This window comes from Peptoniphilus equinus, from assembly GCF_027921445.1.
GTDB lineage: Bacteria > Bacillota > Clostridia > Tissierellales > Peptoniphilaceae > Peptoniphilus > Peptoniphilus equinus.
This window is the reverse complement of sequence record NZ_CP115667.1, coordinates 1,557,132-1,672,474: the sequence shown is the minus strand read 5'-3', so window position 1 is coordinate 1,672,474 and position 115,343 is coordinate 1,557,132. Positions and strand designations below refer to the sequence as shown.

The 115,343-nt window shown below is 47.4% G+C and carries 97 protein-coding genes, 1 tRNA gene, 2 CRISPR repeat arrays and 1 other annotated feature (2 of these 101 cut by a window edge); of the genes, 74 read left to right on the top strand and 24 right to left on the bottom strand.

Going from position 1 to position 115,343, the window contains the following annotated elements:
• The 3 genes from O6R05_RS08070 to O6R05_RS08060 form a co-directional block, all read left to right on the top strand.
• Nucleotides 1-1,080, top strand: partial view of a 2-hydroxyacyl-CoA dehydratase subunit D gene (locus O6R05_RS08070; protein ID WP_271191479.1) — the 3' portion only. 246 nt of this gene lie to the left of the window's left edge; 1,080 of the gene's 1,326 nt are visible here — the last part of the coding sequence; its start codon lies off the left edge, out of view; it ends in the stop codon at nt 1,078-1,080.
• Nucleotides 1,081-1,091: 11 nt separating this feature from the next.
• On the top strand, nt 1,092-2,237 hold the full coding sequence (locus O6R05_RS08065; protein ID WP_271191478.1) for a 2-hydroxyacyl-CoA dehydratase subunit D: 1,146 nt from the start codon (nt 1,092-1,094) through the stop codon (nt 2,235-2,237).
• A gap of 134 nt (nt 2,238-2,371) precedes the next feature.
• Nucleotides 2,372-3,325, top strand: a complete 954-nt coding sequence (locus tag O6R05_RS08060) for a DUF1002 domain-containing protein (protein WP_271191477.1) — start codon at nt 2,372-2,374, stop codon at nt 3,323-3,325.
• A 145-nt stretch (nt 3,326-3,470) separates the two neighbouring features.
• Here the strand turns inward: O6R05_RS08060 and O6R05_RS08055 are convergent, their stop codons facing one another.
• Nucleotides 3,471-4,109: a YitT family protein gene (locus tag O6R05_RS08055; protein WP_271191476.1), complete on the bottom strand. Its 639-nt coding sequence runs from the start codon at nt 4,107-4,109 to the stop codon at nt 3,471-3,473.
• A gap of 635 nt (nt 4,110-4,744) precedes the next feature.
• On the opposite strand from O6R05_RS08055, the gene sfsA reads away from it, so the two are divergent.
• Complete coding sequence (sfsA, locus tag O6R05_RS08050; RefSeq protein ID WP_271191475.1) at nt 4,745-5,443, top strand: DNA/RNA nuclease SfsA; 699 nt, start codon at nt 4,745-4,747, stop codon at nt 5,441-5,443.
• 249 nt (nt 5,444-5,692) lie between these two features.
• Here sfsA and O6R05_RS08045 read toward each other — a convergent pair whose 3' ends face one another.
• Nucleotides 5,693-7,585, bottom strand: coding sequence for an ABC-F family ATP-binding cassette domain-containing protein (locus O6R05_RS08045; protein ID WP_271191474.1), 1,893 nt, complete (start codon nt 7,583-7,585; stop codon nt 5,693-5,695).
• 142 nt (nt 7,586-7,727) lie between these two features.
• On the opposite strand from O6R05_RS08045, the gene O6R05_RS08040 reads away from it, so the two are divergent.
• From O6R05_RS08040 to O6R05_RS07985, 12 genes are all read left to right on the top strand, one after another.
• Complete coding sequence (locus O6R05_RS08040; RefSeq protein ID WP_271191473.1) at nt 7,728-8,363, top strand: redox-sensing transcriptional repressor Rex; 636 nt, start codon at nt 7,728-7,730, stop codon at nt 8,361-8,363.
• On the top strand, nt 8,353-9,195 hold the full coding sequence (locus O6R05_RS08035) for a DNA-3-methyladenine glycosylase family protein (RefSeq protein WP_271191472.1): 843 nt from the start codon (nt 8,353-8,355) through the stop codon (nt 9,193-9,195). Before O6R05_RS08040 ends, O6R05_RS08035 begins: the two co-directional genes overlap by 11 nt.
• Nucleotides 9,176-9,874 carry a DUF554 domain-containing protein gene (locus tag O6R05_RS08030; protein WP_271191471.1) on the top strand — a complete coding sequence of 233 codons (699 nt, stop codon included), beginning with the start codon at nt 9,176-9,178 and terminating at the stop codon, nt 9,872-9,874. Before O6R05_RS08035 ends, O6R05_RS08030 begins: the two co-directional genes overlap by 20 nt.
• A 147-nt stretch (nt 9,875-10,021) precedes the next feature.
• Nucleotides 10,022-10,303 carry a co-chaperone GroES gene (locus O6R05_RS08025; protein WP_271191470.1) on the top strand — a complete coding sequence of 94 codons (282 nt, stop codon included), beginning with the start codon at nt 10,022-10,024 and terminating at the stop codon, nt 10,301-10,303.
• A 27-nt stretch (nt 10,304-10,330) separates the two neighbouring features.
• On the top strand, nt 10,331-11,947 hold the full coding sequence (groL, locus tag O6R05_RS08020; RefSeq protein WP_271191469.1) for a chaperonin GroEL: 1,617 nt from the start codon (nt 10,331-10,333) through the stop codon (nt 11,945-11,947).
• Nucleotides 11,948-11,959: 12 nt separating this feature from the next.
• Nucleotides 11,960-12,469: a hypothetical protein gene (locus O6R05_RS08015; protein WP_271191468.1), complete on the top strand. Its 510-nt coding sequence runs from the start codon at nt 11,960-11,962 to the stop codon at nt 12,467-12,469.
• Between the two features lie 146 nt (nt 12,470-12,615).
• On the top strand, nt 12,616-13,494 hold the full coding sequence (locus O6R05_RS08010) for an NAD(P)/FAD-dependent oxidoreductase (RefSeq protein WP_271191467.1): 879 nt from the start codon (nt 12,616-12,618) through the stop codon (nt 13,492-13,494).
• Between the two features lie 205 nt (nt 13,495-13,699).
• Complete coding sequence (locus tag O6R05_RS08005; protein ID WP_271191466.1) at nt 13,700-15,295, top strand: ABC transporter substrate-binding protein; 1,596 nt, start codon at nt 13,700-13,702, stop codon at nt 15,293-15,295.
• A 118-nt stretch (nt 15,296-15,413) separates the two neighbouring features.
• On the top strand, nt 15,414-16,364 hold the full coding sequence (locus O6R05_RS08000) for an ABC transporter permease (RefSeq protein ID WP_271191465.1): 951 nt from the start codon (nt 15,414-15,416) through the stop codon (nt 16,362-16,364).
• The gene (locus tag O6R05_RS07995) at nt 16,361-17,203 is read left to right on the top strand and encodes an ABC transporter permease (RefSeq protein WP_271191464.1); all 843 of its coding nucleotides are present in this window, start codon (nt 16,361-16,363) and stop codon (nt 17,201-17,203) included. The genes O6R05_RS08000 and O6R05_RS07995 overlap by 4 nt, the downstream gene beginning before the upstream one ends.
• Complete coding sequence (locus O6R05_RS07990; RefSeq protein ID WP_271191463.1) at nt 17,196-18,179, top strand: ABC transporter ATP-binding protein; 984 nt, start codon at nt 17,196-17,198, stop codon at nt 18,177-18,179. The genes O6R05_RS07995 and O6R05_RS07990 overlap by 8 nt, the downstream gene beginning before the upstream one ends.
• Entirely contained in the window at nt 18,172-19,137 is a 966-nt protein-coding gene (locus O6R05_RS07985; protein ID WP_271191462.1) for an ABC transporter ATP-binding protein, read from the top strand. Before O6R05_RS07990 ends, O6R05_RS07985 begins: the two co-directional genes overlap by 8 nt.
• Nucleotides 19,138-19,170: 33 nt before the next feature.
• On the opposite strand, the gene O6R05_RS07980 is transcribed toward O6R05_RS07985, so the two are convergent.
• Together O6R05_RS07980 and O6R05_RS07975 are read right to left on the bottom strand one after the other, a co-directional pair.
• Entirely contained in the window at nt 19,171-19,761 is a 591-nt protein-coding gene (locus O6R05_RS07980) for a DUF3793 family protein (protein ID WP_271191461.1), read from the bottom strand.
• Entirely contained in the window at nt 19,733-20,155 is a 423-nt protein-coding gene (locus O6R05_RS07975; RefSeq protein WP_271191460.1) for a flavodoxin, read from the bottom strand. Before O6R05_RS07975 ends, O6R05_RS07980 begins: the two co-directional genes overlap by 29 nt.
• Nucleotides 20,156-21,389: 1,234 nt before the next feature.
• Between O6R05_RS07975 and cas3 the strand changes: the two genes are divergently transcribed.
• From cas3 to cas2, 7 genes are read left to right on the top strand one after another with little or no spacing between them, the layout of a single operon-like run.
• Entirely contained in the window at nt 21,390-23,585 is a 2,196-nt protein-coding gene (gene cas3, locus O6R05_RS07970; protein ID WP_271191459.1) for a CRISPR-associated helicase Cas3', read from the top strand.
• Between the two features lie 11 nt (nt 23,586-23,596).
• A complete protein-coding gene (gene cas5c, locus O6R05_RS07965; RefSeq protein ID WP_271191458.1) occupies nt 23,597-24,325 on the top strand; it encodes a type I-C CRISPR-associated protein Cas5c in 729 nt (242 codons plus the stop codon).
• Nucleotides 24,313-26,139 carry a type I-C CRISPR-associated protein Cas8c/Csd1 gene (cas8c, locus tag O6R05_RS07960; RefSeq protein WP_271191457.1) on the top strand — a complete coding sequence of 609 codons (1,827 nt, stop codon included), beginning with the start codon at nt 24,313-24,315 and terminating at the stop codon, nt 26,137-26,139. The genes cas5c and cas8c overlap by 13 nt, the downstream gene beginning before the upstream one ends.
• A gap of 23 nt (nt 26,140-26,162) precedes the next feature.
• Nucleotides 26,163-27,026: a type I-C CRISPR-associated protein Cas7/Csd2 gene (gene cas7c, locus O6R05_RS07955; protein ID WP_271191456.1), complete on the top strand. Its 864-nt coding sequence runs from the start codon at nt 26,163-26,165 to the stop codon at nt 27,024-27,026.
• Between the two features lie 9 nt (nt 27,027-27,035).
• Complete coding sequence (locus tag O6R05_RS07950; protein WP_271191455.1) at nt 27,036-27,692, top strand: CRISPR-associated protein Cas4; 657 nt, start codon at nt 27,036-27,038, stop codon at nt 27,690-27,692.
• Nucleotides 27,689-28,711: a CRISPR-associated endonuclease Cas1 gene (cas1, locus tag O6R05_RS07945; RefSeq protein ID WP_271191454.1), complete on the top strand. Its 1,023-nt coding sequence runs from the start codon at nt 27,689-27,691 to the stop codon at nt 28,709-28,711. Before O6R05_RS07950 ends, cas1 begins: the two co-directional genes overlap by 4 nt.
• Nucleotides 28,712-28,713: 2 nt before the next feature.
• Nucleotides 28,714-29,004, top strand: a complete 291-nt coding sequence (cas2, locus tag O6R05_RS07940; RefSeq protein WP_271191453.1) for a CRISPR-associated endonuclease Cas2 — start codon at nt 28,714-28,716, stop codon at nt 29,002-29,004.
• 237 nt (nt 29,005-29,241) lie between these two features.
• Nucleotides 29,242-31,367: a CRISPR direct-repeat array (repeat unit 33 nt; unit sequence GTCACGCCCCACACGGGGCGTGTGAGTTGAAAT).
• Nucleotides 31,368-31,861: 494 nt separating this feature from the next.
• Here the strand turns inward: cas2 and O6R05_RS07935 are convergent.
• Both O6R05_RS07935 and O6R05_RS07930 read right to left on the bottom strand, forming a co-directional pair.
• Nucleotides 31,862-33,265 (bottom strand): amidohydrolase, encoded by a 1,404-nt coding sequence (locus O6R05_RS07935; protein ID WP_271191452.1) that lies wholly within the window; start codon nt 33,263-33,265, stop codon nt 31,862-31,864.
• Between the two features lie 12 nt (nt 33,266-33,277).
• Nucleotides 33,278-34,645 (bottom strand): sodium/glutamate symporter, encoded by a 1,368-nt coding sequence (locus O6R05_RS07930; RefSeq protein ID WP_271191451.1) that lies wholly within the window; start codon nt 34,643-34,645, stop codon nt 33,278-33,280.
• Between the two features lie 296 nt (nt 34,646-34,941).
• Between O6R05_RS07930 and O6R05_RS07925 the strand changes: the two genes are divergently transcribed.
• The 9 genes from O6R05_RS07925 (at nt 34,942) to O6R05_RS07885 (ending at nt 44,528) form a co-directional block, all read left to right on the top strand.
• Nucleotides 34,942-36,240, top strand: coding sequence for an ABC transporter substrate-binding protein (locus O6R05_RS07925; RefSeq protein WP_271191450.1), 1,299 nt, complete (start codon nt 34,942-34,944; stop codon nt 36,238-36,240).
• A 44-nt stretch (nt 36,241-36,284) separates the two neighbouring features.
• The gene (locus O6R05_RS07920) at nt 36,285-37,364 is read left to right on the top strand and encodes an ABC transporter ATP-binding protein (protein ID WP_271191449.1); all 1,080 of its coding nucleotides are present in this window, start codon (nt 36,285-36,287) and stop codon (nt 37,362-37,364) included.
• The gene (locus O6R05_RS07915) at nt 37,348-38,217 is read left to right on the top strand and encodes a carbohydrate ABC transporter permease (protein WP_271191448.1); all 870 of its coding nucleotides are present in this window, start codon (nt 37,348-37,350) and stop codon (nt 38,215-38,217) included. The genes O6R05_RS07920 and O6R05_RS07915 overlap by 17 nt, the downstream gene beginning before the upstream one ends.
• An 8-nt stretch (nt 38,218-38,225) precedes the next feature.
• The gene (locus tag O6R05_RS07910; RefSeq protein ID WP_271191447.1) at nt 38,226-39,044 is read left to right on the top strand and encodes a carbohydrate ABC transporter permease; all 819 of its coding nucleotides are present in this window, start codon (nt 38,226-38,228) and stop codon (nt 39,042-39,044) included.
• A gap of 8 nt (nt 39,045-39,052) precedes the next feature.
• Complete coding sequence (locus O6R05_RS07905; RefSeq protein WP_271191446.1) at nt 39,053-40,297, top strand: alkaline phosphatase family protein; 1,245 nt, start codon at nt 39,053-39,055, stop codon at nt 40,295-40,297.
• Nucleotides 40,298-40,514: 217 nt separating this feature from the next.
• Nucleotides 40,515-40,747, top strand: a binding site (T-box leader).
• A 38-nt stretch (nt 40,748-40,785) separates the two neighbouring features.
• Nucleotides 40,786-41,970: a M20 family metallopeptidase gene (locus O6R05_RS07900; protein ID WP_271191445.1), complete on the top strand. Its 1,185-nt coding sequence runs from the start codon at nt 40,786-40,788 to the stop codon at nt 41,968-41,970.
• A gap of 13 nt (nt 41,971-41,983) precedes the next feature.
• Nucleotides 41,984-43,018: a methionine ABC transporter ATP-binding protein gene (locus O6R05_RS07895; protein ID WP_271191444.1), complete on the top strand. Its 1,035-nt coding sequence runs from the start codon at nt 41,984-41,986 to the stop codon at nt 43,016-43,018.
• Nucleotides 43,011-43,691: a methionine ABC transporter permease gene (locus O6R05_RS07890; protein WP_271191443.1), complete on the top strand. Its 681-nt coding sequence runs from the start codon at nt 43,011-43,013 to the stop codon at nt 43,689-43,691. The genes O6R05_RS07895 and O6R05_RS07890 overlap by 8 nt, the downstream gene beginning before the upstream one ends.
• 9 nt (nt 43,692-43,700) lie before the next feature.
• Nucleotides 43,701-44,528, top strand: coding sequence for a MetQ/NlpA family ABC transporter substrate-binding protein (locus O6R05_RS07885; RefSeq protein ID WP_271191442.1), 828 nt, complete (start codon nt 43,701-43,703; stop codon nt 44,526-44,528).
• A 321-nt stretch (nt 44,529-44,849) separates the two neighbouring features.
• Here O6R05_RS07885 and O6R05_RS07880 read toward each other — a convergent pair whose 3' ends face one another.
• Complete coding sequence (locus O6R05_RS07880; RefSeq protein ID WP_271191441.1) at nt 44,850-46,073, bottom strand: sodium/glutamate symporter; 1,224 nt, start codon at nt 46,071-46,073, stop codon at nt 44,850-44,852.
• 477 nt (nt 46,074-46,550) lie between these two features.
• A CRISPR array of direct repeats spans nt 46,551-47,673; the repeat unit is 33 nt; unit sequence GTCACGCCCCACACGGGGCGTGTGAGTTGAAAT.
• Between the two features lie 180 nt (nt 47,674-47,853).
• On the bottom strand, nt 47,854-48,678 hold the full coding sequence (locus O6R05_RS07875; RefSeq protein ID WP_271191440.1) for a polysaccharide deacetylase family protein: 825 nt from the start codon (nt 48,676-48,678) through the stop codon (nt 47,854-47,856).
• Between the two features lie 69 nt (nt 48,679-48,747).
• On the opposite strand from O6R05_RS07875, the gene rlmD reads away from it, so the two are divergent.
• From rlmD to O6R05_RS07825, 10 genes are all read left to right on the top strand, one after another.
• Nucleotides 48,748-50,070, top strand: coding sequence for a 23S rRNA (uracil(1939)-C(5))-methyltransferase RlmD (gene rlmD / locus O6R05_RS07870; RefSeq protein ID WP_271191439.1), 1,323 nt, complete (start codon nt 48,748-48,750; stop codon nt 50,068-50,070).
• Nucleotides 50,071-50,091: 21 nt separating this feature from the next.
• Nucleotides 50,092-50,682 carry a TetR/AcrR family transcriptional regulator gene (locus tag O6R05_RS07865; protein WP_271191438.1) on the top strand — a complete coding sequence of 197 codons (591 nt, stop codon included), beginning with the start codon at nt 50,092-50,094 and terminating at the stop codon, nt 50,680-50,682.
• A gap of 125 nt (nt 50,683-50,807) precedes the next feature.
• Nucleotides 50,808-52,601, top strand: a complete 1,794-nt coding sequence (locus O6R05_RS07860; RefSeq protein ID WP_271191437.1) for an oleate hydratase — start codon at nt 50,808-50,810, stop codon at nt 52,599-52,601.
• A 63-nt stretch (nt 52,602-52,664) separates the two neighbouring features.
• Complete coding sequence (locus O6R05_RS07855; protein WP_271191436.1) at nt 52,665-52,874, top strand: hypothetical protein; 210 nt, start codon at nt 52,665-52,667, stop codon at nt 52,872-52,874.
• A 213-nt stretch (nt 52,875-53,087) separates the two neighbouring features.
• Entirely contained in the window at nt 53,088-53,312 is a 225-nt protein-coding gene (locus tag O6R05_RS07850; RefSeq protein WP_271191435.1) for a hypothetical protein, read from the top strand.
• 1,299 nt (nt 53,313-54,611) lie between these two features.
• Entirely contained in the window at nt 54,612-59,465 is a 4,854-nt protein-coding gene (locus O6R05_RS07845; RefSeq protein ID WP_271191434.1) for a Cna B-type domain-containing protein, read from the top strand.
• Between the two features lie 44 nt (nt 59,466-59,509).
• The gene (locus tag O6R05_RS07840) at nt 59,510-60,247 is read left to right on the top strand and encodes a class B sortase (RefSeq protein WP_271191433.1); all 738 of its coding nucleotides are present in this window, start codon (nt 59,510-59,512) and stop codon (nt 60,245-60,247) included.
• 417 nt (nt 60,248-60,664) lie between these two features.
• Complete coding sequence (locus O6R05_RS07835) at nt 60,665-61,324, top strand: hypothetical protein (protein ID WP_271191432.1); 660 nt, start codon at nt 60,665-60,667, stop codon at nt 61,322-61,324.
• 7 nt (nt 61,325-61,331) lie between these two features.
• Entirely contained in the window at nt 61,332-61,967 is a 636-nt protein-coding gene (locus tag O6R05_RS07830; protein WP_271191431.1) for a hypothetical protein, read from the top strand.
• Nucleotides 61,968-62,218: 251 nt separating this feature from the next.
• Complete coding sequence (locus O6R05_RS07825; RefSeq protein ID WP_271191430.1) at nt 62,219-62,764, top strand: GNAT family N-acetyltransferase; 546 nt, start codon at nt 62,219-62,221, stop codon at nt 62,762-62,764.
• A 210-nt stretch (nt 62,765-62,974) separates the two neighbouring features.
• Here O6R05_RS07825 and O6R05_RS07820 read toward each other — a convergent pair whose 3' ends face one another.
• A complete protein-coding gene (locus O6R05_RS07820; protein WP_271191429.1) occupies nt 62,975-64,105 on the bottom strand; it encodes an aspartate-alanine antiporter-like transporter in 1,131 nt (376 codons plus the stop codon).
• 469 nt (nt 64,106-64,574) lie between these two features.
• Here O6R05_RS07820 and O6R05_RS07815 point away from each other — a divergent pair, with 469 nt between their 5' ends.
• The 7 genes from O6R05_RS07815 (at nt 64,575) to phnX (ending at nt 71,760) form a co-directional block, all read left to right on the top strand.
• The gene (locus O6R05_RS07815) at nt 64,575-65,090 is read left to right on the top strand and encodes a GNAT family N-acetyltransferase (RefSeq protein WP_271191428.1); all 516 of its coding nucleotides are present in this window, start codon (nt 64,575-64,577) and stop codon (nt 65,088-65,090) included.
• Nucleotides 65,091-65,448: 358 nt separating this feature from the next.
• Nucleotides 65,449-66,321 (top strand): MurR/RpiR family transcriptional regulator, encoded by an 873-nt coding sequence (locus O6R05_RS07810; RefSeq protein ID WP_271191427.1) that lies wholly within the window; start codon nt 65,449-65,451, stop codon nt 66,319-66,321.
• Between the two features lie 139 nt (nt 66,322-66,460).
• Nucleotides 66,461-67,237: an ABC transporter ATP-binding protein gene (locus tag O6R05_RS07805; RefSeq protein WP_271191426.1), complete on the top strand. Its 777-nt coding sequence runs from the start codon at nt 66,461-66,463 to the stop codon at nt 67,235-67,237.
• On the top strand, nt 67,237-68,868 hold the full coding sequence (locus O6R05_RS07800) for an ABC transporter permease subunit (RefSeq protein WP_271191425.1): 1,632 nt from the start codon (nt 67,237-67,239) through the stop codon (nt 68,866-68,868). Before O6R05_RS07805 ends, O6R05_RS07800 begins: the two co-directional genes overlap by 1 nt.
• Before the next feature lie 14 nt (nt 68,869-68,882).
• Nucleotides 68,883-69,872: an extracellular solute-binding protein gene (locus O6R05_RS07795; RefSeq protein ID WP_271191424.1), complete on the top strand. Its 990-nt coding sequence runs from the start codon at nt 68,883-68,885 to the stop codon at nt 69,870-69,872.
• 18 nt (nt 69,873-69,890) lie between these two features.
• A complete protein-coding gene (gene phnW / locus O6R05_RS07790) occupies nt 69,891-71,000 on the top strand; it encodes a 2-aminoethylphosphonate--pyruvate transaminase (RefSeq protein ID WP_271191423.1) in 1,110 nt (369 codons plus the stop codon).
• Nucleotides 70,987-71,760 (top strand): phosphonoacetaldehyde hydrolase, encoded by a 774-nt coding sequence (phnX, locus tag O6R05_RS07785; RefSeq protein ID WP_271191422.1) that lies wholly within the window; start codon nt 70,987-70,989, stop codon nt 71,758-71,760. Before phnW ends, phnX begins: the two co-directional genes overlap by 14 nt.
• Before the next feature lie 269 nt (nt 71,761-72,029).
• On the opposite strand, the gene O6R05_RS07780 is transcribed toward phnX, so the two are convergent.
• Both O6R05_RS07780 and O6R05_RS07775 read right to left on the bottom strand, forming a co-directional pair.
• Complete coding sequence (locus tag O6R05_RS07780; RefSeq protein WP_313791019.1) at nt 72,030-73,931, bottom strand: ABC transporter ATP-binding protein; 1,902 nt, start codon at nt 73,929-73,931, stop codon at nt 72,030-72,032.
• Nucleotides 73,915-75,651: an ABC transporter ATP-binding protein gene (locus tag O6R05_RS07775; protein WP_271191421.1), complete on the bottom strand. Its 1,737-nt coding sequence runs from the start codon at nt 75,649-75,651 to the stop codon at nt 73,915-73,917. The genes O6R05_RS07780 and O6R05_RS07775 overlap by 17 nt, the downstream gene beginning before the upstream one ends.
• A gap of 97 nt (nt 75,652-75,748) precedes the next feature.
• Between O6R05_RS07775 and O6R05_RS07770 the strand changes: the two genes are divergently transcribed.
• Nucleotides 75,749-75,934 (top strand): CDIF630_02480 family spore surface protein, encoded by a 186-nt coding sequence (locus O6R05_RS07770; protein ID WP_271191420.1) that lies wholly within the window; start codon nt 75,749-75,751, stop codon nt 75,932-75,934.
• Nucleotides 75,934-76,464, top strand: coding sequence for a phosphatase PAP2 family protein (locus O6R05_RS07765; protein ID WP_271191419.1), 531 nt, complete (start codon nt 75,934-75,936; stop codon nt 76,462-76,464). Before O6R05_RS07770 ends, O6R05_RS07765 begins: the two co-directional genes overlap by 1 nt.
• Before the next feature lie 2 nt (nt 76,465-76,466).
• On the opposite strand, the gene O6R05_RS07760 is transcribed toward O6R05_RS07765, so the two are convergent.
• Complete coding sequence (locus O6R05_RS07760) at nt 76,467-76,901, bottom strand: nucleoside deaminase (protein WP_271191418.1); 435 nt, start codon at nt 76,899-76,901, stop codon at nt 76,467-76,469.
• 688 nt (nt 76,902-77,589) lie between these two features.
• Between O6R05_RS07760 and O6R05_RS07755 the strand changes: the two genes are divergently transcribed.
• Nucleotides 77,590-78,771, top strand: coding sequence for a M20 metallopeptidase family protein (locus O6R05_RS07755; RefSeq protein ID WP_271191417.1), 1,182 nt, complete (start codon nt 77,590-77,592; stop codon nt 78,769-78,771).
• 34 nt (nt 78,772-78,805) lie between these two features.
• Here O6R05_RS07755 and O6R05_RS07750 read toward each other — a convergent pair whose 3' ends face one another.
• The 4 genes from O6R05_RS07750 to sdaAB all read right to left on the bottom strand — a co-directional run bounded on the left by O6R05_RS07750 (nt 78,806) and on the right by sdaAB (nt 82,613).
• Nucleotides 78,806-79,711 carry a restriction endonuclease gene (locus O6R05_RS07750; protein WP_271191416.1) on the bottom strand — a complete coding sequence of 302 codons (906 nt, stop codon included), beginning with the start codon at nt 79,709-79,711 and terminating at the stop codon, nt 78,806-78,808.
• A 113-nt stretch (nt 79,712-79,824) separates the two neighbouring features.
• Entirely contained in the window at nt 79,825-81,066 is a 1,242-nt protein-coding gene (locus O6R05_RS07745) for a dicarboxylate/amino acid:cation symporter (protein ID WP_271191415.1), read from the bottom strand.
• A gap of 1 nt (nt 81,067) precedes the next feature.
• Entirely contained in the window at nt 81,068-81,943 is an 876-nt protein-coding gene (sdaAA, locus tag O6R05_RS07740; protein ID WP_271191414.1) for an L-serine ammonia-lyase, iron-sulfur-dependent, subunit alpha, read from the bottom strand.
• Nucleotides 81,936-82,613: an L-serine ammonia-lyase, iron-sulfur-dependent subunit beta gene (gene sdaAB / locus O6R05_RS07735; protein WP_271191413.1), complete on the bottom strand. Its 678-nt coding sequence runs from the start codon at nt 82,611-82,613 to the stop codon at nt 81,936-81,938. The genes sdaAA and sdaAB overlap by 8 nt, the downstream gene beginning before the upstream one ends.
• A 231-nt stretch (nt 82,614-82,844) precedes the next feature.
• On the opposite strand from sdaAB, the gene O6R05_RS07730 reads away from it, so the two are divergent.
• Together O6R05_RS07730 and O6R05_RS07725 are read left to right on the top strand one after the other, a co-directional pair.
• Nucleotides 82,845-84,386, top strand: a complete 1,542-nt coding sequence (locus O6R05_RS07730) for an AbgT family transporter (protein WP_271191412.1) — start codon at nt 82,845-82,847, stop codon at nt 84,384-84,386.
• A 40-nt stretch (nt 84,387-84,426) separates the two neighbouring features.
• The gene (locus tag O6R05_RS07725) at nt 84,427-85,677 is read left to right on the top strand and encodes a dihydroorotase (RefSeq protein ID WP_271191411.1); all 1,251 of its coding nucleotides are present in this window, start codon (nt 84,427-84,429) and stop codon (nt 85,675-85,677) included.
• 38 nt (nt 85,678-85,715) lie between these two features.
• Here the strand turns inward: O6R05_RS07725 and O6R05_RS07720 are convergent.
• A tRNA-Arg gene (locus O6R05_RS07720) sits at nt 85,716-85,792 on the bottom strand.
• 111 nt (nt 85,793-85,903) lie between these two features.
• Here O6R05_RS07720 and O6R05_RS07715 point away from each other — a divergent pair.
• The gene (locus tag O6R05_RS07715) at nt 85,904-86,464 is read left to right on the top strand and encodes a glycoside hydrolase family 73 protein (RefSeq protein WP_271191410.1); all 561 of its coding nucleotides are present in this window, start codon (nt 85,904-85,906) and stop codon (nt 86,462-86,464) included.
• Nucleotides 86,465-86,695: 231 nt separating this feature from the next.
• Here O6R05_RS07715 and O6R05_RS07710 read toward each other — a convergent pair whose 3' ends face one another.
• Nucleotides 86,696-87,007 (bottom strand): hypothetical protein, encoded by a 312-nt coding sequence (locus tag O6R05_RS07710; RefSeq protein ID WP_271191409.1) that lies wholly within the window; start codon nt 87,005-87,007, stop codon nt 86,696-86,698.
• Nucleotides 87,008-87,272: 265 nt separating this feature from the next.
• Between O6R05_RS07710 and O6R05_RS07705 the strand changes: the two genes are divergently transcribed.
• The 10 genes from O6R05_RS07705 to hydA all read left to right on the top strand — a co-directional run bounded on the left by O6R05_RS07705 (nt 87,273) and on the right by hydA (nt 100,084).
• Entirely contained in the window at nt 87,273-87,929 is a 657-nt protein-coding gene (locus tag O6R05_RS07705; protein WP_271191408.1) for an aspartate/glutamate racemase family protein, read from the top strand.
• Nucleotides 87,930-88,090: 161 nt separating this feature from the next.
• A complete protein-coding gene (gene nifJ / locus O6R05_RS07700; protein ID WP_271191407.1) occupies nt 88,091-91,588 on the top strand; it encodes a pyruvate:ferredoxin (flavodoxin) oxidoreductase in 3,498 nt (1,165 codons plus the stop codon).
• Nucleotides 91,589-91,783: 195 nt separating this feature from the next.
• Nucleotides 91,784-92,245: a GNAT family N-acetyltransferase gene (locus O6R05_RS07695; RefSeq protein ID WP_271191406.1), complete on the top strand. Its 462-nt coding sequence runs from the start codon at nt 91,784-91,786 to the stop codon at nt 92,243-92,245.
• A gap of 287 nt (nt 92,246-92,532) precedes the next feature.
• The gene (locus O6R05_RS07690; RefSeq protein ID WP_271191405.1) at nt 92,533-93,306 is read left to right on the top strand and encodes a LamB/YcsF family protein; all 774 of its coding nucleotides are present in this window, start codon (nt 92,533-92,535) and stop codon (nt 93,304-93,306) included.
• Between the two features lie 8 nt (nt 93,307-93,314).
• Complete coding sequence (locus tag O6R05_RS07685; RefSeq protein WP_271191404.1) at nt 93,315-94,511, top strand: NRAMP family divalent metal transporter; 1,197 nt, start codon at nt 93,315-93,317, stop codon at nt 94,509-94,511.
• A gap of 24 nt (nt 94,512-94,535) precedes the next feature.
• A complete protein-coding gene (gene pxpB, locus O6R05_RS07680) occupies nt 94,536-95,273 on the top strand; it encodes a 5-oxoprolinase subunit PxpB (protein WP_271191403.1) in 738 nt (245 codons plus the stop codon).
• Complete coding sequence (locus O6R05_RS07675) at nt 95,266-96,207, top strand: 5-oxoprolinase subunit C family protein (protein ID WP_271191402.1); 942 nt, start codon at nt 95,266-95,268, stop codon at nt 96,205-96,207. The genes pxpB and O6R05_RS07675 overlap by 8 nt, the downstream gene beginning before the upstream one ends.
• Nucleotides 96,208-96,214: 7 nt before the next feature.
• A complete protein-coding gene (locus tag O6R05_RS07670; protein WP_271191401.1) occupies nt 96,215-97,000 on the top strand; it encodes a putative hydro-lyase in 786 nt (261 codons plus the stop codon).
• 240 nt (nt 97,001-97,240) lie between these two features.
• Nucleotides 97,241-98,701 (top strand): NCS1 family nucleobase:cation symporter-1, encoded by a 1,461-nt coding sequence (locus tag O6R05_RS07665; RefSeq protein ID WP_271191400.1) that lies wholly within the window; start codon nt 97,241-97,243, stop codon nt 98,699-98,701.
• A gap of 3 nt (nt 98,702-98,704) precedes the next feature.
• The gene (gene hydA / locus O6R05_RS07660; protein WP_271191399.1) at nt 98,705-100,084 is read left to right on the top strand and encodes a dihydropyrimidinase; all 1,380 of its coding nucleotides are present in this window, start codon (nt 98,705-98,707) and stop codon (nt 100,082-100,084) included.
• 94 nt (nt 100,085-100,178) lie between these two features.
• Here hydA and O6R05_RS07655 read toward each other — a convergent pair whose 3' ends face one another.
• On the bottom strand, nt 100,179-100,922 hold the full coding sequence (locus O6R05_RS07655) for an IclR family transcriptional regulator (protein WP_271191398.1): 744 nt from the start codon (nt 100,920-100,922) through the stop codon (nt 100,179-100,181).
• Nucleotides 100,923-101,114: 192 nt separating this feature from the next.
• Here O6R05_RS07655 and O6R05_RS07650 point away from each other — a divergent pair, with 192 nt between their 5' ends.
• The 7 genes from O6R05_RS07650 (at nt 101,115) to O6R05_RS07620 (ending at nt 108,946) form a co-directional block, all read left to right on the top strand.
• Nucleotides 101,115-101,990, top strand: a complete 876-nt coding sequence (locus tag O6R05_RS07650; RefSeq protein WP_271191397.1) for a DUF2232 domain-containing protein — start codon at nt 101,115-101,117, stop codon at nt 101,988-101,990.
• Between the two features lie 4 nt (nt 101,991-101,994).
• Nucleotides 101,995-103,980: a DHH family phosphoesterase gene (locus O6R05_RS07645; RefSeq protein WP_271191396.1), complete on the top strand. Its 1,986-nt coding sequence runs from the start codon at nt 101,995-101,997 to the stop codon at nt 103,978-103,980.
• Entirely contained in the window at nt 103,977-104,423 is a 447-nt protein-coding gene (gene rplI, locus O6R05_RS07640; RefSeq protein ID WP_271191395.1) for a 50S ribosomal protein L9, read from the top strand. Before O6R05_RS07645 ends, rplI begins: the two co-directional genes overlap by 4 nt.
• A gap of 3 nt (nt 104,424-104,426) precedes the next feature.
• Entirely contained in the window at nt 104,427-105,761 is a 1,335-nt protein-coding gene (gene dnaB, locus O6R05_RS07635; protein ID WP_271191394.1) for a replicative DNA helicase, read from the top strand.
• Nucleotide 105,762: 1 nt separating this feature from the next.
• The gene (locus O6R05_RS07630; RefSeq protein WP_271191393.1) at nt 105,763-106,611 is read left to right on the top strand and encodes an undecaprenyl-diphosphate phosphatase; all 849 of its coding nucleotides are present in this window, start codon (nt 105,763-105,765) and stop codon (nt 106,609-106,611) included.
• Between the two features lie 103 nt (nt 106,612-106,714).
• Nucleotides 106,715-106,933: a preprotein translocase subunit SecG gene (secG, locus tag O6R05_RS07625; RefSeq protein WP_271192311.1), complete on the top strand. Its 219-nt coding sequence runs from the start codon at nt 106,715-106,717 to the stop codon at nt 106,931-106,933.
• 9 nt (nt 106,934-106,942) lie between these two features.
• The gene (locus O6R05_RS07620) at nt 106,943-108,946 is read left to right on the top strand and encodes a sodium-translocating pyrophosphatase (protein ID WP_271191392.1); all 2,004 of its coding nucleotides are present in this window, start codon (nt 106,943-106,945) and stop codon (nt 108,944-108,946) included.
• Between the two features lie 790 nt (nt 108,947-109,736).
• On the opposite strand, the gene O6R05_RS07615 is transcribed toward O6R05_RS07620, so the two are convergent.
• The 5 genes from O6R05_RS07615 to O6R05_RS07595 form a co-directional block, all read right to left on the bottom strand.
• A complete protein-coding gene (locus O6R05_RS07615) occupies nt 109,737-110,516 on the bottom strand; it encodes an IclR family transcriptional regulator (protein ID WP_271191391.1) in 780 nt (259 codons plus the stop codon).
• Between the two features lie 104 nt (nt 110,517-110,620).
• Entirely contained in the window at nt 110,621-111,529 is a 909-nt protein-coding gene (locus tag O6R05_RS07610; protein WP_271191390.1) for a dihydrodipicolinate synthase family protein, read from the bottom strand.
• Nucleotides 111,530-111,562: 33 nt separating this feature from the next.
• On the bottom strand, nt 111,563-112,732 hold the full coding sequence (locus O6R05_RS07605; protein ID WP_271191389.1) for a UxaA family hydrolase: 1,170 nt from the start codon (nt 112,730-112,732) through the stop codon (nt 111,563-111,565).
• 4 nt (nt 112,733-112,736) lie between these two features.
• On the bottom strand, nt 112,737-113,030 hold the full coding sequence (locus O6R05_RS07600) for a UxaA family hydrolase (RefSeq protein WP_271191388.1): 294 nt from the start codon (nt 113,028-113,030) through the stop codon (nt 112,737-112,739).
• 22 nt (nt 113,031-113,052) lie between these two features.
• Nucleotides 113,053-114,036 (bottom strand): 2-keto-3-deoxygluconate permease, encoded by a 984-nt coding sequence (locus O6R05_RS07595; RefSeq protein WP_271191387.1) that lies wholly within the window; start codon nt 114,034-114,036, stop codon nt 113,053-113,055.
• A 229-nt stretch (nt 114,037-114,265) separates the two neighbouring features.
• Between O6R05_RS07595 and O6R05_RS07590 the strand changes: the two genes are divergently transcribed.
• Together O6R05_RS07590 and O6R05_RS07585 are read left to right on the top strand one after the other, a co-directional pair.
• Nucleotides 114,266-115,150, top strand: coding sequence for a DMT family transporter (locus tag O6R05_RS07590; RefSeq protein ID WP_271191386.1), 885 nt, complete (start codon nt 114,266-114,268; stop codon nt 115,148-115,150).
• Nucleotides 115,140-115,343, top strand: partial view of a magnesium transporter CorA family protein gene (locus O6R05_RS07585; RefSeq protein WP_271191385.1) — the beginning only. The gene runs 753 nt beyond the window's last position; 204 of the gene's 957 nt are visible here — the first part of the coding sequence; the start codon lies at nt 115,140-115,142; its stop codon lies off the right edge, out of view. The genes O6R05_RS07590 and O6R05_RS07585 overlap by 11 nt, the downstream gene beginning before the upstream one ends.

Below are 115,343 nucleotides of genomic sequence, written 5' to 3'. Positions count from 1 at the left end.
GGTCTCCGTCTTTGCAATACAGCTGAAGACATGGGTTACGATAACGACATCTGCGGCTACGCCCGGATTTCCCTTGCCTTTGCAGCCGGCGAACCGACTGATGCACGGAAGATGCCGCAACCTGATTTCGTACTTTGTTGTAACAACATCTGTAATATGATGACCAAATGGTACGAAAACATTGCGCGTATACACAATATTCCAATGATTATGATTGACTTTCCATTCCAAAACACCAAAGATGTCTCGGAAGAGAAGATTGATTACATGGTAGGTCAATTTGAACATGCGATTCATCAATTGGAAGAACTGACCGGCAAGAAATTTGACGAAGAAAAATTCAATGCCGCCTGTGATGTGGCGAACCGTACAGCAGCAGCCTGGTTAAAAGCCTGCTCTTACATGGCTTATAAACCATCGCCGCTCTCCGGTTTTGATCTTTTCAACCACATGGCTGACATTGTAGCTGCCCGTTGCGACGTCCGTGCCGCTGAAGGCTTTGAGCTTCTCGCTGAAGAGTTTGAACAATCCGTTCGAGAAGGCACATCCACTTGGGAATATCCTGAAGAACACCGTATTCTCTTTGAAGGGATTCCTTGCTGGCCGGCACTACGTCCACTTTTTGAGCCATTGAAAAACGCCGGCGTCAATGTTACAGCGGTAGTTTATGCACCGGCTTTCGGATTCCAATATGATGGTATTCGTGAAATGGCAGCAGCTTACTCTAAAGCACCTTGCTCTGTATGTATTGAAGATGGTGTGGAATGGCGTGAAACGATGGCCAAAGAAAACGGCATCAGCGGCGCTCTTGTCAATTACAACCGCTCTTGCAAACCTTGGTCCGGAGCTATGCCTGAAATCGAACGTCGCTGGAAAGAAGACCTGGATATTCCAGTTGTCCACTTTGATGGTGACCAAGCTGATGAACGTAACTTCTCCGAAGAACAGTACAAGACACGTGTACAAGGTCTCGTAGAAATTATGGACGAACGGAAAGAAGCACGTGAGGCTGCCGGTGAAGAAGTTTATACTAACTTTGACAACACCAAGCCAACCGATTGGTCAAAACCAACAATTTAAGGAGGTGGAGTATGGAAATCAGAGAAATTCTTGATACACTGGCACACATTGCAAATAATCAAAGAGAACAAATCGATAAATACCTGGCAGAAGGCAAAAAAGTGGTAGGGGTGTTCCCTTATTACGCACCTGAAGAAATCGTACATGCCGGCGGCATGGTGCCAATCGGCATTTGGGGTGGTCAAGGTCCTATTGACCAAGCTAAAAATTACTTCCCTACGTTTTACTATTCCTTAGCCCTACGCTGCTTGGAAATGTCTCTTGATGGTACTCTTGACGGCTTGAGCGCCATGTTGGTCACTACGTTGGATGACACCCTGCGTCCGCTGTCTCAAAACTATAAAGTATCTGCCGGTCGCAAGATCCCGATGGTATTTTTCAATCACGGCCAACACAGAAAAGAAGAGTTTGGTATCACTTTTAATGCCAAGATGTTCGACAAAGCTCGCAAGCGCTTGGAAGAAGTGACCGGTGAGACGGTACCCGATGAAAACTTCAAGCACACTTTTGAAGTCTACAATGATATGCGCCGCTTAAAACGGGAATTTATCAAACTGGCAGCTTCACACAGAAAGACGATCTCCGCGACTGACCGGACTCTGGTACTGAAAGCGTCATGGCATATGCTCAAAGAAGAATACAACGAGCTTCTCGGTGCATTGGTTGATGCTCTTAAAGCCCTGCCTGAAGAAGAATGGAACGGCCCAAGAGTGGTTACCTCCGGTATCATTGTGGACAATCCGGGACTTCTTCAAGTCTTTGATGACTACGACATCAATATTGTCGCAGACGATGTAGCTCATGAATCTCGAGGCTTTAGAATTGATGTCGATACATCCATTGACGATCCAATGCGTGCTTTGGCCGATCAATTTGCCCGCATGGATGAAGATCCGATTCTTTACGATCCGGATATCACCAAACGTCCGGCTTATGTGGTCAGCCTTGCTGAAGATAATGACGCTGACGGCTGTCTGCTCTTCATGATGAACTTTAATGACACGGAAGAAATGGAGTATCCGTCCCTGAAGAAAGCTTATGAAGAAGCCGGCATTCCACTGATCAAAATGGGTTATGACCAACAAATGTCCGATTTCGGTCAAGTCAAGACACAACTTGAAACCTTTAAGGAAATGGTTGAGCTTAATCGCTTCTAATACATTGATAAAGACGAGGTACGCCTCGTCTTTTTTAGTGCTCGGATATCTTAAGAAACTTCTAAGGTTTTGGAATTTTCACAATTTATTCAAATTGCTCTGTTACAATCAGATCAGGAAAAGGATGTGAAAATTTGAGAAATTTAAAATATGATACAACGATGCCACATAAATCTGCCCGAGAACTGAAAAAGATTCGCTCGCTGCCTGCTGTTATCGCTATGGCGGGGCTGATGCTACTGCCAGCTTCGGTTCTGGCCGATGCGGCTGTTGGAGACAGTGTGGTCAGTATTGGAGCCAATTTGGATACCAATGAACGGTCTGCAATTTTAGACGAGCTGAATGCGCCGAAGGATGCGCAAATTATTGAAGTGACCAATGATGAGGAACACAAGTATCTTGGCGATGTGGTTCCGGCGGGTAAAATTGGACACAAGGCCATCTCCAGTTCCCTGATTACCTATACGGAAGCAGGAAGCGGCTTGGATATTGACGTTTCGGACAAGATCAATTACATTACCGAATCTACCTATCGAAATGCTCTCATCACGGCGGGGGTTACAGATGCCGATGTGGTTATTACTGCGCCGAACTCTGTCACAGGGACTGCCGCTTTAACCGGTATTATGAAAGCCTATGAACAGACCTCCGGTGCTGTGATTTCCGATGAAGTGAAAAAAGTGGCAAATGAAGAGATGGTCGTGAGTCAGCAGCTTACGGAAGAAATGGGAGAACAAGAAACCAACGATCTTATCAACTCCATTAAAGTGGCGATGGAAAAGAATATGCCGGCTAATGAGGAGCAACTTCGAACCGTGATCAACAACGTGGCGCAAGAGTATCACATTACCATCTCCGACAATCAGGTAGAGAGTTTGGTAGGACTTTTTACGAAGATGAAAAATGCAAATATCAACTGGGATCAGGTGGCTCAGGAAGCCGGCAAGTATTCCGATGTGGCAAAAGATTTAGCGTCAAAGGCCAAGGATTATCTCAGCTCGCCGGAAGGCCAACAGGTCTTAGAGCAGTCTAAAGGCATCTTTGCTCAGATCATTGATTGGATTAAGAACTTTTTTGCCGGTCTATAAGTGATGGCTAAAGTTTCTTTGATGGAGCCGTCTGTCGGCATTACCGGTTAAGCGGACGTGGGAGGCGAGGCCCATGTTCTACAAAGGCGGTATTCGTACTTGTAAAAACGCCACAACCTTTTGGCTGTGACGTGTCATAAAGTTATTAGATGGTGCTTCGTGCACCATTTTTTTGTGGCAAAAGTACTTCGATCTGTCTGATAACTAGTGACGAGACCACAGTTGTGAGCAGAGAAAATCCGATCCGATTTACAGGAATGTAGGTTAAAGATAAGATCAGAATGCTGAAATCCGTGAGAAAATACACTCGATTAATCTTGAGATTCAGACGATTGGAGAGTACAAGTGCCAGCGCATCGTCGCCGCCGGCGGCAATGCCTTCGTGGACAATGAGTCCGCACCCCAGTCCGATCCCCAGACCACCCAGAATAGAAGCCACAGCGGGGAGCTGGTAGAGGTTTGGAAGCACCGGACCCAGAGTGAAAAACAGTTTATAGAACAGTGCAAAAAGAAGAGAGCACAGAGCTGTCCGCTTTAAAAATTTCCGCCCGAAGTAGGTGACTCCCAAGCTGAAGGCGGCAAAGTCCAAAAGGGGACTGGTCACCGCCGGGTCCCATCCAAAAAGTTTGTAGAGCAGCATGGTGAGACCCAGGACGCCGCCTTCGGTGATGTTGGACTGCATGTGAATGTTCACCAACACAAAACTCATTAGCGACGTGCCGGCCAGTAACTTGAGCAATATCGAACGATTAATTTGGAAAAAATCATAAAAAACTTTTGGCATAACGACCTCCATGTGTTTTCCTGCCAATAACTGCACTAAAAAAAGATAGACAGTGCCTATCTTGGTGGTGTTGATGCTTTTTTGTTTTTAAGATTTTTTCACTTGTAAAAACTCTGAGCTTCTCCCTGTCTTTTTTGCCGAAGACTGTATCACATCAGATACAACTCAAGCCATCTATCGACAGTTAGGCATCAGATAAAAACTACCGCTTCGTATGCGGCAACCACAATTTAAATGTAATTACAGTATACTAAAATAAACGTCAACTTTCAATGTGAAACATTGTAAAACTTACTTGACCCGGTGTCATCTTTGACAAGTCATTGGACCGCGGACTGTACAGTGCCTTCTCGATACGTTGAGCGAGAAGACCATCGATTTTTAGAAGTACTTGCCCCACGTCTTAGCAGCAAAATGGTTTTTGCACAGGTGATGTCGCAGGTTTTGGGTGTCATGGAAACAGCGTAGGGTGGCGTGTATGAAGGCAATAGTAGAGGCGGAGGTTTTCTGAGAGCCGATCATGGATATGCAATGGGCGGGATGGCGAGTATTTGCAGCCTTGCCATTAGGCGAGGCTGTGGTATGATGGTAGTCGTAAATCGTACAAGACATCCAGTATCAGACAAAGGACAATTATGAAATATCATCGTACTAGCACCGCCACATTTATCCGTCGTCTCAATCGCTTTATTGCAGAAGTGAAGTTGGAGGACGCTGTCATACAGGTTCATGTGCCCAATACCGGAAGGTGTCGAGAGCTTTTTTTAGAGGGGACACCTGTGGTATTGGAGCACGCTGCAACGTCGAACCGTCGGACTGCCTATTCACTTGTGAGTGTCTACAAGGGCGATCGCCTCATCAATATTGACGCGCAGGGACCGAATAAAATTGTAGAAGAAGCCTTAAACGCCGGACAAATTCTATCTCAGGTAAAGCATCTTCACCTAGCGCGGGAACGGACTGAAGGTGACAGTCGTTTCGACTTTTATTATGAAGGGATTAAGGAGGACACACCAGTTAGAGGGTACATTGAAGTTAAAGGCGTCACGTTGGAAGTGGAAAACCGTGCGTATTTTCCTGACGCGCCTACACTTCGTGGACTGAAACACCTTGTGGGGCTCAGTCGACTTGCCGAAGAAGGCTTTGAAAACTATGTGATCTTTTGTATTCAGATGGAAGGGGTTGTGAGTTTTTCTCCTAATACACTGATGCAACCGGCGTTTACCAAGGCATTAAAAGCGATGGCGGACACGGTGGGGATTCTTGCGTTTGATTGTCATGTGACAGCCGATGATGTGACGTTAAAAGATGCTGTGCCGGTCATGTGGGACTGACTGTCAGGACGGACTATACACAGAACTATACACAGGTAGACAAGGAACACATGAGCTTTTTTTGTGGACAATGTGGATAATTTTGTGGATTAGCTTAAATTCAAGGTTTATCATGCACAAGCATTGTGAATAAAATTTTACAAAAAAAAGAGGCGAAAAGAGCTTTTCTAAGCCGTTTTCGCCAAGTGGAATTCGCAAACCGCCAATCTATGGGATTTGGGATTGTGGATAACATCGTTAATATCTCAGCTAGAGGTTTTCGTCGCCGACTTCCATCCATGCCGCCATGGCGTCTTCTAATTCGGCGTCCAGACGTGTCCGTGTTTGGGACAAGAGTAGCACTTGTTGTGAGTCGTCATAAGTGGCGGGGTCGCTTAAGGCGGCATCCACCTGAGCAAGTTCCTCCTCCAGCGCGGCAATAGTCGCCTCCAAAGTTTTTAGCGCTTCACGGCGCTTTTTTGTTTGGGCTTGAGTGCGTCGTTCTTCTCTGGCCTGATTTTTACGCTGAGTTTTTGTAATCTCTGGCGCGTCATCGTCGATATCATCTTGGGTCTTTTCCAGATAGTAGTCAAAGTTGCCCAGGTATTCCGACACACCGTCCGATTCTAATTTTAAAATCTTCGTCGTCACAGCATTTAAAAAATAACGATCGTGAGATACGGCAATGACGGTACCGTCAAAAGCCTTAATTGCAGATTCAAAGACTTCTTTGGAGTCAATATCCAGGTGGTTGGTAGGTTCATCCAGGAGGAGGACATTGGCACCTTGGAGCATGAGCTTTAAAATAGAGAGCCGACCTTTTTCGCCACCGGATAGCTCGCCGACCAGTTTGAATACGTCATCGCCCATAAATAGAAACTTCGCAAGGTACGAGCGGATTTCATAGTGATTCAGTTTCGGATAGCTGTCCCAAATCTCATCAATAACGGTATTCTCCAAATTCAAATGGCTCATTTCCTGATCAAAGTATGCCATCTTCAGCTTTGAGCCGTAGACGATGCTTCCGCTGTTTTTTTCCAACGTGCCGGCGATAATCTCAAGCAGCGTGGATTTTCCGACACCGTTGTCTCCGATAATACCGCAGACGTCACGTTTGTAAATGTTGAATGAGACGTTGTGGAACACCGTCTGTGAGCCATAGTTTTTGGACAGATTCTCCACGTGAAGGACGTCCTGTCCCGATTCAAAGAGCGGCTCAAAACGCAGCGATGTCTTTTTTGTATCGCTGGGAAGCTCGACACGCGTCATCTTATCTAAGAGCTTTTGTCGCGATTTTCCCTGGCGAATAAACCGGTTGCGGCCCAAACTTAAGTACCGCTGAATGATTTCTTCCTGGCGTTTAATGTCACGTTCCTGGTTGGCGTATTGTTTTTTCAATACATCCAGGGCGTGTTTTCGCTTTTGGGAGAAGGTATCATAGTTGCCTGAATAGGTGGTGAGCTCGCCGTGTTCCAACAAGCTTACTTTGTTGACGACAGCATTTAAAAAGTAGCGGTCGTGAGAGATGATAATGCAGGTCCCGCGATAGTCCTTTAAGTATTTTTCAAGCCAGGCGAGCGAGGCTAGGTCCAAGTGGTTGGTGGGCTCGTCCAAAAGCATGATATCGGGTTTTGATAGGAGGAGTTTTGCAAGCAGCACCCGGGACTTCTGACCGCCGGAGAGGGTGGTGATGTCTTTGTCAAAATCGGCCTCAGCAAAACCCAAGCCAATAAGAGTACCGCGAATGAGAGAATCCACAGCAAACCCGCCCTGTTCCGTAAAGCGTTCCTGTAAGTGACCATATCTTGCGAGATCTGCCTCGTAATTGGGATTGTCAGGATAGGAAATAGCTTCAGTGAGCTGTTTAAGTTCGTTTTCCATGCGGCGCAGATCGTCAAAGGCCTCGAGACACAGCTTGTAGACTGTACCGCAAAGGCCGATATGCTCTTGAACCAGTGTACCGATTTTCATATTCTTTTGAAGGATAACCTCACCGCTATCCGGACTCAAGTCCCCGGCGATAATATGGAGCAGGGTGGATTTGCCGGAGCCGTTGTTGCCGATGAGTCCTACCTTATCCCCCGCTTCCACAATGAGATTCACATCGGTGAGAATCGGATCCACAATGTAAGATTTGGCTATATTTTTTAGTGTTAATATCATAAATACCTCGTCCTCTATTGTATCAAAGACCCTTGAGGATGGAAAGCTTATGGAAAGGGCACGAGCCTGTGAAAAAGTAGGAAAAAAGTTGAGAAGCCGGTTTTAAATTATGTTAAAATATGGAAGTAATAGGAGAGATACCATGTATAAGAATCTAAAAAATAAAGTTGCCACACCGGTCATTCGACGCCTTCCGGTTTACTATCGCAAGCTGTCCGATTGTGTCGAGCAGGGACGTGATCGCATCAGTTCTCAAGAACTCAGTGAGCTCTGCGGTTTCTCCGCCAGTCAGATTCGTCAGGATCTAAACCACTTTGGAGGTTTCGGACAACAAGGCTACGGCTATAATACCGCGCTGCTTAGAGATGAGATCGCTCAAATACTTGGCATTCACAACCGTTACAAGGCGGTTGTCGTGGGTGCGGGACGTCTGGGAACTGCAATTTTTGAATACGAAGGGATTCGTAAAAGCGGTTTTGATATTGTTGCCCTCTTTGATAACGATCCGAAAAAGATTGGCATGAAAGTGGAACATGTTACCATCGAGCCGGCTGATGAGCTTTTGCACTACATTGATCATCACCAGGTGGATGTGGCGATTATAACTGTGCCGAAGACGGCTGCAGAGGAAATTATTCGTCGCTTGGACGCACATGGCATTCGAGGTATTTGGAACTTTGCGCCGGTGGATGTGAATGTCACCCACTCCATTGTGGAAAATACTCGGATTAACGATTCTATTTTAAAATTAAGCTACTATTTACAACATGGCCGTTAAATCTCAGATCGTTGACACGCCGTACTTTGATCCGAAAGCTATTTTTAACTGTGGTCAGGCCTTTCGAGGTAGAACCACGGCAGACGGTTTTTTGGTGCCGGTGGAAGGGCGTCTCATTGCCATCACACCGTGTGGCGGTGGGTGGTCGTTTCAGTCTGACAGGCCTGAGGCGGACCGTCACTATTTTGACTTCAACACGGACTACGGGGCCTTACGGCGCCCGCTCCACAACTTTGAAGCGATGCGAACGCCGATGGCCTACGGCCGAGGAATTCGTCTTTTAAATCAGAGCCCGTTTGAGACCATCTGCACCTTTATCATCTCCCAAAACTCTCACATTCCTCGCATTAAAAAGACGGTGGAATGGTTGGCCGCGACGTTCGGATCGGAAATTCGAGAGGGAATTTACAGCTTTCCCACACCTCAGGCACTTGCTTCGGCAGATCTGAGTATATTAAGAGAACAGGGCAAGTTAGGCTATCGTGATAAGTATATTTTAGGCACGGCGCAGGCTGTGGCAGAAGCGCGGGTCACGATGGCGGAGCTGATGAAGCTCGATCGTGACAGAGCACGGGAGTTGCTTCTTACTTTGCCAGGCGTAGGGCCCAAAGTAGCGGACTGTATCCTCCTCTTCGGGTTGGGGCACAAGGACGCCTTCCCCGTGGATGTGTGGATACAGCGGGTGATGGAACATCTTTTTTTACAATCGAAAACTTCAAAGTCTCGTATTGCCATAGAAGGTCGTCGGCTCTTCGGGGAAAGTGCCGGCCTTGCTCAGCAGTATCTTTTTTATTATGGAAGGGAGCACAGTGATGTTTGGCGTCATTATTAATAGCTTGGGGATTATCCTCGGCTCGACCTTAGGTCTTGTTATCGGACAGCGCTTTTCAAAGGAATTACAGGATCAAATTATGACCATCTTAGGCCTTGGTGTTTTTGTCATCGGTCTTCAAGGGGCGCTTAGCGGCGGCTCCGTCACTGTCATGATTGTCTCCTGTGTGGTGGGGTTACTTATCGGACACGCCTTGCAGTTGGAGACACGTCTCAATCAGCTCGCTTTCGGCCTCACCGCCCGTGTGGTTAAAAATGGAGACAGCGCCAAGGTGGCCGAAGGCTTCATCACCACATCCCTCATGTTCTGCGTAGGGTCCATGTCCATTATCGGCTCGTTGAATGCCGGCCTTTTACACAGCTATGATGTGCTTTATGTGAAAACTGCGCTGGACAGCATCAGTGCTATTATATTTGCCAGTGCCCTCGGGGTTGGCGTGGTGTTTTCGTCGGTGAGTCTTTTTATCTATCAGAGTTTTCTGGTTGCGATCAGCGGCTTTTTGGAGCCTATTATGACCGAGTCCATGTTGACGGAGATAGCAACAGTCGGAGGACTGCTTATTATGGCTATCGGATGTAATATGTTAAAGATTACCACAATTAAGAATGCGAATCTCATTCCTGCCATTCTCATCCCCGTGCTCTATCAGCTGGTAAAAATATCGTTTAATCCTCTTTGATAAAGAGGATTTTTTTGTGGGATGACGCCACGACGGCGACAGAAATAAAGGTAAAAATATGTCAGATTTTGCTTGAACTTTTATATACCTTAGGGTATGATAAGAGAGTAAGCACTCGAGACGGTTGAGTGCTAAAAGGAGGATAACATGAATTTAAAACCATTGGATGACAAAATTGTAATTAAGAAAGCTGAAAAGGAAGAGACTACAGCTTCAGGTATTGTGCTGCCGTCCTCTGCTAAAGAAGAATCCAACATCGCTGAAGTCATTGCTATCGGCAAGGGCATTACCGATGATGATGCGAAAAAAGAGGAGCTTCACATTGGGGATAAAGTTATCTTTTCCAAGTATGCCGGCACGGAAGTGGAATTGGAAAAGACCGCGTATACTATCTTAAAATATACGGACATTCTCGCCGTTATCGAATAATCAACATTCAGCATTTAAGGAGGCATTATGGCTAAAGAAATTAAATTCTCAGAAGATGCAAGAAAAGGTCTCATGGATGGGATCAACGGTCTTGCCAATACAGTAAAAGTCACCCTTGGACCTAAGGGTCGCAACGTCATTTTAGATCGTGAATTCGGTTCTCCGCTCATCACCAATGACGGTGTCACCATTGCAAGAGAAATTGAATTTGAAGATAAATTTGAGAACATGGGTGCACAACTGTTAAAAGAAGTGGCAACCAAGACCAACGATGTGGCAGGGGACGGGACTACCACAGCCACCCTGTTGGCTCAAGCTATCACTCAAGAAGGTATGCGAAACCTCGCTGCCGGCGCCAACCCAATGGTGTTGCAAAAAGGAATTCGTCAAGCGGTAGATACGGCTGTGGAAGCGATCAAAAACTTCTCTAAACCAGTTGAAACCAAAGAGGCTATTGCACAAGTGGCTGCCGTGTCCTCTGCGGACGAACAAGTGGGTGAGTTGATTGCCGAAGCTATGGAAAAGGTCGGTAAAGACGGTGTCATCACGGTCGAAGAGTCCAAATCTACCGGTACACACCTGGATGTGGTAGAAGGGATGCAGTTTGATCGCGGCTATCTGTCTCCATATATGGTCACCGACAATGAAAAGATGGTGGCGGAGATGGATAATCCGTTCATTCTCATCACAGACAAAAAAATCACCAACATTCAAGACCTGCTCCCACTCTTGGAACAAGTCCTGCAACAATCCAAACCGCTTCTAATTGTTGCCGAAGATATTGAAGGGGAAGCTCTGGCAACCTTGGTGCTGAATAAACTTCGCGGCACTTTAAACATCGTTGGGGTCAAAGCACCGGGCTATGGTGATCGTAGAAAAGAAATGCTCCAAGATATCGCCATTTTAACCGGTGGTAAAGTTGTCTCCTCCGATCTTGGCGAAGATTTGAAAGACGCCACAGTTGACGTTTTAGGTCAGGCACAAAAGGTCCGCGTAGAAAAAGATCTCACCGTTATCGTGGATGGTGCAGGCGATAAGGCTGAATTGGAAGGCCGCATAGGACAAATCAAAGCCCAAATTGAAGAAACCACCTCAGATTTCGATCGTGAAAAACTTCAAGAACGCTTGGCAAAACTTTCCGGCGGTGTGGCTGTTATTCAAGTTGGGGCTGCCACTGAAGTGGAACTGAAAGAGCGTAAACTTCGCATTGAAGACGCACTGTCCGCAACCCGGGCAGCCGTCGAAGAAGGCATTGTACCTGGTGGCGGGACGGTGCTTGTCGACTCTATCGGTGCTGTGCAATCCCTTTATGAAACCAAAGAAGGGGACGAAAAAACCGGTGTGGGTATTATCTTAAAAGCACTGGAGGCACCTGTACGTCAAATTGCAGAAAATGCCGGTTTGGAAGGATCCGTCATTGTGAGCCAAGTCAAAGCGGAAGGCGAAGGCGTAGGCTATGATGCCTATAAAGGAGAATATGTCGATATGATTAAGAGCGGTATTGTCGATCCTACCAAGGTCACTCGTTCCGCCCTTCAAAATGCAGCTTCCGTAGCAGCAATGGTGCTTACGACAGAAGCCGCTGTCGGTGCCATTAAAGAAGACACTCCGCCAATGCCAAATCCCGGCATGGGCATGATGTAATTTTTTCGGCATATGATACGCATTAGTTTTAATGACGAAGGTGTCACCACAGACTTTTTGGTGGTATCTTCCATGGAAAAGGCAGAGGCATTTGTGCGGTCTCTGCCTTTTCATTTGGATCAAAAGGGTTATTTTCTTCTCGAAGATGAACTGCCTAATGTCTTTTACGGCGACGTGGGCGGTGGCACCGTGGTTTTAAGTCGGTATATGTTTCGACAAGGTGCCAGAATCGACATTCACTTGACACCTCTTGACTGGTATGATGCCACCGGAGGCACACGCCGTATCGATGCCTACCAGGTAGACGCTAAGGAAGTTGCAACGTATGTAGCCACTCGGGAACAAGCCTTTCAACAAGTCCAAGAAACCTATGAAAAGCAAGGCTTTCGGGTGTACAGAGCGTATCGGGACAGTGAGGACGGCGAGGCCGTTGTCATTGAAAAAGACGGCGAATGTCATTTTCTGAAGCATTTAGATCCTATGTTTGTAGAGACTGTTTTGCGAGATGTCAAAACACTATAGAGTTCATCTTTGAGGAAAAACTTAGCTTTATAGGACAACTCGGAAAGAAAACAGCAAAAAGCCAGGACGTGTCCGTCAGAGCTATCAAATCGTGCTATACTAAAAGAAAAAGCCGATGCTTGGACATCGACGAGAAAGGAAGGAAAATGAAACTCATTGTTATTGGTGCAGGGCCTGCAGGTGTCTGTGCAGCTCTCTATGGAAAATCTCGCGGACTCGATGTCACTGTTTTGGAAAAGGAGCAGGTAGGCGGTATTATAGGGCATGTTTCTTTGGTGAGTCACTTTGCATCGGCGGTAGTGGGTGAATCGGGCCTTGATTTTGCGAAGCGCCTGGAAACTCAACTTCAAGATGCCGGTATTGCGGTCTTATACGAAGAGGTTACCGCTTTGGATCCAATTGACGAGGGTTATCAGGTGACGACGAAGGCAGGTACTTACCTTGCAGATAAAGTTGTGGTTGCAACGGGTTCTACGCCTAAAGAGCTGCCTATCGATTATCCTGAAGGCCTTCAGGTGCACCATTTTGCACGAGGTATGGAACAAGCAGTGCAAGGAAAGACTGTCGTGGTCAACGGCGGCTCGGATGGTGCTGTGAAGGAGGCACTGTATCTTGCTCAGTTTGCAAAGGCGGTCCATATCGTTCAGGATCAACCTCAGCTGATGTGCATTCAGGAATTTAAGGATAAGCTTGCGCAGTGCGAGACTATTGTGGTCCATACCGGAACGACGCTGAGTGCGTGTGACATGGCAGAGGGCAAGCTTGTCGCAGTACATCTCAACGGCGAAGCGGCGACGGATATTGTCGATGACGGTGGGATGGAACTCTTTGTCCTCATCGGACAGGCGGGCAACGGTGCATTGGTCGAAAAGTTTGTACCGCTCCAAAACGGGTATGCGGATGCTGCGGATCTCAACGTGGCAGAAGGGCTGTACGTGGCAGGCGACGTGCGGGTGAAAGCAGTACGTCAGGTTGCGACAGCCGTGAGTGATGGCTGTCTTGCCGGCGTGGATGCGGCGAAATAAATGGTGAAAGTAGATTTGGCGGATAGTGACCTTGGCCAAGTCTGCTTTTTATAAATAAATGAAAAGATAGTAGAAAACAACAGAAATGCAATATGAATACCTATAAAAGCACTTGTATTTCACTGCTGTATGTGGAAAAATATATCTCATATATTCAGCACCACGACGTTGTGTGGCGTTGAAATTGAAGAAAGAAGGTTGAATTATGAAAAAACGAATTTGGATGAGTGTAGCACTGATGCTGGTGTTAGTACTCACTGCCTGCGGGAAGGCTGACAATACAGCCTCTAAAAATGTTGCAACCAACGATGCGGCGGCCACGGAAAGCACCTCAGGCTCAAAAGACACCTTTACTATGGTGCTTGGCGGCGATCCGGGGACCAGTGTCAACAGTTTGACTACTCAAGATCGCTACGGTCTGACCACTTTAAATATGATTTATTCGCCGTTGTATTCTACCCAAAATGACGGCACCCATTACTTCCTGGCCGAGTCCATGGACGCCTCTGAAGACGGGATGGTCTATACGGCAAAACTTCGTCAGAATGTGACGTGGCACGACGGCACGCCATTTACTGCCGATGATGTTATCTTCACGATGAACGCAGTATTGGACGAGGCTAACAATGCGGCTCAGCGTCAACAGCTTCTCTTCAACGGCGAGCCGGTGAAGATTGACAAAGTTGACGACTATACTGTGACCTTTACCTTACCGGAGTTCAGCGCCAGTGCTAAAGAGATGTTCGGCGGCATCTATATTATGCCGAAGCACATCTATGAAAATGTGGACAGCATTGAAAAGAGCGAGATCAATATGACCGCGCCTGTAGGGACCGGTCCGTACAAGTTGGCCAAGTATACGCCGGGTCAAAGTGTCGAGTTCACAGCGAACACCGATTACTTCCTTGGTGCTCCGAAGATTCAAAACGTGGTCTTTAGAATTATTGAAAAAGCTGCCACGGCTAAAATTGCTTTGCAAAAGGGCGAGGTTGACCTGCACACCATTTTACCAAGTGACATTGCGGACTTGGAAGGCTCCAACATCAGTCACGAATCCTACGACGAAGGTCGTGTGGCCTATGTGAAGATTCACACGTGGGGCAATAACATGGACAACATCGACTTTAGAAAGGCTATCTTCTACGCTTTAAACAAAGATGAAATTATGAAGGCGGCCTTCCAAGATCCTGAAAACTATACGACGACGGAGACGTTCCTCCCTGCAGCGAACCCTTACTATAATGACAAAGTGACCAACTACACACAGGATTTGACCAAGTCTAAAGAACATCTGGAAGCCTCAGGGGTACAAAATCCTACCGTGCGCTTGGCTTACATCTCTTCAGATGATGCACAGACCAAAGAAGCACTTGTCATTCAGGCACAACTTCAAGCAGCAGGTATCACTACCGAGCTGGTCGGCATAACCAATGAAGCTTACAATGATGTATCAACCAAAAAAGGCGACACGACTGCTGACATGATCCTTGGTGGCTATATTATGGGAATTGATCCGAACTCTTTCCTACCGCTGTTTGATGCCACGGAGCAAGGTTGGATGCACATGGAAGATGCTGAGATTGATGCGCTCTTCCATCAAGCCAACGTGGAAAAAGATCCACAAAAACGACAAGAGCTTTACGGCGACGTGCAGCAAAAGATTCAGGATACAGCTATCTTCTATCCACTTGGAGGCAACAAGCGTATCGTGGGCTATACCCCAAGCCTCAGCGGTTTAGAGGACGCGAAGCTGGTACCTGTCTTCACCTTTGAAGATATGTCTAAGCTCTTTTTCCAATAAGTTAGTTACAGCAACGGACCACAAAGGGTAATCTTTTGTGGTTCTTTCTATTTCGTGTGTAACTTTACGGTATAATAACTAAGATAGTTTAAACTCTAGTAGATAAGCAGGTGAGAATGTGTTTCGTTATATTGTTAAGCGGCTGTTAAAGGCCGTTCCCATGCTCCTCGGTATCAGTATGTTATGCTTCTTTTTAATGCATCTTGCGCCGTATGACGCCATCGACGCCATCACCACACCCAATATGCGTCCGGAGACGATTGCTCAGCTCAAGGACGCTTATGGCCTCAATGATCCAGTCTATGTACAGTATATAAAATGGCTGCAGAATGTGCTGCAGGGAAATTTCGGATATTCCATTCTCTCCCGCTCCAGTATTGCAGTCGACCTTGGTGCACGGCTTCCCAACACGGTGGCGTTGGTGCTGCCGTCTTACGCCATTGCCTACGTTCTTGCGCTTGTCCTCGGGGTGTATGCCGGGGGTAACAAGGGAAGTTTGGCAGATCGCCTTATTGACGGCTTCGCAACATTGGGACTCAGCGTACCCAGCTTTTGGTTTGCCATGGTGCTTATCTATGTGTTCGGCTACCTCATCGGGTGGTTCCCGGTCTTTGGTATGCGCACGGTAGGTCTAAGCAGTACAGCGGATCTTTTGGCGCACTACGTCCTGCCGTGTCTGACCTTGGTCGTGGCGTTTATGCCGGATTTGATTCGTTATACCCGTTCCTCCACCATCGGGGAGCAAGAAAAGGATTACGTTTTGGTACAGCGAGCTTACGGTGCGTCCCACAAGACCGTCCTCTATCGCCATATTATTAAAAATGTGCTTTTGCCGGCCATTACACAGCTGGGTATGGCACTGCCGATGTTAGTTACCGGGGCGATGATTACTGAAAGTATCTTCGGTTGGCCCGGCGTAGGGCCGTACTATGTGAAGGCGGTTCAGGGCATGGATTATCCTGTGGTGATGATCATTCTCTTTTTATCGGCCTCTCTGGTCATCCTCGGCAATCTCTTATCGGATATTCTCTATTTTATCCTAGATCCTAGAATAAGGAGGACAAAATGACATTACGCTATGTATTCCGGGTTCTGCGGCGCCATCGCGGCGCTTGTTTTGCCGTGGCTTTTCTTATAGTCCTCACCGCGCTGGCTCTCTTGGCACCCCTTTTTCCTGTGGATCCGAACGCTTTGGATTTGGAACACATGATGGAAGGGCCGTCGTCGCTGCACTGGTTCGGGACGGACGAGTTGGGTCGGGATTATTTTATCCGCAGTCTCTATGGGGCGAGAGTCTCCCTTTTTGTCGGCGTGCTTGCCATGCTGACCGCCTTGAGTCTTGGTGTGATTGTCGGTCTCGTCTCCGGATATTTCGGCGGCTGGGTGGATGAGGTGCTCATGCGTCTTATTGATGTGCTTTCATCTATTCCGTGGATTATTCTGGTCACTGTGGTGGGGCTCTTTTTAAAGCGGGGCCTCTCCAGTATCATCATCGTCATTGGGATCTTTGGCTGGATGAGCATTGCGCGGCTGGTACGGGCGGAGGTATTGTCCTTAAAAGAGCGGGAATATGTGCAGTACGCTCAGTTTATTCACACGCCGGCTCTTGCCATTTTACGACGGCACCTGCTGCCCGGGGTCTTGCCGACCATTATTACCTCGGCGACCTCAGGGGTGGCAGGGGCCATTCTTACTGAGAGTTCTCTCAGTTTTCTGGGTCTTGGTGTACAGCAGCCCATGTCCAGTCTCGGGAGTATGTTGACTCAAGCTCAGGCCACTTTGCAACAAGCACCATACATGGCGATTATCCCTGGTCTGATCATTTTTTTAACCATCTATTCGTTCAACAAGCTGGGGGATGTGGCAAAAACCCTGGCATGGGGCAGTGAGGAGGACAATCTTGACTAAGCTACTGGAATTACAACAGGTGTCTATCAGCTTTTTTCGTGGTAAGACAGCGCTTCGCGCCGTGAACAATGTGGACTTGGTGCTCCACTCCGGGGAAATTCTGGGTCTGGTAGGCGAGTCCGGAAGCGGCAAGAGCCTTCTGATGAAATCCGTACTCGGGATTTTACCCCAAGGGGCACACGTCACAGGCGGACACATCATGTTTGAAGGAAAAGATTTGGCGACGTTGAGTGAGAAAGCTTTCCTGTCGATTCGGGGACGACGGATTGCCATGATCTTTCAAGATCCGATGACGGCGCTCAATCCCCTTCGAACTATCGGCTACCACGTCATCGAAGTGCTCCATCGTTTCCGAAGTCTCTCCGGTGAGGCGGCGAAAGAGGTAGCGGTGGAGCTGTTAAAAGACGTAGGGATTCCCGATCCGGTCAAGCGGTTGGATCAATATCCCCATGAGTTTTCAGGTGGTATGCGCCAACGGGTGATGATTGCGCTGGCCCTTGCAGCAAAGCCGGATATTATTATTGCCGATGAGCCGACGACGGCGCTGGATGTGACCATTCAGGCGCAAATTTTGGATCTGCTGGAGTCCATTCGACGGGAGCGAGGCACCAGTATCATTCTTATCACCCACGACTTGGGGGTTATTGCCTCAAGGTGTGATCGGGTGGCGGTCATGTATGGGGGCAGAGTCTTGGAACGGGGCACCGTGGAGGATATCTTCTATGAAGCGACGCAGCCGTATACGCAAGCGCTCCTTAGCGCTATAGCACGAGTGGACGCAGAGAAGACGCGTCTCACGCCTATTCCCGGTTCAGCCCCGGCACTTTGGGAACTGGGAACGAGCTGTCCGTTTTATGAGCGGTGTACAGTGCACATGGAGCGCTGCCGGGGACCGTTTCCGGACAAGACTCAGCACAGTCCGAGCCATAGCAGCTATTGTCATCGTCATATTGTAAGAGGTGAGCACCATGAATGAACCGTTGATCACAGCAAACCATGTGAGCAAATACTTTGAACAGAAATCTTTTCTTGGCGGCAAGTCGGTGTTAAAGGCGGTGGATGAGGTGGATATTACGATTCATCGTGGCGAAACTTTGGGTCTTGTCGGGGAATCCGGCTGCGGCAAATCCACCTTGTCCCGAACGTTGGTGCGGATTTTAGAACCCAGCGGCGGCACTATCAGCTATGGTGGTGCGGATATTACGTCGCTTAAGGGGAACGATTTGGCGCCGTATCACAGCAAGATGCAGATTATCTATCAGGATCCCTACTCGGCATTAAATCCCAACTGGACGGTGGAGGCAATTGTTGCAGAGCCATTGGCACCGCTACGACTCTCCAAAGAGGCAAAGCGGGAACGGGTCCTGTCCCTCTTAGCGGATGTGGGACTTCGCGAGGATGCCATTCATAGACGGCCGGGCGCTTTTTCCGGCGGTCAGCGTCAGCGCATCGGTATTGCCCGCGCACTGTCCACCAATCCGGAGTTTATCGTCTGTGATGAACCAATTTCAGCTTTAGACGTGAGTATTCAGGCTCAGGTCATCAATTTGCTTATGGATTTAAAAGCGAAGCGTGCGTTAAGCTACCTCTTTGTGGCCCATGATCTTGCGATGGTACGGCATATTGCCGATCGCGTGGCGGTGATGTACTTGGGTAAAATTGTAGAAGAAGCGCCGACTGAAGTGCTTTTTAACCATCCTCTGCATCCTTACACCCGGTCCCTTTTCAGTGTCATTCCTATCCCGGATCCGATCTTGGCACGGGAAGTAAAGCGTGTCCCTTTACAGGGTGAGCTGCCGGATCCTATGCATATACCTTCGGGGTGCCGCTTCCGAACCCGCTGTCCTTATGCCACGACCATGTGTGAGGCCGAGGCGCCGACGATGGTCGATGTGGGCGGCGCTCACAAAGTGGCTTGTCATTTGCATAAATAAACCCATACAAAAAACCCGAGGTTTTACCTCGGGTTAATTTTGTGCAAGGACTTGTCCTGCGACAAAGAACTTACTGAGATCATAGACAAAGAATTTCATTTTTGAGAGACAGGCTTTATTGTAGCACTTCCAATAGCCGACACACTTCGTACAGGCCGCACCTTCCATGTAAGCGCGGACATCGTCCAGAGGATAGCCGAGAAAAATACCGATTTCATGAGGACATTGCTCCCGTTCAAAGTGGGCGCCAAGAACGGCGAGATACTCCTCAAGTGAGCTGCACTGTCCATAACCTAGTGAGGCTAAGAATTTTTGAATAGAGGGTTTTTTGAGAATTTTTATGAGCTTTAAGGGATGGTAGAAAAGGACCAGAGGTCGATTGGGTATCCGATAACCTCGAAGGCCCAGTTCAGCTTCCATGTGGTCCCGGTGGAGAGACCAATGGGACAGAAGCTCTCTACGCTCCCAGTTGAGGTTCACTAGGGTTGCGGATTTGTTACAGTATTTTGTCGGCGCCGTCTGATAAGATAGAAACCCCGTTAAGAAGTTGGCGTCTTCCATGCAGGCTAAATGGTCAAAAAAATGAATTCGCTGTTCAGCTAGGATCTTTTTGAGCCAGAGCATGGCCGAACTCCCGGCACTTGGCTAAATCGTTGTCTGTGGGCTCGTCATAGACAGGCAAGGTATCGATGATCGTTGCGCCTAGGGAACGCACTTCATCTTCCCATGTCTCCATCCACTGACCGTCGGCCCATTGATAGGACCCGAAGAGTCCTACAGATTTGCCCTTAAGCAGCGGTGCGATATCATCCATAAATGGACGCACAACGCTCTCTTCCAATTCCTCATCACCCATGGCAGGGCAGCCAAAGGCAATGACATCTGCTGCGGCAACAGTGGCTACATCAGTGGCTTCAAATTCCACGAGGGTCGCCTTTGAAGCATCCAATGATGCGTAAATGGCCTCGGCCATCTTTTGCGTATTACCTGTTCCGGACCAATATACTATAAAAGTCATAGTCGCCTCCTATATCGTTCTGACATTACCAAATCGACACTTCAACGAAGCTGCTTCGGACTTGGGCGGGTGTAGTAGAAGCTACTTAGTTTAGGGAATTTCATTGACAGGAAATCAGTTTGTAGTTTGTAGAAGGATGCCCTATCCGTCGACATTTTCCGTTGCGTGACAGGAGGAACCGTGTCACAGTGTATGTAAGTAATGTCGTGTCAACAACATAAATGATAACTATTATCATTTATGTTGTTAGTATAACCTACCTTTTAAAGTTTGACAAGTCTTTTTTGAAAAAAATTTCTCAAACTTTTTTAAGGGTGTAAAGACGACTATGACAGTGTTGGAAGGCAATGAATAAGCGGTTCGGAAAATTTTGCCTTCTTTTCTATGTGAGACTGTCCTTGAGACTAAACTGTGTGGCAAAGCTTCATTTTTTTAATCGAGTGAATGGTCAAGTTAAATGTAATACGATTGAATACTACACTTCATCAATGTTTTGAATCTGAAGCTTAGTTGTCGTTTGTGCAGTGCATTCACTTTGCTTTGTAGCTATTCTTTTGCAGCCTCACCAAGATCAGACTCTCAGGGCAATACTCTCCTAAAAGTCCTTTGTATTTTCAGTTGTCCCTCGTTGCTAAGGATGATGTGGTGTGAGAAATAAGATGCAATCTTTTCAAAGCCATAGAAGTGTCGGTATGCTTGGCATATTCTATGGCTTTATCCACTGTCAGTAAGTAACCTGGTTCTTCCTTGAGACACGACATCATTGTGTCGTTTACAGATCGCTCTTAACGGATAGGTTTGTAATGAAGTCCAGATCCTTTTTCAGATAGGAGGTCGTTATAAGCACCAGTATACTAAGATAGGCACCATTACTTCATGGTTGCATGCAGCATTTCACTTCAAGCATAAACAAGGAGGTTATGCCAAGTAGTATCCAGTAAAAGCAAATGAAACATAGTCATATGGAATCAAAGCTTGTCAGCGAAAACATAAATTTTCCAACGATACTCAACTGTTTCACAAATCCGATAAGAAGGGGCGTTTATTTCAACGGGAGTATGTTATAATCAAAACAATAAAACGTTTTACTCGCGGTGGAGATGGGACAGCTATCATGGCAAGTGTGTACGGCATGACGAGCATCTCATGGGTTGCCATAGCGATGATGTGCAGACCATTATCTTGATGGTGGAATATGAGGTTGGATGGTACTTGAGATAGACGGAGAGGCACTATGGATAGCGAACAAGAATTTTTAGGGCATAGTTATGACGGTCGCACACAACCGCTCAAAGAGCATTTAGTGAATACGGCTGAGCGCTGTGAGTCGTTTGCTGTGGAACCGTTGAAGGATTATGCCTACGCGATGGGTTTATACCATGACTTAGGCAAATATCAGCCGACTTTTCAACGGCGGATTCGCGGTGCCGAGGAACGGATTGACCATGCAGTATGCGGTGCGGTCGCGGATAAAACCCCGTATATTGATGAATCGACGGCAACGATGATGAATGTTGCTATCATGTGTCATCATACGGGGTTGCGTGATATAGGTACCAAATTTGATACTGATCCTCGCACGTACTTTGGTCGCAGAAATACGCCGACAGAAGATTTTATGGCCTATAAAGAGGAGCTGGGCGGTCTGTTTCGCAGCATTGATCCCAAGGCCTTTATGGCATTTTTAGCACAGGATTGTACGACGAAAGGTCAATTGGTGGATAAGGTGGCTTTTTTCGAGCGGTATCTCTTTTCCTGTCTCACCGATGCGGACACGTTAGATACGAAGACCTTTGCAGAGCATCGTGTCGTTCGGGGATTGCGGTCTGACTTTACAGGGTGTCTACAGCGTATTGATGCGAAGCTTCAGAGTTTTCAGCCGACGACGCCGTTGCAGAAGGCCCGCGCTAAAGTTCAAGCTCAGGTTTTTGAAAAAGTGAACGTGGACGGCGATATCTATTTAATGAATATGCCCACCGGCAGCGGCAAGACCTTGTGCAGCGTGAAGTTTGCCTTGGAGCGTGCACTGAAGAAGAAAAAGAAGCGTATTATCTATATCATTCCGTTCAATTCTATTATTGACCAGACGTCACAGGAGTTTGAAGCGCTTTTTGACGGGGTCGGGCAGATTTTGCAGCATCAGTCCACCTATGACTATACGAAACACGGCGCATCGCTGTCTGAAGATGATATCCAGCTCGTAAAAGATGCCACAGAAAATTGGGACAGTGATTTTATTATCACGACGGTGGTTCAGTTCTTCGAGTCACTTTACGGAAACAAGCGTTCCAAGCTTAGAAAATTACACAATATGCAGGATGCCGTGCTGGTCTTTGATGAAGTCCATATGCTGCCTATGGCGTTTTTGGGGCCGTGCTTGCAGGGTATTGCGTATCTCACCAAGTATCTGCACAGTGAAGCGATCTTTCTTACGGCGACGATGCCGGATTTTGAAACCTTACTTCGAGAGACAGTAAAGATCGAGACGGACATTGTGAATCTCATTGAGGATACGTCGGATTTTGAGGCCTTTCGTAAGTGTACGTACAGCTTTGAAGACAATCTTTCCGATGAGGCGCTTTTGGCACGCATGACGGCACCGTCGCAGCTGGTGGTCGTGAATAAAAAGATGACCGCGCGGCGACTGTATCAGATGGCACAGGGTGAAACTTATCATCTCTCCACGTATATGACCTCTCGAGACAGAAAGACTACTATCGCAAGAATTCGGGAGCGGCTTGCACAACTGGAGCGGGACTATCCGGGACTTGAGTATGTGCCTGAGACGCGGCGGATCACGGTAGTGTCTACGTCGCTGATTGAGGCCGGGGTAGATTTAGATTTTCAAAGTGTCTATCGTGAGCTCTCTGGTTTGGATAGTATTTTACAGGCGGGAGGACGGTGTAACCGCGAGGGCAAGTATGGGACACGCAAGGTGGTTGTTTTTAAACGTGCCGAAGAGGTGTACAGTAAACAACGTATGCGCCTTGCAGAGCAGGTAATGACTGAGAGAAGCGATATTCAAGACTTGAATGTGATTCGGGAGTACTATAAGCTCTACCATAGGGACCAACAGGAAAGTATTGAGGCACATTTTATGCACCAAACGACGACGGCGCTGATGAGCATTCCTTATGAGACCTATGCCGAAAAATTCAAACTCATTGACGATCAAAATGTCTCGATTGTCGTGCCTCAAGATCCAAAGACAGCGGCACATATTGATGCGCTTAGAGCCGGGCAGAACGTCTCGGCACGGCAATTTCAAAATGCGACAGTAACTGTCAGTCAAAAGGACTTTCAGACCCTCTGCGAGCAAGGAGTAGTGGAGATTTTAGATAGCGGTGTGATTGTGCTTACGCATTTAGGCTATTATGATGAGACGTTGGGTATTTTGTTTGAAAGTCATGTGGAAGATTATATTTTTTGAGGAGGTGTACTATGCATGTCATTATTGAAGGGGATTACGGCTGTTTTACCCGTCCGGAGATGAAAGTAGAACGGGTGAGTTATGATGTGCCCACACCGGGTGCGTTGGAAGGTTTATTAAAAGCTGTCTATTGGAAGCCGAGTATGCGCTATGTCATCGATAAGATTGTTGTCATGAACCCGATTCAGTTTATCAACGTGCGGCGCAATGAAGTGAAAAATAAGATATCCTTGCAGAAAGTGAAGCGACAGATGAAAGATCCGAAGGTGGACATCAGTTTGTATACGCGAGAAGGGGATGAAATCAGTCAGCGAGCTGCCATGGTACTTAAGAATGTCAAGTATGGCGTGAGCTTTCATATTGAGCTTACCGGGATTTGTGACGAACAAGAGCGCCATCTCGATGGGGTGGGCAAACACCTTGCTATTTTGGAGCGACGCCTTAAGGGTGGACAGTACTTTAAGACGCCTTGTCTCGGCTGCAGTGAATTTCCTGTCAAGGTCATCCGATGGGTGGAAAGTATTGATGAGGATCTCGTGTGTGATGAGTTGAGGCATCAAGAGTGTGTGGATCTCGGCTTTATGCTCTACCGCATGGACTTTGAAGACGGCGGCCGACCAAAACAAGACGATTGGGGGCGGCGCGAGTTTTCCGATCGCGCTAAGCCGGTGTTCTATCGTCCGCAAATGAAACGAGGCATCATCGATGTGGCGACCTATAGGGAGGAATGTCGATGCTAATTCAGGGACTGGTAAACTATTATGACATTTTGGCTGAGGAAGGAAAGTTTGCCAAGACGGGTTATGCTAACGTACCTATCGACTATCTTGTGGTTTTAGACCCCGACGGTAAAATGGTGGGATTGACCGAACATACCAAAATGGCGATGGTGGGGAAAAAGGAAAAAGCTGTTCCGAAGACACTGGTTATGCCTAAGCGACATGATATCCCGGGGATTCACGCTAATATTTTAGAACACCGCGCACTTTATATCTTTGGACTCAACTTCGAAGATGGTAGATTGACACCGGAAGATCGCACTCATAAGGCAGTCAAATCCCACGAAGCTTTTGTAGCGACTACCTTGGCATTTATCGAGGGCATGGACAGTCCTTTAATCAATGCATTTCGTCAATTTGTACTCAACTGGTGTCCGGAAGAGGAGACGGACAATCCGCATCTACTGCCTCTAGGTAAAACCATTAGTTTAAAGCGTTTTTCATTTATATTAAATGCATCATCGGCAAAGCCTATCAGTGACGAAACGCTGATTCGCGAAAAATATGAAGCCATGTTGAAGGCCGGGAAAGGGACTAGCCAGGTGCAAGGGATATGTGCCGTTACGGGGGAGGTCGATGAGATCGCGCGATTACATACTAAAATTAAAGGTATGAAGGGGGGGCAATCTTCCGGTCAAACCTTGGTATCGTTTAACAATCCTTCGGAATCGTCCTATGGCTTGACACAGTCCTTCAACTCATCCATTGGTGTGCGTGCCATGGAAGCTTACACAGAGACGTTGAATTATCTTTTGTCTGATGCCGCACATCACTGTGCGTTTGGGGACACGACGCTGATATTTTGGTCGGAAGGTCCGGGCGATAGACCGGAGACCCTGCTGTCGGAGGCAATGTTTTTCGCCGATGATGACCGGGATCTGAACATGGAGCTCACCGAGCTGATGAAGGATGTCAGCTCAACCACGGTCATAGCTGAACGGCTTGATGCACGGACGATTGATCCGGATATCCCTTTCTATATTGTAGGGCTTAAGCCCAATGCGACCAGAATTTCCGTAAAATTTATCCATCGCTCTGAATACGCCAAGCTCATGTTTAATATAGCCAAGCACCAAAATGATGTGAACATTATTGGCAATGGGGATCAACCTTTGCCGCTTTTCTGGTTGATGAAACAACTGGAGCGGCAGGAGACCACTAAATCCAGCGGCACAAAAAAAGAGGATGGGGCGATGACGGCAAAAATCTTAGAAGCCATTATTACCGGAACCCCGTATCCCGCGAAAATGTTAAAAATACTGATTCACCGTGTGCGTATTGACCCCTACTTCAGATGGCAGCGCGCCGGTATGATCAAGGCTTGTATTAATAGAAATGTAGCGAAAGAGGAGGAACTATCCGTGGCACTCGATCTTGAAAACAAAACGCCCGCGTATCTTTGTGGACGGCTTTTTGCCGTGTTGGAGCTCATTCAGCGCAACTCCAGCACAAGTGATTTAAACCGAACCATTAAAGACGGCTACTTTGCTCAAGCATCATCCAAACCCGCCGTCGCCTTTCCAAAGCTGTTGCGCTTATCTCAAAATCACTTAAAAAAGATTAAACGAGATAGTGCAGAAGGCGGCAAGCGCACGCATCGATACTATGAAAACTTGATATCGCAAATTATGGACGACTTGACAGCTTTTCCGAAGCTGCTTAATTTAAATGAACAAGGGATGTTTATGATAGGTTACTATCATCAAAATCAGGAGTTATATAAGAAGTCGAACGGTCGGTCTCAGGCAGACCCTAAAGACCAAGATGTGAACTAAGGCGCTTAATAAGGAGGAAGGACATGACTGAAATTAACAATCGCTATGAGTTTGTAATGTTGTTTGATGTGGAAAATGGCAATCCCAACGGGGATCCGGACGCCGGCAATGCGCCTCGGATGGATGTGGAAACCGGGTACGGCTACATCACCGATGTGTGTCTAAAACGTAAAATACGCAACTATGTGGAGCTGGTCAAAGGCGATGAGGCACCGTATAAAATTTTAATTAAGAGCGATAGAGCGCTAAACGACAAGTTCAAAGAAGCTCACGAAGCTGTCGAAACACAGCGTGGTGAGAAAGTGAAAGATCATAAAGCAAAAAGCGCTGTCGACGATGCAAGGCAGTGGATGTGTAAACAATACTTTGACGTGCGTACATTTGGGGCTGTCATGTCGACCGGAGATGACCCTTGCGGCATTGTTCGCGGACCGGTACAACTAAATTTTGCGAAGAGTCAGTCGCCAATTAACATCGATGAACTCACCATTACCCGTCAGGCCATCACCACCGTTAAAGACTTCAATAATAAGAACACGGAAATGGGACAAAAGCATATCATTCCGTATGCCCTGTATCGCGGTGAGGGATACATTTCTGCAGCTCTGGGGCAAAAGGTCGGACTCACCGAAGACGATTTGGAAGTGCTTTTTGATGCGCTGGTCAATCTCTTTGAACACGATCACAGTGCCGCACGTGGAAAAATGAGCATGCGCAAACTCTATATCTTTAAACATGACAGTGTGCTGGGCAATGCTCCCGCTCACACCCTCTTTGATACCATCACCATTACACCGAAAACCGAAATCCCTCGCAGATTCACCGACTACGACATCACGGTAGCATCCCATCTGCCTGAGGGCGTGAGCTTGATAGAAAAACTTTAATTTGCAGCAATGGATAACTTTACCATTCGCAGCTTTCAACATTATCTCTATTGTCCTCATCGATGGGGATTGATCACCATAGGCTGCTGCTGGGAAGAAAATCTCTTTGTGACCAAAGCAAATCTCACTCATGAACGGGTTCATGCTCAGGGTGGGTACACACTACGAGGGCGTCGAAGTCTCACCGGAGTGCCGGTATACAATGACGAAGCAGCCATACACGGCGTCTTGGATTGTCTGGAACTGACCCCATCTCCCAAAGGCGTATCCGTGTCCGGAATGGATGGTACCTACGAGCTCACTATTGTAGAATATAAGCCCTCTGAACCGAAAGACCATCAGATACGTTATGACGACATGATGCAGCTCTACTTGCAAAAGCGTTGTGTAGATGGAACCTTTCACACGGATGCCGTGACCGTTGTCTATTATGCCGATACCAAACAGCGTCGTGAGGTCACTTGGGAAGACGCGGCGGACTATGAGGCGGCTTTTGAAAAAATCAAATCGGAGATGAGCGACTATCTCAGGCGAGGCGACATACCGACGATTCCAAAGGTTCAGCGCTGTGCCGGCTGTTCCATGAAAGCCATGTGTATGCCAAGCGGTCGAACGTCAGATTTTAAAGACAGCGTCCACCGTCTTATAAAGGAGGCCGACGGATGAGAAAAATGTTAAATACACTCTATGTCACCCAAGAGGATGCCTATCTGAGTTTGGACTCCGAGACGCTCCTTCTCTCCATTGGTGGGGACGTCAAGGCCAGGATACCTTTTGATAACATAGAAAACATTGTGTGCTTCAGTTATATCGGATGTTCTCCAGCGCTGATGGGCAAGTGTGTCAGTCAAAACATTCCCATCAACTTCATCAGTCCCTACGGCAAATATTGGGGGAAAGTCACATCCGGGACGCAGGGCAATGTCTTTTTGCGAGTAAGACAAATTGAAGTCTTTAAAACGCATAATTTAGAGCTCAGTATCAACACCATTGTGGCCAAGTGTCACAATGCCATACAGCTCATTCGTCGCTCTCAACATGACAATGAGGCTCTGCGAGATGATACGGAAGTACAACAGGCGGTGGCGATTCTCATGGAGAGTATCGACGGTGCGTTTCACGCCGCAGATGGGGCAACGCTCCTTGGGATAGAGGGTTACGCCGCCAAAACCTACTTTGGTATCTTTAATAAGCTGATCTTAAATCGAGAGTTTCAGTTCAGTTTTCGTACGAAACGTCCGCCAACCGATCCGGTCAATGCGATGTTGTCTTTTATGTATACCATCTTTACTGCCGAGTTTGCCGCGGGGCTTGAAACCGTGGGTCTCGACAGCTACATCGGCTATATGCATGCCCTGAGAAGCGGTCGGAATTCCCTGGCGTGTGATTTAATGGAAGAAGCACGGTGTATTATCGAGCGGTTCGTTCTCACTCTCATCAATTTGAAAATAGTAGGGATGGAGGACTTTGAGCAATTCGTCACCGGAGCGGTATATTTAAATGATAAAGGGCGGCGCAAAGTCCTTGCCAAATGGCAAGAGAAAAAACGTACCACCATTAAGCATGACTACCTCAATGAAACCATACCGCTGGGGCTCTTGCCCTATGTGCAAAGTAATCTGCTTGCCAAATATGTTCGTGGCGAATTGACACAGTATCCGAATTACTTACAGAAAGGAAATTGACCATGATGGTACTTATCAGCTACGACGTCGCTACAGGAGATAAAGACGGGCAGCGGCGGCTGCGATGTATCGCCAAGGAGTGTCAGAATCATGCACAGCGAGTACAAAACTCTGTGTTTGAAGCCAATTTGGATTATGGTACATTTTTAAAAATGAAAAGCCGACTCCTAGCCATTATGGATAAAGAAAAAGACAGCCTTCGATTTTACTATCTGGGCAACAACTGGAAGCATCGCGTGGAACATATAGGTGCCAAACCCGGCATGGACATGGAAGGGCCGCTGATTTTTTAGTCATGTGGGAGGTTGTTTATCCGGTATTTCCCTGACCGGTTCAGTCGGCATAGTTGTAAGATTTTCTGACGTCACATCTGTCGGGGAAGGGGATGTGATGCAAAAAGGCCGTCACCTTCGCCGAGGCAAAGTAAAGAAACATGTTTTAAAAGTTAAGAAAGTGAAAGAAGAAAAAAGATGAATAATGTCCGCCTCAAGATGTGGTGGTGTGAGAAAATTCGACTACGAAATGTAGCTGTCACGCCCCACACGGGGCGTGTGAGTTGAAATGTAAAAGAGATTGAAGAAGAAGCGAAAAAAGAAGGTCACGCCCCACACGGGGCGTGTGAGTTGAAATTTCAAATATATGGACAGGAATTTCAGAAACTTGGCGTCACGCCCCACACGGGGCGTGTGAGTTGAAATTATGTAAATATTCGTTTAGCTGTCGCCCAAGATGGTCACGCCCCACACGGGGCGTGTGAGTTGAAATAGTCAATACGAAACAAGGCTAAAAGAAGCAGGCGGTCACGCCCCACACGGGGCGTGTGAGTTGAAATTATCATAATTGGCCGTCATTTCTGGCGTAACGTGGTCACGCCCCACACGGGGCGTGTGAGTTGAAATAGAAAAGTATTTAATATCATTAACCTATACAGATGTCACGCCCCACACGGGGCGTGTGAGTTGAAATTGTTATTTTTAATTACCCTATGTTTAGAGAATGAAGTCACGCCCCACACGGGGCGTGTGAGTTGAAATGCGGTTATTCCTTCGTCAGCATAAACGCCAACAACGTCACGCCCCACACGGGGCGTGTGAGTTGAAATCCTTGACGGCAGTGTCAGCGACCGCAGGTTCATTTGTCACGCCCCACACGGGGCGTGTGAGTTGAAATCTAAAATAGAGGAGCGTGGGGAACGCATAAACAAGTCACGCCCCACACGGGGCGTGTGAGTTGAAATCTACGCCATCGGCGGCAGTGATATCTATGGTGTCGCCAGTCACGCCCCACACGGGGCGTGTGAGTTGAAATAAAAAAGGATTTGAAGCTGAAAAATCAAATGTCGCGTCACGCCCCACACGGGGCGTGTGAGTTGAAATTGTTAAATAAATCTGCGACCAGTTGCGGTTCAAGTCACGCCCCACACGGGGCGTGTGAGTTGAAATTAGAATTAGATTCAAATAATTTTACACTGTATATTGGTCACGCCCCACACGGGGCGTGTGAGTTGAAATGCATAAGACGATGCGTTGTGGATCATAATAAATCGTCACGCCCCACACGGGGCGTGTGAGTTGAAATTTATTTCTATGATGATTCCGTGTGTCATTTCCGGAAGGTCACGCCCCACACGGGGCGTGTGAGTTGAAATCTTCGTATTTTTTGAGGATAACTAGGAGTGTGTCGTCACGCCCCACACGGGGCGTGTGAGTTGAAATAGAAATGTATTACTTATTAGCGCGTCGCCATACCGTCACGCCCCACACGGGGCGTGTGAGTTGAAATAATCGACTGGATAAAAGACCTGGAAGATGAGGCGTCACGCCCCACACGGGGCGTGTGAGTTGAAATAAGCGCTGACTCCATCTCCATTAGCACCAGTGCAAGTCACGCCCCATACGGGGCGTGTGAGTTGAAATTATAAGTTGGTATATTCCTATTATAATAGTTATGGTCACGCCCCATACGGGGCGTGTGAGTTGAAATTATCGTCAGGCAAGGATTGGAACGTGGCGATACGGTCACGCCCCATACGGGGCGTGTGAGTTGAAATCTCAAGGCGTTTCGGTATCTTGTACTCCGTCTCGTCACGCCCCACACGGGGCGTGTGAGTTGAAATATCTACGGTATGCAAGCTCCTATGACACGCTTTCGTCACGCCCCACACGGGGCGTGTGAGTTGAAATTACGGCAAGCTGTATAGTTGACCATAAAAATGATGTCACGCCCCACACGGGGCGTGTGAGTTGAAATTAAAAATCCGTGCACGCGTTGCACGCACGTTGCACGTCACGCCCCACACGGGGCGTGTGAGTTGAAATTGTACCGACGGCTTGCCAATGACGGGGACAAACTGTCACGCCCCACACGGGGCGTGTGAGTTGAAATTACTTAGGCCCCGGCTTAGGTTTCTGTTTAGAGCGTCACGCCCCACACGGGGCGTGTGAGTTGAAATTTTGTACGGTTTTTGACTATCTAGCGTCCGGGTAAAAGTCACGCCCCACACGGGGCGTGTGAGTTGAAATGTTTTGCGTGCGGCGATGTGGTGATTGTGAAAGTCACGCCCCACACGGGGCGTGTGAGTTGAAATCATGTTGAAACGATTTTGAATATGCATGGAACGCTCGTCACGCCCCACACAGGGCGTGTGAGTTGAAATTTCCTCTCGTTGTTGATATAATAAAAGCAACGGCAGCGGCTTAATGCACGCCGAAAATATTTGCGAGTTGGTATATTCCTATTATAATAGTTATGATGTTCGCCAAAACATCAATAACTTTTAGGGCTGTATCAACTTTTTTATTTTCATCCATTTTTATCACCTCCCCGTTGTCACGCCCCACACGGGGCGTGTGAGTTTAAATATGCGCAAGGCGCGAGCCAACCTCACCGAGGCCAGTCACGTCCCACACAGGGCATGAGAGTTGAAATATATCATAGTTAGTATTAGTATAGTTATTATTATGTCGCACCTTATACGGGGTGTGTGAGTTGAAATACATATTAATGAAAATTTGTTAACGTCGCGCCCCGAAAGGGGCGTGTGAGTTGAACGGTACGTAGCGTGTAAAACCAAGAATAGAAAACCCCCGGTTTAACCGGGGGTTTCTTGTGTCATGCGATGATAGTATTGACGGCATAAAGTGTATTCGATTAGTCCTGTCGTAATACTAACGGCATGGTGCCTTTTGGCATCGTATATTTGTTTTTGTCCTTCATCCGAGTTTGAAATTCAGCTTTGGCGTCGCTGATCAGCTGCGGATCGGCTAAAAGCATGGCGCCTGCTTGGGTGAGGACTTCTGAAGCTTTCAGCATAGCTTTCATGGCATAGTCGTACTTGCCTTGTGCGACTTCCTGCCACGAGTGTGCGGCGGTACCGACGGCGTAGTTGCCCACTGTAATCTGACTGGTGGGCACGACGCGAGAGACGTTGCCCACGTCGGTGGAGCCGGGCATGACGAAGCTGCTCGGTTCATAGTCCAGTATGAAGTCGCAGAGGGCTTTGTCTTTTAAGTTATTATAGAGTTTTTCAGGGTTTGAGGTCATGCCGAAGGTTGGATCGGAGCGGATGTCCTCTTCGGTAGCGTGATCGGCGAACTGTTTGGCGTGTCGGATATCCTCCGGCGTGAATTCAGGCGGTCCGCATAGTTTAAAGGCCTCGTAGAGGACGCGTTCCAATGTTTGATTCGGGATGAGTTCCGATGCCGATTTATCAAAGATAATTTCCGGCGTGGTCTCTGTCATGAGTCCCGCACCTTCTACAATTTTTTGAAAACGGGCGTAGAGGGCGTCGGCCTTTTCGCTGGTGGTTGAGCGGATCAGGTAGATCCCTTCGGCATAGTTTTGCACCACATTCGGTGAAATGCCGCCGGTGTCGGTGATGGCATAGTGGATGCGGTCTGCCTCTTCGATGTGCTCGCGCAAGAAGTTGACGCCTACGTTGAGAAGCTCCAAACCGTCCAAGGCACTGCGACCCAGGTGCGGTGCGCTGGCGGCGTGGGTGCTTTTGCCATGAAAGCGGACAAAGACCTGAATATTTGCAAGGGATGACCCGGACCATACGGCGTTGACCACATAAGGATGCCAGGACAGAGCCACGTCCAGATTGTCAAACACACCGGCATTGGCCATGAAGGCTTTGCCGCTACCTCCTTCTTCACCGGGACAGCCAAAGAAGATGACTTGTGCGTCCAGCTGATGCTTGTCGATGTGATCTTTGAGCATGAGGGCGGCACCGGCGGCAGCCGTGCCCAGCATATGGTGACCGCAGCCATGGCCGTTGTGAGCGTCGTCCCTTTTCTCTTCAGTAGCGATACCGCTCTTTTGGCTGAGGCCGGAGAGGGCGTCGAATTCTCCCAGATAGCCGATCTTCACTTGTCCTGTGCCGTAGGTGGCTTTAAAGGCTGTCGGGATACCGGCGAGACCGCTTTGGACGGTAAAGCCGTGGCTTTCCAGTAAGGTTTGAAGGGCTTTTGATGACTGAAATTCTTCAAATTTAATTTCCGCGAAGTCCCAGATGTTAAAGGCTGTTTGAATGAGTTCGTTGTTATAAGTCACAATAGACCTCCTTTAAGCTTTGACAATTTTTGCGCTGATCCATGCGCCGACCAGACCGAACACGGTCAGACCGAGGGTGAACATGAGAGCTGTGGACAAGCCGAAAGATAAGTTTACATTCAACATCACCGGCATCATGGCAAAGGTAATGGCGCTCAGGATGGAAAAGGCGATGGAATAGTTGTTCAGCGCCGGGGTTTCAAATTCGGGATCGCAAATGCGAAGGAGTAACAATCCTGTGAGGAAGACACCGGTACTCATGCCGAGGGTTGCCACCATGGTTTCGAACCAGGCATCACGGAGAAACTTTTTGCATAGCAACAGAAGCAAGCCCACGGTGACCACATAACCCAACAGGCACATAAAGAGAATCGGAATGAGATAGCTCATTACCGCTTCCACCGGCAGGGAGGCAATGGCGGCGATGACGGCAAATTCCGTAAACGGACCGGTAATCTTGCCTTTGATTTTAGCATCGATTAAAAAGCTGAGGCCCATTTTATTGATCAGACTGTTGAGGATGAACATTACGATGATGCCGTACGCCCACACGGAAATATTGTCAAGGCCCGGAATGTGCAGTGACTTGGTCATACTCAGGATGGCATAGGCGATAGAACAGCCTACAAAGATGATGGCAGCGTGGAAAGCCACGGTATCTAATGATGAACTGGACGTGGTTTCACGACCGGCACTCGGGTGGGATGTGATGTCGGTGTCATAGCCGACGGCTGTGGTGCGCGGAATGTCCCCCGGCTTATCCAACACGGCGGTGTAACCTTTACGAGCCGCCCAATTGATGAGCACCATACCGATCAGGATCCCGCCGACGATACCGAAGGTGGCGGTAGTGATGGCAACGCCTTGTGCCGTCTCCCAGTATGGCAGGTTGGCTTCCTGAAGCATCTGACCTAAGATGGCGGCAGTACCGTGACCGCCGGTATAGCCGATCGGCAGCTCCCAGCCAAAAGTTTCATAGAGATCATAAGAACCTTGAAAGACGTAGTTTGTGATAAATCCCAGTGCGTACTGCGCATAGTAGGCGGCGATCATGATAAAGAGCAGCGGCAGAATCGGTTTGATAGCGCTCTTTTGACCACCGGCGTTACTGCTACCAAGACCCAGCGGCGTTGCAGTGACTACAGGCACGATCAGTATGCCCGGCAGCAGTGACCAGAAGGACACCCAGTCTTCAGGAATAGGCAGTACATTGAAGACAATAGGCCCCAGCAGCAGAAGAATAAATCCTCCAATGACGCTGGCAGGCAAGAAGGTCTTTTGGAAGAAGGGCACTTTTGCACGCAGGAAAAAACCGAGCAGCAAGAAAATACTCAACACCCCTAAACTTTTTAATGCATCAGTCAGTAAAGCACTTGTCATAAACTTTCCTCCTTTTTCACAATAAATTATCAAAACCATTATAACATAGATTTTTACGAGCCAATGTACAAAACCGTGTCGGAAGATGCAAAGATTTTATAACATGAGGTGAGCGGCAACGGTTTTGGGATGCGCTTATCGGTGAACAAACAACCGACGGAGGCCGGTGTAGTCTAGCGAAGCTAAAATTCTTTACTGATTACGGTGAAAATCAAAGTAAATTTTACGCTAAAGTCATCGTCGCTATATACGGATAAATTATACTGGCTCTATAGTCAAAAAACGGAGGAGGACTTATGAAAAAGATGATGTTAAGCGGACTTATTGCCCTGTTGATGTTGACTGTCGGGTGCAGTGCACCGGCGCCGGCAAAACAGCCTGCCCCTGAGAGTAATGCCGCGGAAGCTCAGAGCGATGACGGCAAGATCCACATCCATTTTTGGTACGCATGGAAAGATAAAATCGGCGAAAGTAATGAAGCCTTAGTTAAAAAGTTCAATGAATCTCAAGACAAGATTGTCGTCGAAGCGGCATATCAAGGAACATATGATGAGCTTCATGCCAAGACCCAAGCGGCCTTTGCCGCCGGAGACGCGCCGGAAGTGACGGAAAATGAAATTGCATCTATGGGCATTTTTGCCAAAGGCGGTATGACGCAGGATCTATCGGCCTTTGTCGATGACAGTTTGCGTTTGGAGGATTTCAACACAGGCCTCATGGACAATGCCTATGTGGACGGTAAATTGTACGGCTTGCCGTATCTGCGTTCCACGCCGATTCTCTACAAAAATGTGGACATGTTAAAAGCTGCAGGTCTGGATCCGGCCGGTCCGAGAACGTGGGACGAATTTACACAGTACTGTGAAGCCCTTCGCACTGGGGATCAATACGGATTTACGACCAATATGTACAACTGGACTTTTGAAGGGATGGTGTCTCAGGCAGGCGGCAGCATGTTGGGAGACGACGGCATCACCCCGACGTTTAATGAAGCGTCCGGGGTGGAAGCCGGCGAGTATTGGCAGACTTTAGCGAAGCGTGACCTGATGAAGGCAGTCTTTGGAGACACTGCCACCGAAACCATGCGTGCCGACTTTGCGAACAAGAAAGCGGCCATGTTCTATGCGTCAACGGCGGATTTGAGCTATAATCTGCAGTTGGCAAAAGAAGCGGGAATCACTTTAGATGTCTCGTATATGCCGAAAAATGTGAAGTATGCCGTACCGACCGGCGGATGCAATGTGGTGATGACTGCGGGGCTTTCTGAGGACAAACAACAGGCGGCATGGACGTTTATGAAGTGGCTTACCGATACGGATCAGACGGCCTATTCATCCTCCTATACAGGGTACCTGCCGTCGCGTTACTCTGCATTGGAGACCGACGTCATCCAAAATCTCTACAAAGAGACACCCCAGTTTAAAGTGGCGGTGGATCAATTGGAATATGCCACCGGTCGCCCTATGACTGTGGGTTATCCTGAAGTATCTCAGATTCTTATGGAGGAAATGACGAGGCTGGTTCAAGATCCGAGTTTGGATGTCAAGACAGCTTTTGACGGCGTGGCAGAGCAGGCTAAAAGCATATTGAAATAAGGGCTGCTTCGGAGCTTTCAGTATCATTATTAAAGAGGAGAAACATGGCATCTATTGAACTTCGTAATGTGTCCAAGCAGTTTAAGGACATGTATGCAATTAAACATATTGACCTGACTATTGAAGACGGATCGTTTACTGTCCTGGTTGGCCCTTCAGGCTGTGGCAAATCCACCACACTGCGTATGATTGCAGGGTTGGAGCGCCAGAGTGAAGGTGACATCTACATCAATGATCGTCTGGTCAATGATGTATCGGCGGCAGATCGCGGCGTCGCAATGGTCTTTCAAAACTATGCACTCTATCCGACGATGACGGTGCGTCAAAATATTGAATTCGGTCTGATTAACAACAAAGTGGAGAAGGCGAAGCGCAATGCACTGATTGAAGAAATTTCCGAGATTGTATCCTTAGACGGTTATATGGATCGGATGCCCAGTGAGCTCTCCGGGGGACAACGTCAGCGTGTGGCTCTGGCTCGCGCCATGGTTAAAAAGCCGGACGTGTTTATTCTTGATGAACCGCTGTCCAATTTAGACGCCAAGCTTCGTGTGAAGATGCGTCTTGAGCTGATCAAACTCCACCAGAAGCTACAGACCACCTTTATCTATGTCACCCATGACCAAATTGAGGCCATGAGCATGGGCACGAAAATTGTGCTGATGAACGAAGGCAAGATTATGCAGGAGTCGACACCGGCAGAGATGTACGATTTTCCGGAGAATCTCTTCTCTGCGCAATTTATAGGCAGTCCGCCAATGAATATTCGCACGATAGATCAAGTGGGGCCGTTGTTTGAGACAATGGATCCGGATGTGGCGTACATGGGATTTCGTCCTGAAGGCGCACACTTGACCAAAGTCTACAGCCACAAGGATGCTGTACAGTTCAGCGGCTATATTGAGTCTGCGGAAGTTTTGGGGTCGGAGATTATCTATAGCCTCTGCGGCGGCTCCGGGGAGCTGATATTTGTCAAAAGTTTCGACAAGAAGCATACTTTAAACGGCAATGTGTGGGTAGAAATTCCTCGTGAGAACTTGGTCTTTTTCAATGCCAACGGCGATGTGATCAAGCGGGAGGTACACAACACGCTAAGAGAGGATCGCTATGACAAAGCACAGTAGTTTTCCCTATCTGCTCGTCTTGCCGTCGCTGGTGTTCTTCGGGTGCTTTTTCGTGTTTCCCATTGCCTATATGGTCTATCTGTCGCTCTTCGACTGGAACTTTGTCACCCCCACGATGAACTTTGTGGCTCTGGAGAACTTTAAAACGCTCTTTGCCGACGCTCGATTCCGTCAAGTTGTTGTCAACACGGTGATTTACACCGTCCTCACTGTAGGTCTCACTCAGACGCTGTCGCTGCTGCTTGCCGTGGCGCTGAATAAAAACGAAAAAATTTATACGTTGACGCAGACCGCCATCTTTTCACCCTACATTATCAGTCTCGTGTCAATCTCTATGTTGTGGATGTGGATGATGGATGTGGACTACGGTCTGCTCAATTATGTCTTACATCTCTTCGGGCTGAAGGAAGTAGCGTGGATCACAGATCCCAACGTGGCGCTGTATTCGTTGGTACTTATTTCCGTATGGAAAAGTATCGGCTACTACACCCTGATCTTTATCGCCGGCTTGCAGTCCATTCCGAAATACATTCATGAAGCGGCCATTATGGATAACACGTCGCCGGCTCGCAAGTTCATTCATATCACCTTGCCCATGCTCTCACCGACGATTTTCTTTACCGGGATCACGAGTCTTATCGCCTGCTTTAAAGTTTTTGAGACAATTGCCATTATGACGCAGGGGGGACCGGCCAACGCAACCAACACCTTCGTCTACTTTATCTACGAGTACGGGTTTAAATTCTTTAAAATCGGCTATGCGTCGGCGGCAGGGGTGGTACTCTTAGGTATTGTGTCGGTGCTCACCGTGATCTACTTTAAGACCATGGCCAAACGGGTCTACTATCAATAGGGGGAATTATGGAAGTCGTAAAAAAAGTCTTGCGATATGCTCTTTTGGCTGTGCTCATACTTATCTTCGTCGCACCCTTTGTGTGGATGGTGCTCACATCCTTTAAAAGCCTTGGCGAGACGCTGACTTTTCCGCCGGAACTGTTCCCTAAAGCGTGGCAAGTACAAAATTATGCAGAAGCCTGGCGCTCCGGACCTTTTTTGCACTATCTTGTGAACTCCTTAGTGGTGACGGTACTGGTGCTTCTTTTGCAGATGACCACGACCGTACTTGCCGCCTATGCCTTTGCGTGCTATGACTTTAAAGGCAAGGGCGTGCTCTTTTTACTCATTATCATCACCATGATGATTCCCGAGCAGCTGACTTTCTTGCCGATTTTTCTGATGATGAGCTCGACAGGACTGTTAAATACCATCTGGTCGTTGGTACTACCAATGGGGGTGAGTGCCTTCGGGACATTCCTTTTAAGACAGCGCTTTATGCAAATTCCGAACGAGCTTATTGAAGCCGCGCGCCTTGACAACGCCTCGGAGATGCGTATTCTGCGCTATATTATGCTGCCTCAGGCGAAGTCCACCCTCACGACCTTAGCCTTATTCAGTTTTATCAGCACATGGAACAATTATTTCTGGCCGCTTGTAATGACCACCAACGATGCTGTGCGGACGCTGCCTCTTGGGGTTGCCATGCTTCGCTCATCTCAAAACGGCATTGCTTGGAATGTACTGATGGCGGGTAACATCATCTTGGTACTGCCTATCATTATAGTCTATCTGTTAGCTCATAAAAAAATTGTCGATGCCTTTGTGTATACCGGCATCAAATAGGAGGAACGATGCGACCGCTTTTTATCATTTCACTGGACGCTTTAGGCGATACGGACGAAGCTGTCTATAAAGACATTCCGTTTTTTAAGAAAGCCATTGAACACGGAACATGGATACGAAAATTTACATCCATTTATCCCACCCTCACCTATCCCGTCCACGCCACCATAGTTACCGGGCGCTATCCGGATACTCACGGGATTGTGAACAATTTGAAACTGCAGCCTGAAAAGCTGTCGATGGACTGGTACTGGGATGAGCCGTCCCTTCAGGGCGACTCCATTTTTCGTGCGGCCCATCGCCGAGGGCTGAGCACCTGCGCCCTCTGTTGGCCGGTGAGTGCCGATGGACCTATTGACTACAATCTGCCGGAGATCTGGCCTCGAAGCGGCGAGTCCTACCTGGAATTTATCACGGAAAAATCCAGTGAAGGCTATGTCAACGAGCTCACCGAAGCCATTGACCTCACTGACAGCGCTCCAACGCAGCCCGAAATAGACGACTATATCGTCAAGGCAGCTCTTCATACGTTTAAAGCTCATAAGCCGGACATCACCTTGATGCACATCGTTCAAATTGACGGTGCCAAGCATAAATTTGGACCGTACGGCAAGGAGGTTGATGCGGCGATTTGCACGGTGGGACAACGTCTCGAGACGCTGTTTCAGGGGATTGATGAGGTGACGACGGACTATGATGTGATGATTCTTTCGGATCACAATCAGCTGCCGACACACTCTGAAATTCGTTTGAATGCGTGGCTTGCGGCCATGGGTTATCTTCAAGCCGATGAGGACGGTATGGTAGCATCGTACCGGGCTATCTTTTTCTCAGGTAACGGCTCCGCCGCCCTCTATGCCGAGAATGATAACGTGGCAGCAGAGATCGAGATGAAACTTCGAGAAGCCGATATCGCGGGGATTAAGACGATTTACAGCACAGCGGACGTGCCGGGACTTCGTGTCGATCCTACAGCGAAGCTCTATGTGGAAGCCGAAGCCGGGTATGTCTTCGGTCAATCGGCGAAAGGCGATGTGGACGGGGCGTCCAACCCTACTCACTACCGAGGCAATCACGGGTATCATCCCAATACGGCGGACTACGGTGCCATGGGTCTATTCTTCGGACCATCCTTTCAAGAGGGAAAAGTCATCGAGGAAGCCGCGCTGATTGAATTTGCACCTACTGTGGACGCCATGTTGGCGTTAGGTCTTGAAGGTGCGGAGACTGAAGGCATGGATGTGCTGAAGTAACATTGTTGGTATTTTTACCTGTTACGTTTTCAAATCTGAATATTTTGTCTTTAAAATAAATGTATCGCCGGCAATAAGCTTTCTGTATTGCAATGAGAAACGGCTTGATTTCAACGGTTTAAAATTAATGGTCGATGAAAAATGAGGACGGGGATTAAAAAAGATGAATTTTCCTATGGACAAGAAAACTGAAATCCTTTATAGTAGGTCCATAGTCAAAATGACGAAGAAAAGAAAAGTAACAGTCTGAAAGCTTTACAGAGAATCCGTGGTTGGTGAGAGCGGAGGAGTGGCAGGGGTGTGAAAATGGTCTTGGAGTCAAAGCGGTGAAGATTTTAACTGCTTTCGGGAGCGCCCGTTACAGCGCCAGAGTATGATAGTACTTGCAGAGGCATTCATCGTGAGGTGAATGTGAATTAAGGTGGTAACATGAGCGCGCTCATCCTTTATTGGATGGGCGCTTTTTTATTTACCGACAGGAGGAAAAGATGAGCGAATATCAAAAAGTCGATGTGGTTGTTGAAGAAAAAGTTAATACGTATAAAGACATTGCATTACAAATACATGGCAAGCCGGAAGTCAGCAACTATGAATTCTTTGCCTGTGAGACGTTAAGTCAACAGTTGAAAGCGGAGGGGTTTGAAATCCGTACCGATGTGGCGGGACACCGCACGGGATTTACGGCAAGCTACAAAAGTTCAAAGCCCGGCATTGTGGTGGTGTTTTTAGCGGAATATGATGCCCTTCAGGGCATCGGACATGCCTGTGGCCACAACCTCTTCGGAAGTATCTCGGCCCTTGCGGCAGTGGCCTACAAAGCTTATATTGGCGAAGTAGGCGGCGAGGTTCGGGTGTATGGGACGCCGGGGGAAGAAGGCGGCGAAAACGGTAGCTCCAAAGGTAGTTTTGTCCGTGAAGGGTTCTTCGATGATGTGGATATTGCGTTGGCACTGCATCCGTCGTCGGACAACGGTCGGACCGGTAAGAGCCTGGCTGTAGCGCCGGTGGATATAGAATTCTTCGGGAAAAGCGCCCACGCATCCGGACAACCGGAAAAAGGCATCAATGCGCTGGACAGTGTCATTCAAGTGTTTAACGGCGTCAATGCGTTGCGTCAGCACGTCACCGACGACGTTCGGATTCACGGGATTATTACCAACGGCGGCGAAGCACCGAATGTGGTACCCGATTATGCCAGTGCAAGGTTTTACCTGAGAGCCAAATCCCGACCCGCGTTAGATGAGCTCTATACCAAGTTTGAAAATATTGTCAAAGGCGCGGCACTGCAAACCGGAGCCACTTACAAATTCGGTCTCTTTCAAAACAGCGTGGACAATGTGGTGCCGACACCACGGTTTGATGATCTCTTTGAAGCGTATTTAAACACGTATGGGGAGACGATACCTGACACGCCAAAGAAAGGCGCCGGCTCTACCGATGCCGGCAATGTCAGCCAAGTGGTGCCGACACTGCATCCGCAGATTCGTATTTCCGACGTGCCGGTGGCAGGCCACAGCATTGAATTTCGAGAGGCGGCGAAGAGTGAGCTCGGACTTCGAAGCATTGATATCGGCTCGCGAGTTCTTGCCAAGACCGCACTGCATTTAGCGGAGCACCCTGAGGAGCTGAAGGCCGTTAAAAGTCAACATCATGAGAATGTGTTACATCAGTAGGTGAAGTCAAAGTATGATTGAATTAAGCCATGTATCGAAAACCTTTCAACTCAAAAGCGGCGCCGTCCATGCGGTAAAAGATGTCAGCCTCACGATAGCGGACGGCGAAATCTTCGGGGTCATCGGATACAGCGGCGCCGGGAAAAGTACCTTGGTACGTTGTATCAACGTGTTGGAACGCCCCACCGAGGGAACGGTCGCTGTGGACGGCGTGGAGCTCACCGCGTTAAATGAAAAAGCGTTGAGGCGGGAGCGGACAAAAATCGGCATGATTTTTCAACAGTTTAACCTCTACCGTTCACGGACCGTCTTTGACAATGTTGCCTTTGCGCTGCGACATCGGGGTCTGGATAAAGGGACGATTCAAGAGCGTGTCGATGAACTTTTGGAGCTGGTGGGCATTTCAGATAAAAAGCACGTCTATCCTTCTCAACTGTCCGGGGGACAGAAACAGCGTGTTGCCATTGCCAGGGCGCTTGCCAGCAGGCCGAAAGTGCTCCTCTGTGATGAAGCCACATCCGCTTTGGATCCACAGACGACCAAATCGATCCTGGACCTTTTAAAAACGCTGAACCGAAAGCTGGGCATTACCATTGTGGTCATCACTCACGAGATGGCGGTCATCAAAGACATTTGCCATCGTGTGGCGGTGATGGAAGACGGCAAAGTGGTGGAACTCAATGATGTCGTCTCCATTTTCTCCAACCCGAAAGCACCGATCACCAAGGACTTCATCAATTCTACCTCAAATCTCAGCCGCATTCATGAGCTGATTAAAGATCGTGCACAGGTGGTCGCCCTGAAGCCGGGGCAAAAGATATGCCGACTGGATTTCACCGGATCCTTTACCAAAGAAGCCATTATTTCACAAATTTCTCGAGAATTTGACGTGGATGCCAGCATTATCTTTGCCAGCGTCGAAACCGTGCAAGATACGGTATTCGGCTCTCTCATTATCATCTTAAACGGCAACGCTGCCAACCACGACGCGGTCTTTAAATTTTTACAATCCCGCAACATTACTACGGAGGTGATCCAAGTTGCATAATCTCGCAGCAACCTATTTACCTAACTTAACCGATTACTTTGAAGAATTCGTTCAAAGCATTGTGGAGACGCTGCAGATGCTTGCAGTCTCAGGTCTTTTCGCCTTCGTTTTGGGGATTGCGCTGGGAACGCTACTCGTGGTGACACGGGAAGGCAACATCCTGGAAAATCCGGTGGTTCATCATGTGCTGGACAAATTGGTGAACCTCTTTCGATCCATTCCCTTCGTCATTCTCATCACCGTGCTGATTCCGGTGACAAAGGTTGTGGCCGGGACCTTTATCGGTGTCAAAGGGGCGATTTTCCCACTGATTGTCGGCTGTACACCCTTCTTCGTACGGCAGGTGGACATGGCGCTGTCCGATGTGGACCGGGGTCTTGTTGAAGCGGCACAAGCCATGGGACTGTCACCGCTTGAGATTATCTTTAGAGTCTATCTCAAGGAAAGTATTCCTGCCCTTGCCCGATCGACCACTATCACCGCCATCAGTCTCTTAGGACTCACCGCCATGGGCGGCGCTGTCGGCGGCGGGGGACTGGGTTCGTTTGTCATTCGTTACGGACACAACCGGTTCTTTCAAGATATCACGTATGTATCCGTGATCGTCATCTTAATTTTAGTATCCATTATCCAAGGCATTGGCAATGTGGTAATAAAGAAAACAACACACTAGGAGGAACATATGAAAAAATTAGTAGTCATTTTCAGTTTATTGTTGGTACTTACCGCGTGCGGCGCGAAGAACAACGCCGGCGGCAATGGGGGCGCAGAAGGGGAGAGCTCGGAGCGCACCACAGTGAAAGTCGGACTCACCGGCAGTGAGTCCAAAGTTTGGAGTTATATTGCCGATGAGGCGGCTAAAGAAGGCATCGATGTGGAATTGGTTTTCTTTGATTCCTATCCGCTCCCGAATGCGGCGCTCGCATCCGGAGAAATTGACCTGAACAACTTCCAGCACAAGAGCTATTTGGAAAAAGAAGTGGCGCAACACGGTTATGATCTTACCGTTCTCGGCGAGACCGTCATCGCACCGCTTGGCATTTATTCCAATCAGTTAAAGGACGTCAGCGAGATCAAAGACGGCGACAAAATTATCATTCCTGACGATGTGACCAACGGTGGGCGTGCACTGCTCTTATTGGAAGCGAACGGTCTCATTGAGGTGGACGATGCGGCAGGCTATACGCCGACACTAAAAGACGTCACCAACCCTCGCAATTTTGATATTGTGGAACTTGCAGCGAACAACACACCTGCGGCCCTCGCCGAAGCACCTCTTGTCGTCATCAACTCCGGGGTGGCTGTCGACGCAGGGATGATTCCGACACAAACGGCCCTGGTACTTGAAGACGCCGCAGTGGGAGACAGTCCGTATATCAATGTCATTGTGGCACGCACCGAAGATAAAGACAAACCGGAACTGAAGCGTCTTGTGGAAATCTACCACACCGACAAAGTCAAAGCCATCACGGAAGAAGAAACAAAAGGCTCTTCTATTCCGGTATGGTAACGACGTATCCGGAAATAGTGATCTGATAAAAAAGAGATGAGCATAGACTCATCTCTTTTTTGTGTGTTAAACGGATTTTGCAGGAAAGACCGTGATGTCATTGGGTAGACACGAGGGCGTTAGAGCCGAGGGAGCTATGACACCTGCACTTGTTTGACACTAACGTGATTTGCGTCATGAATAAAGACCGAGCAACATCTTATGCGCCTAAGGGCACTGGAGAGCAGGTGCTATAAGAAGAATAGTGTAGTGTACCCGGCGGCGGTCCAATGCGGGGCATAAAAAAAGGATGACCGAAGTCATCCTTTTGTAAGTGTCGTGTTACATGCCCATCCCCATCTTAGTCGCAATGTCCAAGAATTTGGTGATGATTAAAGCGTTGGTGAGATTGCTGATAAATCCGCCGATAACCGGCACGACGAAAAAGGCCAGCTTGGAATAACGATACTTATCACAGACCGTCTTCATGGTCGTCATGGAGACCGGCACGGCACCGGTACCGAAGCCGAGGTGTCCTACAGCCATCACTGCGGCGTCATAGTTCTTACCCAGTAAGCGGAAGGTTAAGAAGTAGACGAAGATCAAGATAAGGACAACTTGTGCCATGAGCAGGACGATGAGTTGAAAACCGAGGCCGGCCAGCTGCCACAGTTTCATGGACACAATGGACATGGATACGAAAAGGCCGAGAGAAAATTCACCGACCGTATCAATGGCTTCCAAAAGGTCGTCTTTAGCTCGGCCGGTTTTGTCCAAGACGACACGCACCAGGATACCGCCGAGCATACAGCATACGTGGATCGGAATGTTTTGGCCGGTCTTTTGTAAAAGTAAAAAGACACCTTGTCCAATACCGCAAGCGAGAACAAGCATATACATGGCAGAGATCACGTTAGCTTTATTCATCATAACAGTCTCTACGGTTTCGTTTAAGCTGCGGGAGGCATTATCCAACACAGTGTCTTCAAAGTGGTATTTTCGTACCAGGAAATTCCCGAACGGTCCACCGAGAAGTGAGCCTGCGATCAGGCCGAAGGTTGCAGCGGCGATGGCCACTTCCATAGCGGCGGATTGGCCGGCTTCAACAGCGATAGGAGCAAAGCTTGCTGCGTTACCGTGTCCGCCTGTCATAGGAATGGAGCCGGTCATCATGGCGATGAGGGGATGTACACCTAATGCCGAGCCGACCCCGAGGGCCAGGGCGTTTTGAAGTGTAGCAAGAACGGCGGCGAGTACGGCGAAGATGACCACCAAGATGCCACCTTTTTTCAAAAGTGCCATACTTGCAGCAGCACCGCTTGCGGCAAAGAAAATACAATAAAATAAGGAATTGACCGTGTCAAAGTCAAATTCAGGTTCCAAAATATTGGCATAGTATAAGATCATGGTGATAATGGCAATGAGCGTGCCTCCGACAACAGCTGCCGGCAGACAGTATTTCTTCAAAACAGGGAATTTTGCTCGAAGAAAATCTCCAATGTAGATGCCCAATACGCCGAGAAATAACGTTTCGAACATACCGAAGTTTACAACTAATCGTTCCATCTTTTTCCTCCTTAGTAACTATTTATTGTTTAATTTTAAAGTAATACAGGGACAAATTCAACCTCAGAAATGCTCTTTTAGTAGGTTTTGAAGCGGTACACAAGACGGATAAAGAGGCGTTCATTTCAAGAAAAGTATGTTATAATCAAAATAATAAAATGTTTTACTTGTTCTGGAGTAGGCGCCAAACACGGCAGAAACACGGAAAGGCCACTGATTTATTGATTATGTGGCAGGTCGCTCACCTGATGTTTCCCTAATCGGTCCACTCAGCATAGTTGTAAGATATAGTTGTAAGATTCCTCTCCCGAGACATGAATTGGAGAAGGGGACGTGATGCAAAAAGTCCGGCACCTTCGCAAGGGAAAAGTAAAGAAAAAAGTTTTAAAAGTATAAGAAAGAAAAAGAATAAAAAAGATAAATAATGTCCGCCTCACGATATGGTGGTGTGAGAGAAGTCGTCTACGAAATGTAGCTGTCACGCCCCACACGGGGCGTGTGAGTTGAAATTTGATGGTACGTTAATATCGCTTGGCGTTGTAGGTGTCACGCCCCACACGGGGCGTGTGAGTTGAAATTTATTAAATCTTCATAAGTTTTTAAGTTTTTTATTGTCACGCCCCACACGGGGCGTGTGAGTTGAAATCTTCCGTCTTCGCCGTAATGTCCTTTATCACACTGTCACGCCCCACACGGGGCGTGTGAGTTGAAATGTATAATATAGTTTTTATCGCTTATAAGTTAGAAAATGTCACGCCCCACACGGGGCGTGTGAGTTGAAATTTGTATGAAAATGGGGTCAATTCTAAATCAATTCAAGTCACGCCCCACACGGGGCGTGTGAGTTGAAATCCGCATAAGATTTTAAACCGGCTTTATTCACCAAGTCACGCCCCACACGGGGCGTGTGAGTTGAAATGTTAATGATCGGCAAATCATAATCTAACGGGTGTGTCACGCCCCACACGGGGCGTGTGAGTTGAAATACCAAATTCGCTGGCAAATTTTTCCGACGCCGTCGTGTCACGCCCCACACGGGGCGTGTGAGTTGAAATCTGGTTATATAAAATCCGCACCTACAAGAAAGGTCACGCCCCACACGGGGCGTGTGAGTTGAAATAAAAGACAGAAAGAGACCATCGAAGACAAGTATAAAGTCACGCCCCACACGGGGCGTGTGAGTTGAAATGACCGAGAATGGATAATTGGCCACAATCAGGTCAAGTCACGCCCCACACGAGGCGTGTGAGTTGAAATTTATTAAAGAGTTTCAATCTAAATACACTACAATAGTCACGCCCCACACGGGGCGTGTGAGTTGAAATTTTTATGATGTTACTATCAGATGTTGAGTTATTCGTCACGCCCCACACGGGGCGTGTGAGTTGAAATTAAAAATCCGTGCACGCGTTGCACGCACGTTGCACGTCACGCTCCACACGGGGCGTGTGAGTTGAAATTGCCCTTGAAGGGGTGACGCCGTACGGTGCGCTTCAGGTCACGCCCCACACGGGGCGTGTGAGTTGAAATATGTGATTGGTGACGAGATAGAAACAATTATGAACACGTCACGCCCCACACGGCGAGTGTGCGTTGAAATGGCTGTATTAAGTAAAAATCATTATGGCAGCGACCTATGTGTCACGCGGCACACGACCGTATGATTTTTAGCTGGAATGGCCATAGTATGATACAAAAGAGTGTGGTGTCTAGGCGATTATATTCGGATAACGGCTTTTCACATTGAATAAAACAGCACGCTGCGGCGTGCTGTTTGCCTTTAGCGTGCTGTATCATTATTGGAGTGGAGATAGCGAATCATGCCGGGGATGTTTTCTGTAGGTTTGATATGAAAGCGGTGAATGGTGTAAGGATCTTCTTTAAGATGATTCAGGGTTGTGGCTGTGTAGTTTGCGCCGACAAACCCGAATTGTAAGCCGGAGTCCTGAACGGCTTTTAGCGCGAGGTCGTTTGTGGCGGCACCGGGATAAGCGATAGCAAAGGGGAAGATAGAGGCCAATTGATAGATGACGTCGTTATTCCAGACCAAATCATTTTTCACTTTGGTGTAGAATGCCGCGTCAGTTTCACCGGGGAGCTTGGTGGACAGAAAAGTTTTGCCTTTGTCCTTACCGCTTAAAAAAGTGCCGTCCAAGCTGTAAGTGTGAGACCCGAAAGCCATCCCGTCTTCGCTCATGGTGATGATGTCCTGGGGATCCAAAAAGCCGTCGGTACCGAGCAGGGATCCCACGATAAAGATGGAGCCTCGCGCACCGTATTTTTTTAAAATGGGATAGGCTGTGGTGAAATTATCTTTATAGCCGTCGTCAAAGGTGATAAAGACGGGATTGTTCGGCAAGGACATATCGCCGTTGGCCAAGGCTTTCAGGTCATTTAAAGTTAAGAAGGTAAAGCCTTCGTCATGAAGGCCTGAAATCATGGCTTCAAAGTCTTTCGGTGCGACGGCATACTCATTCCCCGGGTCGTCGCTGATGGCGTGGTAAGTCAGGACGGGGATGGTTCCCGGGCCTACGGTGCGTATAAAATTGAAATAAATACCCCCGGCGAGGGCCAGGGCGATAAGAATCATGATAATGCGTTTCATAAAATCCTCCACAATTATTTTCATTGTAGCACATATGGTATAATTTTCTCCAAAGGAGAAGGTAAATTCATGAAAAAAGACCAAATTGGAAAGATTATCCGTGCTGAGTTTCCCAACCGTACGGTAGCAGATGTAGACGGACGTGAGATAAAACTAAAAGGCGGTTTGTTGGGACAGACCGTGCGTCTGCATCAAAGCAATCGAAAAAAGGGGAAGCTCTTGGAGGTGTTAGAACGGGGGCCTATGGAAGAAGCGGCACATTGTCCCCGCGCAGATATCTGTGGTGGCTGTACCTACCAAACCCTAAGCTATGACAAGGAAGTAGTATATAAAGGGGCACTGCTTAAACAACTCTATCAGAAGGAGCTAGGCATGGACCTTGAGTTGATACCGTCTCCGATGTCGCAAGCATATCGGAACAAGATGGAGTATACATTCTCTGACGCGTATAAAGACGGGCCGCTCAGTTTGGGTCTGCATCAAAAAAATCGATTTTATGACGTGGTAGACACTGAGGGGTGCAATATTATCCATGAAGACTTTAATACCCTTCGCTCCTTCACTCGGGACTACTTTGACGGCGTGCTCAAGCCCTATCACAAGCGCCTTCATACCGGTGTGCTCCGCCATCTGCTCATTCGCAGATCCGGAATTGGAGAGATTGTCCTCTCCCTTGTGACCGCAAACAGTGATTACGACTTCACCGATTACTTTGAGCAGTTAAAGACATTGCCTCTTGAAGGGGTGCTCGTCGGTGCCACCCAAACCATCAACAACAGTTTCTCGGATGCCATTGTACCGGAGGATGTTATTATCCACTTTGGTCGAGACTACATTGAAGAATCCCTTTTAGGTCTGACCTTTAAGGTGAGTCTGTTCTCATTTTTCCAAACCAACAGCGCCTCAGCGGCAGTTCTTTATACCATGGCAGCGGATATGCTGGGTTCGATGGAGGGCAAAACCTTGGTCGATCTCTACTCCGGGACAGGCACCATCACACAGATTCTTGGACGGCACGCAACTACTGCTTTGGGGATTGAAATTGTCGAGGAAGCAGTAGAAGCGGCCCGTGAGAACGCCAAAGCCAACGGTTTGGATCAGGTACGCTTTATTGCAGGGGATGTGGCGGAGGTCATCAAAGAGGAAGATATTCATGCCGATGTCATCGTTCTGGATCCTCCGAGAGAAGGCATCAATCCGAAGGCGATTGAGCGCATCATCAGCTTTGCGCCGACGCAGTTTTTGTATATTTCATGCAATCCGATCACACAAGTCCGAGATCTTCACGTCTTTTTAGACAAGGGCTATCACGTTGATAAACTCGTGGCCTTAGACCAGTTTCCGCGCACTGTCCATGTGGAGTGCATAGCCTTACTTACCAAGATCAATTAATCAAAAGGAAGGTGTAATTATATGAGTAGAAACTACACTAAAGATCTGATAAAAAAAGAATTTATGAAACTTTTAGATGAAAAAAAACTTGATAACATAACTGTCACCGAGTTAGCTCAAAAATGTCAGATAGAAAGAAAAACCTTCTATTATCATTATGAAAATTTAGAACAATTAATAAAAGAAATATTTGAGTCAGAACTAGATGTAATTATAGAGGAATTTAATGAGAATCTTTCGTGGGAAGATAGTTTTATCTTGGCAGCAACCTTTATCTTGGAAAATAAAAGAGCTATAAGACATATTTACTTTTCTGACTATAAGGTGAATGTAGAAAAATATGTATATTCTATGGCAGGTGAAGTCATTATAAAATATGTCAAACATATATCAAAGGAGACTAGGGCAAAAGATATTGATATTAATTTAATTTCTTATTTTTATCAGTGCGCCTTAAGTAGTGCACTAATACAATGGATAGCTACAAATATGAAAACTGATCCGGTAGTGATTACTAAGAGGATAGGTAAATTAATGGATGGTAATATTTTATTGTCATTAAAAAGGAGTGAAAACCTGGAAAAGATTACTCAAAATATAGAGATTGAGTAAACTTTGGACAAAAAACTAGTTTTGGTAGATGAATTTTTTCTCTTTTCATGACAGGATATAAATATAAGATGTCATGACACGATATAAATGTAAGATGATGATGTTAAGTTATGAAAGGAGAAGTTATGGAACTTAAAACTCATGATAAAAGATTAAAACTTACTAATGGTGATTTTCAAAGATTAGTTAAGGCTAGAAAGCCTGAAGGAATTGAAGAAAAATCTGCTTACTTGATAGGAACAGGTATTGCTTCACTAACTGCAGCTTGTTTCTTAATTAGAGATGCTCATATGGAAGGCAATAAAATTACTTTCTTAGAACAATTAGATATACCTGGTGGTTCACTTGACGGTAAATACATGGATACAAGAGGTTATGTTGCCCGTGGTGGTAGAGAAACTGGTGCACACTTTGAATGTCTATGGGATATTTGGAGCTCTATACCAAGTCTAGAAAACCCAGAAATGAGTGTTTTAGATGATTACTTCTATACTAACTACGACGATCCAAACTATAGTAATTGTCGTATCACTCATAAACAAGGTGAACGTTATGACGATGGCAAATTCAATCTAACTCAAAAACAAGTTAAAGAAATTGCAGATCTATGTATGACTAAAGACGAACTTCTTGAAGATAAGGCAATCGAAGATATTTTCTCAGATGGACTTTTAAATTCAGACTTCTGGACACTTTGGAGAACAATGTTTGCCTTTGAAAACTGGCATTCTGCTCTAGAAATGAAACTATACCTAAACCGTTTCATCCATCACGTAGGAGGTCTTACAGACCTATCAGCTCTTAGATTTACAAGATATGACCAATACAATTCAATTGTAAAACCTATGGTTAAGTACCTTGAAGATCATGGATGTAAATTCCAATATGACACAAGGGTAACTGATGTTGATTTTGATATTTCAGAAAATAAAAAAGTTGCTACAAAGATTATAGCTGAAGATAAGAATGGCAACGACAAATCAATTGATTTAACAGAAAATGACCTAGTATTTATAACAAATGGATCTATGACAGAAAATTCAAGCTATGGTGATGACAATACACCAGCAGAACTTAGTGATGAACAAACTGGTTGCTGGGAAATGTGGAAAAACATTGCTAAAAAATCAGATGATTTTGGAAAGCCTGAAGTATTCTGCTCCGATGTTGAAAAGAGTAACTGGGAATCATGTACAGTAACTTGTCACGATGAATCAGTACCAAAATATATTGAAAAAATCACAAAAAGAAGCCCTTATGGTGGAAAAACTGTAACAGGTGGTATTGTAACTTGTGTTGATTCAAGCTGGCTAATGTCTTGGACAATTAATAGACAAGGTCAATATCCAGAACAACCAGAAAACGATGTTTGTGTTTGGGTTTACGGTTTATTTACAGATGTTGAAGGTGACTATATCAAAAAGAAAATGAGAGATTGTACAGGTAAGGAAATTACAAAAGAATGGTTATACCATCTTGGAGTTCCTGTAAATGAAATTGATGCACTTGCTGAAACTTGCAGCGCAGTACCTGTTATGATGCCTTATATCACATCTCAATTTATGCCAAGAAAATTTGGTGATAGACCACTAGTTGTTCCAAAAGGTGGAGTAAACTTTGCATTCCTTGGACAATTTGCAGAAACTTTAGATGATCCAGGAAGAGATACAGTGTTCACAACAGAATACTCAGGAAGAACAGCAATGGAAGCTGTTTATGTACTTTGTGGCGTAGAAAAAGCTGTCCCAGAAGTATATGCTTCAAGATATGACCTAAGATATCTTCTAAATGGAATGGTTGCCCTATCAGATGGCAAAAAACCAGAACTTCCACTTTCACCATTACAAAAAATGAAAGTTGCAAAACTAATCAAAGGTACAGATGTGGAAGAGATGCTAAAAGAATTTAATATTATTTAATAATTTATAACAAATTTGGGGCGATAATATATCGTCCCATTATTTTTACTAAGGAGACGAAAAATGAATAACAACTTTAATAATCAAGCTGTGCCTACTTTAGAAGAAATAGAATCCATATATGAAGATATTTTAAGAAGCGAAGCTAGGGCAAATGAAGAAGTTAACTTGAAACATTTAGGTGAATTTTATAAAAGATTTAGAAAAAAAGAAAACAAAAGAGAAGAATCAAAGTCGGAAAATTCAATAATAAAAGAATATAGAACATATTAAAAAAAGGAATTCAACCACATGTTGAACTTACAGATTTTTTGAAATGCAAGTGTGGGTACTTTAACAATAGAAATTGAAAATATTGTTGGAACCTGGGTTGGAAAATTTTATTCTCATGGAAATAAAACAACTTTGGATTTTACCGAAGATATAGTTTCTAAACATTTCATTTTTTAAACCATTGATAGGCTCTTATACTCGTAAGAAGATGCAGTGATTCATCTAAGAAACGGAGATTATGGTCTAGTTGAAATTAAACTTGGTGGAGATAAGTTAATTGAGATAGGTTCTGAAACTTTAAAAGATTTAGCATCTATAATAGATATAAAAAACATGTCCAACCCCTCATTTATGATGGTATTATGCGCCAAAGCTTCTTTTGCTTATAAAAGAGATGATGATGTTTACGTAATACCTATTACGGCTTTAAGGCATTAATATTATCAGCATTTATTAAAATATTCCCACATACGAGACTTCACTAAAATCTCAAAATGTATCCATACTGACCATTCAAGGCATGTGGAGACTATAGTATTGATGTCAAGGAATTAAGATAATAGGTTATAAGACTGTTGAAATCAATGGCTTTTAAGGTTTAGAAAAGCTAGAAAGCTGTTTTTGTGCTAAAAAATTGCTTGTACAAGATATAAGGCACAAAATATGCCTATAGAATCAAATAACATACTAGCATTAAAAACTTCATTTCACTCAATCCATGCGCAGACGGTGGCGTTTAAGCAAGTTAAGATGATTGAAAAGTAAGCATAATCAGAGAGGCGCACCTTATAGTTTTACGGTTTTTCTTATACAACAGTAACAATGAAAATCCGAAAAAACGAAGACTGAGGATACTATGGAGGGCGGTTGATGAAAAACGTAAAACTATACTTTTCTTTGGCTACATTGTTGACGGCTGCAGGAGTGATTTTTCTAATGTTTGCATTGACGCACCCTGAAGTATCATTCCCGGTTAGTACTGGCTTGCTATACTTACTATAGGTACTATATATTTTCTTAACAATGTCTCTGTATATAGTTGGCATAATTAAGAAGCATCATGCAGGAAAACAATCCAAAACGAAGAAACATGCAAGTAATTGAGAGATTATTATCGTGCGTTTACAAGTTTGAATGATAACGAAGTCGGTTTTCTCAAGGGACAACACAGACAAATGACACCGGACGACAATCGAAAAAAATAGGATACCGCTTGGTTTTAAATAGGGGTTTATTCATATTTTCTCGGCGGATGCGCTCACTGCGGCGGTATTTTGACGGGGCGTGTCTTGCTTGTGACAATGTGGGGATTCACCCTATTTTTTATGGACCAATACACGACAGGTGAAACGAGCCGTTCACATCAGTTGTGTTCTCAACATGACAGTTTAATCCAGCTGAGAATACCTTACTCGGCTAGTCTTGCTATTACTTATGATGCGGTAAGGACACAGCCTCGGATTTCAGCACGGATATTTCGATTCATGAAAGACGCGATGATATCGAATAAATACGGACAAATGATATTGCAAACGGTGAATAGGTATAGTAAAATCAAGGGACAAAAAATATAAAAAATTTATGCTTTATCAGTACGGAAAATTATAGCCTATAGATAATGCCAAAAACCTATGCGATATATATATATATATATATATATCGCATTAATATTAAGATTTTTTACATTTTTTGTACTATATCACAGAGAAAAGTAAAGGAGGTTGTAAGGAAAACTATATGAAAAAAGTATTGTTCAGTTTTTTAGTTATGGTGATGGTGCTCTTTTCACATCCGGCATACGCTGGGGGCTCTGGAGTGAGCAGTGGTGCGAGTGTGGCGCCTGTCGCCGTGGAAACTGAGACAACAGCGGACAAGAAGCAAGAGACAGCATCTGCGATTGATACTTCGGTGGTTAAAGAAGCTCCGTCAACGGTGGAGACACCATCGGAGGTGGATAATAACGTTCCGTCAGCGTCGGTGACACCGTCGGAGTTTGACAACGAAGCAACACTGTCGACAGAGGCTGGTGCATTGATGCCTTTGGAAGAGGAGAAAACCGATTTAGCTATCGATAATGCAGCAGATAACACCGAAGGCAGCGATGCATCACTAAATGTCACTCGGGACAAGGCGTCTGTCAACAGCGAGGCAACGCCATCGGAAGTGACATCCGCGGATGTCACCAAAGAAGAAGTTGAAGCAAACGGTGATACAGCTGAGGTCAATGACAAGACTGTGGCGCTTGAAGAAGGCGTGACACTCGATGCGGACGCACTGGTTGCGACTCCGGTGACACTGGGCGAGGATAGGGCGTCTGACGATACAGCGACCTCTGCGACTGAAGTTCATGTCAGCTCATTTGAAGCATTGAAGGCGGCCATTCAAAATGCACCCGAAGATCAGGTCATGACCATCTTCATTGACAAAAGCTTTGAATTAACGGAAAAGCTGACGATTAAACAGGGTCAGAATGTTACTTTGACGGCAATGAATGACAGACCTGAAGCGGATAAACATTCCTGGGAAAAGCCTTGGAATCCTATCACCCAGCCAGCGGATGTCGCCGAGCAAGGGGAAGCAAAGCAGCGTGACGTCATTGAAGAGGCAAGACGCCGGGGTGAAGAAGCCATGCAAGAGGCCGAAACACCTCTTCCGGATGACGACAAGGGCGATATTGTTATTAAGCGGGCCAAGGACTTTGTAAAGGACAGCTTGTTCAGTGTTCTGGGCAAATTGACTTTGGGAACGAATAACTCTGCGCTCTACATCGATGGCAATAGCGAGGTTCAAACAGCATTTGATAACAAGGGTAGCGTGATTGATGTTGGGAATACCGGCGAGCTTATCATGACCAATGCTGTGATTATGAACTCTAACAATGGTCATGGCTATACCGGACCCATTAAGGTTAAAAGAGGCGGGTCCTTTGTTATGGATGGAGGCCGGATTTCGCACAATACCTCGTATGAGATGATTGAAGCGGACTATAACCGTCCCACTGCTGCCGGCGCCGTTTATGTAGATCCGGGTGCAAGCTTTTCCATGAACAACGGCCTTATTGACAATAATAATGGTGGTGTCGCCGGAGGTGTTTTTGCCGGGGATTTATATGGCAGCACCAGCAGTGAGGCCAAAGTCGATATCAATGGCGGGATCATTGCCAATAACGTATCCAACACTCGCTTCAGATCCGGAGGAGGCATTACAGCGTATCCGAAGTCGAAGCTGACCGTTACAGACGGCATTATTGTCGGCAACCAATCCGGTTCAGGTGGCGGCGTGGCTGTATCCGACCAATTTCTTTCCGACTTTAGCAATGTGTTTGAGGCAGAATACGCCACTACGCCGTCGGATTATGAAAAACATCTGATAGAAAACAAAGTACAAGCCAACTTAAATGGCGGCTTAATCTACAAGAATTATGCGTCCACGGTGGGTGGCGGTGTCTATGTCGACACTAATTTTGTCACCTTCAACACGACCATGATCTTGGACAATAACTCGGGGAACTTTGGAGGCGGTATCTACGTATCGTTCCCGCCGCGAGTACAAACGCTGGAGAACCTTTTGGTCACTGAAAACAGCGCCAAGGCCACTTGGGTGGATTCATTCGGCGGTGGCAATGGCGGCGGGATGTGGAATTGTCCAAGCGGTTATGTTCACATCGGCGACGGGCACAGTATCTATGTCTTTAACAACGACTCCGATTCTTACGGCAATGATTTAACTTTTTCTAAAAAGACGGGTCAATTTGAGTTAAATAATGTGAATATTGAAGGTATCTTCTATTCCCATGTCTCTCCTATTACCAAAGATGGAAATATCATTAAGTTTCTAGAAGATAGCGAAGCTGGCGTGGATATCCCTAAGCGGATGTCTTTCACTCCGGATGTTATTCATTTAAAGGCGATGTATGATGCTGTGTTGCAAAACGAAGCCTGGATGAACGCAAAAACCTTTATTCTAGGGAACACGTCACGCAATGGTGGCGGTATCGGCTCCAATGCCAATGTACAAACACCTCATGACGATGGTGACTATGGCTTAAAGATTGAGAAAAAATGGGATGCCGCTATCGATACCGAGAAATTTGAAGCGGATACGACGATCAAAGCGGATATCTTTATCGTGCCTTTGGACAAAGATGCGGCCTATGTGCGCCTGCACTACGGCATCGATCCGAAGGTATATAAATATGGCGAGGTCGAACTCAGTCAAAACAACGACTGGCAAGCTTTGTTCCACAAACAGGGCGAGCAATTCTCCCCAGAACTGGTCGAAAATTTCCCGACAAGCAATGGTTGGAATTTTGCCTATGACCAAGATCAGGGTCTGCCATTTACCGCTGAAGCGTTAAAGGCAAGAGGATTTAAGTATTTAGTTGTGGAACAGGGCAATGAATTTTTCTCCACAGTTGAAGAAATCCCTGAAACACACGACACGCAAGTGGAAGCCGGCGCCGTGGAAATTTCAAGAATTGAAAGTGACGACTACGGCGATTATGCAAGCGGTGAACAAGATATTTATTTGTTCTACTATGATAAAGAAGCCAATAGCGGTCTGGGTCGTTTGGTTCTTTTGACTGCAGAAGCACTCAATGAAGATAACAGCTATAAGGCTGTCTTTACACATCCCCAATTAAAGGGCATCGATGCCATTGAATACTATGGTAAAGATCGCAGGCTTATGGAATGGGGAGAGGATTGGTATACATCAGCTCTTAGAGGGTTTGAAATTACCGATTGGGGCAATGCCTTTGTCCTTGTGGAAGAGAATGGCGAAAAAACCTTGTTGGTGCCGTATCTTTGGACCATGAGCGATGGCAAGTCCGGTTATTTTGCCGAGGTTATTGAAGATGGAGCTACGATGGTCGACGTGCCAGGTCATGTGCACACCTTTGAAATTACCAACTATCGTCGCACCGATCTTCCTGTAGAAAAAATCTGGAAATTGGATGACGAGGATTTAAAGCATATTCCCGAGTCCGTGACAGTCTATTTGTTATTGGATAACCAGCGGATTTTGATCGGCTACGAAAAGGACAACGACGGCAAGTATCTGAAAGATGCTGAGGGAAATCTCATCCCTATCTATCAGACCCTCGTCTTAAACAAAGCGGCGGACTGGAAAGGCACTTTTGAGAATCTGGATCCCGTCGCGTTAGCAGCTAACCGTTATGCCATTGAGGAAGAAGCAAATGGCTACTTGCCGTTAGTCACCATTGAAGACAACGGCACGATAGGTTTTCGCATCGGATTTAATACGACGTATCATGACATTACCGATCCGCCGAATTATGATACGACCATCACCAACGCTTTCTACGACTTTGCAGGGGATGTGACTTTGCATTTGCATATTCGTGTGCCGAATCAGGAAGAAAAAGTCGTAACACAAACGTATTTCTGGGAAGATGTAGAAAATCCGGGCTATCCGGATTACTCTGATGAGCAATACTCAAGACGCTTAAACAGAGATAGCGCGATCTTTAGCGACATCGCCGTGGATCTCAAGGGCATGGATTTGCGAGTAAAATACTATGACTCGCCGGACAGCAAACTTGGCTTAACGGATTATCATTTTTACTTGCAGCAAGATGAAGAAGGATTCTATACCCTCTATATGCCTTCTGTGATGATGAACGGCATTCCTTATGGACAATTCGAGTTAAAAGACTTTACCCGGTCTAGCGAGGATGCGTCCATCGGCAAGGTGGAAAATTATTCCGGGCCGCAGCACGATATCGACATCGAAAAGATTTGGCACGGGGATGAGACATCGATTCGTCCCGAAACCCTTAAGATTACGATTCGTGACAAAGACGGTAATGTGCAGGAGATTGTCTTAAATAAAGATGGCGATTGGAAAGCTGCACTTCAAGGGCTCCAAGGCCAACTCACGGCTAAAGACTATGAATTGGTTGAAGAAGCTATTGACCAATATCGCTCGGAACAGGCGTCGGCCATTGCATTGACACTTCGCAGACAAGTCCAAGCAGGCGACGTGCTCTTGCCGATTAAGATCTATCTTGATGGGAAAGAAGTTAAGGATGCCGTCATTCATTCGAACCTTGATAACAGTGAAGTTCGAATCGACAGTACGACGCTTTCGCAGATTCTTCTCAACGGCAACTACACGTATACCTTGTATAAAGTGCAGGAAGGCACTGAAGCAGTCGTCAACATTATTAAAAATGCAGACGGCAGTTATCGCATTGAACTCCCTGCCGGTGTGGCTATTGTCGAAGTCTTAGACGTCAAGTTTAACAACTTCTATACCTCCGAGACACCGCCGGATAATCCACCGGATAACCCACCTGACAATCCGCCAGACAACCCACCGGATAATCCGCCGGACAATCCGCCTGAGATACCTCCGACAATCCCGCCGGAAACACCTCAGGATAATCCGCCTGAGACGCCTGCGGACACGCCGCAGGTTGAACCGACGGAAGTGCCTAAGACGACGGTACCACAGACAGGGCCGCCAAAGACATTTGATCCCGGCATTGCAGGTTATGCGGTGATGGGTATGGCCAGTGTCGTGGCACTCGCAGCACTTGGGTTTGAACGTAAGGGAAAAAGAATGTAAAAAATAGGGCAAGGTGACTTGCCTTATTTTATTAGTGAGGCAGTATGAAGCATTACTTTAAGAGAATCGTCGTTATTGTGTTGATTGGCATGGCCCTGTTTTCTCTCTACAAAATCGGGGATTATGTCCTGCTCAATGCACGGTTTGACGAGGCATTAGAGGACATTCAAAGACAACATCGTAAGAGCCACCCCGCCGCATCGGAAAAACAAATGGCAGTGACGCAGGCTGATGAACAGGACGCAGACAGGATTCGTTTCTTGCAGGCATCGTATCCTGATCTTGTGGGTTGGATCGCCATTGAGGGAACCGACATTGATTTTCCTCTCATGTACAGCGAGAACAATTATTTTTATCTGGAACACAATTACCAAGGTGACTACCATCCATTCGGCACACCTTATATCGATGCGGCCAATCGAATGGATTTTACGGATCAAAATACGGTGATATACGGGCATAATGTACGTTCGGGAAAGGTGTTTCACGATCTGACGTCGTATATGGAAAAAGGATTTGTCGATAAAGCGCCGGAAATTGCCATCAGTACGACTCGGGGTATCTTACGATACGAAATTTTTGCCGCCTACGTGGCAAATCCCTACGACAATTTTCGTTCACCAAGCTATGGTACTTCTTCAGAAACGGCATTCCTGGAGAGGATTCAAAAAAACAATGTCTTGGATAAAACCGTTCCGAACCGCGTAGAAAACTTTCTTACACTCCAAACGTGTCTGGATAATGATAAGCGGCTTGTGATTCATGGACAATTAAAAAAATAACCGGGAGTAGGGAATGTACAAGTTCAATGAGATGCAACCGGGATGAGGGCTTGAAAAGATTCTGTATCACGGAGTCGATGGTGGCGATGTGGTTTGGACGGCACGGCTCAAATAGAAAAAATAAGGCTGATTCCACAGCTGGGTTACAACGCAGTGAGGAATGAGCCTTATTTTATTGTCCGCATTTGGCGGACCTATTCACAAGGGAAGGCCGGGGGCAATGCTTATGAAAACAGGCGAGGGAATGCTGCCTGTGACAGTGGAGGTCGTGAGCATAAACGCCCTTTAAATCGTACGCTATTTTACGCCTTATTATTGGTACATTGGTGATGGTATATGCAGTTATGACGCGGGTATCGCCGCGACTCGGTGTCACTGCTTAAAGATGCGCTCAAACATACTATACAGACATGACAGGTGAGCCTGCAAATTGACAAAATGAAAACCTTGGTCAGGGACGTCGTTGAACGGGTCATACCGTCGCCGACCCAATCAGATATCCTGGAAATTCGTCAGGAAGCTACAGAAGCTGTCATCAAGTCAGGTGCAACCCCATCGTCAGTGGAAGTACAAGTGGAGATTGACCAGCAGACCTCAAAAGTCCGCGCCATTGCAACAGGATCGACGGAGATCGCCACTCAGGATATCGCCAAAAAAGTCGACGAGGCTGAGGCGAAAGCACTTGCGGCGCAGTCCATGGGCGCCGAGCACACTGAGGTGGCACTTCTTGCCAAGACCGAAGACTTCTTTATCTTCGGACGCCATCACAATGACAAGACGGAAATCCGAGCCGTAGATAAAAAAGGATTTGTGAAACTGCAACGGGAAGACGGATTGGCCAAAGTGACCTCAAACGGCGGCGCAAGAACCGTTGCGGATACGATGTGGGACGACTTGGCGGTATTCAAGTCGGACATCAAGTTAAACCCGGACATCTATCTCTGTCTTGGAGGCAGAATCGTCGATTTTGAAGGCTTATCGGACAGCAATCAACTTCATATGCTGATGGATGCGGAATTATCTCTACGACAAGGCAGTGATACGGTCATCGTCATCGGCGCAAAAAACGATTTGTAATACAGTTATGACGGCATTTAATGAAAAATTCCAACGGTTAACAGCGTTGGATGACAGGCATATCGGACGGTATCTTATCAGTCAAGACCCGATCGAAGGCAAGATTCGAGGGGCGTTTAAAGACGAGCTGATTTTAAAATCGAATGCATGTGGACTAGACCAAGCTAAGCGCATTGCGAGAGACTATCCCGGGCTGTCGCTATACAACCTACTGGATGCATTGGCTGTCACACTTCAATATCACACATCTCACAGCACCCGGGACTATATCATGATGGGTTATTTTGAAGCACCGAATGTCATTGTGCTGTTTGAAAAAAATATATCCAAAGTCGAGGCTCTTTTACAGGGCCTTTCTTTGGATATCGATGTCAAGGCGATTATATTAGCTCATGAACTTTTCCATTATCTCGAGACGACGACCGAGCTTTATACAGACAGCGTCACAGTAAGACTTTTTAAGATAGGGCCGATAGAACGGCGCAGTCTCATGATAGCACCGGGCGAAATCGCCGGCATGGCCTTTGCCAAAGCGCTCTTAAATTTAGACTTCAACCCCGCCATTTTAAATTATGCCTTTATGTACAGCATCAATGAAACGGAAGCGGAAAAAATCTATCAATCCATGATGAGGGCACTATGAGGCCAAAGCGGTGTGTGATAAGATGGTGCTAGAAGCCTTCGCCGCCGCATGAAGACCGAGGGGCGATGAGTAAGGACGTGGGACTTGTCTTGATGGCGAGAGGGGAATGTGTCAGGGCGACGTTAACGGAAAGAGAAGCGATGGGTGTGCTGTCACTAACCTTTCAAGGTAAGGACGTTTCATTGTGACCTGTCAGCTGTATCCGGCGCCGTCGTTTGCGGTGCAATAAAAGACATTGTAGAGGTTTGATTATGCAATACAATACAACAATTGAGCTTAAAGATGGGAGAGCATGTGTGTTGCGTCATGGGACACCTTCTGATGCGGCAGGTGTGATGGCGACGCTTAAAAAGGTTCGTGAAGAGACCGATTTTCTCCTGTCATATGAAGAGGGCGGCTTGACCCTTGACGGCGAAAGGGATTTACTTGCAAGACAAGAAGCCAGTCCATCGGCGCTGCAACTTTGTGCCGTCGTTGATGGGAACATCGTTGGGACAGCAGGCGTGTCTGCTATCGGGTCTAACGAAAAAATCAAGCATCGTGCGGAGTTGGGTGTCAGTGTGGAACAGGCATATTGGAACTTAGGCATCGGTCGTGCCTTGGCTGAGGCGTGTATTGAAGCTGCAAAACATGCAGGTTATCGGCAATTGGAGCTTGAGGTCGTAGCAGACAATGTGCGCGCTGTAGCGCTGTATGAAAAATTGGGTTTTGAAACCCATGGGCGCAATCCAAGAGGGTTTTATTCTCAACAGGCAGGATGGCAGGAGCTGGTTTCAATGGGATTGACATGGGACTGATTCCGGTGCAAAAAACTATAATGAGAATGTGGGAGAGGTCTTAAGTAAAGTCCCAATCACAGCCTCCGGCACAGTTTGAGGTTGTGTCATGAAATCGCATAAAAAAAGAAGGTTCATAGGAGCATGAACCTTCTTTTTTTATGCGTTGGCAGCTTCACCGATATGCCGCAGGGGGAGTGAGACGTTTGGGATGAAGCTGGTCGGTAATCTCTAACGAGGGCCGAACAACAGCCAGATAATTTGCGGCATGAAGACTAAAAAGATAGTGGCAACCGGTTGAGTTGCGGCGTAGTAGGATGATACACGCTCATCTTTAGTCACATCCAACAGCGCACCAAGTGACGGGGCACTAGTCATCGACCCGGTCGTTGTGCCGAGCGCACCGAACAGCGGCAATTTGAAGACAAAGTAAGCCATTAAGAAGCTGACGAATGCAGATACAAAAGTGATTAGAACACCGGCAAAGAAGAGGACAATCCCATATTCCGAGACAACTTCAATAAAACCGGCACCGGCATTAGCTCCGGAGCGCATTAAGAACAGTGCGAGACCGATATCACGGACGAGCTGCATATTCTTGTGATCATAAGTAAAGTTGATAGGTCCGATGTGTCCGAAATGGCCGAGGATAATACCGGCAATGATCGCACCGCCGCCGTCGCCTAAAGAGATGACCATCGTATCGCCCACAGGAATTTTAATACCACCGATGAGCACGCCGATGACGATGGCGCAAGCAATCCCGAAGAGACCGTAAGGTTCAAAGTTTTTGAGTTTTTTAAGATCTTCCGCAATAGTCGCTTTTCTGGATTCCGGGAAGCTCAGCTTTTCATTTTCCGCAGCGATATCCGCATTCAGAATGCGAGGGATCAGTTGTACCATCAGGACAACGCCCATAACGCCGAATACGTAAGCGATCCCGTAGCCGACACCGGGCAGTGGTGATGGGGTAAGGCTTGTGACCGTACCCAGCATGGCGGTTGAGGTCAACGCACCGGTCCCAAGACCCAGGGACAGTTCCAGCGGAATGCCGAGGACTTTAGTGGAGAAAACGATCATGGCGCCGCCGATAACACAGGTTAAGATAGCGATTAATAAAAAGCTGACACCGTTACGTTTTACATTGCTGACAAAAGTGCGTCCGGCCATCAAACCGATTGGCGCAAGGAACAGTACCAATCCGATGGATCCGAGAATGGCGGGGATTTCAACGCCGAAGTGTCCACCCACCAAAGCGGCGATCAAAATAGCGGATGCACCGAGTTTAATGCCGAAGAAGTTAATGCTTCCGACGACATAGCCAACGGCCATAAATAAGAAAATGGCTAAGGTTGTACTCATACACGACTCCTTTCCTAACAAAAATGAGAGCTTCACGCTCTACGCAAGACGGCGAAGAGAAGCCTCTCATCGCCTATAATGTACTATTCAATTATAATAGAACGACAGATGTTGACATTATATAAAAAATCTATCTAACACGTAGAGTTTACAACCTTCTTTCGGCTCAAACTCAACAGCTTGAAAAAATATTCTGCAAGATAGTCGCAAAATGTGTTGCAGGATACTGCGAGTCGCCAGCAGGTCGATTCAGTACAAAACGTTTTTATTATTATGTACTATAATTTTATAACAGTTATTGCGCTTGTTCAGATGGGAAGCCGGATGATTACAAAATTTGTCAAGCCATAGTATCGTAAGCGACTGCGCATGGAGATACTTAAATTGAATAGAAAAAAGAGCAAGGCAACCGGTAAGGCGGGAGCTATGATAGAATACAGGGATAAATAGTATCGAGGAGGGAATAGTGATGACAACTATGGACACAGCACGACTGAGGCTACGAAAGCCGGAGCAGGAGGATTTCGAGGTGCTCTATGCCATTCATGCCGATCCGCGGAACAATCGGTATAATCCGGGTTGGATCCGGACCACGAGAGAGGATTTTCAAGCTTTTTTTGATGCCGTACTGGCACACCATAAGCAGTACGGATTCGGCTATTATGTGTTGGAAGATAAAGAGGACAGCCAAGTTTTCGGCATGAGCGGGCTGAGATTTGCCACAGTGAAGGATGAGACCTGTTTAAATTTATATTATCGTATCACACCGTCAAAAACCCGGCAGGGATTTGTCAAAGAAGCTGCACGAAAGATCATGGATGTCGTCTTGGATACAACGGATCATGCCTATCGTGTCGTCGTCCTCACCCACGAAGATAACATTCCCTCCCGTGCCACGGCAGTATCGTTAGGCTTTACCTATCATCCTGAGCTGAATGATGTCGGCGGTCAGGGCAATGTGTATTATTTTAATGACAAGGGATAAATGAAGCAGACATCAATCACTTTTGACGCTGAGTCAAGGTTTGTGTTGTCAGCTCGGTATTGCAGTGCGCTGTGTTATCACTTTTCTAATCAAGACTAAGGCGGGAGAATCGAAGCGGATCGAGTGAGATGAGAATGGCATAGCAGCTGTTGAACCGCTGTAGATTTACGACAATTATACGTACAATTTACATGGACTTGATACGTGAGCACGAGCTGCGATATAAAATAGGGACACAGCCTCGATGTGTGTCAATGTCGAGGCATGTGACGGCGGGAAACGGGGATTTTTATCCGCAAACGTCAAGATTGTTTTAAAGAGGGTGACCAATCTGTAGAATTTCTACAGCGGGATACGTATGGAAAAAATATTAGAGTGGGCCATTGCCAAAAATTATAGAGGACTTAGGCCGTCAGAGAAAAAGGTTGCCGATTATCTGCTTTATTGCGACGGGGAACTGGAGGATATGACATTAGTTGAGCTGGCAAAAAAAGCGAATGTCAGTCAGCCAACGGTGCTGCGCTTTGCAAAAGCTATGGGCTATGGCGGGTTTAAGGAATTAAAGGCGGCCATGGTCAAAGAGAGAATACGAAAGGGCATGCAACGGGAAGATATCAGTCCGCTCTACGGCTTTCACGTGGGGCGAGAGGATTTACCCACCGACGTACCGGCCAAAGTTATAGCCACGACCATCCATCTGATGCGTGAGATGTTGAAGAGTATGTCGTTAAAGGACTATATCAAGGCGATTGCACTGATACAAAACGCCGATAACATTGTGGTCTATGGGGTGGAAAACTCGCTTTGCGTGGTGAGTGATCTGGTCACGAAATTTTTATACCTGGGTCTCAAGTGTTACAGTTACAACGATTACTATCTTCAGCATATCAGTGCGGTCAACTTGAATCCTAAAGATGTGGCCATCGGCATTTCGTTTTCGGGGACGTCAAGAAATACCGTTGACGTGCTGCGAGGGGCGAAAGAATCCGGTGCGAGCACGATTGTCATCACCAATTTTGAGAATACCGCCATTGCCCAATACGCCGATGTACAAATTTGTACAGGCAGCGGACAGTTTTTATACGGAGACGCCATCTTTTCCCGCGCGACACAGCTGGCCATCGTGGATATGCTCTATATGGGTGTATTGATTTCGGATTATGACAGATATACTGGCAATTTGGACCTCAACGGTAAAACCATAGGTGATCCCACCTACGAGATAAAGTAGAAAATCTACACGAAGACAGGAGAAATCCTGTCTTTTTTTACATACTTTTTACGCGGACTTTATTTTTTTTACCGTTATAACCGCTACTATGTAATCATTCCGAAGGAACCGATACAACGTATGAAGGAAGAGGTTTTGAATGCTACAGTTAAAAAATATCAGTAAAGCTTATGACGGTGTGACCATTTTAAACGACATCAATTTGGAGATTGAAAAAGGCGAGATTGTTTCGATTCTCGGACCGTCAGGGAGCGGCAAGACCACGCTGTTAAATTTGATTTTAGGTCTTGTGACGGCAGACAGCGGTGAAATTATTTACGACGGTGAAGATATGGCGCACACACCGATGGAAGCGCGGGGGTTCAACATCGTGTTTCAGGATTATGCATTGTTTCCCCACTTGACGGCCTACCAAAATATCACTTATGGGTTGAGAAACAAACCCGACATTTCGACCCAAGGGGAAGTGGCGGAGTTGATCCATCTGCTCGGTCTCGAAGACCATTTGAATAAACGCATCGATCAACTCTCCGGAGGACAAAAGCAGCGTGTCGCACTGGCAAGAACCATGGTGATGAAACCGAAGATCCTGTTGCTGGACGAACCGTTAAGCGCGCTGGACGGGGTCATAAAAGAGTCCATCAAAGACCGAATCAAGACCATCGCCAAAGACTATCATCTGACCACCATCATCGTGACCCACGATCCGGAAGAAGCGCTGACGTTGTCGGACAAAGTATTGATTATCAATGACGGCACGATTTCCCAGTATGGCAAACCGCAGGACATTATCAGCGCACCGGCCAATAACTTTGTAGAAGAATTTATATTAAAACAACTGGAAATCAAAAAACATAATATCTTCAGATTATTCCAAAATGACCTGAACAACCATGTTATCTTGCAGGTGGGATAATGGCGCGGCGACAAAACGGTGAGACTTGGTGTATATGGACAGTTCTGGTCCTACTGTTCGTCGGGGCGCTCTGCTATCCGCTGATGTTGATTTTAGTCCAATCCTTTGGCGGCGATGAATTTACCCTGCTCCACTACCGGGAAATTTTTACACAAAGAGGCTTTATCGACGCACTTTGGCACAGCTTTTTCATATCCGCTCTAAGTGCGCTCATCACCACGGTGCTTGCTTTTATCATGGCGTATACGCTGAATTACACCAATGTGAACGGAAACGTGAAAAAATTTATAAAGCTCTTTGCGATGCTGCCGATGTTGTTGCCAACCATTACTTACGGGTTTGCCATTATCTATTCCTTCGGCAAGCAAGGACTCTACACACGGCTGTTCGGCAAGCAATTGTTTGATATCTACGGCATCAACGGCCTATTGATAGGTTACATCATCTACACACTGCCCATAGCATTCATGTTGATACATAACACGATGGGTTATATTGACAGAAAATTTTCGATTGTCTCACGGATGATGGGCGATACCGGCATGACCACTTTTCTTGAGACCGTGCTGCGCCCTCTTGTCGGGACACTGGCCGTATCTTTTATACAGTGTTTCTTTTTGAATTTTACGGATTTCGGGATCCCTGCGTCTGTGGGCGGTGAGGTGGAAGTCATTGCCGCCGCCCTCTATAACCAGATGCTTGGAAGTGTACCGAATTTTAACAACGGTGCCGTCGTCGCCATCATGATGCTGCTGCCGTCGATAGTCAGTATCACGGTCATTGCCTATCTGGAGCGATACAATATACGCTACAACAAGCTTTCTCCCGTCGAAAATAAAAAGAACACGCTAAGAGATGTAGTCTGCGGCACGATCAGTCTAGGTATCATCATGGTCATACTGGCCATTTTTGCGGTGCTCTTTGTGGTGCCATTGGTGCAAGGGTGGCCCTATGACATGACTTTCACATGGGAACACGTCCAACAGGTTTTTGAGGATGCGGCACTCACTCGAGTATACCGTAATGCCCTTGTTGTGGCGACCTTGACGGCGATATTCGGGACGGGGATGGCCTACGGGGCGTCCCTGGTCACATCGAGAAGTACCATTTCCGAACGTGCCAAACACGTGATAGAGAGCGTGGCTGCCGTCACCAACACCATACCCGGCATGGTACTGGGGATTGCGTTTATGCTCGCCTTTACAGGCACGCCGCTTCAAAATACCTTTGCCATCATTGTGTTGTGCAACTTGGTGCATCTCTTTGCAACGCCTTACATGATGATGAAACACACCTTGTCAAAAATGAACTTATCCTGGGAGCGCACCGCCAAACTGATGGGCGACAGCTGGATCAAGACTGTGGCAAGAATTGTGACACCCAATGCCGTCACATCGTTGATCGAAGTTTTCGGATACTATTTTGTCAATGCCCTGGTCACGGTGAGTGCCGTTATCTTTCTTGCCGGCGCACGGACCATGGTCATTACGACCAAGATCAAAGAACTGCAGCACTTTGCAAAATTTAATGACATCTTTGTCCTGTCGATCCTGCTTCTGGTCACCAATCTCATCGCAAAACTGCTATGTCAGTTTTTAGCCACTGCAACACGCGGTCAAAAAGCCGCATAAGAAAGGAGAAAATTATGAAAAAAAGTATGTTGATTTTAGGTTTGACAAGTACGTTGCTTACAGGTTGTCTGTTGACAGGATGCGGCAATAACAGCGCATCGGCAGATGACCAGGTGGTTCTATATACCAATGCCGACGACGAAGCCGTCGTGGCCATGGAAAACGCCCTGGACGCCAACGGCTATAAAGATAAGTATATCGTTCAAGTCTTCGGGACTTCAGAACTTGGAGGGAAGCTTCTTGCGGAGGGGGCTGAATCCGAAGCGGATCTTATCACTATGAGTTCATTCTATGTGGAAAGTGCCGAGGCGGAGCATCCGATGTTTCAGGATCTCACCTTTGACACCGGTGCACTGGCGGACTATCCGGCGTACTATTCGCCGATCACGGCACAAGAAGGCGCGATTATATACAACACCGAGGCGGTCAAAGAGAACAATCTGCCGGTGCCGACCTCGATTAAAGACCTTGCCGATCCGGTCTATAAAGACATGATTTCGGTGACCGACATACAGAGCTCGTCGACGGCGTGGCTTTTGATACAAGCTTTAATCAGCGAATATGGTGAGGACGGCGCCGCAGAGATTTTAAAAGGCATCTATCAAAATGCCGGAGCACATATTGAAGATTCAGGCTCGGGACCGATTAAAAAAGTTCGCGCCGGCGAAGTGGCCATCGGATTCGGTCTGCGCCATCAAGCTGTTGCGGACAAAGCCGAGGGACTTCCCATCGACTATGTGGATCCTGCTGAAGGGAACTTCACACTGACAGAATCCGTCGCCGTCATTGACAAAGGCGATGCGACCAATCCGGAAGCGATAAAGATGGCCGAATGTATCGTTAAAAACGCCAGAGCCGAACTCCTTCAAACCTACCCGATTGCACTCTATGACGGCGAAACCGTTGAGGATATCAACAAATCGGGCAATCCGAAAACATTTAAAGAAAAGTTGACCGTTGATCTTTTGAAAAAGCATCAGGCCATTTCTGAAGCGAGCAAATAAAGGAGGGCAAGACAACCCATGAATGCCTATAAACTTTTGACACCCGGCCCTCTTACCACAACGGACACGGTTAAACAGGAAATGCTCTTTGATCACTGTACCTGGGACGACGACTATAAACGCATCACGCTCGACATAAGAAAAAAATTACTACAGCTCGCCCATGCCGATGCGGCAACGTATACGGTAGTGCTCATGCAAGGCAGCGGCACCTTCGGTGTGGAATCCGTACTGTCCAGTGTCGTAGGCGATGAAGATAAACTGCTTATTGTAGCCAACGGCGCCTATGGTGAACGGATGGAGGACATTGCTAAGCACGGGAGCATTCCCTACACCATCTATAAAGAAGCCTACCACCGTATTCCCTCAGCTGAAAAAATAGAAGCTATACTTCGTGATGACACGGCGATCACCCACGTCGCCATGGTGCACAGCGAAACCACCACGGGCATTCTCAACGACATCAAAGCGGTGGGTGAGGTCGTCAAAAAATTCGGCAGAACTTTTATTGTGGACGCCATGTCCAGTTTCGGAGGCGTCGACATTGATGTGGAAGCCATGGGCATTGACTTTATAATCAGCAGTGCCAACAAGTGCATACAGGGGGTGCCGGGGTTTTCGTTCATCATTTGTAACAAAGGCGCATTGGAAAAGAGTCAAGGCAAAGCCCGCAGTCTGTCCCTGGACCTTTACGACCAGTACAAAACCATGGATAAAGACGGAAAGTGGCGCTTTACGTCGCCGACACATACCGTGCTGGCCTTTTATAAAGCTTTGGAAGAATTGGACGCGGAGGGTGGTATTGCACAGAGGGAAATACGCTACCGAGAGAACAATCAGCTTTTGATCGAGGGGATGAAAGCGCTGGGGATCGAGGCCTACATCACCGACCATCAGGGGCCGATTATCACCACCTTTTTATATCCGGCCAGTTCAAACTTTTCATTTGACGAGATGTATACCTTTATCAAAGCACGAGGCTATGCCATCTATCCCGGCAAAGTCACGGAAGCGGACACGTTCAGAATCGGCAACATCGGAGAGATTTATAAGGACGACATCCTCAACGTGACGGCAATCATCAAAGAATTTTTAGCGACAAAGGAGGACGACTATGGGACACATTGAGGCGGTCATTCTGGACTGGGCGGGGACCACTGTGGATTACGGCTGTTTTGCACCGGTGCAGGCATTTGTTGAAGCCTTCGAACAATACGGTATCACGCCGACTCTTGATGAAGTGAGACAACCTATGGGACTGCTCAAGATTGACCACATCAGAACCATGCTTGGCATGGACAGAATCCAACAATGTTTTGAAGCTGTCTATCACAGAGCAAGTGACGACGACGATGTCAAAGCCATTTATAAAGTCATGGAGCAAAAGACACTGGATATTTTAAAAAACTTTGTCGACATCAAACCCCATGTGCGCGAGACGGTTGCGAGGCTAAGAGCGCAAGGCATTAAAATCGGCTCCACCACAGGCTACACAGATGCCATGATGGTCATTGTTGCCAAAGAAGCTGAGGCAAAGGGCTATGCCCCTGATTTTTGGGCAACACCCAATTCCGTCGGCGACAAAGGACGTCCCTATCCGTACATGATCTTTAAAAATATGACAGCACTCGGCGTCACCTCCGTGGCCAATGTCATCAAAGTCGGCGACACCGTCTCGGACATCAGGGAAGGCAAAGCTGCCGGCGTGATCACGGTCGGGGTGGTAGAGGGCAGCTCCACGATGGGACTTCGTCAAGACGAATACGACAACTTGAGCGACGAGGAAAAGCACCGGGCACAAAAACGCGTGGCGGATATTTATAAAAAAGAAGGTGCCGACTACGTCATTAATGACCTGCGAGGACTGCTCGATATCATTGGGAAGTAGTACGGGGAAGAAAACAACCTTTATCCGAAGAAGGTGACGTATCCTAAGATGGCGGATAGTAAGAGAATCTGCCGACGGCGCAGTTATAGTGACAGACGCATATCAATGAAGACCAACAGGGACGTTTATCGTTCCTGTTTTGTCGCTTCTCACCATTCGATCGAGGATAGTGTGAGGTTTTACTTACCGAAGTGTCGCAATTGTTTTTAGAATCTCACATAAAAAAGAGCAAAGAAAAACCCACCGGTAGGTTCCGATGGGTTTTGAATTTATTCTTCGTCGTCAAAGCCGCCGGTGTAGAGGCGGTAGTAGACGCCGCGTTGTGCAAGGAGGTCGTCATGATCGCCCCGCTCAATAATTTCACCGCGGCTTAACACCATAATCGCATCGGCGTTTTTAACCGTTGATAAACGGTGGGCGATAACGAAGGTGGTGCGGCCTTTCATAATTTCATCCATGGATTCCTGTACCAGTCGTTCAGTGTGGGAGTCGATGGATGAGGTTGCTTCATCCAGAATGAGCACCGGCGGATTGTAGAGCTCGGCGCGTCCGATGGACAGCAGTTGTGATTGACCTTGAGAAAGGTCGGACGCCGTACCGGAGATTTCCGTGTTGTAACCTTTGGCAAGATTTTTGATAAAGCCGTGGGATTGAGTTTTCTTTGCGGCTTCAATGACTTCGTCATCGGTGGCGTCGTCTTTGGCGTATTTTAAGTTGTACTTCACCGTACCGGTAAAGAGGTGGGTATCTTGAAGCACCATACCGAGGGAGGAGCGAAGGTGGTGTTTTTTAATGTCCTTCACGTCGATACCGTCGAAGGTGATGGTACCTCGATCCACATCGTAAAAGCGGTTGATGAGGTTGGTGATGGTGGTCTTGCCGGCGCCGGTTTCCCCAACAAAGGCAATTTTTTGCCCGGGTTTGGCGTAGAGGGAAATGTTCTTCAATACCGGATGGACGCCGTCATAGGAAAAGTCCACGTTTTCAAAACGAATGTCACCGCGAAGTTCGATGAGTTCTCCGGTCTCAGGGTTTTTCCAGGCCCAACGGGAGGTGCACTCGGTACATTCGGTGATGCCGCCGGTGCCGTCGTCACAGACACGGGCGAGTTCGTACACGCCGTTATCTACTTCTGAAGGGGTGTCCAGAAGTTCAAAGATACGCTTGGCGCCGGCGAGTGCCGAGATGACTTGATTCATCTGTTGCGACAGTTGGTTGATAGGTCCGGAGAAGGAGCGGGAGAGCTGCAAAAATCCCACCAGTCCGCCGACAGACAGACCGGTTGCACCGGTGGCCGTTAAGAGGCCGCCGATGGTTGCGATAAAGGCAAATTGCAAATTACCGATGTTGAAGATAATCGGCATCAAAAATAGCGAATAGCGGTTTGCCATCATGGTATTATGGGCGAGTGCATCGTTGAGCTCTTTAAATTTGTCGATGACTTGAGCTTCCCGGGAGAAGACTTTAACAACTTTTTGTCCTTCGATCAGCTCTTCAATGTAGCCGTTGGTGGTCCCGAGGGATTGTTGCTGAGCACTGAAGAAGACGGCACTCTTGCCGCCGATAAAGCGCATGGCGAAAATCAGCGCAAATACGGTGACGATGACGACGCCAAAGAGAATGGCGGAGCTTAAAATCATGGAGATGATAATCACCGTCAAGGTAATAATCGAGGAGAAGAAAGACGGCAGGGCGTTGGTCAACATCTGCTCCAAGACCTGGGTGTCGTTGGTAAAACGGCTCATCAAGTCGCCGTGAGGCGTGGTGTCAAAGTAGGCGATGGGAAGAGTCTGCATATGGGCAAACATCTCTTTACGCAAGTCGCGAATAATGCTTTCGGCGATGTTGATCATGATACGGGCGGAGATGAGGGTGGACATGGCACCGGCGGCAAAGATCAAACCGAAGAGAAGTACCAGACGGAAAAGAGGCGTTATGTCGAAGTTGCCGCTTTCCATTTGAGGGATGATAATTTGATCGACCAACAGGCGAATGTAGAGGGCCTGAAGGACTTGCACGCCTGCGGCAATCAGCGTCAGAAAGATGATCCCGATGAACTTGATGCCGCCTCGTTCTAAAAGCATACTCAAAAGGCGTTTGAAGGCTTCTTTGTTCTCTTTGGTGTTGAGTTTTCCACCGCGAGGGCCGCTGTGTCTACGCATTCGGTTCATCGAAGTCACCTCCTTGAGTGCTGGCTATTTCCTGATAGATGCTGTCACGGGTCATCAGTTCTTCGTGAGTGCCTCGGTCACGGATTTTGCCCTCTGCCATGACGATAATGGTGTCACAGTGTTCCAGAGAGTTGATTCGCTGGGAAATAGTAAGGCGGGTCATGGACGGAAGATGCACTTGCATGCCGTCGACAATTTTCTGCTCCGTCTCATTGTCCAGAGCTGATGTGGAGTCGTCTAAAATGAGCACTTGAGGACGCTTTAACAGGGCGCGGGCAATACACAGCCGTTGGCGCTGACCTCCGGAAAAGTTGGTGCCGCCTCGTTCCACTATGGTGTCATAGCCGTGCTCTGTCGCCATAATAAAGTCATGGGCTTGAGCAATTTTCGCCGCCCATTGAATCTGCTCATCCGTGGCCTGTTCGTTCCCCCACTTGAGGTTTTCCCGAACCGTCCCGGAAAAGAGCGTGTTCTTTTGAAGGACGACAGCCACGCTGTCGCGCAGGGTTTTGAGATTGTAGTCACGCACGTCCACACCGCCCACTTTCACCGAGCCCTTATTGGCGTCATAAAGACGGGGAATGAGGGAGATGAGGGTGGACTTGGAGGAACCGGTGAGGCCTATAATACCGACATTGGCGCCGGAGGCAATGTCCAAGTTGATGTCGCTTAAGACGCACTTGTCGTCATCGTCGACATAGGAGAAGTGAACATGGTCAAAGGCAATGCTGCCGTCTTTCACTTCAGTGATGCCGCCGAGGTTTTTATCCAACGAGGTGGTCGTCTCCAACACTTCCACAACACGTTCGGCGGAGTTTTTAGAGATGACCAGTTGCATAAAGACCATAGAGAGCATCATCAGAGAAATTTGAATTTGTACGGCATAGTTCACCAAACTGATGAGCTGACCGGTTTGGAGGGTGCCGCCCCAGATGGCCTGAGTCCCGAAGTAAGAGATCAACAGTGTTGCCGCAAAGGTGCAGCACATCATCAGAGGCTGAATGTTGACCATGAGTTTGGAAGCTCGGACGTAGAGTTTAAAAATCAAATCCACGAGGCTGGAGAACTTTTCGGTTTCATGATCTTCCTGCACAAAGCTCTTGACGACCCGAATCCCCAAGAGATTTTCTGCAACGACCGTGTTTAAATGGTCGTAGGTTTTAAAAATACGCTCAAAGAGGGGATGAGCTTTGGACAAAATAAGGCTCAGACCGATGATGAGAATAGGGAAAATGATCAAAAAACTCAGAGAGATCTCAGCATTGATCCGAAGGCTCATAAAGAGCGCGAAGATCAAGAGGAGCGGAGATCTCAAAGCTAAGCGGTTACCCATTTGGTAAGCCGCCTGAATGTTTTGCACGTCGGTGGTCATGCGGGTGATGAGTGAGCCGCTTTGAAAGTGTTCAATGTCTTGAAAGGCGAAGTCCTGAATATTGGTGAACAAGGCAAAGCGCAAGTTTTTCGCAAAACCTGCCGAAGCTTTAGTCGCCAGATAGCCGGACATCATGCCTGTGAGAAAAGCCACAACCACTGCCAGGATAAGGTACAGACCATAACGTAAGATGGCATCCGTATCACTGTTCACAATCCCCACATCGATGATAAGACTCATGAAATAGGGAATGAGCACGTCCATTATAATTTCTATAATGACAAAAACCGGGCAGAGGAAGGTGTAAATTTTGTAATCTTTAACATGTGATAATAACGTTCTTAACATATTTCCTTCCTTTCATCAGAATATTATACACCTAATATAAAAAAAGTTATATAATATCACTATAAAAAGGTATAAGTATAACAAGGGGGTATTAACAATGAACAACGAAAAGAAACATGATGCTAATGTAGAACAAGCCGAAGCCATTCAACAGGAACACCGTCCGGCAAGTGATGTGTACAGCAAAGCGGCCGGCAAGGATCCTGAAACCGGTGTGGAACAACCTACTGAAGAAGCTGTTATCGAAGCGAAAGAATGGGTTGATCAACAAAACCAACGCTAATGGCTTGGGAAATTTCACTGCTGAATGAAATACAGGGTTTTGAAAACCCTGTATTTGACATTGTGGCAAAAATGCTGGCACAGTTCGGCACTGCGGGCATCGGATTTATTATTATAGGTCTTGGCCTTGCCGTAGTGAAGCGGACACGCCGGTGGGGTCTTCACATTCTCGCCGGTCTTATCTTAGTCTTCATCTTCGGCAATGTGCTGATCAAACCTTTAGTGGGTCGCGTGCGGCCCTATGTGGAAGCGGGCAAGACGATTATCGTCCCGGCACTTCAAGACGGATCCTTTCCGTCGGGACACACCTATTCCGCCTTTGTGACTGCCTTCGCATCCCGCAGATACCATCGACTTTGGGGCGGGGTGCTGATGACCTTTGCCGTTCTTATGGGACTCAGTCGCTTATATCTCTATGTGCACTATCCCACCGATGTACTTGGCGGCGTCGTCTTAGGTCTTGTGGCCAGTCTTCTTGCCGGCAAGCTAATAGAACAATGGTATCGCCGCAGGCACAACAACAATGCGTAAGGTTATCCCTTACGCATTGTTCGTAATTGTTTAAAAAATGAGGAGAGAAGTTGTGAGCATCGTTGATCCTCGGTGAAGACCACATCCGGTTCATGGTTGGACGTGGTGAGGACATTGACCGACGTGCCGCAGCAGCCAAAGCGCCCGTTGCGCGCGCCGATGACGACCTTGCCCAGGCGGAAGTTGACCATGGCGCCGGCGCACATCAGACACGGCTCCAAGGTCACATAAAGCGTGCAGTCTTCCAAGTGGGAGTGACCCAGCGTCGCGGCCGCTTCTTTCAGGGCGATCATCTCAGCGTGCTCGCTGGCAAGACCGGTGTGTTCCTTTTGATTGAAACCGCGTCCGATGATGACACCGTCCCGTACCACTACGGCACCGATGGGTACATCGCCGGTCTCCATACTTTTCTTTGCCAGGGCCAGTGCTTCGTCCATAAACATGATTGCTGTCCTTTCTTTCTATTGAGTAGTAGTACCATCATTGTATCACAGCCGCAGACAAGGGACGCTGATTTTACTGATCACGGCATGAGTTTGAAAAATTTTTTTAAGAAATGTGTTTAAAAATAAGTTAATGTGGTATCATAATAATAAGCCAACAGGATCATCCAACTTACCGTTGGCGCAACCAATGACTTAAAACTCTTCTGTACCGGAAGAAGTCTAAAGGCATTAGCCTCGCCGCTGTTGCGGCAGAAGAATGAACGACGTAACGATGCACATTTCAAGGATAGGAATGACATGTCGAACGATGCAACACGCGTCGAGTTCAAACTTTAGTCACTACAAAAATTTAAGCGTAGGATTTTTGGACATGGTGACCGGAGAATGGATTGGACAAGGTCCAAGCTTCACAGGGGTGGAGCGAACGATCTGACATTGATAAAGGACGTGATACGTGTGATTGAACCTAAAACAGAAAGTTGGATGATCGCATAAAAGATAGTTTTTCTAAAGCTAGAGAAGCTATCTTTTTTGTTGCCTGCGAGGACGAGACGTCAGGAGCAGGATATTTTAAGGGGGCTCAGCATATGACGGCCGCATGTGACGATCCCGGGGCGGCAGGGTATCTTTTAAGACAGCAAGGACAGTGTATGACGATTAAGGAAGCGAGGCGAATCGAATGACGCTTGACGAACTGAAACATGACATTCAACGGATGGAGGCGGAGCTCATAGCTATTCGACGCCACCTCCATGCCAATCCCGAGCCGGGAATGGAAGAGGTGGAGACCTCAAAGTATATCGTTGAGCAGCTGCAAGGCTACAACATGGATGCCGTCACACCGACGGGGGAGGTGGGGGTCATTGCGGCAGTCAATCCCGGGAAAGGGAAGTGCATTGCTATTCGTGCGGACATCGATGCACTGCGTGTTGAGGAAGCGACGGGTGTAGCTTGGGCGTCTCAACGGCCGGGGGTCATGCATGCGTGCGGCCATGACATACATATCACCTGTCTTTTGGGTGCGGCGAAAGTGATTGCGGCACACAAGGAGGACTTTGACTGTACGGTAAAGTTTATTTTTCAGCCGGCGGAGGAGAGGGGACAAGGGGCCAAGTACATGATCTCACATGGGGCATTGGACAACCCGAAACCGGACTATATTATCGGTCTGCACTGCTGGCCGGGGATGCCGGCGGGGACGATCTACCACCGAAGCGGGATGATGTCCGCCGCCTCGGATCGCTTTGTTCTCAAGGTCAAAGGCAAACCGGGGCATGCTGCCCATCCGGAACTTGCCGTTGATCCTATCTACATTGCCAGTCAAATTGTGGTGAATACACAGTCGATTATTTCCAGAGAGCTCAGCGCCTTGGAGTCTGCGGTGTTGTCTTTCACCTCCATTCACGGCGGGCGTGGCGGCAATGTGATCGGCGATGCGGTAGAGCTTAAAGGCTCGATTCGCTCACTGTCCGCTGAGGGACGGGAGTTGATTCACAGGCGGCTTAGAGAGATCGCCGAAGGCATTGCCGCGGCTCACGGCGGGAACTGTGAGGTGGCACTGACTTCGGGCACGCCGATGCTCTCTAACGACCCCTTCGTCTCGGAGGTGATAAAGAGGGCGGCCAAAGAGGTTTTCGGTGAGGCGGCCTACATTGAGAATCCTCATGAAACCATGGGTTCTGAGGATTTTGCCTATTATCTGGAGAGCGTGCCGGGCGCCATGTTTCGACTGGGGTGCGGATTTAAAGATAAGGACAATCCACCCCTTCACTCCAACCGAATGAATCCGGATGAAGACTGTATTCGAGTCGGCGTCCTCATGCACAGTATGACGGTGTATTATTTATCAAAGAGCTATTAAAAGACGGCCCTCTCGCTGTAGAGAAGGCCGTTTTTTAGTGTTCACGCTGAGCGGATGTAATTTCGCCGAGCATATCTCGGCCTTGAAGCATCTTTTTAATGTTTTTAATATCCAGAATAATCACTTCGTGGCTGAGGAGTTCTTCCTTGGACGCTTCCTTCAAAAAGGAAGAATTGATCACAAGGACCGGGCGAAGACCTTCATAGATGGATTCCAACTGACGGATCATCTCGGTGACTTCCTCCCGATCCAATTCGTCTTTCGATGCGGAGTTGCGGAGTTCGACGCCGTAGCTCTGGCTGTCCTTTTTGACAAAGAGATCGAATTTGGTGGAGCGCTTGAAGTTTTCTTCGTAGTGATCCACATAGTAGCCGCAAGTGGTAAAGGCTTTGACGATGACATCTTCATTATTGAGATCCGTGGTCACCCGACGCAGTGCTGCAAGCAACTCGCGAGGGTGAATTTGAAAGATGGCGGTGCATTCGGTGTTGTTGCCGTGCGTGTATTTGTAATCGAAACCCACTAAGAGATCCGCTGCCACCGTGATATAACCGTGGGCAATGGCATTGCGAATATGACGAAAGAGCGCTTCCGTTTTCGTCTCATCGTCGCCTACGGTGAGCACGACTTTCTGTCTGTCCGGGATAATACTCTTTTTAAAGAACGCTTCAATATCCGGGTCAATGGTCTTTGTGATGAGCACGTCCTCATCGTCCAAATTCAGATGATGCATGATTTCAGTGAAGGTGTAGTCATCATAGTAGCGATTGGAGACGAAGGGATTGTCCTGGGATTGAATGGAGGCGATATTGGGGACATACCACAAGAGGTATTCCAACGCTTCGGTGAGCTCAGGACTCAGGGGCATGGGAATGGTATCATGGGCAATCGTGTAGCTTTGTACAGGGAGATTTTTATAAGTAAAGGCTTTAGTATACATAGGACTCCTTCATGGTGACAATGATGTCGTTTATTTTTTCAGTATTTACCCGAAACATACCATTAAAAAAACGCAGCTCGGCTGCGTCTTTCTAAGGTGGTTAAATTCAATTGTCAGTTGGTTGGATCCTCAGCCGTGAAGTCTTCTTCAGGAATTGGACGGTGTACAATGTGTTTGTAGTAGAATTTTTCAACCAACATGGAGATGGCGTTGTCACCGGTGACATTCGCTGCAGTACCGAAAGAGTCTTGAGTCAGGTACAGGGAAATCAAAATGGTGGCAAGTGGTGAATCGGAAGCTACGCCAACAACAGGCAGGAACGGCAAAGCACTCATAACGGCTCCGCCGGGAGCGCCTGGAGCTGCAACCATGGCGACGCCGAGAATGGCGATGAACTGGATGATCAGACCGAAGTTGTGCGGCATATCATACATGAAGAGCAAAGTATAGACACACGCGGTGAGTGTGATCATAGAACCTGGAAGGTGAACAGTAGCGGCCAGTGGAATAACGAACTCACGAATTTGGCGGGTGACGCCGATTTTGCGGTTACATTCGACATTGACAGGAATGGTTGCTGCAGAAGATTGCGTACCGATGGCGGTCATGTAAGCAGGCAGTGCTTTTTTCAAGCTGGCAAAAGGATTTCTCCCTGTGAGGCCGCCGGCCACGATGAACATGACACTTATGTACACAATGTGCAGTGCGATAATGCATCCGAAAATACGAATAAAGATGCTGAGAATGGCAAATACGGATCCGGAATAAGCCATATTGGCAAAGTTGCCGAAGATAAAGAATGGAAGCACCGGAATGATGACTTTGGCAAGGACCATGTTGATCATTTCGTTAAATTCGTTAATCAATTGGTAGAAACCTTGGCCGGTGCCTTTTTGGCGAAGCACGGATACACAAAGACCTATCATAAAGGCAAGGACGAGTGCGCCGGTGACATCGATGGCAGGATTGAGCGGAATTTCAAATAAAGCGGCTAAGTTATTCTCAGAAGCTTGTTGAATTTTATCTACCATTGCAGGGTCAATAAAGCTTGGGAATAAAGTATGAGCCATGGTGTAAGATAGCGAACCTGCAATTAACGTGGAGGCATACGCCATACCTACTGCGGCAAGAAGCAGTTTGCCTGCCCCTTCAGACAAATCGGCAATCCCTTTGGATACAAAGGCAATAATCATCAGAGGAATGACAAAGTTTAGCAGTTTGCCGAAGTTAGCTGAAAACGTAACGGCAATTTGAGTCACTACAGGTGGCAGGTAGAGACCTACTAAAATACCAAGTGCAATGGCAATAATAAGCTTTGGAATTAAGCCCATTGTAAATTTTTTTGTTTCAGACATGTTATTCTCCTTCTTTCAAGAAATCTCTTCTAATTCTCTGACCGGTTTTACTTCCAGCGAGACCGCCGAGTCCTGTCTCTCTCAAGGCCTCACTCATGGAATTGCCCACTTCGCCCATCGCGATGACCACCTCATCGAAAGGCACGATACTTTCCACACCGGCAAGCGCTAAATCTGCAGAGATAAAGGCATTGATAACGCCTGAAGCGTTGCGGAATGTGCATGGATATTGGACAAGTCCGGCTATAGGATCGCAAACAAGGCCAAGCACATTGATCAGTGTGATGCTTGCTGCGTGAAGAGTTTGTTCAACGGTGCCGCCGAGCATTTCTACCAGGGCGGAAGCCGCCATGGCGGATGCTGCACCGCATTCGGCTTGGCAACCGCCTTCTGCGCCGGCAAATGTGGCGTATTTGGCGATGATCTGTCCAATGCCGATAGATGTGATGAATCCGTTTTGTAAGGTTGTTGCGTCGAAGTCATATTTTTCAATGACCGAGCTCAGCATGGCCGGCATAATGCCCGATGAACCAGCTGTCGGCGCGGCGACGATTTTGCCCATGGAGGCGTTCACTTCGCTGGTGGAGAAGGCTCGAGCCATAGCTCGTGCTAAGAACGGACCGACAATAGGCTCCCCGTTGTTGGCATAATCAAAGGTGCGTTTGGCGAATCCGTCGATCATCCCATAGGTTGTCGTTTCAGATTGTGTCAAATTTTGAGTCGAGGACTGCTTCATCACCTCGATGACCTCGTCAATGCCGGCACGGATTTTTTCCTCCGTGTTGCCGCGGCGCAGTTCTTCTTCTATGACCAGGTCGTAGATGCGAATGCCGCGCTCGGCGCAGACCTCAATGATTTCTTTTGCAGTGTTAAGCATGATCCACCTCCACATATTTCGCCAGACTAAAACGAGGATCATTTAAAATAGTTTCTTGAAGCTCGTCAGTCAGCGGTTGGTCCAGTTCCACCGTGAGGGTGACCACGTTGGTAAGTTTGTCTTTGGACGTATTTAAAGATTCTATGTTGTAGTTGTGCGTGGACAACTGGGTGGAGACGAAGGATATGACCCCTTTTTGCTCCGGATATTTTAACAGTATGGTGGAATACTCACCGTTGAACTCGATGGGAATGCCGCCGATGTCTACAATTTTCATGGCCCCGCCGCCGATAGATGAGCCGATGATAAACTCATCGTCTTTATTCGGATAGGAGAAGACCAGTTTTACCGTATTGGGATGGAACTTGTCGCCGAGGTTGGTTTGAGTGAATTTATAGCTCAAGCCGGCTTCGTCGGCCAGCTCAAAAGACCGTTTAATGCGGTCGTCATCAGGTTCAAAACCCAGGATACCTCCGACGAGGGCGCGGTCGGTGCCGTGTCCTTTATATGTGTGTGCGAAAGAACCGTGAAGTTGAAAGTCCACCGCAGTGTAACCTTCAGTCACGATATCTGCAGCGACATTGGCAATTTTACATGCGCCTGCAGTATGGGAACTGGAAGGTCCGACCATGATGGGACCCATCACTTCAAATGCACTGTATTCTGTCATACTACACCTCCATTATCGCTTTTATGATAACAGATATAAAAACAATTTAAAAGCAATTCCGTACAAATAGGCGGACTAATTTAAATAAGAAGAAAACTGATTTCACAGTAAAGTGATTTTGAAGTAACTGGACACCAAAGTTGCGTCGTAGCGGTTGTCATTTGACAGACAATACCATATAATGACAACGCAAAGTCTAAGATTAGACTAAGATTAAAAATAGGAGGGACCATGAAAAAACAAAAGAACCAAAAAGAAGTCAGCGGTTTTCTCAAAGGCGTCGAAGTCATTGGAAATCGCTTACCACATCCGGCCATGATTTTCTTCATTCTCTGTGTTGTGGTTGTCATAGCCTCTCACTTTGTATCTCTTTATGGTGAACCGATCACTTACTTTGATGCAAAAGCAGGCGAGCAAGTTACCAAATCTGCAAAATCTCTACTCAACGGTGAAGGATTGAGTTATATTTTTAACAGTGCCGTCACCAATTTTACCAGCTTTGCGCCTTTGGGCACCGTCCTTGTAGCGATGCTTGGCGTGGGGGTGTGTGAATGGACGGGGTTGTTCAACACCGGACTTCGCAAGGCGCTGCTCAATGCCAACTCGAAACTTCTGACACCGATTGTTGTGTTTGCCGGCATTATGTCTAACGTGGCATCCGATGCCGGGTATATTGTCGTTGTGCCTCTTGGGGCGATCATCTTCGGCTTGGCAGGGCGTCATCCTCTGGCAGGTCTTGCGGCAGCTTTTGCCGGCGTCAGCGGCGGCTTTTCTGCGAATCTGATTCTTGGGACGACTGACCCGCTTCTGACCAACATCACCAATGAAGCGCTCAATGCGGCGCAAATTAATATGAGCATTCCTGTCACATCGAATATGTATTTCCTTCAAGTGTCCACTATTTTCTTAACTATCGTAGGCACTTTTGTCACCGACAAGATCGTGGAACCGAACTTAGGAGGGTATAAGTTTGAGGCGACGGAGGAAGAGGCGAGCGATGTTTCATCGCTGGAATCCAAAGGTATCCGCAACGCTATGGTAGCTTTGGCGATCTATGTCGTTGTGATGGCTTTTCTCATGGTGCCTGACACGTCACCGTTTAGAGCCTTGGATGAAGCTACAGGTAAAATGACCTTAAATGACTTTTTACACAACGGTTTGATCCTTGGCATGATGCTTATCTTCCTCATACCGGGTCTGGTTTACGGTGCGACCGTCGGGAAGATTAAAAACTCCCATGACTTGGTGGCGGCGATGACCAGCGCCATGAAATCCATGGGCGGCTACCTGGTGCTCGCTTTCTTCGCATCACAATTCATTGCCTACTTCGGTGAGACCAACTTGGGCGCCATCATCTCGTATAAAGGGGCCGAGTTTTTAAAGAATGCCGGCATTGGCGGCTTTCCACTCATCGTCATCTTCATTCTTTTCACCGGGTTTATCAACCTCTTTATGGGTTCGGCCAGTGCAAAGTGGGCGATTATGGCGCCGATCTTCGTGCCGATGCTTCTGGAACTTGGCTTTACCCCGGCTTTGACTCAAGTGGCCTACCGTATCGGGGACTCGTCCACCAACATTATTTCACCTCTGATGAGTTACTTTGCCATGATCGTTGTGTTTATGCAAAAATATGACGAAGAATCCGGGTTGGGTACGCTGATATCCATGATGCTTCCTTACTCGATTGCATTTCTCATATTCTGGACGGCGCTTATGGGTGTATTTTTCCTTTTCAATTTACCAATCGGTCTTGGCGGTACCATCTTTATGTAACACCAACTCCCTTCGGGGAGTTTTTTTGTAGGAGCAAAGTATGATTATTAAAAACATTCGCGTAGTCAATCCGAAAACACACTGGGATGCCATCACAGACATCACCATCAAAGACGGTCTCATTGCCTCTTTGGAACCCACGGATGCACCGGGGGATCTGGACGGTACGGGCCTTATTGCCGCCCCGGGCTTTATCGATACCCATGTCCACTTTAGAGACCCGGGTCAAACCCACAAAGAAGATATTGCAAGCGGATCGTCAGCGGCACTTGCCGGGGGTTACACCTCAGTGGTCACCATGGCGAACACCCGACCTATTTTGGATAATGTCGAGGTGGTTGAGGACTATCTCACTCGCGCCAAGGCGATGCCTATTCACATCTACACGGTCGCGGCACTGACCAAGGGATTTAAAAGTGAATCGCTGACCGATATGGACGCTCTTAAGCAGCTCGGCGTGGTAGGTTTTAGCGATGACGGCATTCCCAATACCAAAACCGCCCTTATCTACGACGGCTTAAAAAAGGCCAAGGCACTTGATGTCCCCGTGTCCTTTCATGAGGAAGACCCGACATTGAATCGGGAGAACGGCGTGAATGCAGGCGACGTAGCGGCCTCCCTCGGACTCTGCGGCGCACCGGGCGTGGCGGAAGATGTATTGGTTGCACGAGACGGCGTCTTATGTTGTCATACAGGTGCCAAAGTGGTCATTCAGCATATCTCATCCAAAGGTGCGGTGGATTTGGTGCGATATTTTAAAAGCCGGGGCGCGTCCATCTACGCCGAGGCCACGCCACATCACTTTTCCAGCACGGAAGATTTGGTTCTCAGCCAAGGGACGTTGGCAAAGATGAATCCGCCGCTTCGCACGGAAGCGGATCGCTGTGCCATCGTCGAGGGTCTTGCCGACGGGACAATTGACTGTATCGCGACGGACCACGCCCCTCATGCGGCGGAAGAGAAAGCTCAGGACTTTGTCAAAGCGCCGAGCGGTATCATCGGTTTGGAAACGGCATTAAGTTTAGGTCTGGTTCATTTGGTGGATACCGGAGCATTAAGTCTTATGGAGTTTTTGCGAAAGCTTACCTCAAACCCGGCTGCGCTCTATCAGTTGCGTGCCGGGAGTCTCGAAGTGGGGATGCCGGCTGATATCACCATCTTCGATATGCTGCCACGTACGGTGGGCGAAAGCCATTCAAAATCCGACAATACACCGTATCAAGGCGTCGAATTGAAAGGCAATGTCCGCTACACCTTTGTGGACGGCGAGATCAAGTTTCAAGGGAAATAAGGCAAATAAAAAAACGACCTGAGAACGGGTCGTTTTTTTGGTGCGCGTAAGAGGAATCGAACCTCCGGCACGTGCTTTAGGAGAGCACTGCTCTATCCTACTGAGCTATACGCGCGCAGGGATTGTTTACATTGTAGTCAAAGGGACTACGTCTGTCAATTCTTTGATATTTTTTAAAATTTGCAGGTGAGTTCGGCGGTTATAATAGTAGCACGGGAGGGATTCTTTGAGACGATCGCGACGAACCAGTAACGTATTTTTTATGTTTTCAGCACTGCTGTTTATTCTCATACTTTTTATGGCGGTGGCAGGGAGGGAGCCGGCTTCCGATCCCAAGACGGAGTATTTGGCGGCCACACAGCATTTGGCTCAGAAGGTGGCGAGAGATTACGGCCTTTTTCCCTCGGTGACCTTGGCTCAGTCGGCATTGGAGTCCAACTATGGACAGAGTGAACTCAGCCGAGCCGCCAATAATTACTTCGGCATCAAAAGCACAAAAGACGCACCTTACGTTGAGTATGCGACGCAAGAGTACGAGGGCACTTCTCCTGAGCAGATTGTGGCGAAGTTTCGAAGCTATGATTCGAAGTGGGCATCCTTTGAACACTATGCAACTCTTTTGACTCGAGGGCGGCGCTACAGTCAGGTGAAGGATGCGGCGAATTATGTCGAGGCGGCTCGCGCCATTCAACAGGCAGGTTATGCGACGGATCCCAACTATGCCGATAAGGTTATCAGCATTATTGAACGCTACGATCTTGACGCGTTGGATGAACCTCAATTTTAATAGGAGACCTTAAAGGACGGCTGTTTAAACAGCCGTCCTTTGAGGTGTATGAAAAAGAATGGTAACATTGTGTTAAGTTGCCGGGAGGGCGCTTGGTCTTACGCCGTCAGAGCATAAGCGGCGTCGCTAGAGACGCCCCGAGAGCTTTCCTTAGCTGAGTTCAGACTAACAAAGCAAGGTAAAGTCTTGATGTAGATTGTGTAAAGTTTCGGTGACGTGAGACGATAGGAGTTAGAGGTCACGGCGGTGCCAGGGTAAGAGCTCCAGCTTCTCTTCTTCGGAAAGCGACTCGTAGTACGTGGCGGCATCAGGAAGGTGTGGGACTTCGCGGGTGTGGGCAATGTCTTCAGACGCAGCATTGGGAGAAATTTCAGGCGAAGGGGAGCTCAGGGGCGATGTCGTCTCGGGCTGTGGCGTCCGGGAGTCTGAGAGATGAGTCTCGGCGTAGTCTTCCCACAGGCGGCTTACGAGGGTCTCTACCAGTGACAGGTCGGCCTCGTCTAAATAGCGCAGTTTTCTTACGATATCATGTAGTTGGGTCATAGTACCTCCTCAGAGAGTTTGCCCTTTCTTAAGGCAAGGTTTAAAATTGAAGTAACAAGTGCAGTGACGTGTGAGATATGGCGGGTCCCCTTATCTACTATTATAACGATAATTCGTGTGACACGCGAGGCGGCCGTACACGTATCCGAGTGCTCACAAAGAGGAAGAGGCTTGCGACTACTGGCCGACCTTGTCGCGAGCGTCTCCGGTACCACGCATTTGAAAGCTTGGCGTCGGGAGGATCGGCGCATGAAAGGAGACGCATATGAGCACACTACATCAACCTGTTGCTGTTGTGGCAGGCACCCTGGGAGACACCAACATGGGAGTTGCGTTACTTGAAGAGGCAGGTTATACAACGGTGGCGTATCCATTTTCCAAAACCCCGGACGAGCAGACTGCTATGCAGTATTTTTCGAAAGATGAATTAAACGCCGGCTTTCGATCTATCGTCAAGGATGCGAAAGTCAAAGGCGCTTCGGCGGTGTTTATCTACTGCAATTCACTCAGTCTGAGTGTCGATTATAAGGACGTTGCCGACGAGGCGGGTCTTCCTGTCATTACGCCCCTTGAAGTCTATGACAGCATCGCGGAACGCCGGCTCTTTATCATGGCGGCAAACGGGTTTTCAGCCTATGCACTTGACCGTAGAATGAGCGAGCGGCTGAGACCGGAGTCTGTGATAAGCCTTGGCATTATGCCTCTTGTCAATGCCATTGAAAGAAGGCAGGATGCGTTCACACAAAATAATCTTAGGGGTCTGATCCAATACATCGAAGGTTTGGCGCCTCAGCCTCAGGCTATTGTGTTAGGTTGCACGCATTTTCATGCCGTCGCAGAGGACATGGCAAGGCTGACAACGCTCCATGTTATCGATCCCACGGCGGCGATGATGGCGGCGCTTCAAGCGGCGTTGGCGTGACGCCGTTTCGAATTTAGAGAAGCGTTTTCCTGATAAGATTTACCAACTACTTAGAGCATTGCAAGGGTATAGTGGGAACATTCTACCTGTAACTTATTGCCATGAAAGAACAATAGAGATACAATAAAAATGAAGTTAAGCAATGAATTAGAGGAGGAAATATGAAACACATGAAAACGATGAATGGGAACACGGCAGCGGCATATGTCGCCTATGCCTTCTCAGAAGTTGCTCCCATCTATCCCATCACACCATCCAGTGATATGTCGGAACTCATTGATGCCTGGGCTGCCAACGGCAAAGAAAACATCTTTGGGGAACAGGTGCAGGTATCCGAGCTGCAATCTGAAGCAGGCGCTGCAGGGGCGATGCACGGCGCACTGTCTGCCGGTGTCCTCGCTACATCCTTCACATCATCACAAGGTCTGCTGTTGATGATTCCGAATATGTACAAGATGAGCGGTGAACTTCTGCCGGGAGTACTTCACGTTGCGGCACGGGCGCTGTCCACTCATGCCCTTTCCATCTTCGGCGATCATCAGGATGTCATGGCTACCCGTCAAACCGGTTTTACCATGATTGCCTCATCATCCGTACAGGAAATTATTGACTTAGGGGCGGTAGCTCACTTGTCAGCTATCAAATCCCGCATCCCGGCGCTCCACTTCTTCGACGGTTTCCGTACCTCTCATGAGATTCAAAAAGTGGAAGTTATCGACTATGACGACTACAAAAAATTGGTAGATTTTGATGCCATTCAAGCTTTTCGTATGAAGGCCATGAATCCGAATCGTCCATACACCAAGGGTACGGCACAAAACTCCGATGTGTATTTCCAAGCCGCAGAAAGCACCAACCAACAGTACATAGATGTGGTGGATACCTATGTTCACTACATGGACGAAATAGGCAAGCTCACCGGACGTCACTATAAGCCATTCGACTATTACGGTGCACCGGATGCCGAGCGCATTATCATTTCCATGGGGTCCGTGAACGAAACCATTGAAGAAACGGTGGACTATTTGAATGATCACGGCGAAAAAGTCGGATTTGTCAAAGTGCGTCTCTACCGTCCATTCTCTAAAAAACACCTGCTTGATGTGATTCCGCCGTCGGTTAAAGCCATTGCCGTTTTGGATCGCACCAAGGAAAAAGGCGCACCGTTTGAACCGCTCCATTTGGATGTGCTCAGTGCCTTTAGTGAAGAGAGCGACGCACCGACTATCGTGGGTGGCCGCTTCGGTCTTGCCTCCAAGAACACCACACCGTCTCACATTAAGAGCGTCTACGACAACTTGGCGCAAGCTCAGCCGAAGAATAACTTCACCATCTCTATCGTGGACGATGTGACACATACCTCGCTTCCTGTAAACGACACCATCAACACCGAACCGAAAGATACGATCAAGTGCAAATTCTGGGGCTTCGGTTCTGACGGGACAGTCGGTGCCAACAAGAGCGCCATTAAAATCATCGGCGACGGCACTGATATGTATGCACAAGCTTACTTTGCCTACGATTCGAAAAAATCCGGCGGCGTTACCATCTCCCATTTGCGTTTCGGCTCGACACCGATTAAATCCACCTATCTGATCACCCAACCGGACTTCATCTCTTGTTCAAAGCAATCTTACGTTCATCAATACGATTTGCTGGAAGGCATTAAAGATGGCGGTAAATTCCTCCTGAACACAATCTGGTCGGAAGATGAGCTCAAAGACAACCTGCCTCTTGAGATGAAAAAGACCTTGGTGGAAAAACACATTGAGTTTTATACCATCAATGCCACCGGCATTGCCGCAGAAATTGGATTGGGCTCACGGACAAATATGATTATGCAGTCCGCTTTCTTCAAACTGGCGGAAGTCCTCCCTATTGATGAGGCAGTGACCAAACTCAAAGAGTCTATCAAAGCCACTTACGGAAAGAAAGGCGACAAGATTGTCAACATGAACTATGCCGCCGTTGATAAGGGGATTGAAGAACTCAAACGGATCAATCTGGATGCGTCCTGGTGTGAAGGCGAAGATCACACGGAAGTTCGTGACGTACCGGAATACGTTGAAAAGATTCTCATTCCGCTCAATGCGCAAAAAGGCGATGCCACACCGGTTTCTGCGTTTGTGGGCGTGGAAGAAGGTTCTATGCCGAGCGGTACATCCCGCTATGAAAAACGGGGCGTTGCTGTGGACGTACCGCACTGGTACATTGAAAACTGTATTCAATGTAATCAATGCTCTTACGTCTGTCCACACGCCGTCATTCGTCCATTCCTTTTAAATGACGACGAAGTGGCGAACAAACCTGAAAGCTTCGAAACCTTGGATGCCAAAGGCAAAGGTCTGGAAGGCTTGCAATATAGAATTCAAATGTCCGTGCTCGACTGTACCGGATGCGGCAACTGTGCCGATGTATGTCCTGCCAAAAACAAAGCGCTGGTCATGCAGCCGCTTGGCGATGAAATGGATCAGACGGACAACTGGGAATTCGCCATGACTGTCGAACCGAAAGAAGATTTGATGGCCGACACCACTGTCAAAGGCTCTCAATTCAAACAGCCGCTTCTCGAGTTCCACGGCGCCTGTGCCGGATGTGGTGAAACACCGTATGCAACATTGGTGACACAGCTTTTCGGAGATCGTATGCTTATCGCCAACGCTTCCGGCTGTTCCTCGATCTGGGGCGGTTCATATCCGACCAGCGTCTTCTGCAAGAACAAGTTCGGTCACGGTCCGGCTTGGGCGTCCTCACTCTTTGAAGACAATGCGGAATACGGTTATGGTATGGCCCTTGCAGTGAAGAAACTTCGCAATTCCATTAAGAAATATATGGAAGACTATATGCAGGACAAAGGCAACGTGGACATCTTCAAAGAATGGATCGACAATATGAAAGATCCTAAGGTCACACGCCGCTTGGAAAAAGACATCGTTGCGATGGTTGAAGGGTCTGACGATATGAACCTCAAAGAAATTGCCAAGCTGAAAGACTATCTGGTGAAACAGAGCATTTGGAGCTTCGGCGGCGACGGATGGGCGTATGATATCGGTTACGGCGGTCTGGATCACACCATGGCAAGCGGTGAAGACTTTAACATTCTGGTCTTTGATACGGAGGTTTATTCCAACACCGGCGGTCAATCTTCCAAGTCCACCCCACGTGCAGCTGTGGCAAAATTTGCTGCCGGCGGCAAGCGGGTGCGTAAGAAAGACCTTGGTGCGATGTTGATGACCTATGGTTACGTCTATGTGGCACAAGTTGCCATGGGTGCCGACATGAATCAACTTTTAAAGGCCATTCATGAAGCGGAAAGCTATGACGGTCCATCCATTGTCATCTGCTACGCACCATGTATCAACCACGGTCTGCTCAAAGGTATGGGCAAGAGTGTCGCTCAGGAAAAACGGGCAGTGGAAGCCGGATACTGGCACCTCTATCGTTACAATCCTCGCTTGGCGGAAGAAGGCAAGAATCCGTTCAGTCTCGATTCCAAAGAGCCGACGGGGTCCTTCCAAGAATTCCTCGATTCTGAAGTGCGTTATACCTCATTGAAGAAGACCTTCCCTGAGATTGCCGAAGAACTTTATAACATGGCGGAAGAAGATTCCAAGTTCCGCTATGAACGCTACAAGAAGTTGGCGGCGGAAGATAAATAAAACGAACAAAAGAGCAGCTGAGGCGCTGCTCTTTTTATATTGTCTCACACCGGTGTTCACGTCAGATAAGCAGGTGTACAGTGATGACGATCCGTTGAGACGTGAGGCAACTTTGTATTGTAAAGCCTATCCGATCAATAAAGAATTATTGGCGCACGGGTAGGTAAACTAATTCAACGTGAAAGAAGGATGACTATGACATTTGTAAATTATAATGACGCGGACAATCAGACAGCGCTCTTGGCGTATCTTCGTGGCGTGGAGTGGAACGCCGGGCGATTTATGCATCGACAGCTTACCGAAGACACTTTTTATGCAACCTTCGGGCAGCGAGCTAAGCTCTTCTTTCTCATGGATCGACATCATATTGCAGGGTTTGGCGCTCTCGTGGAACAGGATTATCAAAAAGTTGCAGACTTTACACCGTGGATTGCCTTCGTGTATGTCGATCCGGCGTATCGCGGCGACGGTTGGTCTCGGCGTATCGTGACTTTTTTAGAAGCTCAGGCGATACAGGAAGGTTGGCATGAGGTCTATATTTTAACGCAGCATCAAGGCCTCTATGGGAAGATGGACTATCACTTTGTATACTCCATTGAAAGTCATCTTCACGGGACCGACTACATTTATCATAAAGCACTTATAGGTAGCAACTAACTTCACCGGAAGCTAAGCGTTGATGTATAGCAGCTTAATGCTAAGAGATAAACGATTTAAGTGGGCGGCTTTTTGTTTTGAACCCGTCAGCTCACAGCAGGAACTGTTCACTAAAAATATTTTTTTGTTCCACAGTATGGAAAACATCCCAAGACGAGCAAAGGCAAGGCTTACGGGCGTTTCGTATTGTGGAAGTTTAAAAGGGTATAATAGCATACATTGACACTATATTCACGATTCAATACAATAGAGTCAAACGATTGCAAAAAAACTTTAAGGAGGTTTCTATGGAGTATTTTGTAGATTTAAACAGCGACATTGGTGAGGGATTCGGATCCTACACCATGGGCATGGACGAAGAAATCGTCAAACACGTCACCAGCATCAATCTGGCTTGCGGTTGGCACGCAGGCGATGCGATGATTATGGACAAGACTGTGGCCCTTGCCAAGGCACACGGTGTGCGTGTGGGTTCTCATCCCGGATATCCGGACCTTCTTGGCTTCGGCAGACGGGCTATGACCATCACACGGGACGAAGCAAAAAACTATATGCTCTATCAAACCGGTGCACTGAAAGCCTTTTGTGACGCACATGGGGTCAAACTTCAGCACATGAAGCTACATGGTGGGTTTTATAACAAAGCTTGCAATGATCCTGAGCTGGCAGCCGGTATCATCGACGGCATTGAAGCCTTTGACAAGTCCATTATTCTCATGGTCTTAAGCGGCAGTCTCATTGCCAAAGAAGCTAAGGCTCGAGGCCTTCGTGTCAGTGAAGAGGTCTTTGCCGACAGAGGTTACAACGCCGACGGCACATTGGTCAACCGCAAACTCCCCGGCGCCTTTGTCAAAGATCCTAAAGAAGCACTGCCACGTGTCATTAAAATGATCAAAGAAGGCAAAGTGACTGCGGTAGATGGTACGGAAATTGATATTAAAGCCGATTCTATCTGTGTACATGGCGACAATCCGGAAGCTATTGAGTTCGTCAAACAAATTCGAAAAGGTTTGGAAGATGCCGGCATCACTGTGAAAGCAGTGGACGATTTTATTAAGTGAGGGAATTTATGGAAAAGAAAAAAGCAAATTGGTCCGTCCTTTTAGGTGCGGCATTTCTGATGGCAACATCAGCTATCGGTCCGGGCTTTATGACCCAAACTGCGAAATTTACCAGCGATTTAAAGGTGGATTTTGCCTTTGTTATCTTAGTATCTATTATCATGAGCTATATCGCTCAGCTCAACGTTTGGAAAGTTATTGCCGTATCCCGCTTAAGAGGACAGGATATTGCCAATAAAGTGCTTCCGGGACTTGGCTATGTCATCGCCTTTCTCGTTGCCCTTGGCGGCTTAGCTTTTAATATCGGTAACGTCGGCGGGGCAGGTCTTGGTCTGAACGTTATCTTCGGCATCGATCCGAAACTTGGAGCTGTCATCGGTGCTATTATCGCTGTCATTATCTTTACATCGAAATCCGCCGGTAACGCCATGGATAAGCTGACTCAAATCCTTGGTGCGGCAATGATTATTCTCATCGCCTTTGTCGCAGTGAAAACTGCACCGCCTGTCGGGGAAGCCGCAGCTCATGCCGTAGCACCGACAGACATGGCCGCTACCTTGCCGGCAGTGCTGACCCTTCTTGGCGGAACTGTAGGCGGATACATCGTATTTTCCGGCGGTCACCGTCTGATTGACGCCGGTGTGGTTGGGGAAGAAAATCTTTCTGAAGTCAACAAATCTGCAACTCTTGGTATTGCAGTTGCCCTTATCGTACGGATTCTTCTGTTCTTAGCTGTTTTGGGTGTCGTTACTGCCGGTGGCCAACTGGACCCTGAAAATATTGCAGCCTCTGCATTTAGAATTTCCAGCGGAGAAATCGGCTACAAAATTTTCGGTGTAGTCTTTACTGCGGCAGCTTTAACATCTATCGTCGGCTGTGCATTTACCTCGGTATCGTTCTTGAAGACTTTGTTCGGTCCAATCGGCCGCAACGCCAACTTGACCACCATCATCTTTATCGTGGTATCAGCGCTGATTTTTGTCATCATCGGACAACCGCAAACGTTGCTTGTGGTCGTCGGCGCACTGAACGGTCTAATTCTTCCTATTACCCTTGCTGTGATGCTTATTGCAAGTAAGAAGACCTCCATTGTCGGCACGTACAAGCACTCCAACGTACTGTTTATTCTCGGCTGGATCGTCACGGCACTTTCCGCGTACCTTGGTGTGACAACGATGGTGAGCAACCTCTCCACGTTACTCTAAAACCACTTCTCGAAAGGAGACACTATGCATGATATTCGCTATTTAAATAGTGGCGATCGCGCCATTATTATGGAATTCGGAAATACCATTTCCAAGGAAATTAATGGTCTCATTCGCAGTGTTGTAGCGACTATTGCCAACCGGGACGGGATCGTGGAAGTGGTCCCGACGTATCGCTCCATCACCATCACCTATGATCCGATGGTACTGAGCCGCAACGAACTCATTGAAGAGCTGAAAGGTTTGGATCTGAAGGACACGGCATCGGAATCGGACAAAGTCAAGCTCATTGAAATCCCCACCTGCTACGGCGGGGAGTATGGACCGGATATGGACTTTGTCAAAGCGCATGCCAACCTGTCTGAAGATGAGGTCATCCGGATTCACACCGACACCGATTACCTGGTATATATGTTAGGCTTTATGCCGGGTTTCACTTACCTGGGGGGGATGGATGAACGCATCGCCACACCGCGTCTTAAGAGTCCGCGTCTTAAAATTGCTCCGGGATCGGTGGGTATTGCCGGCTCTCAAACGGGGATGTATCCGTCGGAGTCGCCGGGAGGATGGCAGCTTATCGGCCGTACCCCGCTTCAACTCTATGATCCGATGAAAGAACCTCCGGTCTTTGTACAGGCGGGGGACTACATCCGCTATGTAGCTATTACTGAAGCGGAATTTAACGACATTAAAAAGCAAGTGGATGAAGGCACTTACGAGGTGATCATCCGAGAGGTGGAAGTAGGTGAACTTCATGGCTAAAATTAAAGTCATTATGCCGGGAATTCTGACCACGGTACAGGATCATGGGCGTATCGGCTATCAAAAGTTCGGAATCTCTCAAGCCGGCGTCATGGATGAATATAACTATGAACTGGCCAATGCTTTGGTGGGCAACGATGTCAATGAAGCGGTGCTGGAAACCACGTTTGTAGGACCGACACTGGAATTTGAAGACGATCTGACCATTGCTATCACCGGAGCCAATATGCAGCCAAAACTCGACGGCGAAGCGATTGAAAACTATCAGTCCTATGAAGTTAAAGCCGGGCAAAAGCTCAGCTTCGGGAAGCTCAAAGAAGGTCTTCGCGGCTACATTGCCTTTGGCGGGACCTTTGGTGTGGAAGAAGTGAACGGATCCAAGTCCACACTGCTAAAGAGTCAACTTGGCGGCTTTGAAGGACGGGCATTGAAATCTCGGGATGTGATTGAAATTCACGACCCTGTACCGTTCAAAAAACGGATTTTGGATGAAAAATATGTGCCGAAGCTCTCTCAATTTGCCGTTCTGCGTGTGGTCTTCGGACCTCAGGACGATGCCTTTACCGAAAAGGGCAAGCACACCTTCCTCTATTCCGGCGGCTACACTTTGACGAAAAATGCCGACCGCATGGGGATGCGTTTTAACGGCCCGGCTTTAGACTTTGTTGACGGTGCCGACATCATCTCCGATGCCACAGTCATGGGTTCTGTCCAAGTTCCGGCGGAAGGCAAGCCTATCGTACTGATGGCCGACCGCCAAACCACAGGCGGCTACACCAAAGTCGCCACGGTAGTGACACCGGATCTGTCAAAGCTTGCCCAGTTGCGTCCCGGCGCTAAAGTTCTCTTTGACGAGGTGACGCCGGACGAAGGGGAAGCCATTTACAAAACGTATCGTGAGACGCTCAACGCCATTCGTCAGTCATTAAAGTGAGGTGCCTATGAACTACGGAGTATTAACCCCAAAAGAAGCGCGAGAATTGATTCGAGGCGGTAAGCTTGTCCGTCCTACATCCGGCATTGCCAAAGGCCATGTACAGGCAAACCTGGCCATTTTACCCAAGGATTTGGCGTTTGACTTCCTGCTCTTTGCCAATCGCAATAAAAAGCCATGTCCTATTCTGGATGTCATCGAACCGGGGTCCTTTGAGCCGAAGTTGATTGCTAAGGGCTGCGATATTCGTACCGACATTCCGAAGTACCGCATCTATAAACATGGCGAGCTGGTCGAGGAAGTGGACAATTTATTGGATATCTACCGAGATGACTTTGTCGCTTTTCTCATCGGCTGTTCTTTCAGCTTTGAGAATGCCATGTTGGCGGCAGGCATTCCGGTGCGGCACATTGAAGACGATCACAACGTGCCGATGTTTATCACCAATATCCCGACTGTGCCGGCAGGACCGTTTCATGGAAATATGGTCGTCTCCATGCGGCCTATTCCGTATGACCAAGTGGTTAAAGCGACGACCGTCACCGCACGGTATCCGGCAGTCCACGGTGCACCGGTGCACATTGGCGATCCCGGACAAATCGGCATCAAGGATGTGATGGCACCGGACTTTGGTGAACCGTCAGTCTTTAAAGACGGCGAAGTGCCGGTGTTCTGGGCCTGTGGGGTCACACCGCAGTCCATCGCCATGACCTCAAAGCCGGAGATTATGATCACCCATGCACCGGGATATATGTTGATTTGCGATCCGGTGGATGAAGATTATGCAGTCTGACAGTTTGAAATAAATGTGTAGTGATGCGACTAAGTATGGGACGTTCCTGTATTTAGTCGTGTTTTTTAATACCGTTGAACGTACGATGCAGTTCATTTGGCAGCGTAAGAGGTGACATCATGCGCCGTGATAAGGATACTCATGGCAACGGGGCGTGCTTGCCCGGGAACGTGTCAAAATGAAACGCTTCTTAACGGTGAAATCCCAAGATGACAATGCTGAAAGATGAGGAGAAAGACAATGGAATTTGGTCAAAGAAAAGTTGGCGATGTATATGATTTAACTCCGGAAGGGGTTCGCGAGATTCAGGCACATGACAATGACTACAATGAGATCAGTGCGCCTATAAACTCGGACAAAAGAGATTGGCGCACCAAGGATATTGCGAATTTGTGGATTGGGATGATTGTCTCCATCGCGGTCTACCAGGTGGCAAGCGGCTTGTTGGTTTCAGGCATGTCCTGGGTACAGGCGCTGGTCACCATTATTTTAGGGCACACCATTGTGATGGGGGTGGCCATTGCTTTAGGACATTTCGGTACGAAGTACGGCATGAACTATCCCATGCTGAGCAAGTTGGTGTTTGGTCCGAAAGGAATGATTTTTCCATCCCTCATCCGAGGTGTCTTAGGCATTTTTTGGTTTGGTGTGCAAGCGTGGATTGGAGGACAAGCGGTCTTTATCATTATTAATGCCATCTATCCCGCCTGGTCAACCTATGGTTTTATGACGCAATTCATATCGTTTCTCATCTTTTGGATGATGAACGTGTATATTGCGGCCTCAGGGAGTAAAGCAGTTAAAATTTTAGAGGGCGTATCCGCGCCAATATTATTGGTCTTGAGTCTTATCGTCATCATATGGGGATTTGGTACCGCGAAGTGGAATTTGCACACACTGCTTAACGTGCCGGTGTTACAGGCTAAAGGCAGTGTGGACTTTTGGAGCCTGTTTTGGCCGGCGTTATCCGCCATGATTGCCTTCGATGGCGGCATAGCTTTATCCATGCCTGATTTTACACGCCACTGTGTCGATCAAAAGTCTCAGAGTTTAGGACAAATCATCAGTGCCCCTATCATGACAGGCTACATCGCTTTTGTCGGAATATGCGGAACGGCCGGAGGGTTTTTGGCCTTCGGCAAAGAGATTTGGGAACCGGCAATCTTAGTGGGCAATTTTAATAGCGTGGTGATACGCATTGTGTTTTCTCTTTTTATTATAATGGCCGTACTGACGACCAATGTAGCCGGGAATTTAATTCCTCCGGTCAATATTGTGGCGACCTTACTTAAGGGTAAATTAGATTATAAGTGGGTGGCTGTCTTAACGGCGGTGTTCGCTTTATTTGCAAGACCGTGGGACAGCTTATCCAGCGCCTATAATTTAATTTTCAATGTGACCCAATTCTTAGGTGCCTTGCTCGGTCCGATCTCCGGCTTGTATTTGGTGGCCTATCTCATTGCACATCACACGGACATCGACATGGTCGACGCATATAAAATTAACGGTGGGAGATATTATTACACGAAGGGATGGAATGTGCCGGTCATTGTGCTGTTTTTGGTATTTACCGCAATTATTTTTATCAGTAAATCCATCGAAGGTTTGAATTTTATTTTCAATAATGCGTATGTGTATGGCGTTGTCGTCACAGGATTGGTGTATTACGTTTATATCAAGATCACACAGGGAGGTAAGTAAAGCATGAGGACACTTTTAAAAAACGGGATCATTGTCACAGCTGACAACCAAGTTCAAGCAGACTTGTTAATGGAAGATGAAAAAATTATTGGCATAGGGACTTATGACGACGCGGATAAGGTCTACGATGTGAGCGGTATGTATGTGATGCCCGGCGGCATTGATCCCCATACGCACATGGAGCTGCAGCAATCAGAGCGGTATCGTTCGGCAGATGATTTCTATACCGGGACTGTTGCGGCGGCTGTGGGCGGCACCACGACGATATTAGATCACATCGCTTTCGGTCCGGAAGGCGCCGCGCTGCACCACTCCATCGATATTTACCGGGAACTGGCTAAAAAATCCGTCATCGATTACGGCTTTCACGGAGTGATTCAGCATGTGGATGATGAGATTTTGAACGAGTTGGACGGCATCATCACTGAGGAAGGGATTGTCTCGTTTAAAGCGTATTCCACCTACGGGTATGCGATGGATGATATCGATTTTTATCGTATTTTAAAGCAGATGAAACAATCGGGAGGATTGTTGACCATTCACTGTGAAAATGATCTGCTGACCCGATATTTAATCCGGGAGGCCGTTGATGCCGGTCACACTGATGTCAAATATTTTCCGGCAACACGGCCGAATGAAGCTGAAGCGGAGTCGGTGGATACTTTGCTAAACTTAGCTAAATTGGTTGAGACGCCGGTCTATATTGTGCACACGTCAGCAACAGAGTCTGTCGAGAGAATCAAGCTTGCCAAAGCTATGGGCCAAGAGGTCTATTCTGAAACCTGCACACAGTATCTGATGTTGACCGAGGCTGTATATTCAAAAGACGGTCCTGAAGAAGGAGTCAAATATTTAATGCAGCCGCCCCTTCGTACGGCGAAAGATAATGAGGCATTGTGGCGCGCGCTGCAAGACGGCGATGTGGTCACGCTAGGTACGGATCACTGTCCATTTATGTATGAGACAGAGAAGCGACAGGGACTTGGCAACTTTACACTGGCACCGGGAGGGGCGCCGGGGGTTGAAGAGCGGATTAAGATTGCATTTTCAGAAGGGGTGTTGAAGCGCCGACTGGATTTGAACACGTTCGTCAACGTCGTGAGTACCAATGCGGCAAAGATATTCGGTATGTATCCTGAAAAAGGCAGTTTGGAACTCAATACCGATGCGGACGTGATGGTCATCGATCCGAACGGGCGCGAGACGATTTCCGTTAAGACACACCATTCCGTGTGTGATTACAACACCTATGAAGGCTTCACCGTCAACTGTGCCATTCATCTTGTCTTCTCACGAGGAACATTGGTGGCGAAAGACGGCACGTTTGTCGGCGAAAAAGGCTACGGTCGATTTATTCATAGAAAAAATAACAAACAGTTATGACAAGCACCTCACCAGATACCGTCTTGCAAGGCTCTGAAAGGTCACTACAAAAATCCCCGGCCATATGGTCGGGGATTTTTTATGATGAACTAAGTTAATCAATGTAGCCGATGCGGTGAGACAGTTCGCGCGCGGCATGGGTGACATCTTCAATCATGGTTGGCAGTCGGTCTTTCATTCGATACTGCGGCGTGATGACGCCGACGGATGCGACGAAGTTTTTAGAGGAGTCAAAGACCGGCGCGCCGATGCCGATGGTGTCGGGTATGTATTCGCCTTCGGAGAGGGCGTAGCCTTGAGCGATGATAGTTTGCAGTTCTTTCTTAAAGGCGACAGCGTCCGCCTTTCGAACAGGACTGTCATCCAACTTGGTGGCAATGTAGTCATCGATGTAGCTTTCAGGCTGATGGGCCAGGATGACTTTTCGAATGGCGCCTTTGTGAAGAGGGATTTGACGACCGAAGTTTTCTACAATTTTTAATGTTTCATCGCCTTCAGCTTTGCCGATGACAATGCCGGTGTCTTTGCTTTTGACCACCATAAAGGCGTCTTCGTTGGTTTTTCTTGAGAGTTCCTGTAAGACGACTTCGGCTTCTTCTTTTAAGGACGAGGTGGCAGAGGCGGCGATTCCGATGGATATCAATCCGGAGCCCAGTCGATAGAGATGGGTTTGGTCATCTTTGGCGACAAAATTACAGCTGATGAGCGTGGACAGTATACGGTGGGTGGTGCTCGGCGGAATAGCAATCGCCTCGGAAATTTCGGCAATGGTATATTTCTGTTGTTCGCCTTTCATAAATTCGAGTATGTTGGCAGCTTTTACTAAACTTTGAATCACGTTCATTCCTCCATATGGAGATTATATCACATAACGGGATGGCTGATGAGACATATTCGTTATTCTTTCTTATTTATATTTGGTTTAAGGGATATGTTTTACAAGACAGATCGAGAGGGGAATAGAACTGTCATCCAAAGGGTAACTATGTTAAAATATAAACACTTGGGAGACCAAGTGAGGAGGAATGACATGAATTTTAGTTTCCTGTTGGATATTGTCCGCGGAACCTTAGTGGCATCGGTGGGAAGTTTTTTCCCTCTGATCTTTATATTTTATCCCCATATCTTTTTAACCCGTTCTATGACGGACGGCGTGGTCAAGGGCTTTAGTCTCTTTACGATAAGCTGTGCACTCTTGATGGCGATGTACTCGTTTAGCTATGGACTGTTTGTGTTTGCAGCTTTCGGCTCAATGATTCTGGTGATGCATATGATGCTTGCGAATCGCTTTGATCAAAACTCCACGGTATTTGTGGGGGCGGCTATGCTCCTTGTGGGCGGCGTCGTGGCACTGTATGCCATGGGCGTGAACTTTTCAAGTTTGCGCTCGCAGGAGATTCTGGATGCCATTGTGGCGGCGCAGAAGTCCATGAATGTGGAATTGGGCCGCACGGAAGTGATGATGGTTTACAATCGCATGCTTCAGCTGATGCCGGCGATGATCATTATTTTAAGTCTGATGATCAGCTACGGCGCATATTTTCTCACGGTCAAAGGACTGCTTTCCACTCAGGCCGTGGCAGTATCCTATCAGCCTTTTATCTACCTGACGATTCCTCGGGGGATTGTGGCGGCGGGTATTGGATCCGTTGCCGGACTCTACATTTTTTCCGGCGAGACGGGGATATCCGGACTGGTCATGGAAAATGTCGCGGTGATCTTCGGTGCGCTGCTCTTCTTTTTAGGCTTAAGTGTTATAATGTTTATACTGCATAAGCGACGGGTCCACGGATTTTTACGTGTGATGGTGCCGGTTCTCGGCATCCTGGTACCCTTTGCTCAGCTGATGATTATTTTCTTAGGATTACTGGAGAGTCTCTTTAACTTTAGAAGGCTCACGAGGTGAGAAGATGAAGACAACACTTGAACTTAAAGCTTTTCGCAGTGCCCTTATTGTTATGGCACTGGGTGTGGGGCTACTTTTTTACTTTGAAATCTGGGCGGGGTTTGTCGGTCTTGCCATCTATATGTATCTCGTTTATCGTCTGAACCGCATTATGGCACAGTTCAATGACGAATCGGTGCTGATGGTGGAACATATCACCAGGGATTTTGATTCCGTCACCAAGCAGGCAATATTTTCCATGCCGTTTCCGATGTGTATCACGGACGGCAAGGGTGTGATTATTTGGTACAATTCCCATCTGTTAACTATCTTTGAGGACTTTGATCTCATGGGTATGGATATCGAGAAGCTCATTGAGGGGTTGGACATGGAGGCGATTTTGGCGAACCGGACTGTCCTGCCGCGGATTAAAATGGGTTCTCGTGACTACGACGTCCACCTGTCAGTGGTGGATACCACCAAGACCCAATCGGCGCGAGATAAGATGGTACTTTTCTATTTTGTAGATCAGACGGAGCTCGTGAACTTGGAAGTCCGGTATCGGGACGAGTTTCCTATTGTGGCGAAGATCGAAGTGGATAATTTCGACGATGCTATGGATACGGCGCCGAGTGCCAATCGTCCGCAACTGGAGGTGGAGATTGACGCTCTCATCCGCAGCTATTTTCAAACCTATGATGCCTTGGTACGCAAGTACGAATCGGATATGTACCTTGTGGTGATGAGTTATAACTCCTTGAAACAAATTAAGGAGAAACGCTTTGATCTTTTGGACGACTTGAGAGAGTTGGATATGGGCAACACCATTCCAATCACCCTTTCTATCGGGGTAGCATCTTTCGGACTGACGTTTAAAGATGCGGTAGCGGAAGCGGATACCTGTTTGGACCTAGCGCTTGGTCGAGGCGGGGACCAGGCGGTCGTACGGGTGGAAGATAACTATGAGTTTTTCGGCGGGAAGAGCAAGGCTGTGGAAAAACGCAACAAAGTCAAAGCCAGAGTTCTCGGCATCGCCCTGCGTCAGCTTATTGAAGGAGCTAGAGACGTCTATATTATGGGGCATAAAAATGCCGATATGGATGCCATCGGATCCGCCATTGGGGTGCTTCGTGCCACGTTAAACTGCGACACGGAAGGTTACATTGTCTTAAATCGTCCCAACCCTTCGATTTCCAACTTGTTGGATCGGATGCGGGAGGATGAGCCGGAGATGTTTAAACGCATTATCAAAGAAGAGACGGCACTTGCCAATATGACCGGGCGGTCTCTTGTGATTCTGGTGGACAATCACAAGCCAAGTTTCACCGAAGCTCCGAAACTGTTGGAAGAACAAGCTCAGGTGGTGGTGATTGATCACCATCGTCGAGGCAAGGAGTTTGTAAACAATCCTGTGCTGACCTATGTGGAACCGTATGCGTCGTCGACCAGTGAGCTGGTGACCGAGATGCTCACGTACATGAAAGACGATTTGAACTTGACTCACTTTGAAGCCGATGCGTTGATGAGCGGGATTGTCGTCGATACGAAAAACTTCAGTTTTCAAACCGGGGTGCGGACTTTTGAAGCGGCGTCGATTTTGAAACGGGCCGGTGCTAATATGATGAAGGTCAAGAGCCTCTTCCAGGATGACTTGGACACGCTGCGCACTCGTGCCGATGTGGTGCACCAGGCGCAACTTGTCTATGACAAAGTGGCGGTGTCCCGTCTGAGTATTGCGGCGGATAATTCCATTCTCATTGCTGCCCAGGCGGCGGATGAGCTGCTTGATATCAACGGTGTGGAGGCAAGTTTTGTACTCACGCCGGTGGAAGAGGAAGTGCACATTTCAGGCCGATCCGTAGGAGACTTTTCCGTACAGCTTATTTTGGAAAAGCTCGGCGGCGGCGGCCATTTAAATATGGCAGGGGCTCGCGTTGCGGGGACTGTCGATGAGGCACAGGACAAACTGATGCAAGCCATAGAAGCCTATTTAGGCGAGGAGGAAGAATGAAAGTTATACTGTTAAAAGACGATAAAAACTTAGGAAAGAAAAACGATCTGGTCAACGCCAAAGACGGCTATGCCAAAAATTTCCTCATTCCTAAGGGAATCGCCATGGCGGCGACGGACGAAAATATCGAAAAATGGAAGGCGGACAACGCCAAACGGGAAGCGGAAGAGGCGGAGAATGTGAAGCATTTTACCCAAGTTAAAGCCACTCTCGAAAAATCCAAGGTCACCATCACGGCGAAAGGCGGGGAAGGCGGACGGCTTTTCGGTGCCATCACCTCACAAAACATTGCCGATGCCATTAAAGACCAATTGAAGTTGGATATTGACAAGAAGAAGATTGAACTGCCGGAAAATATTAAGCAGGCGGCGACCAAGCAAGTGCCTGTGAAACTCTATCCCGGCATTACGGCGACGTTAAAAGTCGTGGTGGATACGGAATAAGTCATGGACGAGCTCAACGCCTATATTCCGCCACATGTGGAAGCCACCGAACAGGCCGTTCTCGGGGCGATGCTGGTGTCGAAAGATGCCATTACTGCAGCGGTGGAAGTACTAAAGCCTGAAGATTTCTATTCGGAAATTCATGAGGAAATTTATCGCGCGATTATTGCAGTTTATAACAACAATGTACCGGCGGATGTGACGACGGTGAGTGAAGCTTTAAAAAAACGGGATTCACTTCAAAACGTCGGCGGACTGGCCTACATTGCGACCCTCTCCACACAGGGCGTCGCACCGTCCAACACGCGTCACTATGCCCACATCATAAAAGAAAAATCTGTCTTACGGCAACTTATCACTGCGGCGGAAGCGACTCGCGCCGGGGCTTATGCCCAGGATGCGGATTTGAATCTGATTTTGGAGAAGGCGGAGCAGAGTATTTTTAATATCACTCAAGCCTCTCATCAAGAAGGACTTCGTCCTATTAAAGATGTGTTGATGGAGTCTTTTGCCGAGATGGAAAAGCGGGCGCAGAATCCCGGGGCACTCACAGGGGTGACTACCGGGTTTGAAGATTTGGACAGGAAGCTTTCCGGACTTCAAAAGAGTGATTTGGTTCTTTTGGCGGCTCGGCCTTCCATGGGCAAGACCGCCCTGATGGTCAATATTGCCACCAATGCCGCGTTGCGTGCCAAAGCCAAAGTGGCCATGTTTTCTCTGGAAATGAGCAAATCTCAGTTGGTGCAGCGGATTATTGCCTCCATTGCGCTGGTGGATTTGCAAAAAGTTATCAGCGGGAATTTAAATGAAGACGACTGGGAGAAGATCATCAATGCCATGCCGATCATTTCTCAGTTGGACATTGATATTGATGATACGGCAGGTATTTCACCTCTGGAGCTCAAAGCCAAGTGCCGTCGGCAAAAGATGGAGCGCGGTCTCGATCTCGTCGTGATCGACTACTTGCAGCTGATGCAGATGAGCGACAGGGTAGAGTCCAGGCAACAGGAGATTTCCGCTATTTCAAGAAGCCTTAAGGGCATTGCCAAAGAGCTTGAGGTGCCGGTTTTGGCCCTCTCTCAGCTCTCCCGTCTTCCGGAACAGCGTTCCGATCACCGGCCGATTCTCTCGGACCTTCGGGAGTCCGGAGCGATTGAGCAGGATGCGGATGTGGTCATGTTCCTCTACCGGGACGAGTACTACTTAAAAGAAGAATCGGAAAAACCGAATATCGGGGAAGTCATCATTGCCAAGCATCGCAACGGTCCGACGGATACTGTCGAGCTGGTCTTTAGAAAAGAATTTACAAAGTTCCTGAACAAGGAATATGGAGCATAATATGGAGTTTATTAAAGTTATACTGTTGGGGATTTTGGAAGGCGTGACTGAATTTTTGCCGATCTCGTCCACCGGGCATTTAATTCTTGCCAGTGAAGTCCTCGCTCTGCATTCACAGAGTTTTGAGAATGCCTTCTCAGTCATCATTCAGCTCGGTGCCATTCTCTCTGTCGTGGTGTTGTATTTCAATCGCCTTAACCCTTTTGCCAAAGCCAAGTTGGTGGGGATTGATACGGACGGCGAGGTGAGTTTTAAAGACCGGCTCATCCATCGCGATCCGGCGACAATGCGGCTGATTGCTAAAATCATCATTGGATTTCTCCCTGCCGCGGTATTGGGATTTCTCTTTGATGATCTCATCGACAAGTACTTATTCAATCCCACGGTGGTGGCGGTCACGCTTATTTTTTACGGTGTTGTCATCATTGTGATGGAACGTCAAAAACGTACGTCTTATAAAATAGACAGCTTGGAACATCTGAGTGTGAAAGATGCTTTTAAAATCGGTTTCTTTCAATGCCTTGCCATGATTCCCGGCACATCACGCTCTGCTGCGACCATCATCGGCGGTATGCTTATCGGATGCAATCGCAAAAGTGCAGCGGAGTTTTCCTTCTTTCTTGCCATCCCCACAATGATCGGCGCGACGATGCTGAAGATTTTAAAGCTAGGAGCCGGTTTTACCTTAAGTGAATGGGGGCTGATTGCCCTGGGATTTGTGGTGTCTTTTGCTGTGGCCTACGCTGTCATTGTAAAGTTTTTGAGTTATATTCAAAAACACGATTTTCAAATTTTCGGGATCTATCGCATTGTGCTTGGTGTGGCAGTGTTAGTATTGCTTGCATTTTAGTGAAACGGGCTATAAATGCCTGATGGAAGTTGAATTTGACGCAAGGCTATGATAGAATCAAGTCATTATGGATAAAAGTAAAAGGAGGTAGTACATCGTGGAAATGTTCCTTTCGATTATCATTGCCGTGTCCGCCCTTGTGGTTATCGGTACGGTAGTTGTTACTGAAAGCAGTCAAGCCGGTCTTGGAACGCTTCAAGGCCAACAGGATTCTATGTGGGGTGAACATAGAGGTACAAGTAAAAAAGACATTGAGAACCGCATTATTATGATCGCATCTGCGGTATTTTTAGTGTCTGTAATCGCCATTGCAGCCATTTAGGAGGAAATCGTGGAAACCATTTACATTTTAGCTATTGTTGCCGGGGCACTCGCCCTGCTTTTCGGTGCTTATAAAGCAGGTTTTGTATCTAAGCAAGAGCCTGGCAATGAAAGAATGATTGAGATCTCTTCGTACATCACAGAAGGGGCCATGGCATTCTTACAAAGAGAATACAAAGCACTTGTTATTTTTGTTGTTGTACTTGCCGTTGTACTTGCTGCGGGACTGCAAAGTGTCGCCACAGCTATTTGTTTTATTGCCGGAGCTATCTGCTCCGTACTTGCAGGTTATGTAGGTATGAAGGTCGCAACGCGTGCCAACGTTCGTACTGCTAACGCTGCCAATGTACATGGCCTCGGACGTGCGCTGGACGTGGCTTTTTCCGGCGGTGCAGTTATGGGTATGTGTGTTGTTGGACTTGGAATCATTGGAATTACTGTAGCTTATACCATCACAAAAGACCCTACCATCGTTACCGGATTCTCCCTCGGTGCATCATCGATTGCACTTTTTGCCCGTGTAGGCGGCGGTATTTATACCAAAGCAGCTGACGTGGGGGCTGACCTTGTAGGTAAGGTTGAAGCAGGTATCCCGGAAGACGACCCTCGTAACCCTGCAGTTATTGCAGATAACGTTGGGGATAACGTGGGCGATGTTGCAGGTATGGGCGCCGACCTTTTCGAATCTTACGTCGGAGCACTGTTATCCGCTATCACCCTCGGTGTCGTGGCTTACGGTGACAAAGGCATTCAATACGGTCTTGCCATTGCAGCTATCGGCATTGTGGCAAGTATCATTGCCGTATTCTTTGTCAAAGGTGACAAAGATCCTCAAAAATCCCTGAACATGGGCGAGTACATTGCAGCAGGTGCGACAATTATCGCTTCGGCTGTTCTCTCCAACCAACTCTTCGGCAACTTTAAACCGTTTATTCCTGTCATTGCAGGTATTGTTGTCGGTCTTACTATTTCTAAAATTACTGAATATTACACAGCAGCTGAATACAAACCGGTACAACGTATTGCGGATGAATCGCAAACCGGTGCATCCACCAATATTATCTCCGGTCTGTCGGTAGGTATGATGTCCACCGTAGGCCCTATTATTGTCATTGCCATTGGTATCATGGTAGCTTTCGTCGGTGCCGGCGGCAGCGACGATGCCCTCCTCGGTCTTTTCGGTATCTCCCTGTCTGCAGTGGGGATGCTCTCCACCACAGCAATGACCATCGCGGTCGATGCTTACGGTCCGATTGCCGATAACGCCGGGGGGATTGCTGAAATGTGTGAACTCCCTGAAAATGTACGTCAAATCACCGACTCTCTGGATGCGGTAGGAAATACCACAGCAGCTATCGGGAAAGGTTTTGCCATCGGTTCTGCGGCACTGACTGCACTGGCACTTTTTGTGTCCTACATTAACGCTACCGGTCTTGAAGGTATTGACGTGTCTAAACCTGAAGTTATTGCCGGTACCTTTATCGGCGGGATGTTGCCATTTGCTTTTTCAGCACTGACCATGTCAGCTGTAGGTAATGCGGCCTCCAAGATGATTGATGAGGTGCGTCGTCAGTTTAGAGAAATCCCAGGCATTATGGACGGTAAAGCCACTCCGGAATATGCAAAGTGTGTTGACATTTCAACCGGAGCAGCACTTCATGAGATGATCGTACCAGGCTTAATTGCTGTTGTTGTGCCAATTATTATTGGCGTGGTGCTTGGGCCTGAAGCCCTTGGCGGTCTGCAAGCAGGTGCGCTCATTACCGGTGTCTTGATGGCGATCTTCATGTCCAATGCCGGCGGTGCATGGGATAATGCGAAGAAGTATATCGAAGGCGGTGTACATGGCGGAAAAGGCTCTGAAGCTCACAAGGCTGCCGTTACCGGCGATACCGTAGGCGATCCGTTTAAAGATACTTCAGGTCCGTCGCTCAACATCCTCGTTAAGCTGATCACTGTAGTATCTCTGGTATTTGCACCGCTCTTCGTACAATTTGGCGGTAAATTCTTCTAATTTAAGTAGATAGTGATTCAATAGAAAAAAACGACTTGGTTTAATCTAAGTCGTTTTTTTGTACATTAAAGGCGAGATATTCAATTTATGTTTGCGTCGGATAGTTTGCAAAGCAGTGATAGGTATGACGTGGGTTGCTTAAGCTTGAGTGAAGAGCCATCCGTTTTTCGGTGGCTGCTTTCTGAATTAAGCATAACGAGGTCATAAAGCGTTGATCAGTTTGAACTTGGTAAGTGGATTACCTATGTAGGGATGATTCACGGCATTTTGAAGGAAACTCACTAATGATTTAGCGAAGACAACCTATTTTTATAAGCTTTGTAGCGAAGAGGACGGATCTTCTTGATGGGAATGTTGTTAATGAACAGTATCTATGATAAAAAGTTCTTCACGATTTCGATATGTAGAAAGATATTATTGATGAGGGGAACTATGCCATGAGGTGTAAAAAGAGGCGGCTGTTTTTTAGCTTCAGAAAAAGTATATCCATTGTTATTTGTCCGAGAGGGACACGACGATAAGAGAAGACATTTGTCTGGCACATGATAAGAAAAAGCATCTATCAAGGGATAGATGCTTTTTTTATGTTTGAATTCATCATCAATGGCAAATCCTACATCCTGTCGGGAACTTTGGGGCAAAGAGTCTGTGACGATAGTAGGATTCAAGATACAACAGTTAAAAAGAAAGACAATGGTGTTTTCGCGACTGACTCAAGGACACGTTGGCACCATCGTTTCTATGGGGACCGGTCAGACGCTGTTCGTATTTGGTCAAAGGAAGCGGGCGCTCACTTAGTAAAGTTTAAGTCCATGCCCTGCACAGTAATGATCTTTTCAATAATATTCTTTTGATCTAATAAAATAGTGATAATATGCTCAACTTTTCCCTGTCTGTAGCGAAATAAGGGATAAGTGGCGGAAATAGCACCCTTTATACAGCCATCGACTTTAATCGGTACAGCTATGCATGAGGTATGCATGGATATTTCCTGATTTTCCACGGCATAACCATTCTTTCTGACCGCGTGAATCTCTTCCAGCAATCGATCGAAAGATGTAATGGTATTCTCTGTAAATTTTTTGAACACGTAGTTGGAATACATGGCTTCCAGCTTGGCGTCGCTTAATCCGGATAAGAGCGCTTTGCCGATAGCTGTTGCGCTCGCAGGCAGTTTCATACCGACAGAGCTTACGATTTCAATGTTTTCTTTGGTGTTGACTTTTTCCAGGTAAAGGACTTGATCCTGATCTAAAATGCCAAATTGAACAATTTCACCAATTTTTTCGACGGCGACTTCCATCTGTTTTTTGATAACGGATAGCACATCTAAATGGCCTGAGTAGTCCAAACCTAATTGAAATAGGTTGAAAGAGCATGTGTACTCACCATTGTCGTTGAGATTTAAAAAATTACAGCTCACTAATGTTCTCAAAATAGGGCTCAGCGTGCTTTTTGGAATTTGAAGTTGTGAAGAGATTTCGCTCATCGAGATACCTGTTCGATAACTATCGACCAGGTTCAGTGTATTGATCACGCGCAGCGTAGGATTGTGTAAATCTGATTGCATAGGTCCTCCATGTATTATGAAGTATATCATACTACATATGGCTGGAAGATGTTTTATTTAGCCAATAAAAAAGAAAGTTGGTCTTGCCAACTTTCTTAGGAAGATTATAACGTGTTGTTATACGCGTGATACGTATGGAGCACTGTATCAAGAATGCGTTTTGCAGTTTCAAATGTTGAGGGCTCAAGGGCGTTATTGGGGAATATCGATGCGTCACTGATAGCGAGGCCTCGTGTGGTGAGAAGTTTTTTAAACAACGGAATAAAATTTGGGGATAAGGTGTAGAGTGGCATGAGTTGATGAATAAGGTGAGATAAAAACAATACCTTTTTCATCTGCGAATTTTCCATGGCATGGATGAGGTCGGCCCAAATATCCGGGACAATATTAGACAGTGCGCCGATGCAACCGGAACCTCCGGTAGCGATGTTATATAAGAACTGATCGTCAAAACCAGAATACAGTTTGAAGTCTAAAGATGCCACAGCTCGCGCAATCCCATTGGTGTGAAGCGGATCCGATACAGAATCTTTGAGACCCTTTATATTGGGGTGGGAGATGGCCAGTTCATAGACAGTCTGAGGGGAGATATTGAAGCCGCTTCGATCCGGATAATTATAAATATATAGATCACCTGAAATGTGCTGAGCCAGATAGGCATAGTAGTTATATACTTCGCGTTGACTTATGCCGTAATAATAGGGACAGATAATCATGACACCTTTGAAACCCTGTGCAAGCACGGTATTGGACAAGTGAATGGTTTCTTCAATTTTCGCACAGTTCGTACCGGCAAATAAATCCACCCGATGGTTATTGACCGTTGTGTATAAGTCAAATATTGATAATTTTTCTTCCAGGTTCAGCGTGGTAAATTCTCCGGAACTACCTAAAACCAATATGCCGTTCACACCGCTGTCGATGAGAAAATTGATAAGTGTCTCATTGCCTGCGCGATCAATGGTATTCGTATCATCGAATAAGGTGAGGGAGGGCGTAATAATTTCACACATTTTTTTTCCTTTCTCTATCTTGAGTACAGTTAATTATACAAAATTGGCGCCTCGTTGAATCGCTATTTCCGTAAAGCCCAATGCTTCTGCTTTGGTGACTTTGCCATTGCAAATGGCAATCATATCTTTGAAACACAAGTCGGATAATTCCTCTAAAGTGGTTTGACCATAAATCATAGGCGACGCATCCCAGTCTAAATTATCTTTCATGGTGACGGCGGTTTCTTTATTGCCGGTTATTTTTATAACGGGCGCTATCGGGTTACCTGTCGGGGTACCTCGTCCTGTTGAAAAGACAATCACTTGACAGCCTCCGGCAATCATGCCGGCAACAGATGACGGATCATTCCCAGGAGTATCCATAATCACCAAGCCTTCATGAGGCTTGAGTTGTTTGGCGTAATCATAGACCGCATTTACTGAAGTAGAGCCGCCTTTGTGAATGCAGCCCAGCGATTTTTCCTCCAGCGTCGTGAGTCCGCCTGCTTTATTTCCGGGGGACGGATTGCCTTCGCGGACTTCCTCGCCAGTGTTTAATTTAATATGCGCTTCATAGCGTTGCACAATATCATAAATCCTGTCATGAACCTCTTGGTTTGCCGCGCGGCGTGCCAAAATGTGCTCAGCACCGATGAATTCCGTCGTTTCGCTGAGGACCGTTGTGCCGTGTTCTTCTACCATTTTATCACTTAGTTTGCCAATCACAACATTGGCGGCTAAACCGGACGTCGGATCGGAACCTCCGCACTCTGTACCCATAATGATTTCAGACATCGGGAAGGATTCACGTTGCAAGACACTGGCGTCGTCCACCAATTCCCGCGCATAACGTGTCGCAATTTCAATGGCTTTTAACGTGCCGCCAGCTTCCTGAATCACCACAGTCTTAAGAGGTTTATTAGTACGTGCTTCAATGCGTGCTTTCACTAAGTTTAACTGAGCATTTTCACAGCCCAAAGAGACTAAAACCGTTCCGTAAATATTCGGGTTGGCGGCAAAACCTGAAATGGTATCCAGTGTATATTCAAAATCGTCGCCAAGCTGCGAACAGCCCAACTGCATGTTAAATGTCACCGTGCCGTTCACTTGGCTTGCGATGATGCGCGTCGTATCTGATGCACATACGCTACACGGTAAAATTAATACGTGATTTCTGATGCCGATACGGCCGTCACTTCGTTTGTAACCTAAGAAATTTGACATATACTTACTCCTTTTCCTTTAAGTTTTCGCGGCGACCTTCGCAGTTAAAGTCATGGACATGTTCACCTTGTTGGATATCGCAAAGGGCAATGCCGATATGTTCACCGTATTTGATGACCGGTTCATTTTTTGAAATGTTCTTCAAAGCACATTTATGATAAATGGGGATATCATTTAATGCTTTGCATGCTACAGGTCGGTTATCTTTGTTCAGATAGTTGACCGTATCACCTTTGTTGATTTTTTCGATGGCGACGACAACATTGTCGTCAGCGCTGACAAGTATGGCATTATTCATAAGTATCTCCTTTGTATAACTACTATTTCTTCCAATAGGCCTTTGAAAAATCTTGGCCAACTAATGGAAATTTCGGGCAACCATATTTTTTTGCCCACCATGCTGTAATGATGGGGATAAGAATTGCAGTGACAACTGTGGATGCAGCCACTTGTGTGGTTGCCGCCTCGACGTACTGTGCCCATGCCGGATCGACGGTGGCGATGACGGCCGGTACGGCGATGGCATTACCGGCTGTAGATGAAACGGCCCAACCGGCATAACCCGGGCGACGATTCAAAAGACGGTCACACAGCACGACAAACGGTCCGCTGATGCACACCGTCATCAGACCTAAAAGAATGCCGGGGCCTCCGCCTGCCAATATATTGGTAATATTTATACCAGCGCCGAGTGTGATGCCGACAAAAGGTAACAGCAGCCCTACACCGGGCTCTAAAAACTCGCTTAATTTTTCATCGAGATTGCCAAGAAGCATCCCAAACAGGATAGGTACGATAACAGCAATCAAGGATACAATAGGAACGTTTGCCAGTCCGCTGGCACCAAGGGTCAGTAGTGTGAGGAACGGACCGTCGTTAATGGCAAGTAGACTCATCGCGGTTTGATCCACTTCATCGCCGTACTCGACATTAAGCGCTAAGTACATTGAACCGTTTGAATTGGTGATCGCACTGACTACAGCAAGTGTCGTCAAGCCTAAAAATCCGGCCATGCCGAAAACTTTGCCGATGACGATTCCAATTAAAGCGCCAATCAACCATTTGGATAGCAGTAACACACCGCCGCGCTTCACAACTTGCAACAACTCTTTAATACGTAGTTGAGCACCCATACAAATTAATTGGACACCGAGTATGGCGGCTGAACCTTGGCTGGTAAATACTGCTGTTGTGAAGGATCCGATTTGCAGCATCTCCGGGAAGAATGTGTTGACGATTGAAGACAAAAACATGGGCACAATCATCATGCCGGCGGGTATTCTTTTTAGAAAACGCATTATCATAAAAGACCTCCTATTCGTATATGCGCACTTGTATCTATAAGCGTTCTAACTTCACTATATTTATACGCTATTCATTTGTCAAGGTGAATTTCAATCATTTCACAGTGACTATCGTATGTCCGTAGGTAGCTATAGGCAGAGGTATAAATATTTTGTAGAAGGCGTTCCCTCGATTCGGCTCCTCTGATACAATGAACGTAGACTATCAGTCGTGCTGGAGGTGATGGTGATGAAAACAAATTACAAATCCGTGGTTTATATTTTGCTCGCGGCAGTGATATGGGGTTTTGCTTTTGTTGCTCAGGCAGAAGGGATTGAACATATCGGCAGCTTTACTTTTACAGCTATTCGTGGGTTTATCGGCGGCGGTTTGATTTTGCTCCTGTACAAAACGCCTTTAAAACACGTGCTGACTACAGGCAAGGTCTATGCGGATCATGCCATGCAGCGACGAGCCGGACTGTGGTGCGGCTTATTGCTCTTTGTCTCCATTAATCTGCAGCAGCTTGGGATAGCTGAGACGACGACGGCCAAGGCCGGGTTTATTACCACGCTGTACATTGTCATCATTCCCATCATTCTATTTTTTAGAGGTGAGCGGATCAGCCCGCGGATTTTCTTCTGTATCGGGCTTGCTTTAGTCGGATTTTATTTTTTGTGCATCACCGATGGTTTCACATTGAGTCGAGGAGATATTCTGATCTTTCTCTCTGCGATTTTGTTTTCCGTGCATATTCTTGTATTGTCCCACTTCACCCCCTTGGTGGATCCTGTGAAGTTAAACGGCGATCAGTTTATTGTAGGGGCAGCGTTAAGCGCCGTGGTGGCGTTCTTTTTCGAGCCTTTCGACATCTCAGGCCTGAGCGGTGCACTGCCGTCGCTGCTGTATGTGGGGGTGTTGTCATCGGCGGTGGCCTATACGTTACAGATTGTCGGCATTCGTGACTTGAATCCTACGGTGGCGGCGCTGCTTTCTTCACTGGAGTCGATCTTTGCGGCGATCGGCGGCTTTCTCATTCTGCACCAGGTGCTCAGCGTTCGGGAGATAATCGGGTGTGCCATTGTTTTTACCGCGACACTCTTCACGCAACTGGGAGGCAGTTATGATTCGTAGATATGCGCTCTATGACGGCAAATTTCAAGTGTTGACTCAAGACAGCCAGACGCATATCAGACCGGATGATGCGGCGTCGTTTTATTGGACTCAGGTCACTCGCCCCGATGACGGGGAGTTGCAGGCACTTCTTGAGCTGTATAACGTTCCTGAGGACTATATCACGGCGGCGCTCGATGTCAGTGAAGTGCCC

Excerpts from the sequence above, each read along its gene's own strand:
- O6R05_RS08065 (WP_271191478.1), top strand. The coding sequence starts at position 1,092 with ATGGAAATCAGAGAAATTCTTGATACACTGGCACACATTGCAAATAAT.
- O6R05_RS08055 (WP_271191476.1), bottom strand. The coding sequence starts at position 4,109 with ATGCCAAAAGTTTTTTATGATTTTTTCCAAATTAATCGTTCGATATTG.
- sfsA (WP_271191475.1), top strand. The coding sequence starts at position 4,745 with ATGAAATATCATCGTACTAGCACCGCCACATTTATCCGTCGTCTCAAT.
- O6R05_RS08045 (WP_271191474.1), bottom strand. The coding sequence starts at position 7,585 with ATGATATTAACACTAAAAAATATAGCCAAATCTTACATTGTGGATCCG.
- O6R05_RS08040 (WP_271191473.1), top strand. The coding sequence starts at position 7,728 with ATGTATAAGAATCTAAAAAATAAAGTTGCCACACCGGTCATTCGACGC.
- O6R05_RS08035 (WP_271191472.1), top strand. The coding sequence starts at position 8,353 with ATGGCCGTTAAATCTCAGATCGTTGACACGCCGTACTTTGATCCGAAA.
- O6R05_RS08030 (WP_271191471.1), top strand. The coding sequence starts at position 9,176 with ATGTTTGGCGTCATTATTAATAGCTTGGGGATTATCCTCGGCTCGACC.
- O6R05_RS08025 (WP_271191470.1), top strand. The coding sequence starts at position 10,022 with ATGAATTTAAAACCATTGGATGACAAAATTGTAATTAAGAAAGCTGAA.
- groL (WP_271191469.1), top strand. The coding sequence starts at position 10,331 with ATGGCTAAAGAAATTAAATTCTCAGAAGATGCAAGAAAAGGTCTCATG.
- O6R05_RS08015 (WP_271191468.1), top strand. The coding sequence starts at position 11,960 with ATGATACGCATTAGTTTTAATGACGAAGGTGTCACCACAGACTTTTTG.
- O6R05_RS08010 (WP_271191467.1), top strand. The coding sequence starts at position 12,616 with ATGAAACTCATTGTTATTGGTGCAGGGCCTGCAGGTGTCTGTGCAGCT.
- O6R05_RS08005 (WP_271191466.1), top strand. The coding sequence starts at position 13,700 with ATGAAAAAACGAATTTGGATGAGTGTAGCACTGATGCTGGTGTTAGTA.
- O6R05_RS07995 (WP_271191464.1), top strand. The coding sequence starts at position 16,361 with ATGACATTACGCTATGTATTCCGGGTTCTGCGGCGCCATCGCGGCGCT.
- O6R05_RS07985 (WP_271191462.1), top strand. The coding sequence starts at position 18,172 with ATGAATGAACCGTTGATCACAGCAAACCATGTGAGCAAATACTTTGAA.
- O6R05_RS07980 (WP_271191461.1), bottom strand. The coding sequence starts at position 19,761 with ATGCTCTGGCTCAAAAAGATCCTAGCTGAACAGCGAATTCATTTTTTT.
- O6R05_RS07975 (WP_271191460.1), bottom strand. The coding sequence starts at position 20,155 with ATGACTTTTATAGTATATTGGTCCGGAACAGGTAATACGCAAAAGATG.
- cas3 (WP_271191459.1), top strand. The coding sequence starts at position 21,390 with ATGGATAGCGAACAAGAATTTTTAGGGCATAGTTATGACGGTCGCACA.
- cas5c (WP_271191458.1), top strand. The coding sequence starts at position 23,597 with ATGCATGTCATTATTGAAGGGGATTACGGCTGTTTTACCCGTCCGGAG.
- cas8c (WP_271191457.1), top strand. The coding sequence starts at position 24,313 with ATGTCGATGCTAATTCAGGGACTGGTAAACTATTATGACATTTTGGCT.
- cas7c (WP_271191456.1), top strand. The coding sequence starts at position 26,163 with ATGACTGAAATTAACAATCGCTATGAGTTTGTAATGTTGTTTGATGTG.
- O6R05_RS07950 (WP_271191455.1), top strand. The coding sequence starts at position 27,036 with ATGGATAACTTTACCATTCGCAGCTTTCAACATTATCTCTATTGTCCT.
- cas1 (WP_271191454.1), top strand. The coding sequence starts at position 27,689 with ATGAGAAAAATGTTAAATACACTCTATGTCACCCAAGAGGATGCCTAT.
- cas2 (WP_271191453.1), top strand. The coding sequence starts at position 28,714 with ATGATGGTACTTATCAGCTACGACGTCGCTACAGGAGATAAAGACGGG.
- O6R05_RS07930 (WP_271191451.1), bottom strand. The coding sequence starts at position 34,645 with ATGACAAGTGCTTTACTGACTGATGCATTAAAAAGTTTAGGGGTGTTG.
- O6R05_RS07925 (WP_271191450.1), top strand. The coding sequence starts at position 34,942 with ATGAAAAAGATGATGTTAAGCGGACTTATTGCCCTGTTGATGTTGACT.
- O6R05_RS07920 (WP_271191449.1), top strand. The coding sequence starts at position 36,285 with ATGGCATCTATTGAACTTCGTAATGTGTCCAAGCAGTTTAAGGACATG.
- O6R05_RS07915 (WP_271191448.1), top strand. The coding sequence starts at position 37,348 with ATGACAAAGCACAGTAGTTTTCCCTATCTGCTCGTCTTGCCGTCGCTG.
- O6R05_RS07910 (WP_271191447.1), top strand. The coding sequence starts at position 38,226 with ATGGAAGTCGTAAAAAAAGTCTTGCGATATGCTCTTTTGGCTGTGCTC.
- O6R05_RS07905 (WP_271191446.1), top strand. The coding sequence starts at position 39,053 with ATGCGACCGCTTTTTATCATTTCACTGGACGCTTTAGGCGATACGGAC.
- O6R05_RS07900 (WP_271191445.1), top strand. The coding sequence starts at position 40,786 with ATGAGCGAATATCAAAAAGTCGATGTGGTTGTTGAAGAAAAAGTTAAT.
- O6R05_RS07895 (WP_271191444.1), top strand. The coding sequence starts at position 41,984 with ATGATTGAATTAAGCCATGTATCGAAAACCTTTCAACTCAAAAGCGGC.
- O6R05_RS07885 (WP_271191442.1), top strand. The coding sequence starts at position 43,701 with ATGAAAAAATTAGTAGTCATTTTCAGTTTATTGTTGGTACTTACCGCG.
- O6R05_RS07880 (WP_271191441.1), bottom strand. The coding sequence starts at position 46,073 with ATGGAACGATTAGTTGTAAACTTCGGTATGTTCGAAACGTTATTTCTC.
- O6R05_RS07875 (WP_271191440.1), bottom strand. The coding sequence starts at position 48,678 with ATGAAACGCATTATCATGATTCTTATCGCCCTGGCCCTCGCCGGGGGT.
- rlmD (WP_271191439.1), top strand. The coding sequence starts at position 48,748 with ATGAAAAAAGACCAAATTGGAAAGATTATCCGTGCTGAGTTTCCCAAC.
- O6R05_RS07865 (WP_271191438.1), top strand. The coding sequence starts at position 50,092 with ATGAGTAGAAACTACACTAAAGATCTGATAAAAAAAGAATTTATGAAA.
- O6R05_RS07860 (WP_271191437.1), top strand. The coding sequence starts at position 50,808 with ATGGAACTTAAAACTCATGATAAAAGATTAAAACTTACTAATGGTGAT.
- O6R05_RS07855 (WP_271191436.1), top strand. The coding sequence starts at position 52,665 with ATGAATAACAACTTTAATAATCAAGCTGTGCCTACTTTAGAAGAAATA.
- O6R05_RS07845 (WP_271191434.1), top strand. The coding sequence starts at position 54,612 with ATGAAAAAAGTATTGTTCAGTTTTTTAGTTATGGTGATGGTGCTCTTT.
- O6R05_RS07840 (WP_271191433.1), top strand. The coding sequence starts at position 59,510 with ATGAAGCATTACTTTAAGAGAATCGTCGTTATTGTGTTGATTGGCATG.
- O6R05_RS07830 (WP_271191431.1), top strand. The coding sequence starts at position 61,332 with ATGACGGCATTTAATGAAAAATTCCAACGGTTAACAGCGTTGGATGAC.
- O6R05_RS07825 (WP_271191430.1), top strand. The coding sequence starts at position 62,219 with ATGCAATACAATACAACAATTGAGCTTAAAGATGGGAGAGCATGTGTG.
- O6R05_RS07820 (WP_271191429.1), bottom strand. The coding sequence starts at position 64,105 with ATGAGTACAACCTTAGCCATTTTCTTATTTATGGCCGTTGGCTATGTC.
- O6R05_RS07815 (WP_271191428.1), top strand. The coding sequence starts at position 64,575 with ATGACAACTATGGACACAGCACGACTGAGGCTACGAAAGCCGGAGCAG.
- O6R05_RS07810 (WP_271191427.1), top strand. The coding sequence starts at position 65,449 with ATGGAAAAAATATTAGAGTGGGCCATTGCCAAAAATTATAGAGGACTT.
- O6R05_RS07805 (WP_271191426.1), top strand. The coding sequence starts at position 66,461 with ATGCTACAGTTAAAAAATATCAGTAAAGCTTATGACGGTGTGACCATT.
- O6R05_RS07800 (WP_271191425.1), top strand. The coding sequence starts at position 67,237 with ATGGCGCGGCGACAAAACGGTGAGACTTGGTGTATATGGACAGTTCTG.
- O6R05_RS07795 (WP_271191424.1), top strand. The coding sequence starts at position 68,883 with ATGAAAAAAAGTATGTTGATTTTAGGTTTGACAAGTACGTTGCTTACA.
- phnW (WP_271191423.1), top strand. The coding sequence starts at position 69,891 with ATGAATGCCTATAAACTTTTGACACCCGGCCCTCTTACCACAACGGAC.
- phnX (WP_271191422.1), top strand. The coding sequence starts at position 70,987 with ATGGGACACATTGAGGCGGTCATTCTGGACTGGGCGGGGACCACTGTG.
- O6R05_RS07780 (WP_313791019.1), bottom strand. The coding sequence starts at position 73,931 with ATGAACCGAATGCGTAGACACAGCGGCCCTCGCGGTGGAAAACTCAAC.
- O6R05_RS07775 (WP_271191421.1), bottom strand. The coding sequence starts at position 75,651 with ATGTTAAGAACGTTATTATCACATGTTAAAGATTACAAAATTTACACC.
- O6R05_RS07770 (WP_271191420.1), top strand. The coding sequence starts at position 75,749 with ATGAACAACGAAAAGAAACATGATGCTAATGTAGAACAAGCCGAAGCC.
- O6R05_RS07765 (WP_271191419.1), top strand. The coding sequence starts at position 75,934 with ATGGCTTGGGAAATTTCACTGCTGAATGAAATACAGGGTTTTGAAAAC.
- O6R05_RS07760 (WP_271191418.1), bottom strand. The coding sequence starts at position 76,901 with ATGGACGAAGCACTGGCCCTGGCAAAGAAAAGTATGGAGACCGGCGAT.
- O6R05_RS07755 (WP_271191417.1), top strand. The coding sequence starts at position 77,590 with ATGACGCTTGACGAACTGAAACATGACATTCAACGGATGGAGGCGGAG.
- O6R05_RS07750 (WP_271191416.1), bottom strand. The coding sequence starts at position 79,711 with ATGTATACTAAAGCCTTTACTTATAAAAATCTCCCTGTACAAAGCTAC.
- O6R05_RS07745 (WP_271191415.1), bottom strand. The coding sequence starts at position 81,066 with ATGTCTGAAACAAAAAAATTTACAATGGGCTTAATTCCAAAGCTTATT.
- sdaAA (WP_271191414.1), bottom strand. The coding sequence starts at position 81,943 with ATGCTTAACACTGCAAAAGAAATCATTGAGGTCTGCGCCGAGCGCGGC.
- sdaAB (WP_271191413.1), bottom strand. The coding sequence starts at position 82,613 with ATGACAGAATACAGTGCATTTGAAGTGATGGGTCCCATCATGGTCGGA.
- O6R05_RS07730 (WP_271191412.1), top strand. The coding sequence starts at position 82,845 with ATGAAAAAACAAAAGAACCAAAAAGAAGTCAGCGGTTTTCTCAAAGGC.
- O6R05_RS07725 (WP_271191411.1), top strand. The coding sequence starts at position 84,427 with ATGATTATTAAAAACATTCGCGTAGTCAATCCGAAAACACACTGGGAT.
- O6R05_RS07710 (WP_271191409.1), bottom strand. The coding sequence starts at position 87,007 with ATGACCCAACTACATGATATCGTAAGAAAACTGCGCTATTTAGACGAG.
- O6R05_RS07705 (WP_271191408.1), top strand. The coding sequence starts at position 87,273 with ATGAGCACACTACATCAACCTGTTGCTGTTGTGGCAGGCACCCTGGGA.
- nifJ (WP_271191407.1), top strand. The coding sequence starts at position 88,091 with ATGAAACACATGAAAACGATGAATGGGAACACGGCAGCGGCATATGTC.
- O6R05_RS07695 (WP_271191406.1), top strand. The coding sequence starts at position 91,784 with ATGACATTTGTAAATTATAATGACGCGGACAATCAGACAGCGCTCTTG.
- O6R05_RS07690 (WP_271191405.1), top strand. The coding sequence starts at position 92,533 with ATGGAGTATTTTGTAGATTTAAACAGCGACATTGGTGAGGGATTCGGA.
- O6R05_RS07685 (WP_271191404.1), top strand. The coding sequence starts at position 93,315 with ATGGAAAAGAAAAAAGCAAATTGGTCCGTCCTTTTAGGTGCGGCATTT.
- pxpB (WP_271191403.1), top strand. The coding sequence starts at position 94,536 with ATGCATGATATTCGCTATTTAAATAGTGGCGATCGCGCCATTATTATG.
- O6R05_RS07675 (WP_271191402.1), top strand. The coding sequence starts at position 95,266 with ATGGCTAAAATTAAAGTCATTATGCCGGGAATTCTGACCACGGTACAG.
- O6R05_RS07670 (WP_271191401.1), top strand. The coding sequence starts at position 96,215 with ATGAACTACGGAGTATTAACCCCAAAAGAAGCGCGAGAATTGATTCGA.
- O6R05_RS07665 (WP_271191400.1), top strand. The coding sequence starts at position 97,241 with ATGGAATTTGGTCAAAGAAAAGTTGGCGATGTATATGATTTAACTCCG.
- hydA (WP_271191399.1), top strand. The coding sequence starts at position 98,705 with ATGAGGACACTTTTAAAAAACGGGATCATTGTCACAGCTGACAACCAA.
- O6R05_RS07650 (WP_271191397.1), top strand. The coding sequence starts at position 101,115 with ATGAATTTTAGTTTCCTGTTGGATATTGTCCGCGGAACCTTAGTGGCA.
- O6R05_RS07645 (WP_271191396.1), top strand. The coding sequence starts at position 101,995 with ATGAAGACAACACTTGAACTTAAAGCTTTTCGCAGTGCCCTTATTGTT.
- rplI (WP_271191395.1), top strand. The coding sequence starts at position 103,977 with ATGAAAGTTATACTGTTAAAAGACGATAAAAACTTAGGAAAGAAAAAC.
- dnaB (WP_271191394.1), top strand. The coding sequence starts at position 104,427 with ATGGACGAGCTCAACGCCTATATTCCGCCACATGTGGAAGCCACCGAA.
- O6R05_RS07630 (WP_271191393.1), top strand. The coding sequence starts at position 105,763 with ATGGAGTTTATTAAAGTTATACTGTTGGGGATTTTGGAAGGCGTGACT.
- secG (WP_271192311.1), top strand. The coding sequence starts at position 106,715 with ATGTTCCTTTCGATTATCATTGCCGTGTCCGCCCTTGTGGTTATCGGT.
- O6R05_RS07615 (WP_271191391.1), bottom strand. The coding sequence starts at position 110,516 with ATGCAATCAGATTTACACAATCCTACGCTGCGCGTGATCAATACACTG.
- O6R05_RS07610 (WP_271191390.1), bottom strand. The coding sequence starts at position 111,529 with ATGTGTGAAATTATTACGCCCTCCCTCACCTTATTCGATGATACGAAT.
- O6R05_RS07605 (WP_271191389.1), bottom strand. The coding sequence starts at position 112,732 with ATGTCAAATTTCTTAGGTTACAAACGAAGTGACGGCCGTATCGGCATC.
- O6R05_RS07600 (WP_271191388.1), bottom strand. The coding sequence starts at position 113,030 with ATGAATAATGCCATACTTGTCAGCGCTGACGACAATGTTGTCGTCGCC.
- O6R05_RS07595 (WP_271191387.1), bottom strand. The coding sequence starts at position 114,036 with ATGATAATGCGTTTTCTAAAAAGAATACCCGCCGGCATGATGATTGTG.
- O6R05_RS07590 (WP_271191386.1), top strand. The coding sequence starts at position 114,266 with ATGAAAACAAATTACAAATCCGTGGTTTATATTTTGCTCGCGGCAGTG.